Below are 98,077 nucleotides of genomic sequence, written 5' to 3' on the forward strand. Positions count from 1 at the left end.
TTTAGCAAGTTCAATTGAAGTATCCAAAATAGAAATAATTTTAAAGTCAAAGTTCTTCCTTTTTATTTTACTCCACAACTTTTTGTGTTGATCCGAAATCTGAACTAAATTTACAAACCGATTTGATTGAAAAGCACTAAAAGCCAACAATGTGTCAAAAATTGCTTAATTCAATAAATTAGAATGTTTCTAAAACAAAATAATATTAAATTTAAACATCGGAAAATTACGGTTTCAAAACCGCAACTTTGGTTATTCTACCCCGTTAACGAATCCAATAATCACAAAAAAAAACGAACACTCACAAGTTCGTTTTTTTAATATAAAATATTTCGTTAAAATCTACTCAGCCAAAGCAGCTCCAGAAGCAGCCACAGATCTATCAATTTTACGCATTAAACCCTGTAACACTTTACCAGGTCCAACTTCAATAAATTCCGTTCCACCATCAGCAATCATTGCTTGTATACATTGCGTCCATTTTACTGGCGCCGTTAACTGTGCAATTAAGTTTTCTTTAATTTCATCCGGACTCGTAACCGCCTTCGCAACCACATTTTGGTATACAGCACAAGTAGGTTTGCTAAATACAGTCGCTTCAATTGCCGCAGCTAATTCTGCTCTTGCAGGCTCCATCATTGGCGAATGAAATGCACCCCCAACAGGTAATAACAACGCTCTTCTTGCTCCTTTTTCCGTTAAAACTTCACAAGCTTTTTGTACTGCAGCAACTTCTCCAGAAATTACTAACTGTCCTGGGCAATTGTAATTTGCTGCCACCACTACTCCATCAATTTCTGCACAGGTGTCTTCAACTACATCATCTGCCAATCCTAAAACTGCCGCCATGGTACTTGGGGCTGCTTCACATGCTTTTTGCATTGCCAAAGCACGTTTAGAAACCAATTTCAAACCATCTTCAAAAGTTAAAACTCCGTTTGCAACCAAGGCAGATAATTCTCCCAAAGAATGTCCTGCAACCATTTCTGGCTGAAAAGAATCGCCTAAAACTTTTGCTAAAATTACCGAGTGTAAAAAGATTGCCGGCTGCGTAACTTTCGTTTCTTTCAACTGTTCCGCCGTTCCTTCAAACATAATATCTGTAATCGAGAACCCTAAAATCTTGTTTGCTTTTTCAAAGTATTCTTGCGCCAATGCAGACTTTTCGTATAAATCCAATCCCATTCCTGTAAATTGCGCTCCTTGACCCGGAAAAATATATGCTTTCATAAATTGTATTTTTGTGTAGTTGTTTATTCGTTTAATTGTTTGCAAAAATAATCATTTTTATTAGAAGCTAATCCCGCTAGGAGTTTATCTTGAGCGCCGTCGAAAGGCACTCGCTTTTTTTATTCAGAAACAGCATAAAAAAGAGCTCAAACATTAGTTTATACTGAGCGTAGTCGAAGTACTGCAATCGGGGCTAAACTTGTATGCAAACTATTTGTAATTAAAAGGTAGCAAATAAGTATTAAGAAAATATCTTAAAAGCAATACCAAATAACCAAATTTTCAGTTATTATTTGTAATCAACTTAAAAAAAATTCGTCTATATATTTAGAAAACACAAAACAATGAAAAAAATTCTTTTAGTAATAGTTACTCTTTTTACATTATCCAATACAAATGCGCAAACATCAATATTTAACGATTTATTGCAAAAAAATGTTACCAAAAACGGAATTGTAGATTACAAATCTCTGAAACAAAATCCATCAGAATTAAACAATTATCTCTCTTATTTAGAAAAAACGACTCCAGATAATTCATGGTCAAAAAACAAACAAAAAGCCTTTTGGATTAATGCCTACAATGCCTATACTATTAAAATAATTTTAGACAATTATCCTTTAAAAAGTATTACAGACATCAAACAAAACGGGCTCATAGCTTGGAAAATTCCGTTTGCTAAAGTTGGCGGAAAAACCTATACTTTAGATCATATAGAACATACCATTTTAAGAAAAAAATTCTCAGATCCAAAAATACATGTTGGTGTAAATTGTGCTTCTGGTTCTTGTCCAAAATTAGGGAACAAAGCATTTACAGAACAAAATGTAGAAGCAGAATTAACGCATTTAATGAAAGGTTTTGTAAACGATACTTCGAGAAATAAAATTACAGAAAACAACATTCAAATATCTTCTATTTTCAATTGGTTTAAAGAAGATTTTATAAAAAACGGTTCAATTATCGATTTTTTAAATACGTATTCAGAAACTAAAATCAGCCCAAAAGCTAAAATTAGTTATTTAAAATATGATTGGACTTTAAACGGAAAATAGTATTTTTATTTTTCATAAAAAATATTATAACACGCAACAAAGAACCTAAGAACAAGTTCTTTGTTGCGTGTTATAAAAAAGATTTTACAATTGTATAAAATAACTTTAACTTTATAAATTAATACAAGCTGCTTACCTTTTCAGAAAACTCTAAAAAAATAGCTCTAGAAATTAAATTCAAATAGCATCTACCAAAGGAACAAATAAGTATAAAATGAAGAAAATTTTAATTCTTTTTCTCCTGATAACATCAACATTATCTGCACAAAAGAAGTTGGATAAATTATTGAACAAATTCAACAAAAACAATGTTCCTTATATTTCTGTAGATACATTAGCAACTAGAAATGCTATTCTTTTAGATGCTAGAGAAGAAAAAGAATATAAAGTCAGTCATTTAAAAAACGCTATTCTTGTAGGTTTTAATCATTTTAATATCCATAAAACTTTAGAAAAACTACCAGAAGACAAAAGCGCAAAAATTGTAGTGTATTGTTCATTAGGTATCCGTTCTGAAATTATTGCACATCAATTAATTGAAAAAGGGTATACAAACGTTTTTAATTTATATGGCGGAATTTTTGAGTGGAAAAACAATAATTATCAGGTCCTTGATACTTTAGGGAATACCACAGAGAAAATCCATACTTTTAATAAAAAATGGAGCAAATGGCTTTTTAAAGGAGAAAAGGTTTATGAATAAGTCTGCAGTAGACAGTTGCAGTTTTCAGTGATCACTGTTGTGTATTTTAAATAAGTTTGCAGTGTACAGTAACAGTTTTCAGTGATCACTCTTGTGTTAACAACACTATAAAAAATTCTTATCACATAGAAACATAGGATAAGTAATTCTGTGGTAATTTTTCAACGACAATATTATCTTTATTTAATCATGTTAAAAAAATCAAATAGTGAAAATTTATTATTAATCTTCACCAGAAATCCGGAGTTAGGCAAAGCAAAAACACGTTTAGCTAAAATAGTTGGTGATAAAACTGCCTTAGAAATCTATAAATTCTTATTAGATAAAACGAAAGAAGTAACTTCTAAAGTAACATCAGATAAAGCGGTTTATTATTCTGTAAAAATTAGAGAAAACGATATTTGGGATGCAAATAGCTATCAAAAACACCAACAAGTTGGAGAAGATTTAGGCATTAGAATGTTAAATGCTTTTAAAAATAGTTTTGATGCTGGTTATAAAAAAGTAATGATTATTGGCAGCGATTTATATGATTTAACATCAGAAAACATAGAAAATGCATTCGACCAACTAAACTCTAATGATGTAGTTTTAGGACCTGCAGAAGATGGTGGTTATTATCTTTTAGGTATGAATTCTTTGCAAGAAAACATCTTTAAAAACAAAGATTGGGGGACGGCTTCAGTTAGAAAAGATACCTTAGCAGATTTACAAGATAAAGCAGTATTTTTGTTACCAACATTAAATGATGTTGATGTTTTTGAAGACATCGAGCATCATCCTGCATTTGCACAATTTTTAAAATAACAAAATTTCCCTCGAGTGCGGGCGAGAGGTAACATTATTCAGTTCTCTACTACACTCGACCAGACAACAGATACTGAACTAAATTCAGCATAAATGAAAAAACAACAATTACAAGAAACCATCGATTTTTTAAAATCAAACGGAATTACAAATCCAGAAATAGGAATTGTTTTAGGAACAGGATTAGGAAAACTAGTGGACGAAATTTCAATAGAAAAAGAAATTTCGTATTCCGATATTCCAAATTTTCCGGTAGCCACTGTAGAGTCTCATTCTGGTAAATTAATTTACGGAGAATTATCTGGTAAAAAGGTACTTGTAATGGCAGGACGTTTTCATTTATACGAAGGTTATAATCCGTGGGAAGTAACTTACGGAATTAGAACCATGCACGGTTTAGGCATTCAAAACCTACTAATATCTAACGCTGCAGGAGCAATAAACCTCAACTATAAAAGAGGAGATTTAATGCTGATTGAAGATCACATTAATTTACAAGGAAGCTCTCCTTTAGCTTTTCAAAGAGCCAATACTTTTGGTAACATTTTTGCAGATATGTTAGAGCCATACTCAAAAGATATTAATGCCAAAATTAGTGCCATTGCTAAAGAACAAAACATTTTACTACATCAAGGAGTTTATACAAGTTTATTAGGTCCGCAATTAGAAACGAGAGCCGAATACAGAATGTTACAAATTTTAGAAACGGATGCTGTTGGTATGAGTACTGTGCCAGAAGTAATTGTTGCAAAACAACTGAACTTGCCTTGTGCAGCTATTTCTGTGTTAACGGATGAGTGCGACCCTAAAAATTTACAACCTGTAGATATCGTAGAAATTATAGCGATTGCCGGTAAAGCAGAACCCAAAATGATTGCATTGTTTAAGGAAGTAATTAAAGAACTTTAACTTCTATGTTATATAAAAGCAGGCTACATAAATTGTCTAGAATCTAAAACCTTCCAGGTAGTTTCATGTAAGTCTGCGTTTAGAAAAATTTGACATGCCAAACGCGTATTAAAATATTCTGAGTATTTGTTTAATATAGTCTGCTCATCCCCTATTTTATTGCTTTTAAAAGCACCTTTTAATTGCTGTACCATACAAGTACCGCACCAAGCTCTTCCTCTACAATCGCCAATATCTTCTGCCAAAGCATCCACAATAAAGACCATTAAATTTTGTGTTTTGTTGGGTTCAAAAGTCAATGTACTTAAAACTCCAGAACTGTCTTCTATATGTATGTTATACATGGGGTTATTGCTTTATTTTGTCTTAAGACTTACTATATTCTTTTTTTCTTTATTACAAAATATCTAACTTAGTTGAGTATTTTTGCCTTGTTATAAATAACATTTTTTGCTGTTTATTATAATAAAAAAAGGCCATCAAACTTAAATCTAACTGAAATTTTATCTTTGTAAAGATAAGGTTTAACTGTAAGTATTAATATTAATTCATGACCAACCCATTCAGATTTAAAAGCTTGAAAAATCTTTATCTCTAAAAAATGAACAAATACCTAGACATCATAAAAAACTCTTATTCCGATTATTGGAATTACGTAAAACAATCTGTTTTAATGGAACTCAACTGGGAGAACTATTTCTATGGATTGATTATTATTTCATTGGTTGTTTGGGGGTTAGAAATTATTTTTCCTTGGCGAAAAAATCAGTCTATTTTTAGAAAAGACTTTTGGCTGGATACCTTTTACATGTTTTTCAATTTCTTTTTATTAAATTTAATTGTATTGATTGCACTATCTAACTCTGCAGCACAATTGTTTGATGATCTTTTAGGAATTGTAGGTTTGTCTATTACCAATTTTCAATTGATAGAAATTAACAACCTTCCTTTTTGGGCTAGAATTTTTATCTTTTTTATTGTGGTAGATTTTGTACAATGGTGGACGCACAGACTATTACATACTTTTGAGTTTCTTTGGAATTTCCATAAAGTGCATCACTCTGTAAAAGAAATGGGCTTTGCGGCACACTTACGTTATCATTGGATGGAGCCTGTGGTTTACAATTCTATAAAATACATTCCGTTGGCTATTATTGGCGGATTTTCTGCTCAAGATGTTGTTTTTGTTCATTTTTTTAATATTACCATAGGGCATTTAAATCATGCAAATATTAATTGGGATTACGGTTGGTTAAAATATATTTTAAACAACCCGAAAATGCATATTTGGCATCATGTAAAAGAATTACCAAAAGACAGAAAAAATGGTGTTAACTTCGGAATTACATTAAGTATTTGGGATTACATTTTTAAAACAAATTACATTCCGTATTCTGGTAGAGATATCGAATTAGGCTTTGATGATGAAAACCAATTTCCTGAAGATTTTATACATCAAGAAATATATCCTCTAGGTAAAAAGTAACCCTTTTTGTATCTTTATCGTTCTTAATTTTTATCAATATGAAATATATTAAAATACTGTTTTTATTCCTATTTGTTCAAGTTTCTGCACAACAAGGAGGTATGTGGATTCCGTCTCTTTTAGAAGGAATGAATGAGCAAGAAATGACTTCTTTAGGAAGTAAATTAACAGCAAAAGACATTTACGACGTCAACAATTCTAGTTTAAAAGATGCTATTGGGCATTTTAATGGAGGTTGTACTAGTGAAATTATTTCTCCAAAAGGTTTAGTTTTAACCAATCATCATTGTGGTTTTGGGCAAATTCAAGCGCATTCTACTTTAGAAAATGATTATTTAAAAGATGGTTTTTGGGCGATGAATTTAGAAGAAGAATTACCAAACCCAGGTTTATATATTGAGTTTATTGTTAAAATTGAAGACGTAACAGATACTGTTCTCCAAGGTATTAATGATTCGTTAACGGAAAAAGAAAAACAAGCTATCATCACAAAAAATGGCAATGCTTTACAAAAGACAATTACCAAAGAGCCTTGGCAACATACCAAAATAAAATCATTCTTTAAAGGAAATCAATTCTTTTTGTTTATCACAGAACGTTTTAACGATATTCGTTTAGTAGGTGCACCTCCAACAAGTATCGGTAAATTTGGTAGCGACACAGATAATTGGGTTTTCCCTAGACATACTGGTGATTTTTCGATGTTCAGAATTTATGCTGATGCAAATAATCATCCTGCAAAATATAGCAAAGATAATGTGCCATACAAACCAAAACACTTTTTACCCGTTTCTTTAGACGGTGTAGAAGAAGGAGATTTTACCTTAGTATTTGGTTTTCCTGGTAGTACAGATGAATATTTACCTGCAGTTGCCGTTAAGCATATTACACAAGAATACAACCCAACAAATATTGCCATTAGAGAAGCTGCTTTAAAAGTAATTGACGCAAAAATGAAAACGAGTGATGAAATTCGTATCAAATATGCTTCTAAACAAGCTAGAATAGCAAATTATTGGAAAAAATGGATTGGAGAAAATTTAGGAATTCAAAAAAGTAATGCCGTAGAAAAAAGACAAGACTTTGAAGCTACCTTTACAAAAGCGTTGGCAGAAAAAAACTTAACTGAAAAGTATGGTAATATTCTCCCTGAATTTGATCGTTTGTATAAAGATTTTGGGCCTATAAATATTAAAAGAAGAAACTTTATTGAGGTCTTTTTAGTTACCAATGAATTAATGTCAATGACCTTTAGAGCGTATCAATTTGAACAAGCTGTTAAAAAAGATCCTACTTCTTTTGACAAAGCTAAAGTTGCCATAGAAAACACTTTAAAAGGGATTCATAAAAATTATGATGTTAGCGTAGATAAAGGTGTTTTTAAAAATGTGATGCCTTTTTACAACAAAAATGTTGATGCTAGTATTTATGAAAAAACGGCTTTCACAAACTTAGATACTTCTTTAAAATTGTTTGATGGAAATGCCAAAAAGGTGCTTAAAAAATTAAATAAAGATGCTGCTTATCAATATGCAAAACCAATGATTGAAGCATTCTACAATGCTATTAACAAAGAGTATCAACAAAAAAATGAACCCATTTTAGCCTTGCAAAAAACCTATATAAAAGCATTGATGGAAGCGTTGCCAAACGCACGCTATTTTCCGGATGCAAACAGTACTTTACGTGTAACGTACGGACAAGTTAGAGGCTACGCACCAAGAGATGCCGTTTACTACAATCCGGTGAGTTATTTAGATGGAGTTATAGAAAAATATATTCCTGGAGATTATGAGTTTGATGTTCCAAAGAAATTACGTGAATTATACAAAACGAAAGATTACGGACAGTATACAGATAAAAATGGTAAAGTTCCCGTTTGTTTTTTAGGTACAAATCACACCACAGGTGGAAACTCTGGAAGCCCTGCAATAGATGCGGAAGGAAACTTAATTGGTTTAAATTTTGACAGAGTTTGGGAAGGAACCATGAGTGATATGAACTACGATCCTGAGATTTGTAGAAACATCATGGTAGATGTGAGATATGTATTATTTATTGTTGATAAATATGCCGGAGCAACTCATTTAATTGATGAAATGACATTAGTACATCCGAAGAAAGATAAATAATTAAAGTATATATTAAGTATTAAAAAAGGTTTAAGAAACATGAAAATGAATGTTTCTTAAGCCTTTTTTTGTATTGAAAAATCAGTGTATTCTTGTTACTAAATAGCAATACCAAATAAAGGATTTCCAAATCGTTCCTCATTCGTAAGGACAAGCTAAACCATAAGCAACATAAAAATTACTTATTTCTCCCTTTTTCATTAGGGTACAAACTTGGCAAATCATCACTTTGTACAAACTCTTTGGTATCAATATTTAAACCAGTCACTTTTCCTTTAAAAGCAGCACCGGTATCAATATTCCAAACATTTGCAATGTTTATTGGGTTTGGCTCATTATAGTTTGTGGTAGGTGTATGACCTATGTAAATTTCCTTATAATGTTGTATTCTTTTAGGATAAAATAAAGAATTTTTCTCTATTCTAGAATCTAAGGCTAAAAGCATCTCCCACAAAGATCTATCTAAATAAAACAGCTTTTGAAACTGCTCTTTTTCTACACCGTGTAAAGAAGTAAAACCAGCATGTAAAAACAACCTATTTTCTGTATCTATATGATATAATGGTAAATTCTCGAAAAAAGTTAAGTGTTGTTTTTTTTCTTCGGATGAAAAATCGGCATAACTTTCCATGGTTTCTTTACCTCCGTGTAAAAACCAAGTAGGATTTACATCCTTCTCATTTTTTAACCAATTCTGGCACCAAACATCATGATTTCCTTTGATAAAAACACACTCGAATTTTTGAGCTAATTCTAATAATAGTTGTACAACTTGCGCAGATTGACTCCAACCATCTACATAATCTCCCATGAAAATGATTTTATCACCATCTTTTAATTCAAGTTTATTTAATACCTGAATTAATGCTTTTAAGCCTCCATGAATATCTCCAATTGCAAAAGTTCTCATCTTAATTTTGTTTTTGGCAAAACTAAGTGTTTTTATAAAAAAACTAGAATTGTTAGATTAAATTTAGATTACTATTTATCAATCTTAACTTTTAGAAATCTTTTAAACTCAACTATTCTGCAGTAAAGTTTTCTTGAATCATCAAATTCACCCAAAAATCATCACTTAAACCCATTACAGTAATTTTATAATCTTCATTTAAAATTAATGCCGCTGGAGTCTCTAAATTTATTTTTGAAGTTACATTAGAAGTATCATAATACTGAAACATTTTATCTTCTGTAAAAGTACCTGATAAAAGATCACTATCAGAATCTGTAACTATTTCTAAATATTGAACATTTTCTTTATAAGCTCCATCTGCCCATGTAAATTTCGGCATTAATGATTCCGAAGCATCTATGGTAAGATCCGTAAACCATTCTGTAGGCCTATTTTGATTTTTAATTTTTACTGGATTAGAAATATGCAATGTTTCACCAATAACATACGTAATAATACACCAACTTTCTGCATCATCTGTTCTATTGTACCTTCTTAGTTTTCCTCCATAAACAGCTTCATCTTTCAGCATTTTTCTTCTATAATTAGAAAAATCATTTTTACCTACCAAGGTATTGTCTGTTTCATAATACCTCATGGCAGAAGAACCTGTTAAGAAATCATAATAAATATAAGAAAGACTTTTAGAACCACTACTACTAGCCGCAAAAGCCAATGCACTTTCAATTGTTTTTGATGAATTTAAAGCTACATATTCTTCTAAATTTCTTGGTACAAATGTTTCTAAAATTACGGTATTTACCCAATAATCATCACTAATTGCCATCATTGTAAAAAGATACTCAGTATCTTCTACCAAATCATCCGGAGTTTTAGAAGTATTTAGAGAGCTCTCTACATTAGAAGTATCAAAATACTGAAACGTTTTATCTAAAGTATATGTACCTGACACAAAAGTATCATCATCTACTTCAGAAATTGATTCAAAATAAATTGTATTGTCATCCACTCCAAAATCTGACCAAGTGAATTTTGGATTTAATGTAGTTGGAAATTCAATAGAAACTTCATCCGTCCAACTTGTTGGGTTTGTTACATTTTTTAAACGAATTGGATTCGATTTATGCAATTCACCATCTAACATATAGGTAACTAAGCACCATTTTTCTTCGGAATCTGATCTTGTAAAACGCTTCAATTCTCCTTCAAAAACATCCTTTGCAGTTAGGTTCTGTCTTCTGTAATTAGAAAGGTCTGGTTGACCTACCTCTGGGATATCTGCCTCATAATATCTAATATCTGTGGCACCTGTTTCTGGTGCTGTATAAATATAAGTAGTACTTGTGCTACCGCTAGCACTTGCCGCATATGCAAAAAAGTCTCCTGAATCTGTATTTGACGAGGCCTCTATATATTCCTGTAAATTTCTTGGAACAGTAATGTCATTATCTTCTGTACATGAAAAGAGAAAAAAGGGAATAAAAACTGTAATCAGGAAATTTTTAATGGTCATCTATATTTAAATTTTAATAGTAATAATTGGCAAGGTAGAATGATTTGCAACATCCTCTGCAACACTTCCTGCAAAAATATGCGATAATCCTTGTCTACCATGTGTAATTACAGAAATTAAATCTGCACCTACAGCATTCGAAAAACTAAGAATTCCTTTTTCAATAGTTCTATCGCAAACATAGTTTACATTAATCATTCTATGCACATCTCCTTCTGCTTTTAGTAAAAAATTATTTGCCATTCTTTCCATTTCTGTAGTTGTTTTAAACTCTTCATTTGGCAAATTCACGTATAAAATATGTTTTTGAGCATTTAAAAAATCTAATGCTTTTAGCATTCTATTAAATGCAGGTATACTTTCTTCAGAGAAATCTGTTGCCACAACAATATCAGAAAAATCGGCATTTACCATTTCATTTTTAATCACCAAAACCGGCAAATTAGAAAATCTTACCACTTTTTCTGTATTAGAACCTATAAAAAATCCTTTTACCCCTCCAGTACCCTGAGAGCCCATAATAATAAGATCTGCTTTTATTTCTTCTGCTATTTCGTTTATCTCACTAAATACTTTAAAATGTTTTATAATAGGAATAATTTTTATTCCTTCTAAATAATCTTTTTTAAGAAAATCTTTAAACTTTTTTTCTGCTAATTTTAAGAAAAATATGGCTTTTTCTTGTTGATTGTCTTCACTTTCTGTTAAAGAAACCTCTTGCATATCTAACATGTGCATTGCATACACAGTTGCATTGTATTTTTTAGCTAGCAATGCTGCTGTTTTTAAAGCAAACTCAGAATATTTAGAAAAATCTATGGGTACAATTATTTTTTTCATGATAGTGGTGGATATATCTGTTAAAAATACAAATTTAACAACTAATTAAAGAATTATATAAGATATTGGTCATGTTTTAAAATTCTATTTTTGCTGATATAGTTTTCTAAGAACAGCTTGTGCTGGTTTATTTTGAGGTGTAAATCTATTATCTTTTTCTCCTCCCACTTTATCATAAGCGTGAAACCATTTCCAAACAAAACCACCTGCAAACCAATCTTCTTTCCAAAACTCATTATGTATTGCTTGCAAACCGTTTACTTGTGCATCTAAATTTACCTGCCCCTCTACTCTATTTGCATCCCAAGGTTCTTTGCCTGTAAAATCTACACTTCTATACCCAAATTCTGTAAATAAAACGGGGATATTAAATTGCTTTTGAACCTGAGAAATTTCTTTTTTATGAGATTGCCAACCTATTTCGAAATCTTTAATAGAAGGTGTTTTTTTATCGCTTAAAGGAAAATAGGCATCTATACCAATAAAGTCTAAATCTTTCCAGATATCAATATGTTTATATTCGTCCCAATTTGCAGCATAGGTTAATTTACCTGTATAAATTTTTCTTATTTCTTTAATAAGTTTTCTCCAATATTCTGGCCTGTTTATTACAAACTTACCTAATTCTGTACCAATACAAAGTATTCCTGCATTAATTTGTTGTGCAGATTTTGCATACGCTAATATAAATTCTGAATATGATTTTTCTAAAATAGTCCATTTTTCTTCAGAATTCATTTCTATATGTCCCGTAAATTGTCCACGACCAACCCAAAGCTGGGGTTTCACCATCACCTTTACATTTTTCTTTTTAAATTCATTTGCATATTGTAACAAGCCATTTTTAGTTTCTCCAAACCATTGTCTGCTTGTATTGTGAATGACTTCTGGTGATGATAAATCTCTTATAAAACCAAAAGGCATCAATGCAACATAATTGCTTTGTGCTTTTAAAACAGAATTAGTATGTGTTGTATCTATCTGATCTCTTGATGCAACAAAACTTAATCCGTTTATTTTTTTTTGCTGACTATTACAAGATAGCTGAATAAATATCAGCAATAAAAAAAGGAATTTATATGTTTTCATAAAGCCCCGAAAATAGTTTTTTATAAAAACAATGCTCTTAAACCAATGTTAAAACTTTGTATAAAGTATGTTTCCATTCTCTCTTAAAAATCATGATGTTTTTTTTTGTAAACCTTAAAAAACTTATTTATATCCATTCTAAATTAATGTTTCTATTTAAGTTCTTAACTTTAGCTTCGACTTAACCCCCAAGAATTAATCATCCTATGAAACATATTGTAATAATTGGTAACGGAATTTCTGGAGTTACTGCAGCAAGACACATCAGAAAAAACTCTGACAATAAAATAACTATTGTTTCTGCAGAAACAAAATATTTCTTTTCTAGAACAGCCCTAATGTATGTTTATATGGGACACATGAAGTTTGAACACACACAACCTTATGAAAATTGGTTTTGGAAAAAAAACAGAATTGAACTTAGAGAAGGTTTCGTTAGTAAGGTAGATACTGATAAAAAAGAATTGGAATTTAAAGATTCTTCTACTCTTTCTTACGATCAATTAATTATTGCAACGGGCTCTAAACCAAATAAGTTTGGATGGCCTGGTCAAGACCTAGAAGGTACATTGGGTATGTACCATAAACAAGATTTAGAAAAATTAGAAAAATATGCTCCCGATAATAAAACGTGTAAACGTGCTGTAATTGTTGGTGGAGGATTAATTGGTATTGAATTGGCAGAAATGCTAAGAAGCAGAAAAATACCTGTTACTTTTTTAGTAAGAGAAGATAGTTTTTGGAACGGTGTTTTACCTGCACAAGAATCTGAAATGATTAACAAGCACATTAAAGAACATCATATAGATTTGCGCTTAAGCACCAATTTAAAAGAAATTAAATCGGATGAAAACGGACGTGTAAAATCTATTATTATTGAAGAAACGGGTGAAGAAATTCCTTGTAACGTAGTGGGATTAACCGCTGGGGTTACACCTAATATCGATTTCCTAAAAGAATCTGGAATAGAATTAGGAAGAGGTGTAAAAGTAAATCGTTTTTTAGAAACCAATATAAAAGACATTTATGCCATTGGCGATTGTGCAGAACAGCACGAAGCAATAGGACAACGTAGAAATATTGAAGCCGTTTGGTATACAGGAAGAATGATGGGAGAAACTTTAGCACAAACCATCTGTAATAATAAAACAGCCTATAAACCAGGACATTGGTTTAACTCTGCAAAGTTTTTAGACATCGAATATCAAACCTACGGTTGGGTTTTTAGTGAAAAAGGGAAACAAGAAAACGAAGCGTATTTTCAATGGCAACATCCTACAGAAAATAAATGTATTACCATTTCTTTTGATAAAAACACTAATAAATTTTTAGGCATCAATACCTTCGGAATTAGAATGCGTCATGAAATTTTTGACAAATGGTTAACCGAAAACAAATCTATAGAACATGTATTAGAGTTTTTAGCCGATGCTAATTTTGATCCTGAATTTTTTAAACTACATGAAGCTGAAATTTTAGCCAAATTCAACACCGAAAATAACACCAATATTCAACCAAAAAAGAAAAGTTGGAAACGCATTTTCGCTAAAGTTTAAACACATCAACCTGCAAGGTTTTTAAAACTTTGTAAATTTCTAAAGCACAATAATAACTAATACCTACAAGGTCTTTGAAACCTTGCGGGAAACACAAAACTAAATGAAACTTATAAAACAATCTGGTTTAATTATCTTCTTAGCAGGATTAACCTTCTTTATAGCTACCGTTTTTACTGGCTCTTTTAATACAACACAAACAGAATTAGATACCTTTATTAAAGAAAAAGGTTATAAAAGCGAAATTATAAAAGACGAACTTTCTAAAGCTATTGTTACTGAAGACAACTTAAACATTTTCGAATTTTCTAGTGGCGTTATAAATGCTATTGAAACCTCTAACAACCATTATGATGCATTGATTGCAAAATTTGATGCAGCAAAAAATTGGGACGAAAAAGGAAAACAATTTCAATATAAAATCTTTGGAAAACCACATAGTATCAGTTTTGAACTCGCTAAAAGGTCTGGAAAAGGTTTTGCCGCAGATAATACAGGATTGGCTTGGTTTCTAACATTTGGTTTAGGTATTATCGGTGCTCTGCTATTTATTGTTCCTGATGTTATTTTACTAGGAAAACCAGGTATCAAAAACGATGGAATCTTCTTAAATGCAGCGACCAACCGCGGTTGGATTGGTTGGTTTACGTTTATCTTTTTAGTAACTTTTTATATTCTACTTTATTTTTATCCAGATTTTATTGTAAACTGGGTGTATTTAGTAGATCCAATTAGTAAATCTCTTAGTGGAAATCCTGCGGGTCAATGGTTTTTATATGGTTATTTATACTGTGTTGTTATGACTGTGATGGCTGTAAGAATGTATATAAAATACCGTCATAATAAATACCAAATATTAAGAACTACTTCTGTTTTATTTTTTCAAATTGTGTTTGCTTTTTTAATTCCGGAAATTTTAGTCCGTTTCGAAAAACCTTGGTACGATTTTAAAAATGCGTTTCCATTAGATTACGATTTCTTCTTTAAATGGAACTTAGACGAACTGCTTGCTAGTGGAGGTTTTGGTTTATTTATTCTAGTTTGGGGAGTGGTATTAACTATTGTAGTTGTGCCTGTTATGGTTTATTTCTTCGGAAAAAGATGGTACTGTTCTTGGGTTTGTGGCTGTGGTGGTTTGGCAGAAACATTAGGAGATCCTTACAGACAAAACTCTAGTAAAACACTTCTTTCTTGGAGAGCAGAACGTATCATTATTCATTCTGTTTTAGTTTTTGTTTTAGTGATGACTGGTTTTGCTTTGTACACCTTCTTCTCTGGTGCAGACACTGTTTTAGGAATTAAAACACAAACAATTCAAGATATTTATGGCTTTTTAATCGGTGCTATTTTTGCGGGTGTAATTGGTACTGGCTTCTATCCTATTTTCGGTAACAGAGTTTGGTGTCGTTTTGGTTGTCCTTTAGCAGCATATTTAGGTTTTATTCAACGTTTTAAATCGAGATTTAGAATTACCACAAATGGTGGACAATGTATTTCTTGTGGAAACTGCTCTACCTATTGTGAACAAGGAATTGATGTTAGATCTTATGCGCAAAAAGGAGAAAACATTGTCCGTTCTAGTTGTGTAGGTTGTGGAGTTTGTTCTGCAGTTTGTCCAAGAGGCGTTCTAAAATTAGAAAACGGACCAGAAGACGGTAGAATTAATCCGACAGAAATTTTATTAGGTAATGATGTTGATTTAATGGATTTAGTGAATCAAAAATAAGTAGTCCGTAAAAACAGTATTCAGTTGGTAATCTCAGTTTACATTAACCAATTCATCATTTTTTTTAATCGATATAACTCTGTGAATCTCTGAGAAAACTCCGCGAATCTCTGCGCAATAACTTAACAAAATGAAAAATTTACCTATTCTTTCTTTTCTCTTTTTTTCGTTGATGCTTTTTGGTCAGAAAAAATATATGAAAGAATATTTCAAAAACGGAATACTAAAAGAAGAAGGTTGGGTTTTAAATGATCAAAAAACTGCCTTTTGGAAATTTTATTATAAAAACGGAAATATCAAGAAAGAAGGGCATTTTACTAATAATTTAGAAACCAATTATTGGTATTTTTACAGCGAAAATTTATCAAAAGAAAAAGAAGGACATTTTACAAAAGGAATTAAAAACGATTGGTGGTTATTTTACGATAAAAAAGGACAAATAAACCATAAATGTCAACTTAAAAATAATCAAAAAAACGGTTTTTGTTTGATCTATAAAAATCGAAAACTGATAAAAGCATCAAAGTACAAAAACAATAAAAAAATAAAAGAATGGACAGACTTTTCATCCTTTAGAAATGAAAACAGTCTCAATGATTTAAGATGATAAAACCTATAATAAAAGTTATTATTCCTGCTTATAACGAGCAAGATTCTATAGTAAATGTTATTAACGACATACCTAAAATAGTAGATGAGGTTATTGTTATTAGTAACAATTCTACAGATAATACAGAAATAAATGCAAAAAATGCAGGAGCTACTGTTTTAACTGAAAACAGAAAAGGATACGGCTATGCCTGTTTAAAAGGAATGGAATATATTCATCAACAAAAAACAACACCAGAAATTATTGTTTTTTTAGACGGAGATTATTCCGATTACCCAGCACAATTAACAGAAATTATTTACCCTATTGTAAATGACAATATCGATTTTGTAATTGGTTCTCGGGTTAAAGAATTAAGAGAACATGGTTCTATGACGCCTCAACAAATTTTTGGTAATTGGTTGGCTACTTTTTTAATGAAGTTATTTTTCGGTGCAAAATTTACAGATTTAGGTCCTTTTAGAGCTATTAAATATGATAAATTATTGGCTTTAAACATGGAAGATAAAACTTATGGATGGACCGTTGAAATGCAGTTAAAAGCATTAAAACAAAAATTAAGTTATGTAGAAATTCCTGTTAAATATAGAAACAGAATAGGCATTTCTAAAGTATCTGGTACGGTAAAAGGAAGTATCTTTGCAGGAGTAAAAATATTAGGTTGGATTTTTAAATACAGTTTTAAATAGTGGTTATAGAATACATAATTATAGTGATTTATTCAATTTCGTTATTGCTTATTTTCATGTACGCTTTAGCGCAATTAAACCTGCTGTTTAACTACTTAAAAGCTAGAAAAAAAGAAGATAGTTCAGAAAAATTCGACTTTTCAAATTCAAAAGAAATTCCGTTTATAACCATACAATTGCCCGTTTATAACGAATTGTATGTAATGGATCGATTGTTAAAAAACATTGCAAAAATAGAGTATCCAAGAGAAAAGCTAGAAATTCAAGTTTTAGATGATTCTACAGATGAATCTGTAGAAATTACCGCAAAACTAATCAAAGAAATTCAAGCACAAGGATTAGATATTCAGCATATCAAAAGAACCAATAGACAAGGTTTTAAAGCAGGCGCCTTAAAAGAAGGTTTAAAAATTGCCAAAGGAGAATTCATCGCTATTTTTGATGCAGATTTTTTACCACAACCAGATTGGTTATACCAAACGGTTCCGTATTTTAAAGACCCAAAAATTGGAGTGGTTCAAACTCGTTGGGGTCATATCAACAGAAATTATTCTACACTTACAAAAATTCAAGCTTTTGCTTTAGATGCACACTTTACCTTAGAGCAAGTGGGTAGAAATAGTCAAGGTCATTTTATCAACTTTAACGGTACAGCTGGCGTATGGAGAAAAGAGTGTATTTACGATGCTGGTAATTGGCAGGGAGACACGCTTACAGAAGACTTAGATTTAAGCTACAGAGCACAACTAAAAAATTGGAAATTTAAATACTTAGAAAATGTAGTTACACCTGCAGAGTTACCGGTAGTTATTAGTGCTGCAAGGTCTCAACAATTTAGATGGAACAAAGGTGGCGCAGAGAATTTTCAGAAAATGATGAAACGTGTTATTAAAAGCAAAAACGTTTCTTTTAAAACTAAAATTCATAGTTTATTGCATTTATTAAACAGCTCTATGTTTACGTGTATTTTTTTGGTTGCTGTTTTAAGCGTACCAATGTTGTACATAAAAAATGAATATGAACACTTAAAGGTTTATTTCTATGTAATGAGCTTTTTTGTAATAAGCTCTTTAATCTTTTTTGTTTGCTATTGGTTTATGTTCAAAGCTATTTATGGCGGAGGATTTGTCAAATTTATAAAATACATTGGATCATTCTTCACTTTCTTTTCTGTTGCAATGGGATTTTCATTACACAATACAATTGCTGTTTTAGAAGGTCATTTAGGTAAAAAAAGTGAATTTATAAGAACTCCAAAATTCAATATTGGTGGAATAAAAGGAGAATGGAAAAGCAATAAATACATTTCTAAAAAACCCTCTTTTCATGTTATTTTAGAAGGTTTATTAGCAATTTATTTTGTCTTTGGTATGTACAGTGCATTTGTTGTTGGAAACCAAGGTGGAGATTTTGGTTTATTTCCTTTTCATTTTATGCTTTTTATAGGTTTTAGTTACGTCTTTTTTAAATCTATATTTTCTAAAGCTTAATGTCGTTTTTTACAAAATACAAAGATGTTTTACTAATTTTAATTAGCGCACTATTATATTTTATTTTTGCCTATTTTTTAGAAAGAACAGCATTTAACAACCTTCTCTTTTTATGGTTTTCTCTTTTTGGATGTTCTTACTTATTAATAAAAAGCAAAACCATAAACACCTCAACTTTAATTGGATTAGTTATTCTTTTTAGGTTGATTTTCCTCTTCGCTATCCCCAATTTATCTCAAGATTTTTATCGTTTTATTTGGGATGGACGCATGATCCTAGAAGGTTTTAACCCCTATTTATCCTTACCCGAAACGTATATTCAACAAGGCCTTCATCCTATAGCAGAAACAACTAACTTATATGCTGGAATGGGAGAAATGAACGGAAGTCATTACACCAATTATCCTCCAATAAATCAACTTTGTTTTTTAATTGCTGCGTTGTTTGCTAATAAAAGTATATTTGGTTCTGTAGTTGTTTTAAGATTGATTATAATTCTTGCTGATCTTGGGATTCTTTACTTCGGTAAAAAATTATTATTACAATTAAATCTACCTGTTAAAAACATTTTTTGGTACGCTCTAAATCCTTTTATCATTATAGAAATGACTGGGAATTTACATTTTGAACCTGTGATGTTATTTTTCTTAATTTGGAGCTTATACAAACTAAAGCAACAAAAATGGGTTTTGGCAGCTATACTTTTAGCTTGTTCCGTTTCCGTAAAATTAATTCCGCTTTTATTTTTACCTTTATTTTTTCAATGGTTTGTAGATTATAATGGCATTACCAACAAAATGAAGCAATCTTATGAGCAAAGAAAGAACAAATGGAATTCTGCCTTCACTGGAATCACTAAATTAATAGGTTTTTACGCTATCACATTTACAACCATTATCCTTTTATTTCTCCCTTTTTATTCATCAGAATTTATTGAAAACTATGCCAATTCTGTAGGTTTATGGTTCAAAAACTTTGAATTTAACGCAAGCTTTTATTTCATTTTTAGAGAAATTGGTTACTTATTTAGAGGGTATAATGAGATTGCAATTATTGGTAAAATAACACCAATTCTTACCATTTTATTTCTTGTAATTATTACTTTTTTTAGAAAAAACAAATCAATGATTCAATTAATAACCGCATTATTATTTGGCTTGTGTTTTTATTATTTTACAGCAACCACAGTGCACCCTTGGTATTTAGCAACACCATTAATTTTATCAGTATTTACTAGATATCGTTTTCCAATTATATGGACTCTAGTAATCATTTTCAGTTATCAAGCGTACGCAAATACTCCTTGGAAAGAAAATTTATGGTTTGTTGGTTTAGAGTACCTTATACTTTATATATTCCTTGTTTTTGAGCTTCGTAAAAACTTTAAACATTATAAAATTGTAAAATAATCAATTTTTGCCTTTATATTCCGAGAATTTTGTATTTTAGTCATTAATTTTTTTGATATATATATGAAAAGACTTACCATAAAAGACATTGCTAAAGAATTTAATGTTTCTATTTCTACTGTTTCTAAGGCTCTTAATGACAGTTACGAAATTAGCGTAAGTACTAAAGAAAAAATTCAAAAATACGCTAAAGAAAAAAATTACAAACCCAACTTTAATGCACTTAGTTTAAAAAATAGACAGACAAAAACGATTGGAATTATAATTCCTAATATGTTAAACTATTTCTTTGCACAAGTTTTTAACGGAATAGAAAAAGTTGCAAATGATAGAGGGTACAAAATAATATCATGTATTTCTAACGAATCTTTTAAGAAAGAAGTAGAAACTATAGAAATGCTTTCTAACGGAAGTATAGATGGTTTTATCTTGTCTCTTGCAGAAGAAACTATTTCTAAAGGAGATTTTAAACATTTTCAAGAAGTATTAAATAATGACACACCAATTGTAATGTTTGACAGAGTTGCAGATAAATTAAAGTGTGACAAAGTAGTAACTGATAATTTTGATAGTGCTAGAAGTACTGTTTCTTATTTAGTGAAATCTGGCCATAAAAACATTGCCTTTATTTCTACGATGAATAATTTAGAAATTGGAAGAAGAAGACAATTAGGATATTTAAAAGGTTTAGAAGATTACAATATTAAAGCAGAAAAGAATCTAATCATAAACATAGACGACAACTATAAAAATTATGAAGAAATTTTAACTCCTATTTTTAAAAACAACACCATAGACAGTGTTATCGCCACAGATGAAGCTTCTGCTATTGCTGCTATGAAAGTAGCTATAAAACTAGGGCATAAAATTCCAGAAAAGTTTTCTGTTATTTCTTTTTCTAACGGAATCTTAGCCAGACACTCTAGCCCAAGAATGACTACTGTTAGCCAACATGGAGAAATTATGGGAGCTACTGCTGCAGAAATGCTTATCAATAGATTAGAAGACAAGTCTAAAGTTAAGAAAAAACATGAAACTGTTATTATAAAAACAGATTTGGTTGAAAGAAATTCTACTAAAAAAATCTTATAAATTTCATACCCATTTAGAGTACAATGAATTTATCTAAAGTAAAATTAGTAGTTTCTGACATGGACGGAACACTACTAAACTCCAAAGGAGAAGTAAGCAATTTATTCTTTGAATTATTTGAACAACTAAAAAAGAAAAATATTATTTTTTGTGCCGCAAGCGGAAGACAATACAATAGTATAGTTTCTAAATTAGATGCCATTAAAAAAGATATTTTTATAATTGCAGAAAACGGTGGTATTGCTAAAAAAAACGACGACTTATTAGTCTTAAATTTACTTTCTGCAGATAAAATTAAAAAAATACTTCCACTACTACAAAGTATAGATAATTCTCACGTTGTTTTGTGTGGAAAAAATGGTGCTTTTATAGATACTAAAAATCAAAAATTTATTGATTTATTTCAAGAATATTATAATAAATACACAATTGTTGATGATTTATCTAGCATTGTAGACAAAGAAGACTTCTTAAAAATAGCCATTTATCATTTTACTTCTTCAGAAAAATATATTTACCCAATCATAAAGGATTTTGATAAAGACTTATTAATTAAAATTTCCGGAAAAAACTGGTTAGATATTTCTGATAAAAAAGCAAATAAAGGAAATGCTTTAAAAAAGGTACAACAAATTTTAAACATCACTAAAGAAGAAACCATGGTTTTTGGTGATTACCATAATGATATAGAAATGCTTAAAGAGGCCGACTTTAGTTTTTCTATGAAAAATGCACATAAAGACATTACCGAAATTGCTAATTACGCTACAGATAGCAATGATAATTTTGGTGTAGAAAAAATACTAAAGCAATTGGTAGAAAACTAGCGATTTGTATAAAAAACGTAAGGCAGGTTATAAGCACTATTGTTTCAGTTTATAACTTAACTAAATATAAATAAGTACGGGCTTTTCAATTAAACCTAGATCTAACCTATCTTTTATATTATGTTGGCTTTAGTTATTTTTGAATTATAGAAAATCAATAATTTAACTTATTTTCAAATTTAAAATACTTAGTGACTGTAAGTATAGCTCATTAAATATATGGTAACTAATAGTGTTAAGGTCAGAAATATACTTGAAATTACGCCAGTTACAATAGCCGTTTTATTTTTATTAATCCGAAATGAAATTATAGATAGTACTAGAGATATTAGGAATAATATGGGTAGTCCCAAAATAAAAGTTTCTGGAATTTTCCAAGATATGGGGTTATCATTAATAACCAATAATATAAATAGACCTAATATCAATAAAATAAAAACAACTGCAATATTCATTTTTTTATGTGCTTCCATTTAAAAATATTTATTAGACAGTATTCTTTATTTAATTAGGACTTCTCTTAAATTCTTGAATGGGAAATGTTTTATTAATTAAACCAAACTCTAAATAAAAGAATTATTGTATTAACAAGTGTTGTCCTATAGAAATAACATTATCTTTTAAGCCATTAACTTCTTTAATTAAGGCAACAGTTGTATTAAATTTTCTGGCTATAGAATATAGCGTATCTCCTTTTGTAACTTCATAATATTTTGCAATACTATTTTTGGAGTTCACCTCCTTTTCTACAACTTCTGTAGCTTTGTCATCTAATTTAAAGTCTTTCTTTTTTACCTTATCAAATTCATATAACTTATAATCTTCAATAATTCTTATAAGCTTATTTGGATATTGTTTATCTGTAGCATAACCCGCTTTTTTTAAGCCTTTTGCCCATCGTTTATAATCCTTAGCCCCATAATTAAATAAGAAAGAATATCTTTTTCTTTCTGTTAAAAATGCAGAATGATCATCATAAGACGTTTCTACAAATTGGTATTTTCTAAAACACTCTCCTTTTTCATCATCATCATGATATACGCGTTCTCCCTGCCATTGTGTATGACATTTTATACCAAAATGATTATTTGATTTTAAAGCTAACTCACTTCTTCCTCTACCAGATTCTAAAATTCCTTGCGCTAAAGTAATACTTGCAGGAATTTTATTTTCATGCATTTCTTTCACAGAAATGGGTGCATATTTTCTAATATAGGCTAATGTCTGTTTATTTAAACTAGAGTTTTTATTTAATAATTTTTTTGTGAGTTCTTTTTCATTTACAGAAGGTAACTTCTCTGGTTTTGATTCATTTAAAACTACACCAGCGCTTTTTTTAGTTTTACTCTGACTCGCTTTTTTACTAGAACCACAACTTGATAAAATTAATACACTAACACAAAAAAATACTACTCTTAATTTCATACACTTTTAATTATCTGCTCATTTTTCTTTTCTAACATCTGGTTAAAACCCGCTATTCCCTGAATTCCTCCAGTATGAATTGCTAAAATCTTAGTCCCTTCTGCAAAAAAGTCTTTTTTAATTAAATCTACAATACCAAACACCATTTTTCCTGTATAAATAGGATCTAATAAAATACCTGTTTTATCTGTAAAATCGTTGATAAAAGAAATTAAATTCTCGTCATATTTTGCATATCCACCAAAATGATACCCTTTTTGTAATTTCCAATTATCATTTTTAATGGTATATTTTTTTATTTCTTCGGATAAAAAATTTCCTTTTAACGCAGGAAAACCTAATACTTTTTGTTTCCTTTTTAAAGATTTTATTAAACCCGCTAACGTACCTCCAGTACCCACTGCAGCACAAACATAATTAAATTGAGCATCTTCTTTTGTTAAAATTTCTTCACAACCATTAACTGCCAAAAAATTTGTTCCACCTTCCGGAATTAAATAAAAATCGCCCCATTTATTTTTCATTTTTTCAATGAAACCAAACGATGTTTTTTGTCTGTATAATTCTCTAGAAACAAAATGGAATTTCATTCCGTGATCATGTGCCACCTTTAATGTAGGATTTTCTTCTAAAGTTTGTTCTAGATTTTTACCCAATTCCTCGCCTCTAATAATACCAAAAGTTTTTAGACCTTCCATTTTACCTGCAACTGCAGTTGCAACAATATGATTAGAATACGCACCTCCAAAAGTAAGGACCGCCTTCTTTTTAAGTTTTTTAGCTTCTAGTAAATTGTATTTTAATTTTCTAAATTTATTCCCTGATACAAAAGGGTGTATTAAATCTTCTCTTTTTATAAAGAGCTCTATATTTTTTTCTTCTAAGATTGGGAGAAAAACTTGTTGGTTTTGAGCGATAAATTCACTCTCGAAAAAAGTATTGTTTGTGTTACTCAATGTTAAGAATTTGTTACCGCAAAAATAACAGATATTATTTTGTTACCTACATAATCTTTGCTTTTTAAAATTAAAACGACAACTTAACCTCGTTTATTTCTAAAAAACACTCAAAATTTCTTCAAATTAATCTTTTGCCTTAAAAATTGAGTGCTAAAAAAACAATAAAATTCAAAAAATTAAAGAAAGTGCTCTTTAAAGAAATAATTTCAACTTTCTAAAAATAGGATTTATCAGCCATATTATTCTAAAGAAGCTATAGCCGAATAACATCAATTAAAATAACAATAGAATAATTGGCTAATTAGGGCAAAAAATCAAACAAATATCGCTCTAAAACAAATTAGACACTTTATTCTTTTAAAACATGAGAAAACTCAAATAAAAACGAAGATATTTTTATCTTCCTAATAATTATGTTTTTCAAACAAGACTAAAAACACAGGTATTAATACTTATTAATAAGTAAGTTAACACCAAATATTGAGTTTTAAAAAAAATAAATATATTTTTATACGAATGTATTTTCAATCGAAAAATAGTATAATTTTACTTAAAATTTATATCGCGATTATGCTCCATAAATGAACAAATACATTGTTGCCAATCAACCAGAAAAATGGCTTTTTTCTATTGATAATATTACGGTAATTTCCTCACAAGAATACCTTACCAACCCAAAGTATGCTTCTTTAAAAAAAGCTAGAATATTTAACCTTTGCAAAAACTATAGTTACCAATCTAAAGGGTACTATGTTTCTCTTTTAGCGGAAGCCAGAGGACATTTAGCAATACCTACTGTAAAAAATATTGTAGATTTAAAAACATTGAAACTTGTAAAAATTGTTTCTGAAGAGTTTGATGATGAAATTCAGCAAAGTTTAAAAAATATTAAATCGAGAGCTTTTACTTTAAGTATTTATTTCGGTCAAAATGTAGCGCAAAAATATAAAGGATTAAGTAGTTTGTTTTACAAACATTTTCAAGCCCCTTTTTTACGCGTTCATTTTAACTTTAACAACAAATGGAACATACAAAGTATTGAGGCTATTTCTGAATCTGAAATACCTATAGAACATTTAGAATGTGTCTATGAATTTGCGAATCAGTACTTTTCTAAGAAACGTTATGACACACCCAAATTAGCCACTTCAGATTTTGATTTAGCCATATTAGTAGACCCGAACGATCCTGCCCCACCAAGCAATGCAAAAGCCCTAAAAAAGTTTGTTGATATTGCAGAAAAGATGAATATTTATGCCGAAATAATTCATCCAAAAGACCTTAGCCGTTTATCGTCTTTCGACGCATTATTTATCCGCCAAAGTACAGAAGTTAATAATGAAGCGTATGCATTTGCTCGCAAAGCACAGCAAGAAGGAATTGCCATTATAGATTACCCAGATGCTATTTTAAAATGTTGCAATAAAGTTTATACTTTGTTGTACCAGTTTTTTTTATAAATCATCTGTAAAATGTTCTTTTCTTTTCGGTTTAGAAAATTTTTCTTTATTGTATTCCTTTGATTTTCCTTTCGGTATAGAAAGTGAATTCCAATTTTCGTTTTGAACTATTTTTCCGATAAACACAATTTGTCCAATATGATAAGGATAATGTGCAAGTTGTCTATTTATGGCTTCAGGTATTGAGTGTCCCATATTTCGGATATAAATTACTTTTTCAAGGTCTTTTTCCTTTAAAAGATAAATTGCCTCAAATAAACATTTCCAACCTTCATTCCATTTTAATAATAATTCCTTTTTAGTTTTTATATCTTCATCAAATTCCTCATCTCGCTTTCTCCATTTTTTTTCTCCGTCAGTAGTTAAAAAGTCAGTCCAACGAGATAGCATATTTCCGTTTAAATGTTTCACTATCATAGAAATACTATTGCTTTCCTCATTTAATTTCCAAAATAATTTTTCCTCGGGTATTTGCTCAAAAGTTTTCTCTCCAAGTGTTTTATAATATTCAAACTGTTTTATTACACTTTCTAAATAATTATTCATTTTCAGCGTTTTTTGAAAATTGGCTACGTTGTTATGTATGGTTGGTTGCGTGGTTAAGCAACTAAGTTAACAAAAAGGCACGAGCCTGAGAATATTCCGAAGGAATATTCCAGATGATCAGAAACGAAGCAATTAATTATACACGGTGTTGGCAATAGTATTTATTTCCAGTTTTTAATTTCAGGAATTAATTCCGCTATTACTTTTTGGTCGGAAATAAATATAATTTTATTCAATTTCGCCTTGTTTTTTGTTTTATAAACTTTAATATTTAAAAATTCATTTTTTGAATCGTAGTAAAAAATTAAGTTCTCAGAATTTCCAGATGATGTTAATTTAAAATTTGAGTTAAGTTCTTTGGCTAGTTTATGAAATCGGTCATTATTTATTGGTTGAGTATTTTCGACATCTATTATATTCACAATATTCTCACGATTGTAAGAGAATTTGATTGTTTCTGTTTCGGTTAGTTTTTTTATTTCAAAATGATTTTCAGTAAGTTGAGATTCCTCAATATTTTCATTTCCATACTTTTTTTGAACTTTTTCAAAAGTCGAATTAATTTGAGAATAACCTAAAATGGATATAAATAAAAATATTTTCGTAAATAGTAATTTCATATTAATCTGGGTTTTATATTATTGCCAACATCCGATATCACAAATTAAAACTTGTGATATCAATAAAACCACAAAACATTAGCCAAAAATAGGAATGACAATAATAGTACGATAACTGTTTCTTTTGGTTATGTTAGAAGAACAAAATTTTAAAGTAAGTTCATTTTTCAATATTTTTTATATTTAATCCCAGTTAGATAAAAATCACCTAACTGAGATTTCTATTGTATTGCTTTATCTAGGCTCTAGTTCTAGCAATAATACGCCTTTAGGAGCCATTTTAAACTTCGCGTTCATTGCTTCTTGTGTTAGCAAATTAGTGACATTAAAATTTGATATGTTCTTAATACCTAGTGTAATATTCGCAGTATCTTTCCCGATATTTAGAATACTAATCAAATACTTACCATTTTTCTGCTGAACAACTCTCCAATGAACTCCTTGGTGATCTGTACCATTATCTTCCACAAGTGTTACAGCAGATCTACTTTTTTCAGTTTCTTTTAAAACAAGCTTTCTAATTTCGTCTCTAGTTTCATCCGTCTTAAGACGAATCAATTTTCCTTTGATAGCAGATAAGTGTTTTGTATGTGGTTGTCCATATTCATTTTTACTTAAACTAACGTTATCTACAATTACTGTTCCCCCATTATCTAAGTATGATTGAAGAGCATCTAATTCTGCTATGGTAACAAATTCTGTTTTATAAACCAGAATTACATCCCAAAGTGAATTATCTTGTTTTTCAATAATCTTTTCTGTGGCAAATCCGACAGGAAAACCATCAAAAAAGACTTTTTCGTACATCGAAAACTGTTCAGTCATGTGATTTTTCTTATTAATAGCTGAAGTTTCTGAGTAAAATAAACGCAATGGACGACGCTGTTTACGAAGTTCTATAATTTCTTCGGAAAAAGCATTTAAGTCGTACATAACCTGGGTGTATGCATTCGCTATTTGTGGTTGTTGGTTAATAGAACCCGCAAACGAGCCAGCAAGTGCTTTATCTGAAAATTCTAGTTTACCTTCTAATCTCCCTTCAGGTGATCCGTCTGGGTCTCTTGCCCAAAACCAAGTTAAATTAACGTCCATTCCTAGTAACGTTGCCAACCAATGAATGCTCTCTACATACTCTACAGAGGTATCAAGTTTACGAAAGCTTACAGAAGAAAGAAAATGAGATTCTGAGTTCACATGAATTTTCTCTGGCGAAACAGACTCCATAAAGTCATAAGACATCCCTAATTCTCCCCAAGAATATGCATAGTGCTCCTCCCACTCTTCTGGCTTCTTAGATCTTGTGGAGCGAGTTTCACCTGCTTTCGCATCATCACCAATCATAGATGTTAGCTCAGTAAGCGTTTCTAAGTCAATACCATGAGCACGGCCATTTCCTGTAAAGTGATGTGTACTTTGTTTAATATGGGTATCTGCCTCAGGATTCCCTTTGCGAAGTTCTCCTTGAAGATAGCTATACCAATCAATAGCTCTATCCATATTGTAGCGAGCCCAATCATAATAAATAGGAGTACCCACAACATTCTTATTAGTAAAAGGAATTTTAATTTCAATGGTATCAAAACTAGTAAATTTAGTACTCCAATTCTTGTTTAAAGCATTTAGATCACCATCATACTTAGCATTTAACCAGTTTCTAAATTTGTTAAGCGTATAAGAAGAAATATTCTGCATTTCTCCGGTACGTTTAGTCCAACCAGATGAGATGGAATGCCAGTGAGGTTCATTAGCAAGAATATAACCAAGCTGAGTTACTTTTTTTCCTTTCGTTATAGCTCCTGTTTTACTTGCAATAGTACCCCATAATTCTCTTACCAAAGGATTGTCAATATCAAACCCCGTAAAAGTACTACGTCCCATTCTTGCTTCTGGTTCTTGTTTAGCAACCCATTCAGGAATTCCTTGATTCCAGTAAATTAGAAAACCAACATTCTTATCAGAAATGTCTGTTACTCTCTTTAATTGTGTTTCATCTAAAGTACGATCTTCCTTTAGTAAGAATGAATTAATCGCTCTATCATGCTCGGGTTTATATAACTTTTCTCCACCATGATAAATTGCACCAAGATGATCGTTATAAATAGCTGTATTGGTAAGTGGCTGACCAACTGTTTTAGAAAAATAATCGTAAAGAAAAATCGGCTTGCCATTACTCAATAACACGTTGTCTCCAACTTCAATATTTTGCCAATCTACTTTATTAACAGGACGTCGTTTAATCTTATTTTCTAGAACCTTGGTAAGCTCTTTAATACCATCATCTAAAATCTGTACAACCATCTTGCGCTCAAAATCTGGAATTTCGGCTGCGTACTTTTCCTTATCTTTCTTATAAATATGGTATTCTCCAAATAAATAAGTTACAGCATCCTGATTATTTTCATCCCAGTCTGCATATTTTAGAAATTCTTTAGCAAACCAGAGTACAGTTTCTTCACGAGTAACATCTATATTTTTTAGACGCGCTTTTTCCATCTGCGCTTTTAACATTTTCGTTTTTGTTAAGGCAACTTTTACCAATGGATTATCTGTAGACGTCAATTCTTTTTCAGTTGAAGAGCTTGAACAAGAAGTTAGGCCTACTATTACAAGACCTATTATTAAAAAGTAAATTCGTTTAGTAAACATCTTTAATTACTTAAATTGTTAATTGTTTTTTTTCAATGCTAAAGTTACTCTTTTGACGATTATAATTATTCAAATTCAACCATTATTTTATTATTTTTAGACCGAGATTTAACACTTTCGTTTCAAAAATGAGCCCTTTTTAGACGATTGAAAAATCTCCGTATAAAAACATATACTATGAGATTCCTCGTCGCGCCTCGCTCGGAATAACGTCTTTTACAAGCAGCTGTACATTAACTAATTATTACGTTTTTCAAATTACAAAAAAACTCCACAAAACTGTCACTTCGAAGTATTGAGAAGTCGCATAACCGTGATAACGCAAACCTGAGAAAGATTATGTGATTTCTCCCTTAGGGTCGAAATGACAAAACTGTACGTCATCAAAACCATACCTCATGAGATTCCTCGTTGTACCTCACTCGGAATAACGTCTTTTACAAAAAAACTGTACATCAGTTAATTACTACGTTTTTCAAATTACAAAAAAACTCCACAAAACTGTCACTTCGACATTTTTGGAGAAGTCTCATAAAGAGGAGAACGCTAAATTGAGAAAGATTATGTGATTTCTCCCTTAGGGTCGAAATGACAAAACTGTACGTCATCAAAACCATACCTCATGAGATTCCTCGTCGTGCCTCGCTCGGAATGACACAAATCAACTAAACAACTCACATTGTCATTTCTAAATGAGCCTTTTTAGACGATTGAGAAATCTTATAATTTTAAATGAAGTAAGACTAAAAATAGCACTCATTTACTAACTAAATAAAAAGCAGAACATGTTTGTATATGGTTTGTTGCGTGTTTCAAGTAACTATTTAGTAAATAATTACCAACCAAGAAAGTCCGAGAGGACTTTCCTTAGTAGGCAAGAAGCTAGCTATAAATTATATACAGTTTACCTGCAGACTTTTTATATAGGTTCCGCTGACCCCCAATTTCTCTCTGGAAAAAGATTGGATTTTGAATTAATATGTTTCTTACCTCCTTTATGAGTGCTGTAAGTATTACATTCAGATAGATTTTTTTTGATACAACTAATAACTGCTTTTCTAGGATGCTTTTTACTTCCATTTGCGGAAACCCAAAATTGTTTCGGATTGAAATTACTAATCCAATTTGTACTTATGTTTCTTCTGCTTCCGTGGTGAGGCAATTGACATATATGTAAATTCCGAATGTCATAACCATTGTTTTCTGCTGATTCAAAAGAATCAACTCCTGCATCTGCTGTAAACAAGTATTTACGATTACTAGAATCAATAAATTTCGTTAAGACCGAAGTCAGATTCTCTGCGGACGCATCATTTTTTTCGTCAACTATTTTACAAGAATTTAGACCTTCTTGCAGTTCATTAATTTCACTTTCAGATTGAATATTAGAACCTGAAGTTTTTAAATTATTAATATTAGTGAAATAACCAAGTTGTTCGAGATAAAATGTTCTTGAAGGCCCTACAAATTCAAATAAATCGTGTTCTAGTTTATTATCAGAAAAGGCTTCTAATTTAGAAATGCCATATTGATTAAGAACATCACTTAGGTTATCCGATTGTTGTAATGAAGCAAATAGTTTTTGGACTCTTTTATTAGAGTACATATATGATTCATTCAAACTTCTTATTTCATTCCTTTTTGCTTCTGCAATATAATCGGTTGGGTCGTTGTAATAGAATCTTTGAATTTGATTCTTGAAATAATGAACTAAATCTATTAAACCTCCTATATGGTCGGAATGAGGATGAGTGTTAATAATTAGGATTGGGCTATTTGATGCAATATTTGGTTTTATATAACTTTCGTAATGTTCAATTATAGTTTTAGCATCTTTTGGATTACCACCGTCTATTATTGTAACGAAGTCAGAGTTATTTGCCTTTGTCCATATAATATTACAATCTGCATTACCAAGAGATAACATATCGATACTGAAATCCATATTTTTTATTTTTTTAAATATTGTTCGAATAAAATTTTTGCATAGTACTTACCATATTTGTTAATCAATAACTTACTCAAAATGATTGGCAAAATGTAGATACATAAAAAGACTAAATTAAGTTTAAATGCAAATGAATTTGAAAAAGTATATTGAAATATGAATATATTAAAAATTGAAATTATGACAGCTAAAACACTTCCTCCAATTAAATTTCTTACAAAGCCATATTCAATATTATGTTGTAAAAGCATAGAGTTATTTCTAGTTGCATTTCTAATTTGAGCTACAGCACTGGAAATAGTTTTTCTTGCCTCTTCTTCATTATTGTTTTCAGAATTTGAATCTAGTAATTGAATATTAAAGTCTGTCGCTATTTTTTGAACTATTTGCAATTTCATTGATTTAGCCAAGGTAGAGTCTGAATTAAGAAGAAAATTTGTAGTTGGCATATTTAACTCTTCTTTAAAAAGTAGATTTTGGAATAATTCTTTTGAAATTAATCTATTAATTTGAACAAGGAAATAGATTGTTGCAATAGAAAGAGTTATGTCACTAGCCCATTTATAACCTTCTAAAAAAGTCATAAATTCTATTAATTCTTCGCTGAAACCAAAATAATATAAGCTCAGTATAGGAATTGAGGTTAAAATTGTCGGAAATAATCTTGCGTTTATGTAATATGTGTTTATTTTCATTTATAGTTCGGATTTTTTATCAGCTTGCAGGTAACGTCTGACACAACAAGTTAAAACTTGCGATATCAATAAATATAACGACTCTAAAAAAATGCCAAATACTTTTTCAAGTATTTGGCATTTATAAGTTTCTATCCACATTTAGAAGAACCACAATCTTTACAGGTTAAACAACCTTCTTGATAAATTAAGTTTGTAGAATTACAATTATCGCAGGTATGTCCTTTTACTTCGGTACCATCCTCTACATAACGTTTTAAAGCACGTTGTACACCGTTTTTCCAAGAACTTATAGATTCAGAATCGAATTGTAAACTTTGTATTAACTCTACAATTTTATCAATTGGCATTCCATGACGTATGGTTCCAGAAATTAGTTTTGCATAGTTCCAAAATTCAGGATTAAATTTATGAGATAAACCTTCAATAGTAGTTTTATACCCTCTTTTATTTTGATATTGAAAATCGTATCGGGTAGTTCCTTTTTCATTTTTATTCTTAATAATAAATCCTTTATCTACCCAACGCGGAATTAGAATTCCGTCTTCATCATCTGCCAACCCCGTAAATACTTCATAAGGTCTTCCATCTACCAAACCAACAAAGGCAATCCATTTCTCTTTTTGATTTTGAAAACGAACTACATCTGCTTCTAAAGTTTGTGGACGTTTCTTAGAAAAATTAGTTGTTGTAACCTCTTTCTTATCATCCGCAGAAATTAAAACTCCAGAACGAGAACCATCTCTATAAACCGTTACTCCTTTACAGCCAACTTCCCATGCTTTTAAATACAATTCGCCAACCAATTCTTCTGTTACATCGTTTGGTAAATTAACGGTAACACTAATAGAATGATCTACCCATTTTTGGATAGCGCCTTGCATTTCTACTTTGCTATTCCAATCAATATCATTAGACGTTGCTTTGTAATATGGAGATTGTTTTACCAACTCGTCTATTTCTTCTTGTGTAAAATTCTTAGAAGAATCGATGTTATTTACTTCCATCCATTGTTTAAAACGATGGTGAAAAACTACATATTCTTCCCAAGAATCTCCAACCTCATCCACAAAATCGATACGTGCATCTTTATCATTCGGATTCACTTTTTTTCTACGCTTATACACCGGCATAAACACAGGCTCAATTCCAGATGATGTTTGCGTCATTAAACTGGTAGTTCCTGTAGGCGCAATGGTTAACAAGGCAATATTTCTACGACCATGCTCTAACATATCATAATACAGTTTACTATCTGCTTCTTTTATTCTTAAAATAAAAGGATTCTCTTTTTCTCTGTCTGCATCAAAAATAGCAAATGCACCTCTTTCTTTTGCTAAGTTTACAGAAGCTCTGTACGTTTCTACTCCTAAAACTTTATGTACTTCTGTAGAAAAAACATTTCCTTCTTCACTACCATAACGAATATTTAAAGCCGCTAACATATCTCCTTCTGCAGTAATACCAATACCGGTTCTTCTACCCTCTTCTGCTTTATGTTTAATATTCATCCACAGGTTTCTTTCTGTAGCTTTTACAACTTCTTCTTCTGGATCTGCATCTATTTTTGCTAAAATTCCATCAATTTTTTCTAACTCTAAATCAATAATGTCATCCATCATTCTTTGAGCAATAACAATATGCTTTTTGAATAATTCAAAATTGAATGCTGCCTTTTTTGTAAACGGATTTTCTACATAAGAAAACAAGTTCATAGCTAACAATCTACAAGAATCATACGGACATAAAGGAATTTCACCACAAGGATTTGTAGAAACCGTTTTGTAACCTAAATCTGCATAACAATCTGGCACAGATTCATTAATAATGGTATCCCAAAATAAAATTCCTGGTTCAGCAGATTTCCATGCATTGTGTACAATTTTTTTCCAAATTTTAGTTGCTTCTATTTCTTTGGTATACACAGGATTTTCACTAAACGTTGGATATTTTTGCTTGTATTTGGCATCATCTTTCACCGCTTTCATAAACGCATCGTCAATTCTTACAGAAACATTTGCTCCGGTAACTTTTCCTTGCTCTAGTTTTGCATCAATAAAATCTTCTGCATCTGGATGATTGATAGAAACAGACAACATTAAAGCGCCTCTTCTACCATCTTGTGCAACTTCTCTTGTAGAATTAGAATAACGCTCCATAAATGGAACAATTCCGGTTGATGTTAATGCTGAATTTTTTACAGGAGATCCTTTAGGGCGGATGTGAGATAAATCGTGCCCAACACCACCTCTACGTTTCATTAACTGTACTTGCTCTTGGTCTATTTTCATGATTCCTCCGTAAGAATCGGATTCGCCATTATTACCAATTACAAAACAGTTAGACAAAGAAGCTATTTGAAAAGGATTTCCAATTCCTGCCATCGGACTTCCTTGAGGTACTATATATTTAAAATCTTTAATAGCATCAAAAATTTCTGATTCTGTTAATGGATTGCTATATTTTTGCTCTACTCTTGCTATTTCTGATGCAATTCTCTGATGCATTTCATCTGGAGTGCTTTCGTAAATATTATCTGCAGAATCTTTTAAAGCATATTTATTTAGCCATACAGATGCAGCTAATTCATCGCCTTTAAAATAGTTAAGAGCAGCTTTTAAAGCTTCGTCTCTAGAATATGTTTTTGTTGGAATAAGTATTGTTGAAGATTTCATTGTATGATATAGCAATTAGATTATTTTTTGTTCGATAAATATCCCACAAATGTACAACCTAAAAGATGACAATTATCATAAAGTTTACAAGAAAATAAATTAACACACTTAAAATCAACCAAATAAAACTTATGAACACAGAAAAGTTAACAAATAATTTAATTTTTATTAAAATATTATTGCGTAAAACAACATCGCTAAATATCAGCATTTTAAAATTTATTTAGACCGTTTGTATAAAAAATAAAGGACTTTTTGGGATAAAAAAAGACTTAAATAATACCATTTTTCAACTTTTTACGAGACACTTTTTTAAACTACGGAAAACCATAAAGTTTTGTGTTTTTATAATGATTATAAACAAGGATCATCTTTTATATTACTTACACCTAATTTAAAAAGCAATCTATTTACTTATAAATAGTAGCCCAAATTAAATTATTAAATAAAACAGACAGACTTGTCTGTTTTAAATGTTTTATTATATATTTGCAGTATGAAACATGGTGAAGTAAAAAATAGAATTACTGAAACAGCCTCCTTTTTATTTTATAAGAATGGGTATAATTCTACAGGTATAAACCAGATTATTGCAGAAGCTGGTATTGCTAAGGCTACACTTTATAATCATTTTAAATCTAAAGAAGAGATTTGTTTGGCCTATCTTCAATATAAGAATATCAATTTTATTGAAGATTTTGAAAAGTTCACCACATCAAAACCAAAAGGAACAGATCAAGTCTTAGCCATATTCGATTTTCTTCGATTATTTTATCAAGATAAAGATTTTAACGGCTGTTGGTGTATTAAAACGGTTTCAGAAATACCAAAAGACAATGTGATTATTAGAAATGAAATTCAGTCTCAAAAAAACGAATTGATTGCACTTATCACCAGACTGACTGCCAACAATCTTGAACACCTAAAAAGCGAGCAAGTAAGTTCACTTGCAAGACAAATCTATTTACTTTACGAAAGTGCAGTAGGAGAAAGTCACTTACACCAACAAGATTGGCCTATTATAGAGGCTAAAAATTTATGTGAAAAAATAATAACCTAAAAAAATTTACCTCAACAAAGACAGACTTGTCTGTCTGTTTTTAAACAACAATTTATTATGAAAGAAAACAACACATCAAGCGATTATTCAAAACTAGAATTAGGCGAATTCTCCAATCTGACTGAAAATGTATTTCAACCAAGTCCAGATTTTAAATTAGATGGTAAAAAGTTTGTAAAAGATGAGCTAGGACTAACCAGTTCCGAAATATCATTTAATACGATGCCACCACACACGGCAATTCCACTACTTCATAAACACAAAGAAAACGAAGAAATATATATAGCCGTTAAAGGGAGAGGACAATTACTTCTTAATGATAATTATGTAGATCTAAAAGAAGGAACGATTGTAAGAGTTGCAACAGATACAGAAAGAGCTATCAGAAATAATTCGGATGCACTTTTCTCTTTTATCGTAATACAAGCCAAAGAGAATTCATTTAAAGGAAGCAACATTTCTGACGGATACTTAATTGAGAAAAAACCAAATTGGAATTAATTAATCATAAAATAATAAATAAAATGAAAGAATTTACAAATAAAGTAGCCTTAGTAATTGGCGGAACAAGTGGTATTGGTAACGCAACAACAAATGCATTATTAGAAGGAGGAGCAACAGTACATGTTGTAGGAAGAAATACGGATAAAATTGCCGATGCAACCAACTTAATTAAACACAAAACAAATATTTCTAACACCTCTGAAGTTGCAGCACTAATGGCTAAAATTGATGGTTTAGAGAACTTAGATTATTTGGTAAATGCATCTGGAATTTTTGGTCCTAAACCATTTTTAGATCATACAATGGAAGATTATAATTCTTATTTAGATTTAAATAGAGGATTCTTTTTTATCACACAAAGTGCCGCTAAAAAAATGAAAGCGACCAATGGAGGTGCTATTGTAAATGTAGGTTCTATGTGGGCAAAACAAGCCGTAAAAGCAACACCTTCTACGGCATATTCTATGCAAAAAGCAGGTTTACATTCGTTAACTCAACATTTGGCTATGGAATTAGCAGACGATAACATTCGTGTAAATGCTGTATCACCAGCTTTAGTAAACACTCCTGTGTATCATGGTGTTTTTGGAGGTGAAGAAGCTGCAAAAGAAGCATTGGTTGGCTTTAATGATTTTCACCCAATAGGTCGTTTTGGTGAATCTGAAGATATTGCCAATAGTATCATCTTCTTATTATCAGACAAAGCGTCTTGGGTAACAGGTGCTATTTGGGATACCGATGGTGGTGTTATGGCTGGTAGAAATTAAAAACAAAAAAAAAGGTTATCTAAAAACGAAATAGAATAACGAGCTATCAAAAACACATTCGCTAAACAAAACAAAAAACTCCAACTACTTATAGAAGCAGTTGGAGTTTTAGTTTTAATATAATTTAAGAATGACTTGGCTTTTTAATATTCAAAAACGCCATACTCACTTGTAATTGTTAATTTTTTAGTTTCTGAAGCCTCTACTCTACCTACAATTTTTGCATCTACATTAAAAGATTTAGAAATTGCGATAATATCTTCTGCAATTTCTGGAGTTACATAAATTTCCATTCTGTGCCCACAGTTAAAAACCTGATACATTTCTTTCCAATCTGTTTTAGATTGCTCTTGTATCAACTTAAATAATGGTGGAATTGGAAACATGTTGTCTTTTACAATGTGTAAATTATCTACAAAGTGTAAAATTTTTGTTTGCGCACCGCCAGAACAATGAATCATTCCGTGTACTTTATCCGAAGAAAAATTAGATAGTATTTTTTTAATTATTGGCGCATATGTTCTTGTTGGAGACAACACCAATTTACCTGCATCAATAGGAGAATCAGCTACTGAATCCGTCAATTTTGTATTACCAGAATACACTAGTTCCTCAGGAACAGCAGCATCAAAGCTTTCTGGATATTTTTCTGCTAAATATTTATGAAACACATCGTGTCTTGCAGATGTTAATCCGTTAGACCCCATACCTCCATTATATTCAGTCTCGTAACTTGCTTGTCCAAAAGACTCTAAACCAACAATTACATCTCCTGCTTTTATGTTTGCATTGTCAACAACATCTGTACGTTTCATACGTGCAGTTACTGTAGAATCTACAATAATGGTACGCACTAAATCGCCTACATCTGCAGTTTCTCCTCCGGTGGAATGAATGGTAACTCCAAAACCTTTTAAGTCTTCGATTAACTCTTCTGTACCGTTTATAATGGCTGATAAAACTTCTCCAGGAATCTTACTTTTATTTCTACCAATAGTAGAAGATAACATAATATTATCTGTTGCTCCAACACACAAAAGATCATCAATATTCATAATTAAAGCATCTTGTGCAATGCCTTTCCAAACAGAAATATCGCCGGTTTCTTTCCAATACATGTATGCTAAAGAAGATTTTGTACCTGCCCCGTCTGCATGCATGATTAAACAATAATCATCATCATTTGTTAAATAATCTGGAACAATTTTACAGAATGCTTTTGGAAATAAACCTTTGTCTATATTCTTAATTGCATTGTGCACATCTTCTTTTGATGCCGAAACACCTCTTTGTGCGTATCTTTTAGAAACTTCTTTACTCATGTTGTTGTGTTGTTGTTGATTGCAAATTTAACTTTCTTTTATGTGGCATCATAAAAAAACCAAATGATTTTTGTCATTTGGTTTTTAATATCTCATCTTTTAAGTAAAATTATTCCCAATCTGGCATAATTGCATCTGAAAACAACAATACTCGTGCATCTACAGAAACTTTAGAGGCTACATCTACCTTATAAATAGATTTTAAAGACAGACCATCATTAGACGTGTTCACAAAAATAATTTCAGATTCGTTGGGCGAGAACCTTGGATCTAAATCTAAAGTACCTACTGGTTTTTCTACAGATACATTTTTGGTGCTTGTGGTTAAAAAGTTATAGACAAAAACTTGTGTATCTAATTGCCTATATGTTGATCTTTCAAATCCTGAAACATCGTATGAATATAACAGTAGTTTATTATCTGCAGAAATGTTAATACCACCAACAGCCCCTTTAACTCCCGTTAAAATAGTAGTTAAAACGTCTCCTGCCATGTTAATTGTATATACAGATGCTTTATAACCAGTTACATCATTTGTTTTTAAGGCAATCATAGTACCATCGTTACTCCAATCGCATTCTGTAATAAAACTTCCGTCTAAGGTTTGGTATATTAACTGAAGCCCACTACCATCTTTATTTATACTAAACAATTTATCATAACTGGGATAAATCAATTTTTCTCCGTTAGTAGACCAAGAAAAATCAATTTCATTTAAGTTAAAACCTGCAACCGGTATAGCCGATGTTACTTTTAATTCGTTAGACCCATCTTCATTCATCGTATACAAATGTGTTTCATTATTAAACGTTCTTAAAAATGCAATTAACCCAGAAGCTTGATTTTTTCTAGGTCTCCAACTATTTACATTTAAAGTTGTTAACTCCACCTCATTTTCAGAACTACTAGTAGCACTATTATAACTTGCAGAATAGATACCACTATTTCCATTAGAAAACCTCTTAACAAACAAATATCTATTTTCAGGATTTACTTTTGTTTTAAAAGAATTAACAGCACTTAAAACCTCTGAATTTATGTTATCATTTGCTATAACCTGCCAAAAATACTTGGTTCCATATTTTAAATTAGCAACCACATAAGATGTATCTTTTACATCTTCTATATTAATCACTTCATTATTACTTGCATTTTTAATTTCAATTCTATACGTAATTGAATCTAATTCCGGATCACTAGAAGACCACGTTAATTCCAACGAAAGAGCATGTCCTTCACTTCCATCTACCGGAGTAATTAGACTTGGTGTAGATGGCGGTCTATTTAAAACGGTATCATCCTCTAATTCAAAAATTACATTTACGGTATTATCTATTGCAACGGTTGCAGGTTTAAATTTAGTTAAATATAAATCCTTAATTGCACTTACAGAATAATCACCCACGGATACACCTTCTATTTTAAAATAGCCCATTTCGTCCGTAAAAACTGTATTTCCCGATGGGCTTAATGTTATTTTCGCATTTTCTATTGGATCAAAACTACCAACCTCAACTACTCTTCCTGTTATGTCTCCCTCTCCAATTCCATTTAAGTCTACAGTATCTTCACTACAGCTTATAAAAAAACTCAATGCAAGAACTATTACTGATTTAAATACTTTTTCCATATTTATTTTTTTTGTTATTCAAAAATTACCGACTTTTCTTTCTCTTTTGATTTTCCAAAATAAAAATTCACACCAACACCTAACCTCCAAAAATAATCATCTCTTTTTCCGTGTACTAAACCATCTAAATTATCAGTAAAAACCATATTTTGTTCTCCAAAAACTTTAATACCTACATTATTTAACGGCAAATATTCTAAACCAATACCATATTGAAACTTCCCATATATTCTATCTAATTTTCGTACGTCTTTAATAACTGAGCCAAATCCGCCATAAACAAAAGGGGTAAAATTATCATAGGGCAAAATATTATATTCCAAATTTACGTCAGAAGTTAGCATCGGGTTTTTAGTTTGGAGCGCTTCTAATTCTGCATACCCTATTCCTACATTTACATTAAAGTTAGGATTTTTAAAAAAATACTTTAAGGATGCATGAGTAGATATACCCATTTTTGGATCTGGATAATCAGCATCCATAACTGCGGAACCTATAGAAACATTTGCTGCAAACCTACCTCGTCTGTGCTCTAGCTCTCTATTATACAAAACTGTAGATTCTGCTTCAGCTACTTCTTTTAAATAATTATCCTTAACAATCTTTACTACAGGCTCACCTCCTTTAGGCGCCCATAACCCATCAATAATACCCTCAATAATTAAGTTCTCTACAGCTTTATCTATAGCTTCCTTCATTGCTAATTGAACCGGTTCGTTTTTAGTAAAACCAACTTCAGACTCTAACAACCTTTGAAACTTAACGTACTTAAATATATTTAATGCTAAAGCTTGTGATAATATAGTTTTAGATATATATACGGTTTTCAATACCTTTCCATTCGACGTAGAAACCGCCCTTAAATATACCGTAATCCTGTCTTGCCGATATTCTGTAGACCCTCCAATTCCAAGATATCTTGCACCTGCGCCACCTGTAATTATATTGGTATCATAAGAGATAACACCTCCTTCTAATAAAACTCCTGCAAATAAAAGGGCAGGTAAAGAAGTATTATTACGTGTATTATTTTTCTTTGTAAACTCGGCTCTAGTAGACCTTATAATATTTCTTTCGTTTAAAAGATTACTAAGGTTCTCTCTTTCTACAACTGTAAACCAATTAGAATCTTCTAAGGCTTTATTTAACATTGCAGTACCACCTTGTGATACAGCGGTACTAAAAGTACTACCATTTTCTATAGCTTTATATTGACCTGTTTGGTCTTTAAAATTATATACAGCTGCTACTACAGGTTCTTGTGGTAAAGGAAAATTTTTTAACTTTTGAGATACCACTGTAGTTTCCCCTAATCTCGCTCGTTCTTGTTTATAAGGTTGATTAAAAAAAGAGCCACAACTAGTTAATAATAAAAGTAGTATAATAGTATATCTATAATTTAACATATAAGTGAGTAAGATATTAGTTAGGAACTATAATTTGTGTTTGTTCTCCAGTATCTGTGTCTAAAATATTAACGACCAAACCTTCTGCTGAATCATAAATTTCTAAAGCTAAGCTACCAAAAGTAAAGTTTCCTTCTTGTAATTTTTCTCCTAATTGAGTTTTAAACAACGAACTAGACAACTGACTTAATATTTGCCTATTCAACGTTTCAGAAAATGCCGCTAATGAGCCTTCTTCTTTATCCTTAACAATACTAGGATCTTTAAAAGAGTTTTGCGCATTTGCAGAACTTAATAACCATTGGTAATTAAACGTTTCACCGCCAAAAGCTGGATTTATTGGCTTATAAGAAAGCTGCTGACCTATACATATGTATCCCGTAAAGAATAACATAATAAATAAATTTCTTTTCATATTTCTTTAGTAGTATTTAATTGTTTTAGATTCTTTTTCTGAATTTTTAAAGTGCTTATATACCTTAATTATGGCATAGTCATTTATTTTTGTTAAATAATCTATACTAGGCCTAACAAAAAACGAAAACACCACATCATCACCAACAATAACTTGAATTTTTGTATTTCTTCCAATTGCCAAAACCTCTTTAACTTTCACTACTTCATTACCATTAATGTTATTTCTAGTATACAAAGAAGAAAATAGTTTATAGAAATCTCTACCCGGCTTTGTTTTGGTATCCTCCACAACAATACCTCTTAACTCAATACCATCTTTAACCCCAATACTAACATCTTTTGAATTTTCTTGTTCTTGCTTTAACTTTTTATTCAATTCTTTCTTTCTTACTATTTTATCATTTAAACCTTCATTAAACACAATTCTGTCTTCTGCAACTAGAATATTATCTAAATTATAAATTGAAAGAACAGCTATTTTTTTGATATCTCCATTTAACTTAAAAGCTATTGAAGATAAATTAACTTTTTCATTTGCAGATAATATAAATCGACTGTCTTTTTCTTCTTCTATATTATTTTCACCTTCATTTTTATTAAAAACAGTAAACTTATATTTTAAACTACTTGTTATTTCTGTTTTATTAAAAACGGTCCCGTTAATTATTATAATTTCATTTTGGTTATTTACCTGTATTTTGGCTTCAAAATCTTCATTTATTACCTGTTTTGAAAATTTAGCTACAGTGTTATTAACTTTATAAGCGATGTCTTTTTTAACAGCTATATTATTTTCTTTATTATCATTAAACACAACCCTATCTTTACCTATAATAGTTAAATTGGAGTCGTAAATTAAAAGTAGAATTATAACTTTTGTTTCTTTATTAAAGTTAATTGATGTTGATGACAAGTATTTTTGTTCATTAGTATTTAGAATAGATTTACCTGATTGTTTATTACTAGAAATATTTTTATTTGAACCAGTCTTAAATACAGATAATTTATAGCTAATTTTTATTGCTTTTGAAGTTTTATTAAGTGCAGTTCCTTTTACATTAAGCCTACCGTTTTCTTCTTTTATTTGAAGCTTTGCTTCTACCTCAGTATTATAAGACTGAGCAGAAACTTCAAAAGTTAAAAAAAATACAATAACTACTGTTAGTATAATTCTAATTCTATTTAAAAACATAACATTATTGTTTTTAAAAATTTCTTATAATAATGCTTTGATTTTGACCCTGCATCGATACTTTCATTTTTTCTGATAACGAATTAGCCCCAGACATTGTTAAGTTTTGATTATTTCCCGTTTGATTAACTTCTGCATTTCTTACATCAGACTTAAATAAACTGTAATCTAAAAATGTATTATTGTTTCCGTTCTGAATTACAGCTTCTGTTAACTTAATACTATTTAATTCTAAAAATACTTTATTTAGATTACCGCTTTGTATAACAACCATGTTACCTTCTTGCGATTTAGTTGTACTACTTAAACTATTACTATTCCCTACTTGTGTTACATAAACAGAATTATTTTCTATAGCTAATCCTTTATTTACTTTATTATCTAAACCTAATAAAAAGCTTTCTTGAGAAGCTTGCGTATTAAACCCAGAAATATTGTTTGAAGCACCCGAATCCTTAAAAGTTTGAGCAGCAGTAATATGAGTCAAAAAAAAGAATGTAACAGCAATTAAAATTTTAAAAATCTCTTTCATAATTTTATTTTATTAAACTGAATATTAATACTGGCTGTATTTTATTATTATAAGGCATAAGAGCATTATTTATGCTCTTATACCTTATAAGTAAATTATACTATAAAAGCTTCTAATTAGTTACTTTGCATTACAACAGAAGTGTTATTGTTTCCCATTTGGTCAACACCACTTGTATGTGTATTACCAAGCTGCATAACAGCACTAACATTAGCGTCTCCTAATTGATTAACATCACTTACATGGCCTGATCCCATTTGAGCAACACCACTAATATTACCAATACCATTTTGAGTTACTATAGACGTATTTAAAGTACCTAATTGTAGCACTCCACTTAAGTTACCATCTCCATCTTGATCTACAGTAGATTTGTTTGAATCTCCCATTTGCATTACTAAAGAATTATTATTTGTTCCATCTTGCGTAACATCAGAATCATTATCATTACCTTGTTGATACACTCCTGAACCGTTATTATCTCCAACTTGAAAAACATTAGAATCATTGTCATTTCCTATCTGATAAACAAAAGATAAATTATCATTTCCTTGTTGATCTACTTCAGAAAAATTATCATTTCCTTGTTGATCTACTTCAGAATCATTAAAAGTCCCTTGTTGTGCAGTGTCTGCAAAATTAGAATTTCCTACAGAACTAATAGTACTAGTATTATCGTTACCTCCTTGGTAAGTACGAGCTACGTTAGAGTTACCTTGATGATCTACTTCAGAAAAATTAGCATCTCCTTGTTGATTAACATCTGAATCATTGCCTGTACCCTGTTGAGCAGTATCTGCAAAGTTACCATTACCATTACTTACTATATCACTCATGTTACCCATTCCTCCTTGATATGTACGAGCAATATTAGAATCTCCTGTTTGATCTACATCTGAATCATTAGAATCTCCTATCTGATTTACACTAGAGTCATTTGCATTTCCTAGTTGGTTATTATCAGCTAAATTTAAATCTCCATCTTGACTTATATTACTAATGTTATCGTCACCAACTTGGTTTACAAAAGCATCATTATCATTACTCTCCTGACCTGGCGTTGCACTTCGTTGATTAATAACAGAAGCATTATCTGTCCCATCTTGATTTACTGCAGCTTCATTACCATTTCCTATACGAGAAATAGTACCACCACTATTTACCAAACCTTGGTTTACTCTAGAGGTATTCCAATTTCCATTTTGATCAACATCTGCATCATTTCCGTCTCCTGCTTGATTTACTTTAGATCCGTTTCCACGACCAAGAGAATTCACATCAGAAGTATTAAGATCTCCATGTTGTATAACATCAGATTTATTTAAACTACCTGTTGGGTTTGCAGTATTACCGGCTTGGTATACTGTAGAACTATTTGAATTACCTAAAGACACAACTTTAGAGTCGTTTGTCAATCCTACTTGTGTTACTGCAGAAGTGTTTGTATTTCCTGTTTGATTAACAGAACTTGTGTTCGATTGCGCAAACATAGTACCTGTAGCTATGCACATAGCCATTATTATTAATTTTTTCATGATAAATAATTTAAAATACGTTAGTTAAAAATTTAGCACATCAATCTCTATTCAAGATGAATTGAATATTGAGGTACTCTTAAAAATTTTTAGGGGTAATTAAAATTATTAGGGGGTAAAATGTTCTGTCATTAAAAAATAACTTTTCATTTTCAGTCAGCTCAATTAAGAGTTGTGGCAAACTATATAGTTTAATCTTCTACTTGTTATAACATCGTAAATATAAGAAATTATCAATCTAATTCCTAGAATAAATAAAGCTCTTAAAGAAAATAAAACACAAGAAGCTGTAAATCAATAAACTAAAAATTAAAAAAGGGTGAAAACACCTATAAAAACAGGTTCAAAAATGAATAATTCTCAATTTAAACCCATACTTTTTAATAGATGAATAATTTAGTTGCTATTTATTTAGTAAATAGCAACTCTCTGTATTTATTAAGTGGCCATAAATTATCGTCTACCATAGTTTCTAACTTATCGCAATTATAGCGTATTTGCTCGAAAAATGGTTTTACTTTTTTACAATAATGTTCGGCACTTTTTAAGCCTTTAAGCTTGTTTGCTTTTCTGCGCTCGTCTACCATTTTGTTTACCAAAGAATTAATTTCGGTAATATGATTGGAAATAATCATAATTAACTCAATTTGTTCTTTTGCAATGTTTTTGTAATCGCCTCCAAATATTTCTTTTAAATTTTTAGTATTTTCTAGTAAGGTATTTTGATAAATAATTGCTGTTGGCACTACACTATTTTTTGCCATATCTCCCAAAATTCTACTTTCTATTTGAATTTTTTTGGTATAATCCTCTAAATCTATTTCGTATCTAGCTTCTAGCTCTATACTATTCATCACCTTCATTTCTTCAAAGAGATCAATTACTTTTTTGGTAATTCTTACTTTTAAAGCTTCTGGTGTTGTTTTGTTATTACTTAATCCTCTTTTTTTGGCTTCTTTTTCCCAAGCTTCGCCATAACCATCGCCTTCAAAACGAATTAATTTAGAATCTTTAATATATTCTCTTAAAATATTAAATATAGCTTCGTCTTTTTTAAGACCTTTTTCATCTATTAAAGCATCTACTTCAATTTTAAATTCTTTTAATTGATTTGCAACAATGGTATTTAAAACCGTCATTGGTTTGGCACAATTTGCCCAAGAACCTACAGCTCTAAATTCGAATTTATTTCCTGTAAATGCAAATGGTGATGTTCTGTTTCTATCTGTATTGTCTAATAATATTTCTGGTATTTTACCAATAATATTCAGTTTTAAATCTGTTTTTTCTTGTGGAGAAAGTTTCCCTTTGGTTACGTTCTCTAACTCATCTAAAACGGCCGATAATTGTTTACCAACAAAAACGGACATGATTGTTGGTGGTGCTTCTTTGGCTCCTAACCTGTAATCATTACTAGCGGTTGCTACGGAAGACATTAACAATTCTTCATACGTGTAAACGGCCTTTATTGTGTTTACAAAAAAGGTTAAGAATTGCAAATTTTTCATGGGTGTTTTACCCGGACTTAATAAATTGGTTCCGTTATCTGAAGTTAAAGACCAGTTATTATGTTTACCCGAACCATTAATATTTTTAAATGGTTTTTCATGAAACAAAACTTTAAATTTATGTCTTCGAGAAACTTTTTCCATCACATCCATTAGCAATGAATTATGATCTATCGCTAAATTTGCTTCTTCAAAAATAGGGGCAATTTCAAACTGATTTGGTGCAACCTCATTATGCCTTGTTTTTACAGGAATGCCTAACAACATACATTCTTGCTCTAAATCTTGCATAAAACTCATTGCTCTAGCAGGAATAGTTCCAAAATAATGATCTCCTAATTGTTGCCCTTTTGCTGGTGTGTGCCCAATTAAAGTTCTGCCTGTAAATTGTAAATCTGGTCTAGATAGTATTAAAGCATCATCTATTAAAAAGAATTCTTGCTCCCAACCTAAGGTTGCATTTACTTTATTCGCATTTTTATCAAAATATTTACAAACTGCAGTTGCATGTGTATCTATAGCTTGCAAAGCTCTTAATAATGGCGTTTTATTATCTAAGGCTTCCCCTGTATACGCTACAAATATCGTAGGAATACAAAGTGTAGATTCGTAAACAAAAGCGGGTGATGTTGGATCCCAAGCCGTGTAACCTCTTGCCTCAAACGTGTTTCTTATTCCACCATTAGGAAAACTAGAAGCACCTGGTTCTTGCTGAACCAACTGTTCTCCATCAAATTTTTCCATAGCCAAACCTCCGTTGATACATTCAAAAAAAGCATCGTGTTTTTCTGCCGTTGCACCTGTAAGAGGCTGAAACCAATGCGTATAATGCGTTGCTCCTTTAGACATTGCCCAATCTTTCATACTAACCGCAACCTGGTCTGCAATTTTACGATCTATTTTAGTTCCTACATCAATTGCATTCATTACACTTTGGTAAGCTGCGTGCGTAAGGTACTGTTGCATAGCGTATTTATTAAATACATTTTGACCAAATAATGTTGATCTTTTTTCAACTTGAAGTATTTTTAATGGACTTCTATGCAAGGTTTCTTGCAAAGCACTAAATCTAATCCTTGACATATTATGAAAATTTTCTGCTTATTTTTAACTTTAAACAAATATACCCTTTAAAAATTAGGGATAAAATTATTCTTTATTGATTTTAAACATTTTACCCCTCTTTTTTTTGATATCTGATGAAAATAATTGATTTTTGTAAAAGAAACATCACATAAACACTAAAATATTATGGCAAAGATTAAATTAGAATACATTTGGTTAGATGGGTATTTTCCTACTCAAAACCTTAGAAGTAAAACGAAAGTTGAAGAACATGAAGACTTTAAAGGTACTATTGAAGAATTAGGCCTTTGGTCATTTGATGGTTCATCTACAAAACAAGCTTCAGGAGGTGCTTCTGACTGTATTTTAAAACCAGTTGCTATCTATCCAGATCCACAAAGAAGAAATGGATATTTGGTTATGAATGAAGTAATGAATGCTGATGGAACTCCACACGAGTCTAACGCACGTGCTACTATTGAAGATGATGATAACGATTTCTGGTTCGGTTTTGAACAAGAATACTTTATAATGGACACTAGTACAGATTTACCATTAGGTTTCCCAAGAGGTGGTTACCCAGCTCCACAAGGAATGTACTACTGTTCTGTTGGTGGTAAAAATACTCACGGACGTGATTTCGTAGAAGAGCACGCAGATATATGTATTGATGCTGGTTTAAACTTTGAAGGAATTAACCAAGAAGTTGCATCTGGACAATGGGAATACCAATTGTTTGCAAAAGGAGCTAAAAAGGCAGGAGATGAGATTTGGATTTCTAGATACCTATTAGACCGTTTAACTGAAGGTAGAGGAATGTACATTGAGTACCATCCAAAACCATTAGGAGACACTGATTGGAATGGATCTGGAATGCATGCTAACTTCTCTAATTCAATATTAAGAGAATGTGGTTCTAAAGATAAGTACATCGAAATTTGTGAAGCTTTCCGTCCAGTAGTAAAAGAACACATTGAAATTTATGGTGAGTTTAACGACCAACGTTTAACTGGTAAGCATGAAACTGCTGCAATCACTGATTTCTCTTGGGGTGTTTCTGATAGAGGTGCATCAATCCGTATTCCAATTATCGTTGTAGAAAAAGGATACAAAGGATGGCTAGAAGATAGAAGACCATCTTCAAACGCAGATCCATATAAAGTTGCTGCAAGAATTATTAAAACTGTAAAACCAGTTAAATAATCTTACTACTTTTAGTAAAATATAAAGAGGTCGTCTAAATTATTTTTAGACGACCTTTTATTTTTTTATTATTTTTAGATTATGAATCAACAACCTCAAACTAAGAGCACCAGATAAGCTTTCTAAACACCTATTTTCACTTATAGAAAAGCCTACAGGAATTAAACCCTTGGATATCTACCTTTGATTAAAATTATCAACAAATTCTATTGGTTGATAATTTGAAGTTCCACTCTACTTATTAGATATCCTCTAAAGACCAATTATCTGTCTAATGTAAAACACAGTAAAGAGACGAACAGAATGCTTCCCTAGAGCAAAATAACCACACCCAAAGAGAGAAGACTCTATAGATACTAACGATAGATTTTCTAAGTAACCTGACTTTTCACCCCCATAAAACCCCAAATCAATACTTTTTTTTAAAAAAAAATTATAATCACAAAAAAAAGAGACGGTCTTTTTAGACAGCCTCTTTTTTTAAAATTTTATAGAAGTAATTTTTTTACTTTATATACAATACTTCTTTTACTGCTTTTATTACGTCTTTGTAATTAGGTATCCAAGTTTCTAATAATACAGGAGAATATGGAGCAGGTGTATCTGCTGTTGTAATTCTTTTTATTGGAGCATCTAAATAATCAAAAGCTTCATCTTGCACTCTGTATGTAATTTCTGTAGAAATACTTGCAAATGGCCAAGATTCTTCTAAGATAATTAATCTGTTAGTCTTTTTTACTGAAGTTATAATAGCAGCATGATCCATAGGACGCACTGTTCTTAAATCAATAATTTCAACAGAAATATTTTCTTTGGCTAATTCATCTGCAGCTTTATAAGCTTCTTTAATAATTTTTCCGAAAGAAACAATAGTTACATCTGTTCCAACTCTTTTTATGTCTGCAACTCCAATAGGGATAATGTATTCTCCTTCTGGGATTTCCATCTTGTCTCCATACATTTGTTCAGACTCCATAAAAATAACCGGATCGTCATCTCTAATTGCCGCTTTTAATAAACCTTTTGCATCATAAGGATTAGAAGGTATAACTACTTTTAAACCCGGTGTGTTTGCAAACCAGTTTTCAAATGCTTGTGAGTGTGTTGCTCCTAATTGACCAGCAGAACCCGTTGGACCTCTAAAAACAATAGGACAATTAAATTGTCCGCCAGACATTTGTCTAATTTTTGCAGCATTATTTATAATTTGATCAATACCAACCAAAGAGAAATTAAAAGTCATATACTCTACAATTGGCCTAAGACCATTCATAGCAGAACCTACTGCAACTCCAGCAAAACCAAGTTCAGCAATAGGTGTATCTATAACACGTTTAGCACCAAACTCATCTAACATACCTTTAGATGCTTTGTAAGCACCATTATATTCTGCAACTTCTTCGCCCATTAAATAAATGCTTTCATCTCTGCGCATTTCTTCACTCATTGCCTCACAAATTGCCTCTCTGAATTGAACTGTTTTCATCTAGTATTAATTGTAATTAATAATTATAGACGCAAAAGTAAGGAAATTATGAGTAAAATAAATGTACTTTTATTGCAAATTAAAATAATTTACTATTTTGGCCAAAATATCTTTTTTATCTGGTAAACAAAAGTTATTATTATTTGTTTATTTACTTGTTAACACGCTGTTTGTACTAAAATATGGCGCCAGACTTTCTTATATTTCTAACTATTTATTATGTTTCTTATATGCGCTTGTTTGTGTGTCTGTTTTTATAGGAATTCATAAACTAAAATTATATTTTAATAAGCTAAAAAAATTTAATAGTTATTTTATATTCTTTTCTGTATTTATTTTTCTTTTTCTCCTTTTCATCAACTTAAGTATTGATGGATATTCATTAAATGTAGACAGATGGTCTGCAATGGAAATTGGTATAAAAAGCTTACTAGAAGGCAAATACCCATATGCCGTTTTAGATCATTTAGATAATACCACATCTAATTTCCCTGGCCTATTCTACTTAGGACTTCCATTTTATCTTTTAGGAGACGTAGGCCTACTACAACCCTTTACTTTGTTACTATTTTTATTTTTTTTATTTAGACTAAAAATAGAAAATTACCAAAAAGTTGTTGTACTAGCTTTGTTATTATTTGCTCCAGCATATTATTGGGAAATAATTGTAAAAAGTGATTTTATGAGTAATAGCATTTTACTCTTATTATTTATTTCAACCTGGAGCAGTAAATTTGGAAAAGATATTTTTAAAAAAGGAATATTCTTAGCAATTATTTCTGCTTTTTTTGTATTGACAAGAGGTACTGTAATCATTCCACTAACGTTATTTTTATTTTCATCATTTATAAAAACAACAACCTATAAAAAAGTATTATTTTCTTCAGTTTTTATAATATCTCTAGTATTAATTTCTTTACCTATTTTTATAAACTTACCAAATTTTGATTTTATAATTGAACACAATCCGTTTAATCATCAAACAAGATATGCTCCTCAATTTTTAATAATTACAGCATTAATAGTACCTTTTATTTTATCTTTTAAAATAAGCAAAACAAGCGATGTTTTTCTATATACCATATACATTTTAGGTGGACTGGTGGGTATTTCTTTTATTCTTAATTGCATAGAAGAAGGTTTTGATCAAAATATTTATGGAAACTTGTTCGACCTCTCCTATCTTTCAATTGTACTACCGTTTATCCTTTTTTATTTAATGGAAGAATATCAAAATATAAAATTAAACTAAAAGTTAAATAATTTAAAAAATACTATGCATGCATAGTATTTTTTAAAAAAATTACGTATTTTCGTTCCCGATAAAAAGTATAAAAATAAAATTTTATGAAAATATTGGTTTGTATTAGTCACGTTCCTGATACCACATCTAAAATTAATTTTGCAGAAAACGATACAAAGTTTGATACAAATGGAGTTCAGTTTGTAATTAACCCTTATGATGAGTTTTGCTTAACTAGAGCTATGTGGTTTAAAGAAAAACAAGGAGCTTCTGTAACAATTGTAAATGTTGGTGGGGCAGAAACAGAACCTACATTGCGTAAAGCCTTAGCAATAGGAGCAGATAATGCAATTCGAGTAAATGTAAATCCTACAGACGGGTTTCAAGTAGCAAAAGAATTAGCTGCCGTTGTAAAAAGTGGCGCGTATGATTTAGTATTGGCAGGAAAAGAATCTGCAGATTATAATGGTCAAATGGTTCCAGGAATGTTAGCAACTTTAACCGATTTTAATTTTATAAACGGTTGTGTTGGTATAGAAGTAGACGGCACAAATGTTTCTGTACAAAGAGAAATTGATGGAGGTAACGAAACTTTATCTACCAATTTACCTTTAGTTATTGGAGGTCAAAAAGGAGTTGTAGAAGAAAAAGATTTGCGCATACCAAATATGCGTGGAATTATGATGGCTCGTAAAAAACCTTTACAAGTTATAGAAGCTGTTGGTGCAGAAGCATCCACAACTATTCAATCTTTCGAAAAATTAGCACCAAAAGGCGCCGTAAAATTAGTAGACGCAGACAATGTAGATGAGTTAATTAGCTTATTACATAATGAAGCAAAAGTGATTTAATCTCTGATTAAATCATTCTGAACTTGTTTCAGAATCTATAAAAAAAAGTGTAACTGTTTAAGCGTTGAATTGTGTAACTGTAAAAGTTACAATCCAACAATTACACGATTAAACAAATACACATTTAAACAATTTTAAAAAAAATAATTTGTTGGTATAGGAAACTAAAAACTATATACTAACAACTAAAAACTATATATAATATGTCTGTTTTAGTTTTTGCCGAATCATCGGAAGGAAAATTTAAGAAAACTGCTTTAGAAGTAGTTTCATATGGAAAAAAAGTTGCAGAACAATTAGGTACTAATGTTGTTGCATTAACAATAAACGCAAGCGATTCATCAGAATTATATACCTACGGAGCAGAAAAAGTAGTTTCCGTAACTAACGATGCTTTAAATACATTTAACGCAAAACAATATGCAGCTGTAGTTACAGAAGTAGCAAAAGCACAAAATGCAACAGTTGTAGTTGTAGATTCTAGTATAGATGGTTTGTATATAGCACCAATTGTAGCTGTAAACTTAGAGGCAGGTTGTGTTTCTAATGTTGTAGCTACACCATCAAACACCAATCCGTTTACTGTAAAAAGAAAAACTTTTTCTAACAAAGCCCTTTCAAACACCGTAATTTCTACGGATCATAAGGTTATCGGACTTGCAAAAAATTCTTTTGGAATTCATGAAAATGTTGTTGCAGGTACTACAGAAACTTTTGAAGCTACGATTGTAGCATCTAAAGTAAAATCAGAAAAAGTAGAAAGAGTTACTGGCAAAGTAACCATTGCAGATGCAGATATTGTTGTTTCTGGCGGTAGAGGTTTAAAAGGACCAGAAAACTGGGGCATGATAGAAGAATTAGCCAGTATTTTAGGTGCTGCAACAGCATGTTCTAAACCCGTTTCAGATTTAGGATGGCGTCCACACTCAGAACACGTTGGGCAAACAGGTAAACCTGTAGCAGCCAATTTATATATTGCCATTGGTATTTCTGGAGCAATTCAGCATTTGGCAGGAATCAACGCATCCAAGGTAAAAGTTGTAATTAACACAGACCCAGAAGCACCGTTTTTTAAAGCGGCAGATTATGGTATTGTTGGTGATGCTTTTGAAGTTGTACCAAAACTAATCGAAAAATTAAAAGCTTTTAAAGCGTCTTAAAATCTTTTGGGCGTGCCCAAATTATTTAAAGTATATTCTTAGAAACTTATCAGAAGTAAAATTTTGATAAGTTTTTTTTATCAACTTTTATCAAAACCAAAATAATTTCGTCAGGCTTTTCGCACTCGCTTTTTTATTTTAAAAGAAAAATAAAAAGAGCTCAAACAGTTGCTTCAATCCTTCACGCAATAGTAATTGTCACTTTTTAAAGAAATATCAGTATTAACCTATTATTTTTATTAAATTGTGCCCTCTAAAAAGTTTGTAAAAATAACTTCAAAAATTTTACATTTTTTTTTAGATTTACGTAAATAAATTTATGAGTTTAATACAATTAACTATAAAAGGTATTTCTTACAGTCAAACTCAAAGCGGTGCTTATGCGTTGGTTTTAAGCGAAATGGAAGGTACAAGAACTTTACCTATTATTATTGGAGCCTTCGAAGCACAATCTATTGCCATTGCTTTAGAAACAGAAATTAGACCTCCAAGACCACTTACACACGATTTATTTAAAACATTTTCAGACCGTTTTTCTGTCAAAGTAAAAGAAGTAATTATCCATAAATTAGTAGATGGTGTATTTTTTTCTAGCTTAGTTTGTGAAAAAGACGGTGTAGAAGAAATCTTAGATGCAAGAACATCAGATGCAATTGCTATAGCTGTTCGTTTTCAGGCACCAATATATACTTATGAAAATATTTTAGAAAAAGCAGGTATTTTTCTAAAGATAGAAGAAGAATTTGGTGTTGAAGATACTTTAGAATCTGAAGAAGACTCTTTAGATTTAGATGCGTTAATCATTAAAAAAGAAGCTTCTTTTTCTGCTGTAAGTTTAAAAGAGCTTCATGAACAATTAGATAGTGCAGTTTCTGATGAAAATTACGAATTAGCTGCAAAAATTAGAGACGAAATTAGTAAACGCTCTTAATATTATTAGTACACATTATGAAAAAAATATTTATTGCCGTTTTCTGCTTGTTTTCAATTTCAATTTTTTCTCAAAATACAGAAACAGTTTCCGCTGTAACAGAAATATTACCTAGTCAAGGTTTTTCTTTAGAAAGTTTGTGGAGAGGTATTTTAGGAATCGTGTCATTAATAATCATATCATTCTTATTTAGTGCGAATAAAAAAGCAATCGACTGGAAAACTGTTGGTTTAGGATTGGCTTTTCAATTAATAATTGCAATAGGTGTTTTAAAGGTAAGTTTTATTCAACATGGTTTTGAATTTGTAGGAGGTATTTTTGTTAAAGTTTTAGATTTTACAAGAGCTGGAAGTGAGTTTTTATTTGCAGGTATGGTAGGTGATATGAATAAATTTGGATTCATTTTTGCTTTTCAAGTTTTACCAACAATTATCTTTTTTTCTGCGCTTACATCTCTTTTATTTTATTTAGGAATTATTCAAGTTATTGTAAAAGGTTTTGGTATTGTATTATCTAAAGTATTAAAAATTTCTGGAGCAGAAAGTCTGTCTGTTGCAGGAAATATTTTTTTAGGTCAAACAGAAGCTCCTTTACTAATAAAAGCTTATTTAGAAAAAATGAATAAGTCAGAAATGCTATTAGTAATGATTGGTGGTATGGCAACGGTAGCAGGTGCTGTATTAGCTGCTTACATAGGGTTTTTAGGTGGTGATGACCCCGTTTTAAGATTACAGTATGCTAAACATTTATTAGCAGCATCTGTAATGGCGGCACCTGGAGCAATAATTATTTCAAAAATATTATATCCTCAAACAGAGAGCATTAATACTGATGTAGAAGTGTCTTCAGATAAAATTGGAGCTAATATTTTAGATGCAATTGCAAACGGTACAACAGAAGGTTTGCGTTTGGCAGTAAATGTTGGTGCTATGTTGTTAGTTTTTGTTGCTTTTATAGCAATGATAAACTATGGTTTTACATCTTTAGGTAGTGTAACTGGTATTAATGATTGGATTGTACAAAACACTGCTTATAAGGAGTTAACCTTAGAGTTTATTTTAGGATATATATTTGCGCCTTTAATGTGGTTAATTGGTGTTGCTGTAGAAGATATGGCACTTATGGGACAGTTACTAGGAATAAAATTAGCTGCTAGTGAGTTTGTAGGATATATACAATTAGCAGAATTAAAAAACGTAGCAAATGCAACGCATTTAACTTTTAATAAATCTGTTATTATGGCAACGTATATGTTGTGCGGTTTTGCCAATTTTGCTTCTATAGGTATACAGATTGGAGGAATTGGTTCTCTTGCTCCAGGTCAACGAAAAGTTTTATCAGAATTTGGAATGAAAGCCTTAATTGGTGGTACCATAGCTTCTTTAATGTCTGCAACTATCGCAGGTATGATTATTGGGTAAAAAAGGTGTAATTGTTTAAACGTTTACACGTAGCTCAACAAAACAATTACACAACTAAACAATTAAACGATTAAACAATGCATCAATATCACGACTTAGTAAAACACGTTTTAGAAAACGGAAACGAAAAAGGAGATAGAACAGGTACCGGAACAAAAAGTGTTTTTGGCTATCAAATGCGTTTTGATTTAAGTGAAGGTTTCCCAATGGTAACAACCAAGAAATTACACTTAAAATCTATTATATATGAATTGCTTTGGTTTATAAAAGGCGATACAAATATTAAATACTTACAAGAAAATGGTGTAAGAATTTGGAATGATTGGGCAGACGAAAATGGAGATTTAGGTCCGGTTTATGGACATCAATGGCGTAATTGGAATAGTGATGAGATCGATCAATTAAAAGATGTAATTTCCACTTTAAAAAATAATCCTAATTCTAGAAGAATGATGGTTTCTGCTTGGAATCCGTCTGTGATGCCAGATACCTCTGTTTCTTTTTCGGAAAATGTAGCAAATGGAAAAGCAGCTTTACCTCCTTGTCATGCATTTTTTCAGTTTTACGTTGCAGATGGTAAATTATCTTGTCAGTTATATCAAAGAAGTGCAGATATCTTTTTAGGAGTTCCTTTTAACATTGCCTCTTATGCCCTATTTACTATGATGATTGCACAAGTTTGTGGTTATGAGGCTGGAGAATTTATTCATACTTTTGGAGATGCACATATCTATAACAACCATAAAGAACAATTTGATATTCAGTTAGCTAGAGATATTAGACCTTTACCAAAAATGAAAATAAACCCAGCAATAAATAATATTGAAGATTTTACTTTCGAAGATTTTGAGCTGTTAGATTATAACCCTCACCCTCATATTAAAGGTAAAGTTGCTGTATAAACTAAAAAAAAGATAATGTAGATAAAAAAAAGAGCTTTCAATAAATTAATTGAAAGCTCTTTTTTTATATATCCGTAACGTTGCTATTATAAATTTAACACGCTATTTTCTGCTCCTGCAAAGTCATTCCATGCAAGTCCATCTGCTTCTTGTTCGTTTGTGTAAGCACCATCTATTAAGTATTTAAACTCGTAAGACTTTCCAGATTCTAAATCTACAGTACCTTTAAAAGAGCCATTTTTCAATTTCTTTAAAGGAGTTGCTTTTTCATTCCACTCGTTAAAGCATCCTACTACTGATACTTTTTTAGCTTCTTCAGCTGGTACAGTAAAAGTTACTTTACAAACTGGTTTACTTTTCAAAAATTGTTTTTTAATTGCCATAATTATTCTATTCAAAATTTTAAGTAAAAATATATAAGTATATGCTTATAAGCATCATAAAATTGTAAGAATATGAAATAATTATCAGTTTTATAAAATGAATATATGAATTATTGATAATTCCAAATAAAAGGGAATTTAAATTGTTGTTTATATAAAAAAAGAGGTTTTCCTTTTTGCTTGATTTTCAGTTATTTCGCATCGAAATCGTATTCGTCAATGAATAAATTTTACTTAAAGTGCCCTTAAAACATCAATTCTAAAGAGAATTACTTTATTTTCGTTTAAAAAATAAGATTCTATGATTACAATTATAGCGGCTATTGCAAAGAATAATGCTTTAGGTAAAGACAATGATTTAATTTGGCATTTACCTGCTGATTTAAAACGATTTAAAAAAATAACTACCGGACATTACATTTTAATGGGTAGAAATACTTTTGAGTCTATAGGAAAACCTTTGCCAAATAGAACTACCATTATAATTACCAGAAATAAAAACTATTTTAAAGATGGTTGTTTAATTGCAAATAGTATAGAAGAAGCTATAACGTTAGTGGAAAATAAAGATGATGTTTTTATAATTGGTGGCGCTCAAATTTATAAAGAAACCCTACAAAAAGGATTGGCAGATCAATTAGATATCACTTTAGTGCATAAAGAATTTGAAGCAGATGTTTATTTTCCGGAAATAGATTTAAAAATTTGGAAAGAAACAAACAGAGAAGATTTTACAGCAGATGATAAAAATAAATTTGATTATAGTTTTGTAACTTATACCAATTTAACCAGATAACCTTTCAGTAAATTATCGCTTTTATTAAGATTAAATTGGTAGTACAATAAAAAAACTTATCTAATTCTTCCAGTCCTAAAACCACCACCTAAATTCATTTTATACTTTTTTTGGGCAAATAAAAAGTAATTAAAAAGTTTATAATTTACATCATAACCATAGTCTATAGTTGATTGATAATCAATTATGTTTTCATAAATACTAGAGTTATATTGATTTAAGTTTCTAGCTCTGTTATTCCATTCTAAAACCCAAACTCTATTTCTAGCTTCTAGGTAAGATTGAGAATAATATCCTTCTGGTTGTGCTACAGAATTTAAAAACAACGTAAAACCAGGGTCTATTATAATTACTTCGTACTCTAAACTATCATTAGCAATAACAACAGGTTCTTCTGTTTGTGAAGTATTCTTTTTTATAGGTGATGAACCACAAGCCCAAAAAAAGATTCCGATAGAAAATAATAAGATTAATTGTTTAATAAGTTTCATAATATCTAAATATATTAAAATTATATAAGTTTTTCATGATTGATAATGAATATTTCACCATTTGCATGAACTGTTACTCAAAAGTAGTTGTGTTATTTCAGTTAAAAAAACAAGAATGAGTAAAACCCTTCTTTTAGTTAGTTAACGTGAATTTTAAATCAAAAATTATTTCACAGATAATTGATTTTTAATTGATTTAATATTATTTTTCAACCTTAATAATAAAAGAATGAAACAAAGATGCTTTTGGGTAACAGATAGTGAATTGTATAAAAAATATCATGATGAAGAATGGGGTACACCCGTTTACGATGATAAAACGTTATTTGAATTTTTGATCTTAGAAACTTTTCAAGCGGGTTTAAGTTGGATAACAATTCTAAATAAAAGAGAAAACTTTAGAAAAGCTTTTGATAATTTCGATTATAAAAAGATTTCAAAATATCCAGAAACTAAGTATGAATCTTTATTGCAAGATGCAGGTATCATAAGAAATAAATTAAAAATACGAAGTGCCATAACAAATGCTCAATTATTTATAGAAGTTCAGCAAGAATATGGTTCTTTTTCAAAGTTTATTTGGTCTTATGTAAATGAGAAACCTATTATCAATAAATTTGAAAAGAAAGAAGATGTTCCTGCAACTACAGAACTTTCAGACAAAATTTCTAAAGACCTAAAAAAACGTGGATTTAAATTTGTGGGATCTACTGTTATATACGCCTTTTTACAAGCCACAGGTTTGGTAAATGATCACACAATAGATTGTTTTAAATATATAAATTAATGAACGTTTTTTCAATTCCAAAATCAGATTTTAAAAAAATAACTAACATCTTTAATCGAGAAATTGGTCGGTTTGTATTTTTTGTTTTTCTCTTGTTTTTTGACAGTATTTATTTTGCTGAAAATGTAACAAATTCGCAAATATTGATTAATATTTTAATGGTTGCAGGGTTTTTTAAAATGTATTTTAGGTCAAATCCAAGAACTAAAGAACTGATGATTTACGCAGTAATTTTAGGTTTTATTGGCGAATATTTTTTTTCTCGTGGTTTGCATATGTACACTTACAGATTAGAAAATGTACCATTATATGTTCCTTTAGGTCATGCAGCTTTATATGGAAGAATTTTTATGTTTACTAAATCGTCTGTTGTTAGAAAATATGATAAAAGTATTGTACAATTTTTTGCAGTTTGTATTTCGATTTTAGCAATTACTTCTTTAATTTTCTTTAACGATGTTTTTGGGTTTGTAATGACAATTTGTATTTTTTTATTGCTTTGGAAAAGACCAAAAGATAGATTGTTTTTCTTTTCGATGTATATTTTAGTTGTTATTCTAGAAATTGGAGGAACAGCTTTTGGGTGTTGGGAATGGCCAGATACTGCATTTGGAGTTTTTAAGTTTTTACCAAGTAATAATCCACCAATAGGAATTAGTTTACTCTACTTTTTATTAGATATTGGTTGTTTTCTTATTTATACACAACGCCATAAAATTGCATGGAATCGGTTAAAAAACATTCAAAGAAATCAGGCATAAAATTCGTACATTTATACTTCAATTATAAATGAAGTAAAATGAAAATAAAACAAATAATTTATGCCTTTTCAGTAGCTATTCTATTAGCTTCTTGTTCATCAGAAAAGAAGAGTGAAGCAGTAAAGGTAACAACAGAATTTAATTATTTTGTAGAACAATTTGCAGACATCAAAGTATTACGATATAAAATACCAGGTTTCGAAGAGCTTACCTTAAAAGAGAAAAAACTTGTATATTATTTAACGCAAGCAGGTTTATCTGGTAGAGATATTATGTGGGATCAAAACTATCGTTATAACTTAAGTGTTAGAAAAGCTTTAGAAAGTATCAATAAAAATTATACTGGAGATAGAGAAAGTAAAGACTTTATAGCCTTTAAAACGTATTTAAAAAGAATTTGGTTTTCTAACGGAATTCATCATCATTATTCTAATGATAAAATTAAACCAGAATTTTCACAATCTTATTTTACCAAGGATTTATTAAAAAATTCAAACACTAATTTATCATCAGAAATTGTAACTATTTTGTTTAATGATGAAGATGATAAAAAAGTGACTAAAAAAGCTGGAATTGATAATATTTTATCTTCTGCCATTAATTTTTACCAATCTGATATTACAGATAAAGAAGTAGCTGATTTTTATAAAACGGCTTATAAAGGGCCAAAAGATCAACCAATTGAAGCCGGTTTAAACTCAAAATTAGTAAGAGAGAACGGAAAGTTGGTAGAAAAAGTTTGGAAATCTGGCGGAATGTATGGTGCTGCAATAGACCATATTATTGGTTGGTTAGAAAAAGCGCAAGCCGTTGCAGAAAATGATAAACAAGCAAATGCTTTAGGTTTGTTAATAAAATATTACAAAACAGGTAGTTTAGATGTCTGGGATCAATATTGTATTGCTTGGGCAACATCTACAGAAGGAAATATCGATTGGATTAACGGTTTTATAGAAGTATATAACGACCCAAAAGGATATAGAGGTTCTTATGAAACAGTGGTTCAAATTAAAGATTTTGATATGTCTCGTAAAATGAAAGTTTTATCTGACAATGCGCAATGGTTTGAAGATAATGCTCCACTAGACCCAAAACATAAAAAAGAAAATGTGGTTGGAGTTTCTTATAAAACTGTAAATGTTGCTGGTGAAGCAGGAGATTCATCGCCTAGTACTCCAATTGGAGTGAACTTACCAAACAACAACTGGATTCGTCAACAACATGGTTCTAAATCTGTTTCTTTAGGAAATATAATCGGAGCCTATAATAATGCAGGCGGAACAGGGCGTTTAAAAGAATTTGCAAATGATGAAGAAGAAATTAGATTGGAAGAAAAATACGGACAGATTGCCGATAAATTACATACAGCTTTACATGAAGTTGTAGGGCACGCTTCTGGTAAAATAAATGCTGGTATTGGTCAACCTAAGGAAACATTGCAAAATTATGCTTCTACAATGGAAGAAGGACGTGCCGATTTAGTTGGTTTGTATTATTTAATGGATCCTAAAATTCAAGAATTAGGTTTAACAGATAATTGGAAAGAAACAGGAATGGCTGCCTATGATGGTTATATTAGAAACGGATTAATGGCGCAATTAATAAGAATTAATTTAGGTGATGATTTAGAAGAAGACCACATGGTAAACAGACAATGGGTTTCTGCTTGGGCTTTTGAGCATGGAAAGAAAGACAACGTAATAGAAAAAATTGTAAGAGATGGTAAAACCTATTATAATATAAATGATTACAATAAATTAAGAGAAATTTTTGGAAGTTTACTAAAAGAAGCACAACGTATAAAATCTGAAGGTGATTTTGAAGCTGCTAAGAAACTAGTTGAAGGCTACGGAGTTAAAGTAGATCAAAATCTACATAAGGAAGTTTTAGAAAGAAATGCACAATTTAAATCGGCTCCTTATAGTGGTTTTGTAAACCCTGTTTTAGTACCAGATGTAGATAAAAACGGACAAATTTTAGACGTTAAAGTAACACAGCCTAAAAGCTTTGAAGAACAAATGTTATTCTATTCTAAAAATTATAATTTCTTAGGAACGAAAAATTAAATTCATTTTTTTCATTAAAATCAGTCATCTGGTAGATATATTTTAATATAAAACAGAATCATAACTAAGGTTATGGTTCTGTTTTATATTTTTGTTTTTTAAAACTTTTTAAATTGTCATAGATAATAGAAACAATCCATATTATTACAAAATTAAAATCTCCCCTATTCTCTATTTCACTATATTCAATCCGAATATTATTTTATTAAGTAAGAAACTAAATAACACACCGACTAAAGAATAATTTATAAACTAATGCGTTATTTAATTTCTTAAAACAACAAGAATTATTTTTAAACATGAAATACAAATTTATACTAATTTGCACCCTTTTTGTATCTATCTCATTACTAGCACAAACAAAAGTAAAAGGGATTATTACAGACACAAATAATATACCGCTTCCTTATTGTAGTATACAATTTAATGGTTCTACAGAAGGAACTACAAGTAATGAAAACGGTGGTTTTTATTTAGAATCTAAAGATAATTGGAAAGAAATAGAGATCTCTTTTATTGGTTTTAAAACATTAATAGTAACTTTAGAACAAAGAATTAACTACAATTTAAAACTTACGCTAGAAGAAGAGACAGACGCTTTAAAAGAAATTATAATAGTAACAGGAAAACAACCTAAAAAAAACAATCCTGCAATTGATATTCTTAGAAAAATTTGGGCGCAAAAGCGTAAAAACGGATTAAGTCATTTTAATCAATATAAATATAAAAAATATGAAAAAGTAGAATTTGATTTAAATACTATTGATGATAAATTAAAGAAGAAAAAAATATTTAAAGGGTTAGAATTCGTTTTTAAAGATGTAGACACTTCTAGCGTAACAGGAAAAACTTTTTTACCCGTTTTTTTAAACGAAGGCCTTTCTGAAGTTTATGGTGATAATATTCTAAACAAAGAAAAAGAAGTTTTAATAGCCAATCAAAACTCTGGTTTTAGTACAGAACAGCAACTTATCGATTATGTAGATGATCTATATTCTGAATACAATATCTATGATAATTATTTAAAAATTTTTGATAAAAGCTTTGTGAGCCCATTATCAAAAACCGGAATCAACAATTACAATTACGTTTTAGCGGATAGCTCTTTTATAGACAAAAAATGGTGCTACAATATTATTTATTACCCTAGAAGAAAAAACGAACTTACTTTTAAAGGTAATTTTTGGGTTAATGATTCTACTTTTGCTGTAAAGGAAATAAATTTACAAGTAGTAAAAAACGCCAATATAAATTGGGTTAAAGATGTATATATAGAACAAGAATTTGAGCTGCTAAACGATTCTATTTTTGTTTTAAAGCGAGACTTTTTATTATCAGATTTTGCACTTAGTAAAAAAGACAAATCTAGAGGTGTATATGGTAAAAAAACTACTATTTATAAAGATTATGTTTTTAATCAACCTTTAAAAGATGAAAGCTTTTATGATAAAAAAGTTTTTAACCAAAATAACGACTCTACCTACAGTATGTCTAGAACATTTTGGGATAAAAATAGATTAGAAGCACTAAATAAAAATGAAAAAGGAATCTATAAATTAATAGATACCTTAAAAACGGTTAAAAAATTTAAAAACATTAATAAAGCTGTTCAGACCATGTATTCTGGATATTTTGAAATTGATGCCTTAAATATAGATTATGGTCCTATTTTTTCTACTTTTGGTTATAATGATGTAGAAGGATTACGAATAAGAGTTGGTGGTAGAACCTATAAATCTACAAATGATTTGTTTAGACTAGAAGCATATACGGCTTATGGCTTAAAAGATGAAAATCTAAAATATGGATTTCAGGCAAAATGGCTTCTAAACAAAAAAAATAGACTTATAATTACTAGTGGTAAAAAGCATGATATAGAACAAATTGGAGCTACTTTAACAGCAAATACAGATGTTTTAGGAAGAAGTGATGGTTCTTCATCTTTAATAGGAACAGGTACCAATGATAAATTAACAAACATTAATATTACTACGCTTACAGGAGAAATTGAACCAACCCCAAATTTAATCTTGAAGCTTTCTGCAAATTACAAAACACTAAGTTCTGCTTCAGATACATTTAGTTTAGACTACAATGATGTTACTGCATCATCAGGAATTTCATCAAAAATAAGACAATTAGAAACCGTATTTTCCATAGGCTACTACCCTAAAAGAAAAATGTCTGGTTTTGGAGTGCAAAGAGAACCTGCAAATACTAATTACACCCAATATTTTACGCAAATATCCAAGGGAAGTAAAGATATTTTTGGTAGTGATTTTAATTATACTAAAGTTCAAGTTTCTTTATTTAAACTATGGGAAATAGGCGGACTTGGTCGATTAAAAACCTCTTTAGAAATAGGACAGACTTTTGGAGAAGTTCCTTTAGGCTTATTAAGTGTTGCTCCAGGAAATCAAACTTATTTTATATTTAACAATACCTTTAACCTATTAAATTTTTATGAATTTGTAACAGATAAATACGCTTCCTTTCATTTAGAGCATAATTTTAATGGAAGAATATTTTCTAGAATTCCTTTATTAAAAAAGACCAAATTGAGAACAGTTATAGGATTTAAGACTTTTTTAGGAGCCATCTCAGACAAAAACGTAGCACTTAATACAACTGGTAATAGTGCAGAAACAACTTTAACAGCACCGTCTCAAGACCCGTATTACGAATATAGTGTTGGGGTTGCTAATATTTTTAAATTGTTACGTGTAGACTTTAACTTTAGAGGAAATTACTTTGATAATACAGAAGCTCGAAAATTTGGAATAACCGCAGGTATAAGGTTTAATTTTTAAAAAATTAAAAACAAATACTTATTTTTAATTTATCTTAATCGAAAACCTTTGCGTAAATTTATGCCGTAAAACATAAAATAAAATTTAATTTATAACTATTTTTGTGTAAAACCAAAAAATGAAAGAACCTAAGACAATGAGTAAAGAACCAAAAAAACAAGTAACTTTTGATGTACTTATAGAAATACCTAAAGGAAGTAGAAATAAATACGAATATGACTTTACACTTCATAAAATTAGATTCGACAGAATGCTTTTTTCTTCTATGATGTATCCTGGTGATTATGGTTTTATCCCTGAAACATTAGCTTTAGACTCTGATCCATTAGATGTATTAGTTTTAGGACATCAACCTACTTACCCAATGGTGGTAATGGAAGTTAGACCAATTGGTGTTTTTTATATGACTGATGAAAAAGGACCAGATGAAAAAGTAATTTGTGTGCCTGTTTCTGACCCTATCTGGAGTAACAAAGAAGATATTGCAGATTTAAACCCACACAGATTAAAAGAAATAGAACATTTCTTTCAAGTTTATAAAGACTTAGAAAAGAAAAAAGTTGATACCGGTGGTTGGGGAGATGCTACAGCAGCCATTAAAATTTATGATGAATGTGTAAAACGTTATGACGAAAGCGAACACAAGAAAAAAAGAACATTTACAATCTAGTAAATAACCATAAAAGTAAAAAACACCTTAAAATTTAAGGTGTTTTTTTTTGATTGAAATTTAAAAAATTAATGCTATCTAATATCGATTAAACCTATTAAAAAAAGTATAAGAATATCCAAATTCGATAGAGCTCACCAATAAAGATGACATAAGTCATAGTATAGATAATATAATTTAAGCCCCAATTAAATATATAATCTTTAATTTATATAGGCTTTTTTTATCAATTTAATTTAACTATTTTTAACAGTATTAAAAAAATTAATAATTTAAATGAACTAACTAATATGGAATTAATAGTAAAATTTTTACCACTATTTGGTGTGGTAGCATTAATATTCGTTTTTCTAAAAAGCGGTTGGGTATCCAAACAAGAAGTTGGTGATGAAAAAATGGCACGAATTGCTAAAAACATCGCAGATGGAGCAATGGCTTTTTTAAAAGCTGAATACAAAGTTTTAGCCATTTTTGTGATAGCAGTAGCTATCTTGCTTTTCTTTAAAGGAAACACAGAAGTAGGCTCTAACGGAATGGTTGCAATTTCTTTTATCATTGGAGCAATTTGTTCCGCTTTAGCAGGTTTCATAGGAATGAAAGTAGCTACAAAAGCAAATGTAAGAACTACAGAAGCCGCAAAAATATCATTAGGAAAAGCATTAGAAGTTGCTTTTGCTGGTGGAGCTGTAATGGGTTTAGGTGTTGTTGGTTTAGGAATTTTAGGCTTAAGTGGCTTATTTATGTTCTACCAAAGCATGTGGCCTGGAGCAGAAAATTTATCTATGGTATTAAATGTACTTTCAGGATTTTCATTAGGTGCTTCCTCAATTGCATTATTTGCACGTGTTGGTGGTGGTATTTATACAAAAGCTGCTGATGTTGGTGCAGATTTAGTAGGTAAAGTAGAAGCGGGTATCCCAGAAGACCATCCATTAAACCCTGCAACTATTGCAGATAATGTTGGTGATAATGTAGGTGATGTAGCTGGTATGGGAGCAGATTTATTTGAATCTTATGTTGGCTCAATCATTGGTACAATGGTATTAGGTGCATTCATCTTAACACCAAGTTTTGATGGCTTAGGAGCCGTTTATTTACCTTTAGTTCTTGGAGCAGTGGGTATCTTAATGTCTATTTTAGGTACATTTTTTGTAAAAGTAAAAGATGGTGGAAATCCACAAACGGCTTTAAATATTGGAGAATTTGGTTCTGCTGGTTTAATGGTTGTGGCTTCCTATTTTATAATCACCGCTTTAATTCCAGAATCTATAGAGGGTTTACCTTTTGGAGCTATCGGTGTTTTTAAAGCAACATTAGCCGGATTAGTAGCTGGTTTGGGTGTAGGTAAAATAACAGAATATTATACAGCTACAGGTAAAAAACCTGTTATGTCTATTGTAAAACAATCAGAAACAGGAGCGGCAACAAATATTATTGCTGGTTTAGGTGTTGGTATGATGTCTACAATGATCCCTATTCTTTTAATTGCTGCTGCTATTATTGTTTCTCATTATTACGCAGGCTTATACGGAATTGCAATTGCAGCTGTTGGTATGTTGGCAAATACAGGAATTCAGTTAGCAGTAGATGCTTACGGACCAATTTGCGATAACGCCGGTGGTATTGCTGAAATGGCAGAATTACCAAAAGAAGTTAGAGAACGTACTGATAAATTAGATGCTGTTGGTAACACTACAGCAGCTGTAGGTAAAGGATTTGCAATTGCTTCTGCTGCATTAACGGCTTTGGCTTTATTTGCTGCCTTTATGAAAACTGCTAATGTTGTTGCTATTGATGTTTCACAGCCTAAAATTATGGCTGGTTTATTAGTTGGTGGTATGCTACCATTTGTATTTTCTGCATTATCTATGAATGCTGTGGGTAGAGCTGCAATGGCTATGATTGAAGAAGTTCGTAGACAATTTAGAGATATTCCAAAATTAAAAGCGGCCTTAGAAGTGATGCGTAAGTATGATTCTGATATGACAAAAGCTTCTAAAGAAGATAGAGCTATTTTTGATGCTGCTGATGGTGTGGCTGATTATGGAAAATGTATTGATATTTCTACAAAAGCATCAATTAGAGAGATGGTGTTACCTGGTTTATTAGCTATAGTTGTTCCTGTTGCTGTTGGTTTTATTGGTGGTGCCGAAATGTTAGGAGGTTTATTAGCAGGTGTTACAACTTGTGGTGTTTTAATGGCAATCTTTCAATCTAACGCAGGTGGTGCTTGGGATAATGCTAAAAAAACAATTGAAGAACAAGGTAAAAAAGGATCGGATGCTCACAAAGCTGCTGTTGTAGGAGATACTGTTGGAGATCCATTTAAAGACACTTCTGGACCTTCTTTAAATATTCTTTTAAAATTAATGTCTGTAGTTGCTTTGGTAATTGCACCAAGTATTGCTTTAAATAGTACTGCAATATCAGATTACAATACTAAGAAAGAAGTAAAAGTAGAGATTACTCAAACTTCTGGAGATTTAGCCATGGCTACAATTACTACTACAAAAACCATTGATGGAGTTGTTTCTGAAGATATTCAAAAAATAGAAGGAACAGTTGCTGAAATTGAAAAGAAAGCTAAAGAAGCTGGAAATATTGTTTCTGTAAATGTTATTAAAAACAAGAAACAAGCAAGTATTAAATAGTAAAAACTCATATTTAAATTCATAAAAAAGCATCCTTCCGAAATTTTCGGGATTGGATGCTTTTTATTTTTATAAGAAAGATGAAACAACAATATCTAAATTGAAATTTAATCTTAATACTATATTTTTTTTCTTCCAGTAATTAGAGATAATAAGAAAAGGATAATGAATATTACAAAAATTATTTTAGCAATTCCTGCTGCAGCTCCTGCAATTCCTCCAAATCCTAAAACACCTGCTATTAATGCAATTATTATAAAAGTGATTGTCCAACGTAACATAATTTTAAATTTTTAAATGAACGTTTGTTTCCTTTAAAGATGCCAAACGATGTACATCTTAACTATACTTAATTTCTTTTATGTAAAAATATAGAAATAGTAACATTCTTTTGAATGCATATACTTTAAATCTTAACTCATTAAAGTTCTAATCCTCTATCAAGTTTTAATTGATACTTTAACTAATGATAAAAAAGACATTCTTTTTATTAAAATTTAAACTATTTTTAAACTTTCTATAGAGCTTCTATAGATTGTACTTTTAAATTCTTTGCACCCATGATTGATATTGAAATAATTGCTGATAGTGACAAAGATTTACTTCAGCAAATTGCTGAAAAAATAGGAGGCTCTATAACTAGTAATTGGAGTGAAAATGTACTTACAATTAATAATGAAAATGCAACTGGTAGTATTCGTTTTATCCCTTTTGATTGGGGAGTAAACTTGTTAGATTTTGATATTAAGTTGCACAAAGAGTTTATTTTTAAAATTCAGGCTGTACCAGAATTTAATCCTCTTCGGTTCATGTACTCTTCTCTTGGCTTTTTTAAACATCGCTTTGGTATCGACAATAAAGAAAGTAAAATTGACCAATTTCAATCCTTAATTTTTACGAACAAAACTGGCGGCTATAATTATATTCATTTGCCAAAAAATGAAAAAGTAGAAATTAATCTAATTGAAATAGTAAGAAAGAAGTTTTTAAAAAAAAGAACTACAAATGTTTCTACTTTAAATGAAAAATTATACGAAGTTTTTGTAGATACAGATCATGATTATCGATTTATAAATTACGGAACTCTTAATTTAAAAATGGCAGATATAATTTCCCAAATAAAAAATGTAAAGGGAAAAGGAATGTTACGCATTCTTAAAATTGAAGCTAGAGTTTATGAGGTTTTATCAATGCACATACAGCAACATAACAGACTTTTAGATGGTGTAACTTTACCTAAATCACTTACCAAAAATGAACTAAAAATAGTTCGTAAATTCGGAAAGTTAATCGTAAAAAATCCTGCAAAAAATTACACTTTAGAAAACCTTTCTTTAGATTCTGGCCTAACACAAGCAAAGCTGCAAGATGGTTTTAAATTTTTATACAATAGAACTGTTACCGAATACATCAGACATATTCGTTTAGAATCTGCTAGAGATTTGCTAAAAAACACCGATTTAAATATCTCTCAAATTGTATACAGTATTGGATTTAGCAGCAGAAGTTATTTTTCTAAAATTTTTAGAGAAAAATATGGCATTACTCCAAACGGATTTAAAAAGAAACTATTAGCCGTAGTTTAAATTACCTGCTATTTAAAAATTTTCTTTATAAACATTAATGTTCCAAACTTGCCAAAAGCAGAGACAACATTACTAATAATACTAATAGGCTTTATACTTTCCTCAAAGTCATTTTTTACCATTTTAAGTTCTTCCAAAGCAATTTGCTTTTCAAGGGAAAGTTGTCTTAAATGATTATTTATTTCTTTAAAACTTTTATATGTTTTCATTTCCTATTTTTTAAAGGTTTGTTTACTAATCATAAAATATTTTCGAAACTTTAGATATTACTTTTTTATCAAAAGAACCCTTTAGAAAATAAATTAGCAAAGAAATAATTAGAAAAAATAATCCCACAAACAAATACCCTAAAGCTGTATTTTCTAGAAATTCTCCTAAAGCAATTGCAGAAGAAAACGCCAAAAACACAAAGCCTAAAACAGCCAAACTACCAATAATAAAAAATTTTACAATGGTACTTAGTGTTAAGGCTGTTACTTGAAAAGCCTTTAACTTTGCATAGTCTAAACTTTTAGAAACATACTCTTTACTAGCATCAGAGCCTTTATCTGCCGTATTTTTTATATTGTCTAAAACGTTCATCTATTAGGCAGATTTTTGTAATTTTTTATTTTTCTCTTTCAACTCCTTTAATTTTTTTTCTAATGTAGAAATAACATCTTCTGCTTTATGACTAACGTTAGAAACCACCTCTTCTAATTGATCATCTAATGTTTCTTTTTTACTTGAAACTGTTGAAGAAACCTTCTCTGTTAAATCACTTGCAGTATCAACTATTTTATCTTTAGCTGCCAACGCTTCTTCAGAAATTCTCTTTCTAGTTTTCACTCCTTTATCTGGTGCAAATAATATTCCTAATGTTGCTCCTATTACGGTTCCTGCTAATAATCCTACTACTGTATTGCTACTATTACTCATAATTTTAATTGTATTTAAGGTTAAATAAATTTAGTGTGTATCACTTATACAAAAGTACAATAAAAACAACCTAAGCATTAACTCAATAAATTTAAATATTAGCTCAAACAAAAAAAACACCTCAAATTGAGGTGTTTAACTAAAAAAAACTAAAAATCACTAAAATGCATACCGTTGCGGTCCACCTCTTCGAATGTCTTCGCTTGCAACTTCTTCAAATTGCGTAAAATTATGCCTAAAAGCATTAGATAACTTAAAAGCAGTTTTATAATAAGCTTCATCATTGTTCCAAGTTGCCCTTGGGCTTAATAAATCTGTAGGAACTCCAGGACAACTTCTTGGTTGCGCCACTCCAAAAACAGAATGTATATGGTAATCTTCATATCTATAACTACCTAAATCGCCATTTAATACTGCCGTAATCATTGCTCTGGTATATTTTAAAGGCATTCTTCTACCAACTCCATATTGTCCGCCAGACCAACCTGTATTTATCAACCATACATTTACACCCGCATCTTTCATTTTTTTACTTAGCATTTCTGCATATCTTGTAGGATGTAATGGCATAAAAGGTGCTCCAAAACAAGCTGAAAAACTCGGCGTTGGTTCTGTAACTCCTGCTTCTGTACCTGCTACTTTTGCAGTATAACCAGATATAAAATGATACGCTGCTTGGTTAGGCGTTAACTTAGAAATTGGAGGTAAAACGCCAAATGCATCCGCAGTTAAAAAGAAAATATTCTTTGGATTTTTTCCTATGGATGGTACTTGTATATTTTTTATATGATGAATTGGGTAACTCACCCTTGTATTTTGAGTAATAGAAGTATCCGAAAAATCTACAACACCTTGATCATCCATAACCACGTTCTCTAAGATTGCTCCTTTTTTAATCGCTGCAAAAATTTCTGGTTCTTGTTCTGCGGATAAATTAATCACTTTTGCATAACAGCCACCTTCAAAATTGAACACCGTATTTTCTGCCGTCCAACCATGTTCATCATCACCAATTAAACTTCTATCCGGATCTGTAGATAAGGTTGTTTTTCCCGTACCAGATAATCCGAAGAAAATTGCAGTATCTCCATCTTTACCAACATTTGCAGAACAATGCATGGGTAACGTATTTCTATAAACTGGTAAAATAAAGTTTAGCGCAGAAAAGATTCCTTTTTTAATTTCACCAGTATATCCTGTTCCCCCAATTAGTGCTATTTTTTTACTGAAATTTAAAATAGCAAAATTATGTTGACGAGTGCCATCTACAACCGGATTTGCCATAAAACCAGGCGCATTAATTACAGTCCATTCTGCAGTAAAATTTTCTAATTCTTTTTCTGTAGGACGTAAAAACATATTGTAAGCAAACATATTGCTCCAAGGATGCTCATTAACAACTCTAATATTTAATTGGTAGTTTTCATCTGCACAGGCATAACTATCTCTGACAAAAATTTCCTTTTCAGATAAATAATCTACAACTTTAGCATACAAAGCATCAAACTTTTCAGACTCAAACGGAATGTTGACATCACTCCACCAAACCTCATCTTTGGTTACTTCATCTTTCACTATAAAACGATCTTTAGGCGAGCGTCCTGTAAACTCTCCTGTATTCACTGCAATTGCTCCTAAAGAAGAAACTACTCCCTGCCCCTTTTTAAGTGTTTCTTCATGCAATTCATCTGAACTTAATTGATAGCGAACTGTTGCATTTTTGATTCCTAGACTATTTAACGAAATCGATTTCGTATTTGTATCTACCATATCAATATATTTAATTATTTATAGATTAACTGCGGACAAAATTACACAATAATTTCAAACAGCAATATATATTGACAAAAAATTATCAAATTATTTACTTTTACGATGTTTTTTTAAGAATATCATAATCATTAAAACCCAACCAATCATCAATGTTAAACCTCCTAAAGGAGTAACAAACCAAATAGATTTTGCTGTGATAGAAGTTAAATGAATCGCATAAATAGAGCCTGAAAAAAGCAGAATCCCAAAAAAGAAAACATAGCTAATCTTATTTTTTTGTAAAATAGTAAAACCATCATAAATATTAACAAATAACAAGACAATAACATGATACATTTGATAACGTACCGCCGTTTCAAAACTAGACAATTCTGTAGCCGTTAAAACTTCTTTTAAAGCATGTGCCCCAAAAGCACCTAAAACAATGGCTAACATTCCTAAAACGCATGTAATAACTAAATTTTTAAACATTTTAAATCGATTTTGACAAAAGTAATGTATTCTAAGCCTCCTATAAAATCTCTTTAATTATTAGAAAAAGATACAATACCGTCATATTAATTAAAAGATTGCTTCTTGCCTCTCAACGACAAAAAACTACATCTTTAAATAAAAATCCTTTGTCAGGTTAATATAATCTTCTGTATATTGATGACGTTCAATTTCTATAATTAAACTTTCTTCTTGTATTTCAGTTTCATTAAAAGAAAACTCTAATAAACATCTTTTTACTTCTGATGTTTCATTGCCTTGAACCCTACAAATTCTGTTTAAAAACAATGTCTTTTCTTTTGCTAGGTTGATAAAACCTTCTTCCTCTTTAAAAGGAATAACGACACAAAATTTCCCGTTTTCTGATAATATTTTAGAAACTCCAACAATCAACTCTTCAAAAGAAAGAGAAGATGTAAAACGAGCCGTATTTCTAGCAGTATCTTCAGTTTCAAAATCATCTGTATAAAATGGCGGATTCGAAACAATTAAATCATAGCTTTCCTCCTCCTCTGCTATTTCATCAGCAAATTCAGTAAAAGTAGCATTGTAACAATACAAGCGATCTCCCCAATCAGATTCTTCAAAATTAGCTACGGTTTGTTCATAGGCATTTTCATCAACCTCAACAGCATCAATTGTCATGGCGTCAGAACGTTGCGCAATCATTAAAGAAATAACACCAGTTCCAGATCCGATGTCTAAAATTGTATCCGGATACTCATCTACCGAACACCAGGCACCTAATAAAACACCATCAGTACCCACCTTCATAGCCGTTTTATCTTGATGAATGGTAAACTCTTTAAATTTGAATGGTTTCAAAATGTAAATTTCAATTTTTAAGCACCAAATTCCAAAAAATCAGGCTTTATTAATAATTGCAGATAAAATTTTTCTTAATTCGTCGCATTCTTGAATCATTTTTTCGAATTCAGTAGTAAACTCTTGATTCATATCTCTTAAAAGACGTAACCAAAGAATGGACTCTTTTGCTTCTTTTCTAGATATTTTTAATCTAAAAATAAAATCCTTATCTCCAAGCTTTTCATTTGCTTCAATGTAATTCGCTGCAATAGATCCAGAAGACTTAACAAGTTGTCTAACATCCTCATTATTGGAAGTGTTTCTAACCAATTTTTTCAATAGAAATCTGCAATCTCTCGCAAATAAGTATGTTCTTTCTTCTAAATTGTATACTTTTTTCTCCACAACAATTGGAATTTGGAATTTTAAAAATTGAATTTTAAAACCCTTTGTAGAGAGGAAGGGATTCGAACCCTCGGTACCGTTACCAGTACACTACCTTTCCAAGGTAGCTCTTTCGACCACTCAGACACCTCTCTTTATTTTAAGACAAATACAAATCTATCAACCCTTGCGGAGTATCCACTTGAATTGTTTTGTTTTCTCTATCTACTTTTTTAATAAATTCATCTACCATCGGAATAAAAATTTCCGTTCCATCTCTGTCAATTTCAAAAAGAGGTTGTGCAGCTTTGTCATTTATATGAACAATCTGCCCCACTTCTCCAAAATTAGCATCCACAACGGTAAAACCAATTACTTCATGATAGTAAAACTTATCGCCAGTTAATTTTGGCAACATTGTATTTGGTAAATAAACACCGCATTTTAAAATAGAATCGGCTTCTTCATCAGAATAAATATCTTCAAACTGAACGCGTAACTGATTCCCTTTATGTAGTGAACTTTTATCAATAAAAAATGGAACCAAGTTTGTGCCGAATTCGACATAAACTGATTCCATTTCTGTGTACAACTCAGGCTCGTCGGTATCTAATTTGATAACCACTTCACCCTTAAAACTATATTTTGTAACGATTTTGCCTAAATAAAAACAATCTTCTTTACGCATCTTCGTATAAATTTATAATTTATTCTGCTGATTTTGCTTGAGCTTCATCAATAGTATCTGGAGCAACTTCTTCTGCTTCAGTTTCTGCTGCTGCTTCTACAACCTCTTCAACAACTGGTTTAGCTGCTTCAATTCTTGCTTCATTAACTGCTTTTTCTGCTGCGAATGCTGCTGCTTTTGCATCAGATTGCGCTTTAGATAAACCAGCTTCTTTATCAGAAATCTTAGTAGCTTTTGCTTCTACCCACGCTGCAAATTTTGCATCTGCTTGCTCTTGAGTTAAAGCACCTTTTCTTACACCACCAGCTAAATGATTCTTTAACATAGCACCTTTATAAGATAAAATGTTTTTTGCAGTATCAGTTGGTTGTGCACCATTTTGTAACCAAGTTACAGCTAAATCTACATCTAAATCAATAACTGCAGGGTTAACGTTTGGATTGTAAGTACCTATTTTTTCTAAGTATTTACCATCTCTTTTTGCACGAGCATCAGCGGCAACGATCCAATAGAATGGTTTCCCTTTTTTACCGTGTCTTTGTAATCTAATCTTTACAGACATAATTTGTTAATTTGTTAAGGTTCTCGACCTTGATTATTAAAAATCTTACTATCTCGTAGTAAGTGGGCGCAAAAGTACAAAACCTTTTTCAAACTAAAACGCTAAATATCAATATTTTTTAGGGCGTTACCACAAGGGTCGGGCTTTCACTACTCGCTTCCCACAAAAAAATGTGGGAGAGCTCAAACAAACCGTTCAATCCCTAACGCGGATACTCATAGATTACAACAATTGTGTTTTCGAATGCTAGGAGAAATCACATAAAGAAGTTCACGCAAAACAGAGCAACTTTATGAAATTTCTCAATCGCTTAAAAAAGCTCATTTCGAAATGACAAACTAGGTGGTTATTAGATGTGTTAATTATTCTATTCAATCAAAAAACACCACCGCTAGCGCTCGTTTCTAACGAGTGCCACCAAACATTGGTTTCACACAGAAATTACGGTACTCGTTACAAACGAGCACAAGAAAAACAAAAACGATAAAAAAGCTTAGAATCAAATGAGTTAAAATCTAAATCTTATGCACTAAAGACAAAGCCTCTTGTTTTCTAATTTTGTACCAGATGTGAAACAATACACATCTTAAAATAATCTATTGAAATTTAAAATGAAAACGATAGTATGAAGTACACAGAAAAAATTTCGAACAAATTAAACGAATTATTAGAAAAAAATTATGATGCCGAAAAAGGGTATTTAAACGCTGCAGAAAATGTAGATAGTCCTAAATTAAAAATTTTCTTTAAAAAGAGAGCTAGCGAGAGAAGTCAGTTTGCAAAAGAACTTAGAACAGAAATTTTATCTTATGGGCAAATACCAGAAGATAATGGCACATTAAAAGGAGCGGCGCATAGAAACTGGATGACATTAAAATCATTATTTAGCTCAAATGATGAAGAGGCAATTTTAGAAGAAGCCATTAGAGGAGAAAGAACTAGTTTAGAAGAATATACTGAAATTCTAGATAAAGAAAATGAATTTGCACCATCAACTAGAAAGATGATAGAAATGCAGAAACAGAAAATTCAAGGTGCCGTTAATTTATTAATGGTAAAAGAAGAATTAGCCTAAAAATAAAATATTAGTAAACTTAAAACTAATTTCACATAACACTATAAAAAGTCAATCCAATAAAGGATTGACTTTTTTTTTAATTTTCAAAATTATCGATTACAAACGAGTACAATTATTAGCCGCATAATGCAATTAAAATAAACCTGAACATCTATATGAGATTTCTCTCTACATTCAAAACGACAAACTAAATGATTCTTCCGCGTGAAGGATAGTAGCCTTTCGACTTCGCTCAAGATTAATTCCAAGCCCACAGTGAGGTACGAACGAGGACTTGCAACGGATAGCCTGACCATTTTTAAAACAAAAACTTAATGCTACTATCTAAATAATTTTAAAAATGGGCACGCCCAAAAACATACGCAAGCTTATTTTCGTTTACGCTTAGTGTAATCAAATACTAATTTCTAGTATGGTACTCGTTAATAATCAGCACTAGCCTAAGAGAAAATTTGTTGATAAAAGAAAACAACTCATCCATCATTTGTAAGAACAAATTTCTATTTTTACATGTTCTTTTAAACAGTTAAACGCTTCAACATTTACACAGATTTATGTACTTAATTTTTGATACTGAAACTACCGGTTTACCAAAAAGTTGGAATGCTCCAATGACAGACACAGACAACTGGCCAAGGTGTATACAGATTGCTTGGCAGCTGCATGATGAGATGGGAAAAGTGTTAGAACACAACGATTTTCTAATACAACCAGACAACTTTAATATTCCGTATGATGCAGAAAGAATTCACGGAATTTCTACGGAATTAGCCGCAGAACAAGGAATTTCTTTAAATGAAGGGTTGGTTTTGTTTAACGAAGCATTGGCAAAAACGAAGTTTATTGTTGGTCAGAATTTAAATTTCGATTTAAATATTATGGGATGTGAATTCCATAGATTAGGTATAGAAAGTAATTTAACCTCACTCCCTATTCTTGATACGTGTACCGAAAAAACGGCTACTATGTGTCAGATTCCTGGTGGTCGTGGTGGTAAATTTAAATTACCAACGTTAACGGAATTGCACAATCATTTATTTGGAGTTGGTTTTGGCGAAGCACACAACGCAACTGCCGATGTGGAGGCAACCACTCGTTGTTTTCTAGAACTAATTCGTTTAAGAGAATATACAAAAGAGCAATTAGATGTAGATGATGATTATTTTAAAAATTATTCTGAAGCAAACCCAAAACCGATTGAGGTAATTGGTTTAAAACACATCAATCTAAAAAAGGAAAGCGAAATAATTCGTAAACGTTTAGAAAAACTAAAAGGCGTTAAAGAAACTAAATCTACTTCTGAAGGTTTAGCCGAATTAGAAAATGTTCAATTTTCGCACTTACATAATCATACGCAATATTCTGTTTTACAAAGTACCATGCAATTGGGTAATATTGTAAAAGCCGCAGCAAAAGACAATATGCCTGCGGTTGCTATGACAGATACAGCGAATATGATGGGTGCTTTTCACTTTGTGAATGCTGTTTTAAGTCATAATAAAAACGCAGAAACTCCCATGAAGCCAATTATTGGTTGTGAGTTTAATATCTGTGAAGATCATAAAAATAAATCGCAAAAAGACAACGGTTATCAGGTTGTTTTACTAGCAAAAAATAAAAACGGGTATCACAATTTAGCAAAAATGTCTTCTGCTGCATTTGTAGATGGTTTTTACTATGTTCCTAGAATTGATAGAGCGCTCGTAGAACAATACAAAGAAGACATTATTGTTTTAACAGGGAATTTATATGGTGAAGTTCCTAGTAAAATTTTAAATCTTGGAGAGAAACAAGCTGAAGAAGCGTTAATTTGGTGGAAAGAACAATTTAACGACGATTTGTATATCGAGTTGATGCGTCATGATCAGGAAGACGAAAGAATTGTAAACGAAACTTTACTAAAGTTTTCTAAAAAGCATGAGGTAAAAATTATTGCCACTAACAACACCTTCTATTTAGAGAAGAAAGATGCAAATGCACATGATATTTTATTGTGTGTAAAAGATGGCGAAAAGCAAGCTACTCCTATTGGTAAAGGACGTGGTTATAGATATGGTTTACCAAACCAAGAGTATTATTTTAAGTCTACCGACGAAATGAAAAAGTTGTTTGCTGATATTCCTGAAGCAATTAGCAACATTCAAGAAATTGTAGATAAAATTGAAATTTTTACGCTTGCAAGAGACGTTTTATTACCTGCTTTTAATATTGGTGATGAATTTAAAGATCCGGAAGATGAAAAAGATAACGGAAAGCGTGGAGAGAATAACTTTCTAAAACATTTAACTTTTGAAGGTGCTAAAAAACGATATGGAGAAATTACAGAATCCATTAAAGAACGTTTAGATTTTGAGTTAGAAGTTATTGAAAAAACAGGATATCCAGGATACTTCTTAATTGTAGAAGATTTTATTAGAGCAGCAAGAAAAATGGATGTTGCCGTTGGTCCGGGGCGTGGTTCTGCGGCAGGTTCTGTAGTTGCCTACTGTCTTTGGATTACCAATATTGACCCAATTAAATACGATTTACTTTTTGAGCGTTTCTTAAATCCAGAACGTGTATCCATGCCCGATATTGATATTGATTTTGATGATGAAGGTCGTGGTCGTGTAATGGACTATGTAATTGATAAATATGGTGCAAACCAAGTTGCTCAGATTATTACGTACGGAACCATGGCTGCAAAATCTTCTATTAGAGATACTGCCAGAGTTTTAGATTTACCACTTTTTGAAGCCGATAGAATTGCCAAATTAATTCCGGGAATTAAGCTGAAAAATATTTTTGGCGATGATGCAAAAAGTAAAGGTAAAGTTGATGGTTTACGTGCAGAAGAAAAAGTACTTGTAGAAGAATTAAAACAAATGTCTTACGGAACCGATTTGGTTTCCGAAACGATAAATAAAGCAACAATATTAGAAGGTTCTGTTAGAAATACCGGAATTCATGCCTGTGGTGTAATTATTACTCCTGGAGATATTACCAACTACGTACCTGTTGCTTTGGCAAAGGATTCCGACATGTACGTTACCCAATTTGATAACTCTGTAGTAGAAACTGCAGGTTTATTGAAAATGGATTTCTTGGGATTAAAAACGCTAACTTTAATTAAAGACACCGTTAAAATTGTAAAAGCAAGACATGGCATCACACTAGATCCAGAGAATTTTTCTTTAGAAGATGTAAAAACGTATGAATTATTCCAAAGAGGAGAAACCGTTGGTGTTTTCCAGTATGAATCTCCCGGAATGCAAAAACACATGCGCTCTTTAAAACCAACCGTATTTGCCGATTTAATAGCAATGAACGCCTTGTACAGACCTGGACCAATGGAATACATTCCGTCTTTTATTAATAGAAAACATGGAACCGAAGATATAGAATACGATTTACCTGCCATGGAAGAATATTTGGCAGAGACCTACGGAATTACAGTTTACCAAGAGCAGGTAATGCTTTTATCGCAAAAATTGGCAGATTTCACCAAAGGTGAAGCCGATGTTTTACGTAAAGCAATGGGTAAAAAACAGATTGCGGTGCTAGATAAAATGAAACCAAAATTTGTGGAACAAGCTGCAGCTAAAGGTCATGATCCAGAAAAATTAGAGAAAATCTGGAAAGACTGGGAAGCCTTTGCAAGTTATGCCTTTAACAAATCTCACTCTACCTGTTATGCTTGGATAGCATATCAAACAGCGTATTTAAAAGCGCATTATCCGGCCGAGTATATGGCTTCTGTACTTTCCAATAATATGAACGATATTAAATCGGTTTCTTTCTTTATGGAAGAATGTAAACGAATGGAATTACAAGTTTTTGGTCCGGATTTAAATGAATCATATTTAAAATTCTCCGTAAATAATGAAGGTGCTGTCCGTTTTGGAATGGCAGCCGTAAAAGGTGTTGGTGCTGGAGCTGTGAGAGCTATTATTAAAGAACGAGAAGAAAATGGAAATTACAACTCAATTTTTGACTTATCTAAACGTGTAGATTTAAGAGCTGCCAACAAAAAATCTTTTGATAGTTTGATAAAAGCAGGTGCTTTCGATTCTTTTACAGATACACACCGAGCTCAATATTTTGCCACAGATGAAAAAGGAATGACCTTTTTAGAACGCGCCATGAAATTTGGGCATAAATATCAAGAAAATGAAAATTCTGCTCAGGTTTCTATGTTCGGTGAAGCTTCTACTGTTCAATTTCCAGAACCCGATATTCCAGAATGTGAAACTTGGGGAACCATGGAGTTATTACAACAAGAAAAAGAAGTTATTGGAATATATATTTCTGCGCATCCTTTAGATGATTTTAAAAACGAAATAAAATTCTGCAACGCTTCTTTAAAATACTTTAAAGCAGATCTTGCAAAATTTGTAAACATGAATTTAGCTTTTGCAGGAATTGTTACCGATGTACAACACAGAGTTTCTAAAGCAGGTAAAGGTTGGGCAATGTTTACCGTTGAAGATTATGGAGATAGTAATGAATTTAGAATTTTTGGGGAAGATTACCTAAGAATGCAACATTTCTTAGTACCTAATCAATTCTTATTTATACGTACAACCGTACAACCTGGTTGGACCAATAAAGAAACAGGAGTTGTTGGCGAACCAAGACTAAAGTTTCTAGAAATGAAATTGTTACATGATATTATGGATGAACTCTGTAAAAAAGTAACCATTCAACTTCCTTTAAGTGAAATTAAAGAAGAATCTATTTCCACTTTAGAAAACATCTTAAAAAAGACACCTGGTAAACAAAATTTAAATTTCACTATTTGGGACGAAAAGGAAAAACTAGAAATTAGTTTACCTAGTAGAAATACAAAAGTTCATATTACCAACGAGTTGTTAGCTGATTTAGATAAACAACAAATTGCTTATAAATTGAATTGATTCTAATTAACAGAAAAAAACAAAAACAAGCACGATAAAAAAATATTAATGCTTAATTTTGTTTAATCTTTTAAAAAATAAATGAAACAAAATAAAAATGGTACTTGGGTAAGTTGGAACGAGAATCTAACTCACAATTACAAATCACTTTATAAAATTACTTCTGAAAAAGAATTACAAGAAGTAATTGCTAATTCAGAAAAAATTAGAGTTTTTGGAAACAAACAATCCTCTGCAGATATTGCTTCTGGTGTAGCTACTTTAATTGATATTAGAACTTATAATAAAATTATATCTTCTAATGATACTGAACATACAATTACAGTTCAATCTGGTGTAATTCTAGGCGATTTATTAGAAGCCGTAGAAGCAAAAGGTTGGTGTATTCCTTGTTTACCAGATATTAACACCATTACTATTGGTGGTGCTTTGGCTACAGGAACTCACGGAACAAGCGGAAAACTATTATCTGAATATATTACAAAATGTACTCTTATCTTGGCTGATGGTTCTGTGAAAGAAATAACAGAAAAAGACAAATTAATTGATGCAGTTAGAGTTTCTTTAGGAGTTTTAGGGGTACTTTCTGAAATCACTTTTCAATGTGAACCTATCTATACTTTACATGTAAAAGAAGGTCCGGAAGACGATAGTGTTTGGTTACCTAAAATCAATGAACGCCTAAAAAAACATGATTTTCTAAGAATCTTATGGCTTCCTCATACCGATAAAGGGTATGTGATTACAGGTGATAAAATTGATCCCAATACAGAAGTTACAGAAGATTTGGGTCCTAAATATTTAAAACATAGAAGAACTGCCTCTAAAATATTATACAAATACACACATGTTTTTCCTTGGATAACAGCCATTGCAAATAAACTTTTATACAGAGGTTTTTTTAGTTCTACAAAAGAACATAAAGGTTCTTTATACCAAGCTACGGTTACAAAATCTAGAGGTTCTACTTTAGAATTGGCAGAATGGACCATTGGTTTAGATATTTTTCCTACAGTATTTGAAGAACTAAAAACAGAAATTAATAAATGGAGTAATAAATCTTTTATCCATATTCCTATGGATGTTCGTTTTGTTTATAAAGATAAAACCTGGTTAAGTTATGCATACGGTAAAGATACGGTTACTATGGGATGTGTGTCTAGAAACGCCGCTACAGCAGATACCTATGAAGCTTTTAAAAGTATTGAAAAAATATTCTTAAAACACGGAGGAAAACCGCATTGGGCAAAACGTTTTACCGCTAAAGATGCAGAGCTTTCTAAAGTATATTCCAAATGGGAAGATTTTAAATTTTTAAGAAGAGAATTAGATCCAACAAATAAATTTTTAAACCCGTATTTAACGGAAATATTCAACGAAAAAACAACCAATTAATGGTATTACCTAAAGGATTTTTATTTGATTTTGATGGCGTAATTGTAGATAGTTTTGAGAGTCATTATTCTGCTTGGACTTCTGCTTTTAAAGAATTATTTAACCAAGAAATAGCTCCGTTTCCTAAATTCAACGCAGGAAAATCTCCAATGATTATTGCCGAATATTTTTGTGCTGTAATTGGTAAAGAGGCACAAACGGAAGAATTGTATTTTTTAAAAGACGAACACATAAAAACACGTTTTAAAGTTCCTAAATTATTACCTGGAGTTAGAGAATTTACAACACTTTTAACCAAAGAAAAAATTCCTTACGGAATTGCTAGTAACGCAACAAAACAGTTTTTAAAAAATAGCGTTTATCATTTAGATTTAAACTTTACTACTGTTTTTGGCGTGCAAGACTATGTAAAACCAAAACCTGCACCAGAAGCTTATATTCTATTGGCAGAAACCTTAGGCTTTAAAGAAGAAGATTTTAAAGATATTTGGGTTTTTGAAGACAGCTTAACCGGCACAAAAGCGGCAAAAGCGGCAGGAATGGTTGCAATTGGAATTACTACACAATATACAGAAGAGGAATTAAAAGAAGCAGGAAGTATTTTGGTTTTTCCTACTTTGTTAGAAGCTTTTCATTATTTAACAAATTAGCCTTATTTTAATTTTAAAATCAGTGATAAAAATTTACACACTGTTCTTTATAAGTGAAACTAGTTTTTAAGAAGTACAAGTGTTGTCATAGCTCTTAAATCATTAACATTAACCGTTTTTAGAGGGACTAACAATGATAAATTGTTAGTAGCCATTATATTTTCAAGTAATGTACGCGTTAATAAAAAACGCTCTGATAAATCAGGTAATTTAACAACTCCTGTAGGAGTCATTTTAACGAATTTTTCTATTCCAATATCTGAGGTCATTCTAATAAACAAAGTCCCTTTTGGCTCTAAAACACGCACTAGTTCTGAAAACATATCCTCAAAATGTGCTGTATTCTTTGCAAAATGTAATACTGCATTACAAATTATATGTTGAAAAGATTCCGATGTAAATGGTAAATTTTCTACATTAGAAACACTAAAGTTTTCTTTTTTATTTGGATATAATTCTTTTGCTACATTAAGTCTCTCTGCATCATTATCGACACCATAAAAAGTATAAGCATTTTCATAAAACCATTTTAAATTTCTGCCGCTTCCACAACCTGCATCCAAAATTTTATCAGCCTTATTATAACGTCCTTTTATAATTTGATCTAAAAGATAAATATCTATGTTTGCTATTTGATCTAAACAATTATTTGTTGACATATTTATTATGTTTTCCGTAAATCAATAAGTATTATTATTTTTATAGAGAAAAATTAAGCTGTAACTTCTCTAAAAAGCGTTTCTAAATTTTTATTCTGAGTATTTAAACTAAGGATTTTTAAACCATTTTCTTGGGCAAAATCGAATACTTTTGGTCGCATATCTTCTTCACTTTCAAAAGTGATAAACCAAGTATAGTCGTAATTATTTTTATAAGAAACCACGTTTGTTAATCTTTTTATAAATTGCTCTTCAACCTTATAATCAAAAGTAACTGCTATAATTTGTTGGTTATTTTCTTTGAGATCCTCTAGCTTTTTATCAATTAAAAGTTCTCCTTTTTTTATGATGATGACACGATCGCAAACGGCTTCTACTTCTTGCATAATATGTGTAGAAAACAAAACCGTTTTGTCTTTTCCTAATTCTTTAATCAACGCTCTTATTTCTACTAATTGATTAGGATCTAAACCTGTTGTTGGTTCATCTAAAATTAACACTTTTGGGTTGTGCAAAATAGCTGCGGCTAAACCAACTCTTTGTTGATATCCTTTAGATAATTGACTTATTTTTTTGTGCGCCTCAGTTGTTAGTCCAACTTTTTCAATACACGCTTCTATTTGGCTTTTATCAACCTTAAAAATAGCAGCATTAAATTGTAAATATTCACGCACATACATCTCTTTATACAAAGGGTTGTGCTCTGGCAAATACCCAATTGTTTTTTGTGCTTCTAATGGATTATCCAAAACATTTATTTCATCAACAAAAACTTCACCTTCATGGGGTTTTATAAACCCCGTAAGTATTTTCATCATGGTCGATTTTCCTGCTCCATTTGGACCTAAAAAACCAATTATCTGGCCTTTATCCGCAGAAAAAGAAACCTTATTTAATGCTTTTTGCGTTTTATAAATTTTAGAAACCGATGTTACTTTAATAGACATTGTGTGCGTGTAGTTTACTTACTTTAAATAACGAACCTATTTTTAAATTAGTTTATAAAAAAATAACAAGAGTATCTTTAGTTTTTAAAAATTACATTTTTTAACTTTTGTTTCAATTTTTTCTTTATATCTACAGGATAAGAACGTTCTCCCATAAATATATCTGTCATTGCTTCACAAAAACGATCTCCATACTTTTTCATTAAAAAATGTCTTACTTTTTCATTTTCATAGAAAAGTTTAGATAAGTACACTCCTGTTTTTAATTCTGGAATTAAAACCTTGTTTAATTTTGTATCGTATAATTCTTCGGCTAACTTACTTTCTAATTTACTTTCTATAATTGCGTCTGCAGCAATAACACCAGAAAGAATTGCATTAGAGATTCCTTCAGCGGTTATAGGATCTGCAAACCCTGCTGCATCCCCTACTAAAAAAACATTTTTTCTAAAAAATCCATCTGTTCTAGGTGAAACTGGTATTTGAAAACCATGAAAAGCTTCGCTAACCACTTCGTTAATTCCTAAAGTTACTAAGTATTCTTTATAATGCTTTTTTAAATCTAATTTTGTTCTTTTGGTAGAGGCTACACCAATAGACAAGTGGTTTTCTTTTGGAAAACTCCATCCATATCCTAAAGGAACCGCATCAAAATCGAAACGAACTTCTTTAGATAGTCTATCAAAATCTTCTTTACTAACCTCTACTTCATATTCTAAAGCAGGTATTAAATGTCTAGTTTCTTCCCAACCTGCTAACTTTGCGGTTGTACTTAACGCTCCGTCTGCAGCAATTACAAACTTAACTTCTACATCTTCTTTAGAAGTTTGTAATGTAATTTTATCTTCAAAAAGTATATTCTTTAATTTATGGTCTTGTAATAATACGATGCCTGCTTTTTTTGCTTTTTCAACAATAAAGTTATCAAAATCATCGCGCATGATCATGCTAATAATAGGTTCTTCTCTTTCTGATGTTAAATGAATACCAGCTTTATCAAAATAAATGTCAATTTTCTTAAACTCTCTTTCTACAACAGAACTAATATCAAAAGGCATATTTCTTCTTCCTCTATAGACAAAACCTCCACCGCAAGTTTTATATCTTGGTAACACTTCTTTTTCTATTAAAACAACAGAAACTCCATTTTCTGCTAATTTTAAAGCTGCCGAAGCTCCAGAAGGTCCACTACCAATTACTGCTACATCAAATTTTCTCATTATACTTAACTCCTTTTAAAATTTTATGAATACAAATAATAATAAATAACTCAGAATTATAATTTTGAATTTATTGACAAGATCACATAACTTCATTAATTATTATCTTGCAAAGATATTGTTTCTTATTTTAAATTTAGGCTATAAAAAAAGCCCAATAAATTGAGCTTTTTTATTTAAAGATTTAATTACAATTGATATTTTACTCTAAGACTTACAAATCTTGGTAAAATAAAAGTTTCATTAATTGTAAAAGCAATATTAGTTGTATTTACAGATGCTCTAGAACCAGAAGCTAAAAGATTACTTCCTACTAACTCATATTCCCATTTTGCATCTTTACCTTTTCTGTATGAAAAAGAAGCATCTAAACTTTTAAACGAATTTGCAACCACTCCATCTTGTTTTACTTCGTTGTAAGAAAAATCTGATCGAATAGTTAACGAGTTCCAAACATATGCATCAAAACTAATAGAAGGTGCATTTGTAATACCTTTTACAACGGCTTCTCTAGCACTATTATCTTGATCTGAAAAACTTAATTTATACCCCAATGATACATTTGGTGCTTTGTTAAAGTTGGTACTAACACTTGCGTTATAACCCTGAGAAAATAATTTATTGGTATTAAAAGCATTATTTAAAGACTGGTATGTTTTACTGTAACCTAAATTAGCTCCTAAAGATGTTTTAATCTTATTAAACGTTTTACCAACTCTCGCAGAACCCGTAAAACTCTCATTATCAAAAGGTGAATTTAATGAAGTACTCGTAGAAACAACAGATCCTGGCTCAAAAATTGTGTTTGAGTTAATTTGATCTATGGTTTTTTTGTAATTAAGCCTCGCAAATACGTTTGTGTAATTAAAAAAGTTAAAGCTAGAGTAATTTAGGTTTACATTATGCAAATGTGCATTGTCTAACTCGTGATTACCATAATAAAAAGAATTATAACTATTTGCTACAATACCTCTAGCAAGTTTATTTACATCTGTAAAATTAACTTCTTGTTTATAAGAAAATTGTAAAGATTCACTTTGTTTAAATTGTGCGATTATAGATAACTCTGGAAAGAATTTTTGAAATTGATCTTTAAAAACTTCTGTTTCATATTGTGTATTTTTAACATCATACGCATGCAATGTAAAACCTGGAGTAAAAGTAAATATACCTGCTTTTAAACGATACCTTAATCCTGCATAAAGATCAGAAAAACCGTATTCTGTATCGTTTGTAAACGCTCTAGCATCTTCCTCTGGAATAGTTCCGGTTGGAATAGATTCACTTCCATCATCTAAAATTTGGAAAAATTTAGAATCAAAATTTTGCTTACTTTGTATGGTACCAACTACAAAATTTAAGTTACTCTTATCATTTAAAATATTATAATAATCTAATTTTACATCTAATTGATTCGATTTTACACGTCTGTCTTGTTCTAATGTGTACAATAAGTTACTTGAACTTGGTTCTTTATCTAAACCTAAAGTTTCCGCTTCATCTAAATAGCTATCTTTTTCTAAAGAAGCAACATAAAACGGATCTTCATCTTGTAATAAATGTTTCGCTTCTAAGGCAAAGATATTTTTTTCATTTGCCGTATAGAAATAACTAAAATTTTGATTGATGGTATAAGGTGTAGCGTTCTCTTTTTCTGTAATATTACTTAAAACATCCGATGCAACATCATCTGTTCTATATTCGTTTGTAAAACGCCCGATTAAATCATAATTAAATTGCTTTCTTGCATTCTGCTTATAATCTGCACTAAATTTAAACAAACCTGTATTACTTGTTTGGTCTGTTGTACTCTCTGTATTCTCATCTGGAGTAAGAGGATCTATATAATCTGTAGCTACATTATTTTGTTGTCCGTTACTATTACTAGAAAAAATTAAAAACCCACTTAAATCTAGTTTTGTAGTTGGCGAATAACTAAAATTCATAGCCGTTAATTTTGTTTCAATTCTATTTGCGTTTCTTGCATTTGCTGTTAAAAAGCCAATACCTGCACTTGCTAAACTTAAGTTTGTTCCGTTAGATGGACTTTGACTTCTAAAACCACCGCTAAAGCTTCTAATATCTCCTCTATCTAAAACAACTTCTCCCATATTGTTAACATCACCAATAACGTTAATGGTGTATTTTGGAGAGTAATAAAATAATTTTGGTTGTAATAAATATAAGGTTTCATCTGGCGCATTTCCTGTTCCAGCAGTTATATCTCCAAACCAGAAATTCTTTTTCCCTTCTTTTAGTTTAATATTTATAGCAACTCTATCTTCATTGTTTTGTACACCACTAAGCTGACTAACATCTGCGTAATTTCTTAAAACTTCTATTTTATCTAAAGCGTTAGAAGGAATATTTTTAGCAGCCAGTTTTGTATCTCCATCAAAGAAATCTTTACCGTCTATCATTACTTTTTCTACTGTTTTACCTTCAACTTCAATTTCTCCATTATCATTAATTTCTACACCTGGTAATTTCTTTAAAACATCTTCTAGTTTTCTTTCTGAACCATTTTGAAAAGAATCTGCATTATAAACAATGGTATCTCCTTTTACCGTAACAGGCATTTTAGAAACAATATTTATACCATCTAAAGCATTGTCAAAAGCTAACATAACATTTGTAACAATTTCTGCTGACTTTGTTTCTATTGTAAAATCGGAAGATTTCATACCTACGTAACTAATTTTCAACAAAATAGTTGCGTTTTTATCTACATTTAATTTATAAAAACCCTTGGTATCTGTAAAACCATAAGAAGTAATTTTATTAGTAACCTTATTAATAGCTAATACATTTGCCATTTCTAAAGGTTCTCCAACACTATCTTTAACAACTCCTGTTAATTTTACCTGAGCGTTGGTAAAAAGCGAAACCATAAAAACGGTTAGTAGTAGTAATTTTTTCATTTTTGTGTAATTATTCCTTTATTGTTTAATGAAATCCGCCTCCACGATTACCACCTCTACCTCTATTTTGAAAATTTTGTCTTAGCTCTTCCATTTTCTTTGTAACAGTTTTTGTATATTTTTCTCTAGTAATTTTTTTTCCTTTAGAAGGAGCTTCAATAGATGCTTTTTCTGAAGGATTTAATACTATTTCTGTACATAAAATAGTGGTAGTTCCTTCGTTTATTTCTAAAATTAAACCCGGCAATCCCCAATATTCTCCAGGACCATTACTAACAGGAATCTGTGGTGTATACCAAGCTGTAACTAAAATTTGTTTTACTTCTTTTTCTTCTTTATTATCCTCAGAATTGGGTCTTCTAAAATTAGAAAAATCTAAAGGGTTTGCATCTTTAAGTAATGTTGCTTTATAACAAAGGTAACTACCTATTTGTTTAGTTTCTCCGCCTAACTCCCATTGTGGTTGCTCCATTTCGTCAGAAATTAAAAACTTTTTACCAAAAAATTCGGTAGACTCTAAAGCTTTTTTTTCTTTAGTATTTTTATATTTTGTTCCTCCACTAGAAAAACCTCCAAACCTCGGACCTCTTCCTCCTCCACCTGCTGTTGGTGCCTCTAACTTTGCATCTTCTTTATAAAGAGACGAGCTTTTATCAAAATTTAAAATAAAGGTTTTTTCTAATTGAGATTTCATTCTTTCTTGAAGCTGTTTTTTTCTTGCTTCAGAAAGTTGTTCTCCACCTCGTGCAAAGTTGTCTAAGTTTACAGAGGTTTTAGACATATAAATAGCCTTCCCTTGAAAATCTTTTTGCCCAAAAGTAATAATTGAAACAAGTGTTAGAATAAGTGTAAATAATGATTTCATCTGTAAAATTTTAATTTTTGTAAAATAAATCCAATTATAACTATTAAGACTTAAAAAAAACCCAAAAGTTTAATTGTAATAATAAATGTTTTTTTATAGACATTAGAAATTTGGTTATAAATTAGATTGTTAACCTATTCTATTTATAATTTTTACTATTTTAGCATCACTTTTAATCTTATTAGAATATAATTTATGCACGTTGCAATTGCAGGAAATATTGGCGCAGGTAAAACCACGCTAACCAAATTATTAGCCAAACATTATAAATGGAAACCTCATTTTGAGTCTGTGGATGAAAATCCGTATTTAGACGATTTTTATACAGAAATGGAACGTTGGTCTTTTAACCTTCAGGTCTATTTTTTAAATAGTCGTTTTCGTCAGATTTTAGAATTGAGAGAAACTGGTAAAAATATTATTCAGGATAGAACCATTTATGAAGATGCACATATTTTTGCTCCAAATTTACACGCAATGGGTTTAATGACTAATAGAGACTATGGTAATTATAGTTCTTTATTTGAATTAATGGAAAACTTGGTAACACCACCAGACTTATTAATATACTTACGTGCAGATATTTCTACCTTAGTGGGTCAAATTCATAAACGTGGTAGAGATTATGAAAACTCTATAAGTATCGATTATTTAAGTAGGTTAAATGAGCGTTATGAAGCTTGGATATCTACCTATACAAAAGGAAAATTACTTATAATTGATGTTGATAATTTAGACTTTGTAGATAACCAAGAAGATTTAGGTTATATTATAGATAGGATAGATGCTCAAATAAATGGGCTATTTTAGAAATACAGAATTTCAGATTTCTTTTTTAAAAGGAATGTTAATTTAACAGAAACCCTAGCTAAAGAAAGCCTTGTAAAACTTATATAAATAGAAAAGAGACCGTTTTCACGGTCTCTTGTTTTTGTGATAAATCACAACTATGATAGTACGTCCCCCAACGTTCTATCAAATCTTATAGAAAATTAATCGATTACTTCAATTTGATTGTCTACTATATCTTTAATCGGAATAATTACTTTTCCTTTTTCGGTGATTAATACCACGCATATATTATCTATTAAACCAACAGTTCCTTCTAAACCATTAATAATAACTTTATCTCCTTCTTTAATATTTTTTCTAGTATAATAACCAAATAATAATCTTTTAATTACATCTCTAGAACCTAGCCCAAATGCAATGGTAAATGATGCTAAAATTGCTCCTAGAATTATAGAAAGATTGCTTGTAATTAAATCTGTATTAACACCTGCTTGGTTTAATGCTGTTACGGTAACTACAATAGCAATTAAATAAAAGGCAATATTACCAACTAAATTACCTCCGGTTAACTCTAAAGATTTAAACATAGCGGTTAAAGCTTTTTTAACCAAATTAGCTACATAAATACCCACCGCAAAAATAACAAGTGCACTAATTAGTCTTGGTAGGTACCCAATTAAATTACTTAATTGTTCAGAAACCATTCTTAAACCTAATAATTCTGAGCCAACTATTATAAAGATTAGAATTAAAACCCACTTAATAGCTGTAATAATTATTTTTGTTGGTTGAATTTTTAAAGAAGACTCTCCAAAAATTTCATCTACATGTAGTTTTTCTGGTAAGTTATCTATTTTGGTATAGCCTAAGGCTTTTTTTATAATATATAACAGAAATTTTATTAATAACCAACCTATTATTAAAAAGCCAATTCCTTTTAATAATTGTGGTAAAAAATCAGTAAAATTAGTCCAAAGTGTTTCTAGAAAACTAAAATCTACATCAGATTTTAGCGCAAGTAGTAATTTATTTGTCATTATTATTAGCTTTTATAATTCGATTTATTGTTACCATTGTTTAACAAGTCTCCAATTGTATTCGGATATTTCACTAAAAATAAATCAGCGATATCTAGAGTGAGTTTAATCATCGAAATATCGCTTAAAACTTTTTCTTTTAGAACTTTAGGCACACTGTGGTGATGTATAATTCTCTTAAAAGGATTGCTCATATTTATAATTCTTCATATGTTCTTACAAGTTTTTGTTTCGCTCTTTTAATTCTCATTTTAACAGCGCTTTCACCAATATTTAAAGATTCTTGAATCTCTTTAATCGTCATATCATCTTGATATTTCATTAAAAGAATCATCTTTTCTGTTGGATCAATTAAAGTTAATGCTTTTGCCAATTTCTCTGATTTCAACTCAAACAGAGTTACATCATCAATTTCTTGAAAATCATCTTCTTCTTTTATATTATCTGTAACAACCGTAACTTTTTCCTTCTTTTTAAAATCATTTCTTTGCACGTAATTTACACAGAAATTATAAGTAAAAGAATACAACCAAGTAGAAAACTTAGAATTACCCTTAAAGGTTTTTATTTTTACAAATAACCTGATAAAAACGTCATGTGTTAAATCTTCTGCTTCTTCCTTGTTTTTGGAAAAACCATAACACTTATTATAAACTACCTTAGAAAATCTATCATATAATACAGCAAACAATTGTGAGTTATTTGTTTCTACTATTTTAAAGACTAATTCTTCGTCGCTTAAAGCTTTAACATCTATCGTTTTCAATTCAGTTATTATTTTGACACAAAGAAATAAAAGAAGTCACATTTAAAATAAATAAAAAGTTTAAGCACCCTTTAATGTCGGTGAATGGCAAGAAACCTACTTTTAAAAAAAAACATGAAACTTTTTGTAACATAAAGTTAGATTCATACGTATAATAAAATGTAGCAATACATTAATCCTTTAAAAAGCAATAGAGAATTAGATGAGACAACTAAAAATTACCAAGCAGGTTACTAATAGAGAAACTGCATCGTTAGATAAATACTTACAAGAAATAGGTAAAGTAGACTTAATTACTGCTGATGAAGAAGTAGAATTGGCACAGCTTATTAAAGCTGGTGACCAAAGAGCATTAGAGAAATTAACAAAAGCAAATTTACGTTTCGTTGTATCTGTTGCAAAACAATACCAAAATCAAGGATTAACGTTACCAGATTTAATTAACGAAGGAAACTTAGGTTTAATTAAAGCAGCAAAACGTTTTGATGAAACAAGAGGTTTTAAATTTATATCATACGCCGTTTGGTGGATTCGTCAATCTATCTTACAAGCCTTAGCAGAACAATCTAGAATTGTACGTTTACCGTTAAATAAAATTGGTTCTATCAATAAAATTAACAAAATGTACGCGTTCTTAGAGCAAGAAAACGAAAGACCTCCAAGTCCAGAAGAAATTGCTAAGAAATTAGATATGACTGTGAATGACGTTAAAGAATCTATGAAAAATTCTGGTCGTCACGTATCTATGGATGCTCCTTTAATTGAAGGTGAAGATTCTAACTTATACGATGTTTTAAACTCTGGAGAATCTCCAAATCCTGATAGAAAATTATTACACGAATCTCTAAGAATAGAAATTAATAGAGCTTTAGAAACATTAACTCCACGTGAAGCTGATGTTGTAAAATTATACTTTGGTTTAGGAGAACACCAACCAATGACTTTAGAAGAAATTGGTGAAACTTTCGATTTAACTCGTGAGCGTGTTCGTCAAATTAAAGAAAAAGCAATTAGAAGATTAAAACACACTTCTAGATCTAAAATCTTAATGACTTACTTAGGTTAGCAATCGCAGATTGCATTAGGTATATCACTTACAATCTTAAAAAGTATATAAAACTTAAAACTCTCAAATTCATTTTTGGGAGTTTTTTTTTGAAGCTATTTCCTGCTTTCACTACTCGCTTTTTTTACCCTAAAAAGGAATAAAAAAGAGCTCAAACAAACCGTTCAATCAGGGCTAAACCTATTAAAATTCAAATTTATTAAACACTAACATTTGCTTCTTTTTAAAAACCTTTTACCACGTAGTCACATAGAAAACCCAACGCTATGTTTTCTATGTGACTATGTGTTTAATTTATCAATCAGAAAATTTAAATAATAAAAAGATTACTTCTTCATTCTTTATCGCATTAACGAATTAATTACCTTTGCAAAATAAAATAACAACACAACAACAAATAAATGAGTAATTTACTTGCACCTTCAATTTTAGCAGCAGATTTTGCAAACCTACAAAGAGACATCGAAATGGTAAACAATAGTGAGGCCGATTGGTTTCATATTGATATTATGGACGGTGTTTTTGTACCAAACATTTCTTTTGGAATGCCGGTTTTAAAAGCAATTACAAAACACGCTACAAAAACGATTGACGTACATTTAATGATTGTAAACCCAGATCAGTACATACAAACATTTGCAGATTTAGGTGCAGATATTTTAACCGTACACTATGAAGCTTGTACACATTTACACAGAACAATACAAGCCATAAAAGCAGCAGGAATGAAAGCCGGAGTTGCTTTAAACCCTCATACACCGATTGCCGTTTTAGAAGATGTAATTGAAGATTTAGATATGGTTTGTATAATGAGTGTAAACCCTGGTTTTGGCGGACAATCATTTATAGAAAACACGTTTAAAAAAGTAAGTCAATTAAAACACTTAATAGATTTTACAGAATCTGAATGTTTAATAGAGATTGATGGAGGTGTTACCTCTTATAATGCAAATGCTTTAATAGAAGCTGGAGCAAATGTTTTAGTGGCAGGTAGCTTTGTTTTTGGAGCTGAAAACCCTACACAAACTATTGCCGACTTAAAAAAGACGATCGAATAATTGTTATACACAGTAGTAGACATAGAAACCACAGGAAATGGATATAAAGGTTCTAAAATAACCGAAATATCCATTTTAGTATTTGACGGAAAAGTAATTGTTGATGAGTTTACTACTTTGGTAAATCCAGAGCAAAACATTCCCGCTTTTATTACCAATCTTACAGGCATTACAAATGCAATGGTAAGAAATGCGCCTAAGTTTTATGAAATTGCAAAAAAGGTAGCAGAAATTACAGAAGACACCATTTTTGTAGCACACAATGTCAACTTCGATTACAATATTATTCAAGAAGAATTTAAAAATTTAGGATTCTCTTTTAAACGAAAAAAACTCTGTACCGTTCGTTTGTCTAGAAAGATTATGCCTGGTTTAAATTCTTACAGTTTAGGTAATATTTGTACTATTGAAAATATTCCTATTGTTGGCAGACACAGAGCAAAAGGAGATGCAGAAGCAACCACAGAATTGTTTAGAAGGTTAATTGAAAGAGACGATAACTTTACCATCAATTCTTTTTTAAACCCAAAATCTAGACAAGCCACCTTACCGCCTCTTTTAGACAAAAAAGTTGTCGATAATTTACCCGAAACTTTTGGCGTTTACTACTTTAAAAACATTGATAAAGAAGTTATTTATGTGGGTAAAGCCAATAATATAAAACAACGTGTCATCAGTCATTTTTATGATAAAAAGAAAAAAGAGCAAACCATGTGTATGGAAACTGCCGATATTTCTTTTACAAAAACCGGTAGCGAATTGCTGGCTCTTTTACATGAATCTGCAGAAATAAAACAAATTTACCCTAAATTTAATAGAGCACAAAGACGGTCTGGAGAAGCTATTGGTTTATTTTCTTACGAAGACCAAAAAGGCATTATGCATTTAGCTTACAATCGGTTAAAATTGGTACCCAATCCAATGATGAAATATTACACTGTTGCCGAAGCTAGAAACCACTTAGAACTTCTTTGCAAAGAATATGTATTATGTCCAAAATATTGCCACCTGCAAACCAATGTTGCGAGTTGTTTTCATTATCAACTTAAAGAATGTAGAGGTATTTGTTGTGATAAAGAAGCCGTAGTTGATTATAATAAACGTGTAAAAGAAGCTATTAAATCGGTAGGAATTGGCGCAGAAAACTTAGTCATTAAAGAAACTGGTAGAACGGAGAATGAAGTTGGTTTTGCCCTAATTTTAGATGGAATTTACCAAGGTTTTGGTTATGTAGATTGGCAGCAATCTGAACAATTAGAAAACCCAGAAGATTACCAGTTTTTTGTAGAACCTAAAAAAGACAATAGAGATATTCAGAGAATAATTGCTTCTTATTTAAAAAAACAAAGTACTGCTAATAATGATATTACTAAATAAATAACCATTATTATTAACCCTTCTTTTAACCCTTCTTTTAACCCAAAATAATTATTTTTAGAATCTTTTAAATAAAAAAAGAGGCTTTAAAAAAGCCTCTTTCTTACTAACTAACCAATATAAAAACCACTATAATTTCGCTACCAAATATTTTACTAAATCCCTTGTAGTAACTATTCCTACTAGTTCAGAATCTTCAACTACTGGTAAAGCGTGAAATCCTTTTGTTGTTAATAATTCTGCTGCATCTTTAATAGATGTATAAGGCGGAATTGCTGTAATATTTTTATCCATAACCTGTTTTATTGTAAATGTATTATTTACAAAACTATTTACAGAAGTTCCATCTTCATTTAAACGAGATTCACTAACTTTTTGTATATCAGAGTAACTTAACATCCCTATAATTTCCTTATCACGAACTACAGGAATATGTTTTATTTTATGTTCTATAAACATTTTTTCTGCGGTTACTAAATCTCCATCAACATTTAATGTAACTAAATTTGTTGCCATTATAGTTGAAATAGGTTCGTCTCTTCTCATAATTTCCCTTTTAAATATAAAAGCAAATTTCTGAATAAAACCAACCTTAAAAGATGATTTATATCAGTTTTAAAAAATTAATGAAATATTTAACTTCTGTTAATCAAATAGTATTAAGAAACACTTAAAGAAAAACACTTAAAACAATAACCAAATCGTTAATTAACAAGTATCATTTCACAAGAAAAATTATATTTATAACTCTGATTTCCAAGGAATAAATAATATTTAAAAATTAAAATATTACGGTAGTATTAACAACGTATAACTTAAATCTTATTTTTTCTAATTTGAGAAAAATGAATTTAAAACCAAACTAATGATTATACACTATTTGATATGATCCCTTTCTGGGGATAGATTAATATTCTACAGATCTCTATTTAAATGAGGTTTATTCACAAAAAAATATGAAATAATAACTACTTACAATAAATAGCAACAAGAAACGTTCACAAATGTGACTTACAAAATAAAAGTGTGTCTTATAAGTAGAATCTGCTCATAGTTAAAACCTTAATTAAAAGACAACTATTAAAAAAAACACATAATAATTATCCTCCAAAATAACTGAAAAATGTTTAACTTAAAAAATAATATTCTCTTTATAATAATATTATTTAGCTGTGTTATAAATAATATATATGCTCAATCTTCATATTGTACACCTATAAATTCTGGTGGTAATAATACGTTTTTTATAAGTAAAGTAAGTTTTGGTAACATTTTTCAAACCTCAGACAATACGGCTGCAAATTACGAATACTACAACACTTTATTTACAGATGTTAATTTAGGGCAAGATTATCCCGCTTCAATTAGTTATCGTGCACAAAATAATAATGCAAGCACATTAAAAGTATGGATAGATTTTAATAAGGATGGTGATTTTTCTGACTCTGGAGAAGCTGTGTATACCAACACAGTAAGTGAACCCTTTAGTGAAGACGGGATTCAAAAAAATTTTCAAATAAATATACCTACAACTGCAACTA

At 30.6% G+C, this 98,077-nt stretch carries 85 protein-coding genes, 1 tRNA gene and 1 pseudogene; 42 read left to right on the forward strand and 45 right to left on the reverse strand.

Annotation, left to right across the window (positions count from 1 at the left end; all coding sequences use genetic code 11):
• Positions 1 to 342: 342 nt before the first annotated feature.
• Entirely contained in the window at positions 343 to 1,230 is an 888-nt protein-coding gene (gene fabD, locus MPF19_RS13060; protein ID WP_203394139.1) for an ACP S-malonyltransferase, read from the reverse strand.
• 344 nt (positions 1,231 to 1,574) lie between these two features.
• Here fabD and MPF19_RS13065 point away from each other — a divergent pair, with 344 nt between their 5' ends.
• The 4 genes from MPF19_RS13065 to MPF19_RS13080 all read left to right on the forward strand — a co-directional run bounded on the left by MPF19_RS13065 (position 1,575) and on the right by MPF19_RS13080 (position 4,704).
• Positions 1,575 to 2,285: a DUF547 domain-containing protein gene (locus tag MPF19_RS13065; RefSeq protein ID WP_249988576.1), complete on the forward strand. Its 711-nt coding sequence runs from the start codon at positions 1,575 to 1,577 to the stop codon at positions 2,283 to 2,285.
• 214 nt (positions 2,286 to 2,499) lie between these two features.
• Positions 2,500 to 2,988 carry a rhodanese-like domain-containing protein gene (locus tag MPF19_RS13070; RefSeq protein ID WP_203394141.1) on the forward strand — a complete coding sequence of 163 codons (489 nt, stop codon included), beginning with the start codon at positions 2,500 to 2,502 and terminating at the stop codon, positions 2,986 to 2,988.
• Between the two features lie 189 nt (positions 2,989 to 3,177).
• Positions 3,178 to 3,795 carry a TIGR04282 family arsenosugar biosynthesis glycosyltransferase gene (locus MPF19_RS13075; RefSeq protein ID WP_249988577.1) on the forward strand — a complete coding sequence of 206 codons (618 nt, stop codon included), beginning with the start codon at positions 3,178 to 3,180 and terminating at the stop codon, positions 3,793 to 3,795.
• A 93-nt stretch (positions 3,796 to 3,888) separates the two neighbouring features.
• The gene (locus MPF19_RS13080) at positions 3,889 to 4,704 is read left to right on the forward strand and encodes a purine-nucleoside phosphorylase (RefSeq protein WP_249988578.1); all 816 of its coding nucleotides are present in this window, start codon (positions 3,889 to 3,891) and stop codon (positions 4,702 to 4,704) included.
• Between the two features lie 23 nt (positions 4,705 to 4,727).
• Here the strand turns inward: MPF19_RS13080 and MPF19_RS13085 are convergent, their stop codons facing one another.
• Positions 4,728 to 5,048: a 2Fe-2S iron-sulfur cluster-binding protein gene (locus MPF19_RS13085; protein ID WP_249988579.1), complete on the reverse strand. Its 321-nt coding sequence runs from the start codon at positions 5,046 to 5,048 to the stop codon at positions 4,728 to 4,730.
• Positions 5,049 to 5,305: 257 nt separating this feature from the next.
• Here MPF19_RS13085 and MPF19_RS13090 point away from each other — a divergent pair, with 257 nt between their 5' ends.
• Both MPF19_RS13090 and MPF19_RS13095 read left to right on the forward strand, forming a co-directional pair.
• Positions 5,306 to 6,190 carry a sterol desaturase family protein gene (locus tag MPF19_RS13090; RefSeq protein ID WP_249988580.1) on the forward strand — a complete coding sequence of 295 codons (885 nt, stop codon included), beginning with the start codon at positions 5,306 to 5,308 and terminating at the stop codon, positions 6,188 to 6,190.
• Between the two features lie 38 nt (positions 6,191 to 6,228).
• A complete protein-coding gene (locus tag MPF19_RS13095) occupies positions 6,229 to 8,322 on the forward strand; it encodes a S46 family peptidase (protein WP_249988581.1) in 2,094 nt (697 codons plus the stop codon).
• A 178-nt stretch (positions 8,323 to 8,500) separates the two neighbouring features.
• Here the strand turns inward: MPF19_RS13095 and MPF19_RS13100 are convergent, their stop codons facing one another.
• From MPF19_RS13100 to MPF19_RS13115, 4 genes are all read right to left on the reverse strand, one after another.
• The gene (locus MPF19_RS13100) at positions 8,501 to 9,232 is read right to left on the reverse strand and encodes a metallophosphoesterase family protein (protein WP_249988582.1); all 732 of its coding nucleotides are present in this window, start codon (positions 9,230 to 9,232) and stop codon (positions 8,501 to 8,503) included.
• A gap of 112 nt (positions 9,233 to 9,344) precedes the next feature.
• Positions 9,345 to 10,748: a hypothetical protein gene (locus MPF19_RS13105; RefSeq protein WP_249988583.1), complete on the reverse strand. Its 1,404-nt coding sequence runs from the start codon at positions 10,746 to 10,748 to the stop codon at positions 9,345 to 9,347.
• Positions 10,749 to 10,754: 6 nt separating this feature from the next.
• Positions 10,755 to 11,588 carry a universal stress protein gene (locus MPF19_RS13110; protein WP_203394149.1) on the reverse strand — a complete coding sequence of 278 codons (834 nt, stop codon included), beginning with the start codon at positions 11,586 to 11,588 and terminating at the stop codon, positions 10,755 to 10,757.
• An 84-nt stretch (positions 11,589 to 11,672) separates the two neighbouring features.
• Complete coding sequence (locus MPF19_RS13115; RefSeq protein ID WP_249988584.1) at positions 11,673 to 12,677, reverse strand: glycoside hydrolase family 113; 1,005 nt, start codon at positions 12,675 to 12,677, stop codon at positions 11,673 to 11,675.
• A 206-nt stretch (positions 12,678 to 12,883) separates the two neighbouring features.
• Between MPF19_RS13115 and MPF19_RS13120 the strand changes: the two genes are divergently transcribed.
• The 8 genes from MPF19_RS13120 (at position 12,884) to MPF19_RS13155 (ending at position 22,076) form a co-directional block, all read left to right on the forward strand.
• Entirely contained in the window at positions 12,884 to 14,233 is a 1,350-nt protein-coding gene (locus MPF19_RS13120) for an NAD(P)/FAD-dependent oxidoreductase (RefSeq protein ID WP_249988585.1), read from the forward strand.
• A 103-nt stretch (positions 14,234 to 14,336) separates the two neighbouring features.
• A complete protein-coding gene (locus tag MPF19_RS13125; RefSeq protein ID WP_203394152.1) occupies positions 14,337 to 15,959 on the forward strand; it encodes a 4Fe-4S binding protein in 1,623 nt (540 codons plus the stop codon).
• A 130-nt stretch (positions 15,960 to 16,089) separates the two neighbouring features.
• Positions 16,090 to 16,566 carry a toxin-antitoxin system YwqK family antitoxin gene (locus MPF19_RS13130; RefSeq protein ID WP_203394153.1) on the forward strand — a complete coding sequence of 159 codons (477 nt, stop codon included), beginning with the start codon at positions 16,090 to 16,092 and terminating at the stop codon, positions 16,564 to 16,566.
• Positions 16,563 to 17,258, forward strand: coding sequence for a glycosyltransferase family 2 protein (locus MPF19_RS13135; protein WP_203394154.1), 696 nt, complete (start codon positions 16,563 to 16,565; stop codon positions 17,256 to 17,258). The genes MPF19_RS13130 and MPF19_RS13135 overlap by 4 nt, the downstream gene beginning before the upstream one ends.
• Positions 17,259 to 17,314: 56 nt before the next feature.
• A complete protein-coding gene (locus MPF19_RS13140) occupies positions 17,315 to 18,748 on the forward strand; it encodes a cellulose synthase family protein (protein ID WP_284041517.1) in 1,434 nt (477 codons plus the stop codon).
• A complete protein-coding gene (locus tag MPF19_RS13145) occupies positions 18,748 to 20,157 on the forward strand; it encodes an MptA/MptB family glycosyltransferase (RefSeq protein WP_249988586.1) in 1,410 nt (469 codons plus the stop codon). Before MPF19_RS13140 ends, MPF19_RS13145 begins: the two co-directional genes overlap by 1 nt.
• Before the next feature lie 63 nt (positions 20,158 to 20,220).
• Positions 20,221 to 21,249 (forward strand): LacI family DNA-binding transcriptional regulator, encoded by a 1,029-nt coding sequence (locus MPF19_RS13150; protein WP_203394157.1) that lies wholly within the window; start codon positions 20,221 to 20,223, stop codon positions 21,247 to 21,249.
• Positions 21,250 to 21,272: 23 nt separating this feature from the next.
• Entirely contained in the window at positions 21,273 to 22,076 is an 804-nt protein-coding gene (locus MPF19_RS13155; protein ID WP_249988587.1) for an HAD family hydrolase, read from the forward strand.
• 576 nt (positions 22,077 to 22,652) lie between these two features.
• Here MPF19_RS13155 and MPF19_RS13160 read toward each other — a convergent pair.
• Complete coding sequence (locus MPF19_RS13160) at positions 22,653 to 23,501, reverse strand: glucosaminidase domain-containing protein (protein WP_249988588.1); 849 nt, start codon at positions 23,499 to 23,501, stop codon at positions 22,653 to 22,655.
• Positions 23,498 to 24,457: a 1-aminocyclopropane-1-carboxylate deaminase/D-cysteine desulfhydrase gene (locus MPF19_RS13165; RefSeq protein WP_203394160.1), complete on the reverse strand. Its 960-nt coding sequence runs from the start codon at positions 24,455 to 24,457 to the stop codon at positions 23,498 to 23,500. The genes MPF19_RS13160 and MPF19_RS13165 overlap by 4 nt, the downstream gene beginning before the upstream one ends.
• A 584-nt stretch (positions 24,458 to 25,041) precedes the next feature.
• On the opposite strand from MPF19_RS13165, the pseudogene MPF19_RS13170 reads away from it, so the two are divergent.
• Positions 25,042 to 25,893: pseudogene (locus MPF19_RS13170) on the forward strand (RimK family ATP-grasp domain-containing protein); the annotation flags it as partial.
• A gap of 21 nt (positions 25,894 to 25,914) precedes the next feature.
• On the opposite strand, the gene MPF19_RS13175 reads toward MPF19_RS13170, so the two are convergent.
• The 6 genes from MPF19_RS13175 to MPF19_RS13200 form a co-directional block, all read right to left on the reverse strand.
• Positions 25,915 to 26,466: a DUF1572 family protein gene (locus MPF19_RS13175; RefSeq protein ID WP_249988589.1), complete on the reverse strand. Its 552-nt coding sequence runs from the start codon at positions 26,464 to 26,466 to the stop codon at positions 25,915 to 25,917.
• Between the two features lie 161 nt (positions 26,467 to 26,627).
• Positions 26,628 to 27,086, reverse strand: a complete 459-nt coding sequence (locus tag MPF19_RS13180; RefSeq protein WP_249988590.1) for a hypothetical protein — start codon at positions 27,084 to 27,086, stop codon at positions 26,628 to 26,630.
• A 234-nt stretch (positions 27,087 to 27,320) separates the two neighbouring features.
• On the reverse strand, positions 27,321 to 29,732 hold the full coding sequence (locus tag MPF19_RS13185; RefSeq protein WP_249988591.1) for a beta-galactosidase: 2,412 nt from the start codon (positions 29,730 to 29,732) through the stop codon (positions 27,321 to 27,323).
• Between the two features lie 919 nt (positions 29,733 to 30,651).
• A complete protein-coding gene (locus tag MPF19_RS13190) occupies positions 30,652 to 31,677 on the reverse strand; it encodes an MBL fold metallo-hydrolase (protein WP_249988592.1) in 1,026 nt (341 codons plus the stop codon).
• A 5-nt stretch (positions 31,678 to 31,682) separates the two neighbouring features.
• Positions 31,683 to 32,375, reverse strand: a complete 693-nt coding sequence (locus MPF19_RS13195) for a hypothetical protein (RefSeq protein WP_249988593.1) — start codon at positions 32,373 to 32,375, stop codon at positions 31,683 to 31,685.
• Positions 32,376 to 32,506: 131 nt separating this feature from the next.
• Positions 32,507 to 35,050: an adenosylcobalamin-dependent ribonucleoside-diphosphate reductase gene (locus tag MPF19_RS13200; RefSeq protein ID WP_249988594.1), complete on the reverse strand. Its 2,544-nt coding sequence runs from the start codon at positions 35,048 to 35,050 to the stop codon at positions 32,507 to 32,509.
• 496 nt (positions 35,051 to 35,546) lie between these two features.
• Between MPF19_RS13200 and MPF19_RS13205 the strand changes: the two genes are divergently transcribed.
• From MPF19_RS13205 to MPF19_RS13215, 3 genes are read left to right on the forward strand one after another with little or no spacing between them, the layout of a single operon-like run.
• On the forward strand, positions 35,547 to 36,110 hold the full coding sequence (locus MPF19_RS13205; protein WP_249988595.1) for a TetR/AcrR family transcriptional regulator: 564 nt from the start codon (positions 35,547 to 35,549) through the stop codon (positions 36,108 to 36,110).
• 57 nt (positions 36,111 to 36,167) lie between these two features.
• Positions 36,168 to 36,611 (forward strand): cupin domain-containing protein, encoded by a 444-nt coding sequence (locus tag MPF19_RS13210; RefSeq protein ID WP_249988596.1) that lies wholly within the window; start codon positions 36,168 to 36,170, stop codon positions 36,609 to 36,611.
• Positions 36,612 to 36,634: 23 nt separating this feature from the next.
• Entirely contained in the window at positions 36,635 to 37,381 is a 747-nt protein-coding gene (locus tag MPF19_RS13215; RefSeq protein ID WP_249988597.1) for an SDR family NAD(P)-dependent oxidoreductase, read from the forward strand.
• A gap of 143 nt (positions 37,382 to 37,524) precedes the next feature.
• On the opposite strand, the gene MPF19_RS13220 is transcribed toward MPF19_RS13215, so the two are convergent.
• The 8 genes from MPF19_RS13220 to MPF19_RS13255 form a co-directional block, all read right to left on the reverse strand.
• Positions 37,525 to 38,703, reverse strand: coding sequence for an AIR synthase related protein (locus MPF19_RS13220; RefSeq protein ID WP_249988598.1), 1,179 nt, complete (start codon positions 38,701 to 38,703; stop codon positions 37,525 to 37,527).
• 109 nt (positions 38,704 to 38,812) lie between these two features.
• Complete coding sequence (locus MPF19_RS13225) at positions 38,813 to 40,333, reverse strand: carboxypeptidase regulatory-like domain-containing protein (RefSeq protein ID WP_249988599.1); 1,521 nt, start codon at positions 40,331 to 40,333, stop codon at positions 38,813 to 38,815.
• 14 nt (positions 40,334 to 40,347) lie between these two features.
• Complete coding sequence (locus MPF19_RS13230; protein WP_249988600.1) at positions 40,348 to 41,739, reverse strand: CsgG/HfaB family protein; 1,392 nt, start codon at positions 41,737 to 41,739, stop codon at positions 40,348 to 40,350.
• A gap of 16 nt (positions 41,740 to 41,755) precedes the next feature.
• Positions 41,756 to 42,154, reverse strand: a complete 399-nt coding sequence (locus tag MPF19_RS13235) for a curli assembly protein CsgF (RefSeq protein WP_249988601.1) — start codon at positions 42,152 to 42,154, stop codon at positions 41,756 to 41,758.
• Between the two features lie 6 nt (positions 42,155 to 42,160).
• Positions 42,161 to 43,348, reverse strand: a complete 1,188-nt coding sequence (locus MPF19_RS13240) for a CsgE family curli-type amyloid fiber assembly protein (protein ID WP_249988602.1) — start codon at positions 43,346 to 43,348, stop codon at positions 42,161 to 42,163.
• 13 nt (positions 43,349 to 43,361) lie between these two features.
• The gene (locus tag MPF19_RS13245) at positions 43,362 to 43,880 is read right to left on the reverse strand and encodes a hypothetical protein (RefSeq protein ID WP_249988603.1); all 519 of its coding nucleotides are present in this window, start codon (positions 43,878 to 43,880) and stop codon (positions 43,362 to 43,364) included.
• Between the two features lie 116 nt (positions 43,881 to 43,996).
• A complete protein-coding gene (locus MPF19_RS13250) occupies positions 43,997 to 45,415 on the reverse strand; it encodes a hypothetical protein (protein ID WP_249988604.1) in 1,419 nt (472 codons plus the stop codon).
• A gap of 407 nt (positions 45,416 to 45,822) precedes the next feature.
• Positions 45,823 to 48,006, reverse strand: coding sequence for a glutamine synthetase III family protein (locus tag MPF19_RS13255; protein ID WP_249988605.1), 2,184 nt, complete (start codon positions 48,004 to 48,006; stop codon positions 45,823 to 45,825).
• Between the two features lie 168 nt (positions 48,007 to 48,174).
• Between MPF19_RS13255 and MPF19_RS13260 the strand changes: the two genes are divergently transcribed.
• The gene (locus tag MPF19_RS13260; protein WP_203394177.1) at positions 48,175 to 49,191 is read left to right on the forward strand and encodes a glutamine synthetase beta-grasp domain-containing protein; all 1,017 of its coding nucleotides are present in this window, start codon (positions 48,175 to 48,177) and stop codon (positions 49,189 to 49,191) included.
• A gap of 505 nt (positions 49,192 to 49,696) precedes the next feature.
• On the opposite strand, the gene MPF19_RS13265 is transcribed toward MPF19_RS13260, so the two are convergent.
• Positions 49,697 to 50,677 (reverse strand): pyruvate dehydrogenase complex E1 component subunit beta, encoded by a 981-nt coding sequence (locus MPF19_RS13265; RefSeq protein WP_249988606.1) that lies wholly within the window; start codon positions 50,675 to 50,677, stop codon positions 49,697 to 49,699.
• 97 nt (positions 50,678 to 50,774) lie between these two features.
• Here MPF19_RS13265 and MPF19_RS13270 point away from each other — a divergent pair, with 97 nt between their 5' ends.
• The 6 genes from MPF19_RS13270 (at position 50,775) to MPF19_RS13295 (ending at position 57,185) form a co-directional block, all read left to right on the forward strand.
• The gene (locus MPF19_RS13270) at positions 50,775 to 51,929 is read left to right on the forward strand and encodes a hypothetical protein (RefSeq protein WP_249988607.1); all 1,155 of its coding nucleotides are present in this window, start codon (positions 50,775 to 50,777) and stop codon (positions 51,927 to 51,929) included.
• 95 nt (positions 51,930 to 52,024) lie between these two features.
• Entirely contained in the window at positions 52,025 to 52,771 is a 747-nt protein-coding gene (locus MPF19_RS13275) for an electron transfer flavoprotein subunit beta/FixA family protein (protein ID WP_203394180.1), read from the forward strand.
• Positions 52,772 to 52,974: 203 nt separating this feature from the next.
• Positions 52,975 to 53,931, forward strand: a complete 957-nt coding sequence (locus MPF19_RS13280) for an electron transfer flavoprotein subunit alpha/FixB family protein (protein ID WP_249988608.1) — start codon at positions 52,975 to 52,977, stop codon at positions 53,929 to 53,931.
• 319 nt (positions 53,932 to 54,250) lie between these two features.
• Entirely contained in the window at positions 54,251 to 54,862 is a 612-nt protein-coding gene (locus MPF19_RS13285) for a bifunctional nuclease family protein (RefSeq protein WP_249988609.1), read from the forward strand.
• Positions 54,863 to 54,879: 17 nt separating this feature from the next.
• Positions 54,880 to 56,283, forward strand: a complete 1,404-nt coding sequence (locus MPF19_RS13290; RefSeq protein WP_203394183.1) for a NupC/NupG family nucleoside CNT transporter — start codon at positions 54,880 to 54,882, stop codon at positions 56,281 to 56,283.
• Positions 56,284 to 56,360: 77 nt separating this feature from the next.
• Positions 56,361 to 57,185: a thymidylate synthase gene (locus MPF19_RS13295; RefSeq protein WP_249988610.1), complete on the forward strand. Its 825-nt coding sequence runs from the start codon at positions 56,361 to 56,363 to the stop codon at positions 57,183 to 57,185.
• 86 nt (positions 57,186 to 57,271) lie between these two features.
• Here MPF19_RS13295 and MPF19_RS13300 read toward each other — a convergent pair whose 3' ends face one another.
• Complete coding sequence (locus tag MPF19_RS13300; protein ID WP_203394185.1) at positions 57,272 to 57,568, reverse strand: isoamylase early set domain-containing protein; 297 nt, start codon at positions 57,566 to 57,568, stop codon at positions 57,272 to 57,274.
• A 301-nt stretch (positions 57,569 to 57,869) separates the two neighbouring features.
• Here MPF19_RS13300 and MPF19_RS13305 point away from each other — a divergent pair, with 301 nt between their 5' ends.
• On the forward strand, positions 57,870 to 58,364 hold the full coding sequence (locus MPF19_RS13305) for a dihydrofolate reductase (protein ID WP_203394186.1): 495 nt from the start codon (positions 57,870 to 57,872) through the stop codon (positions 58,362 to 58,364).
• Positions 58,365 to 58,420: 56 nt separating this feature from the next.
• Here MPF19_RS13305 and MPF19_RS13310 read toward each other — a convergent pair whose 3' ends face one another.
• Positions 58,421 to 58,855: a DUF6146 family protein gene (locus MPF19_RS13310; protein WP_203394187.1), complete on the reverse strand. Its 435-nt coding sequence runs from the start codon at positions 58,853 to 58,855 to the stop codon at positions 58,421 to 58,423.
• Positions 58,856 to 59,084: 229 nt separating this feature from the next.
• Here MPF19_RS13310 and MPF19_RS13315 point away from each other — a divergent pair, with 229 nt between their 5' ends.
• From MPF19_RS13315 to MPF19_RS13340, 6 genes are all read left to right on the forward strand, one after another.
• Positions 59,085 to 59,642: a DNA-3-methyladenine glycosylase I gene (locus tag MPF19_RS13315; RefSeq protein ID WP_249988611.1), complete on the forward strand. Its 558-nt coding sequence runs from the start codon at positions 59,085 to 59,087 to the stop codon at positions 59,640 to 59,642.
• Positions 59,642 to 60,403 (forward strand): hypothetical protein, encoded by a 762-nt coding sequence (locus tag MPF19_RS13320; RefSeq protein ID WP_249988612.1) that lies wholly within the window; start codon positions 59,642 to 59,644, stop codon positions 60,401 to 60,403. The genes MPF19_RS13315 and MPF19_RS13320 overlap by 1 nt, the downstream gene beginning before the upstream one ends.
• 38 nt (positions 60,404 to 60,441) lie before the next feature.
• Positions 60,442 to 62,469, forward strand: a complete 2,028-nt coding sequence (locus tag MPF19_RS13325) for a dipeptidyl-peptidase 3 family protein (protein ID WP_249988613.1) — start codon at positions 60,442 to 60,444, stop codon at positions 62,467 to 62,469.
• Positions 62,470 to 62,768: 299 nt separating this feature from the next.
• The gene (locus MPF19_RS13330) at positions 62,769 to 65,279 is read left to right on the forward strand and encodes a DUF5686 family protein (protein ID WP_249988614.1); all 2,511 of its coding nucleotides are present in this window, start codon (positions 62,769 to 62,771) and stop codon (positions 65,277 to 65,279) included.
• Between the two features lie 136 nt (positions 65,280 to 65,415).
• Positions 65,416 to 65,949 carry an inorganic diphosphatase gene (locus MPF19_RS13335; RefSeq protein ID WP_203394225.1) on the forward strand — a complete coding sequence of 178 codons (534 nt, stop codon included), beginning with the start codon at positions 65,416 to 65,418 and terminating at the stop codon, positions 65,947 to 65,949.
• 290 nt (positions 65,950 to 66,239) lie between these two features.
• Positions 66,240 to 68,600 (forward strand): sodium-translocating pyrophosphatase, encoded by a 2,361-nt coding sequence (locus tag MPF19_RS13340; RefSeq protein ID WP_249988615.1) that lies wholly within the window; start codon positions 66,240 to 66,242, stop codon positions 68,598 to 68,600.
• A gap of 119 nt (positions 68,601 to 68,719) precedes the next feature.
• Here the strand turns inward: MPF19_RS13340 and MPF19_RS13345 are convergent, their stop codons facing one another.
• On the reverse strand, positions 68,720 to 68,881 hold the full coding sequence (locus MPF19_RS13345; RefSeq protein WP_203394193.1) for a DUF1328 family protein: 162 nt from the start codon (positions 68,879 to 68,881) through the stop codon (positions 68,720 to 68,722).
• Between the two features lie 279 nt (positions 68,882 to 69,160).
• Between MPF19_RS13345 and MPF19_RS13350 the strand changes: the two genes are divergently transcribed.
• A complete protein-coding gene (locus MPF19_RS13350) occupies positions 69,161 to 70,186 on the forward strand; it encodes a helix-turn-helix domain-containing protein (protein WP_249988616.1) in 1,026 nt (341 codons plus the stop codon).
• An 8-nt stretch (positions 70,187 to 70,194) separates the two neighbouring features.
• Here MPF19_RS13350 and MPF19_RS13355 read toward each other — a convergent pair whose 3' ends face one another.
• From MPF19_RS13355 to MPF19_RS13400, 10 genes are all read right to left on the reverse strand, one after another.
• The gene (locus tag MPF19_RS13355; RefSeq protein ID WP_203394195.1) at positions 70,195 to 70,395 is read right to left on the reverse strand and encodes a DUF6327 family protein; all 201 of its coding nucleotides are present in this window, start codon (positions 70,393 to 70,395) and stop codon (positions 70,195 to 70,197) included.
• 25 nt (positions 70,396 to 70,420) lie between these two features.
• On the reverse strand, positions 70,421 to 70,768 hold the full coding sequence (locus MPF19_RS13360; RefSeq protein WP_203394196.1) for a hypothetical protein: 348 nt from the start codon (positions 70,766 to 70,768) through the stop codon (positions 70,421 to 70,423).
• 3 nt (positions 70,769 to 70,771) lie between these two features.
• A complete protein-coding gene (locus tag MPF19_RS13365) occupies positions 70,772 to 71,104 on the reverse strand; it encodes a YtxH domain-containing protein (protein WP_249988617.1) in 333 nt (110 codons plus the stop codon).
• 159 nt (positions 71,105 to 71,263) lie between these two features.
• The gene (gene pckA / locus MPF19_RS13370) at positions 71,264 to 72,874 is read right to left on the reverse strand and encodes a phosphoenolpyruvate carboxykinase (ATP) (RefSeq protein ID WP_249988618.1); all 1,611 of its coding nucleotides are present in this window, start codon (positions 72,872 to 72,874) and stop codon (positions 71,264 to 71,266) included.
• Between the two features lie 90 nt (positions 72,875 to 72,964).
• A complete protein-coding gene (locus MPF19_RS13375; RefSeq protein ID WP_249988619.1) occupies positions 72,965 to 73,348 on the reverse strand; it encodes a DUF423 domain-containing protein in 384 nt (127 codons plus the stop codon).
• A 126-nt stretch (positions 73,349 to 73,474) separates the two neighbouring features.
• The gene (locus MPF19_RS13380; RefSeq protein ID WP_249988634.1) at positions 73,475 to 74,197 is read right to left on the reverse strand and encodes a tRNA1(Val) (adenine(37)-N6)-methyltransferase; all 723 of its coding nucleotides are present in this window, start codon (positions 74,195 to 74,197) and stop codon (positions 73,475 to 73,477) included.
• A 36-nt stretch (positions 74,198 to 74,233) separates the two neighbouring features.
• Complete coding sequence (locus MPF19_RS13385; RefSeq protein ID WP_249988620.1) at positions 74,234 to 74,581, reverse strand: four helix bundle protein; 348 nt, start codon at positions 74,579 to 74,581, stop codon at positions 74,234 to 74,236.
• Positions 74,582 to 74,628: 47 nt separating this feature from the next.
• Positions 74,629 to 74,715, reverse strand: a tRNA-Ser gene (locus MPF19_RS13390).
• A gap of 5 nt (positions 74,716 to 74,720) precedes the next feature.
• Positions 74,721 to 75,248 carry a ribosome maturation factor RimM gene (rimM, locus tag MPF19_RS13395; protein ID WP_203394200.1) on the reverse strand — a complete coding sequence of 176 codons (528 nt, stop codon included), beginning with the start codon at positions 75,246 to 75,248 and terminating at the stop codon, positions 74,721 to 74,723.
• A 19-nt stretch (positions 75,249 to 75,267) separates the two neighbouring features.
• A complete protein-coding gene (locus MPF19_RS13400) occupies positions 75,268 to 75,810 on the reverse strand; it encodes a 30S ribosomal protein S16 (RefSeq protein ID WP_203394201.1) in 543 nt (180 codons plus the stop codon).
• 625 nt (positions 75,811 to 76,435) lie between these two features.
• Here MPF19_RS13400 and MPF19_RS13405 point away from each other — a divergent pair.
• The 4 genes from MPF19_RS13405 to MPF19_RS13420 all read left to right on the forward strand — a co-directional run bounded on the left by MPF19_RS13405 (position 76,436) and on the right by MPF19_RS13420 (position 83,828).
• Positions 76,436 to 76,885 (forward strand): ferritin-like domain-containing protein, encoded by a 450-nt coding sequence (locus tag MPF19_RS13405; RefSeq protein ID WP_249988621.1) that lies wholly within the window; start codon positions 76,436 to 76,438, stop codon positions 76,883 to 76,885.
• 557 nt (positions 76,886 to 77,442) lie between these two features.
• Positions 77,443 to 81,783 carry a DNA polymerase III subunit alpha gene (dnaE, locus tag MPF19_RS13410; RefSeq protein ID WP_203394206.1) on the forward strand — a complete coding sequence of 1,447 codons (4,341 nt, stop codon included), beginning with the start codon at positions 77,443 to 77,445 and terminating at the stop codon, positions 81,781 to 81,783.
• Positions 81,784 to 81,864: 81 nt separating this feature from the next.
• On the forward strand, positions 81,865 to 83,178 hold the full coding sequence (locus tag MPF19_RS13415) for a D-arabinono-1,4-lactone oxidase (protein WP_249988622.1): 1,314 nt from the start codon (positions 81,865 to 81,867) through the stop codon (positions 83,176 to 83,178).
• Positions 83,178 to 83,828, forward strand: coding sequence for an HAD family hydrolase (locus MPF19_RS13420; RefSeq protein ID WP_249988623.1), 651 nt, complete (start codon positions 83,178 to 83,180; stop codon positions 83,826 to 83,828). The genes MPF19_RS13415 and MPF19_RS13420 overlap by 1 nt, the downstream gene beginning before the upstream one ends.
• A 59-nt stretch (positions 83,829 to 83,887) precedes the next feature.
• Here the strand turns inward: MPF19_RS13420 and MPF19_RS13425 are convergent, their stop codons facing one another.
• The 5 genes from MPF19_RS13425 to MPF19_RS13445 all read right to left on the reverse strand — a co-directional run bounded on the left by MPF19_RS13425 (position 83,888) and on the right by MPF19_RS13445 (position 90,440).
• Entirely contained in the window at positions 83,888 to 84,487 is a 600-nt protein-coding gene (locus MPF19_RS13425; RefSeq protein ID WP_249988624.1) for a class I SAM-dependent methyltransferase, read from the reverse strand.
• Between the two features lie 53 nt (positions 84,488 to 84,540).
• Positions 84,541 to 85,434 (reverse strand): gliding motility-associated ABC transporter ATP-binding subunit GldA, encoded by an 894-nt coding sequence (gene gldA, locus MPF19_RS13430; RefSeq protein WP_249988625.1) that lies wholly within the window; start codon positions 85,432 to 85,434, stop codon positions 84,541 to 84,543.
• A 77-nt stretch (positions 85,435 to 85,511) separates the two neighbouring features.
• On the reverse strand, positions 85,512 to 86,654 hold the full coding sequence (locus MPF19_RS13435; RefSeq protein ID WP_203394211.1) for a geranylgeranyl reductase family protein: 1,143 nt from the start codon (positions 86,652 to 86,654) through the stop codon (positions 85,512 to 85,514).
• Positions 86,655 to 86,842: 188 nt separating this feature from the next.
• Entirely contained in the window at positions 86,843 to 89,575 is a 2,733-nt protein-coding gene (locus MPF19_RS13440) for a carboxypeptidase-like regulatory domain-containing protein (RefSeq protein ID WP_249988626.1), read from the reverse strand.
• 25 nt (positions 89,576 to 89,600) lie between these two features.
• Positions 89,601 to 90,440 carry a GLPGLI family protein gene (locus MPF19_RS13445; protein ID WP_249988627.1) on the reverse strand — a complete coding sequence of 280 codons (840 nt, stop codon included), beginning with the start codon at positions 90,438 to 90,440 and terminating at the stop codon, positions 89,601 to 89,603.
• A gap of 195 nt (positions 90,441 to 90,635) precedes the next feature.
• Here MPF19_RS13445 and MPF19_RS13450 point away from each other — a divergent pair, with 195 nt between their 5' ends.
• A complete protein-coding gene (locus MPF19_RS13450; RefSeq protein ID WP_249988628.1) occupies positions 90,636 to 91,250 on the forward strand; it encodes a deoxynucleoside kinase in 615 nt (204 codons plus the stop codon).
• A gap of 182 nt (positions 91,251 to 91,432) precedes the next feature.
• Here MPF19_RS13450 and MPF19_RS13455 read toward each other — a convergent pair whose 3' ends face one another.
• Genes MPF19_RS13455 through MPF19_RS13465 form a run of 3 tightly spaced genes read right to left on the reverse strand, consistent with a single transcriptional unit; the run spans position 91,433 to position 93,035 of the window.
• Positions 91,433 to 92,269 carry a mechanosensitive ion channel family protein gene (locus MPF19_RS13455; protein WP_203394214.1) on the reverse strand — a complete coding sequence of 279 codons (837 nt, stop codon included), beginning with the start codon at positions 92,267 to 92,269 and terminating at the stop codon, positions 91,433 to 91,435.
• 5 nt (positions 92,270 to 92,274) lie between these two features.
• Positions 92,275 to 92,463 (reverse strand): hypothetical protein, encoded by a 189-nt coding sequence (locus MPF19_RS13460; RefSeq protein WP_249988629.1) that lies wholly within the window; start codon positions 92,461 to 92,463, stop codon positions 92,275 to 92,277.
• 2 nt (positions 92,464 to 92,465) lie between these two features.
• Positions 92,466 to 93,035, reverse strand: coding sequence for an RNA polymerase sigma factor (locus MPF19_RS13465; protein WP_249988630.1), 570 nt, complete (start codon positions 93,033 to 93,035; stop codon positions 92,466 to 92,468).
• A gap of 202 nt (positions 93,036 to 93,237) precedes the next feature.
• Between MPF19_RS13465 and MPF19_RS13470 the strand changes: the two genes are divergently transcribed.
• From MPF19_RS13470 to MPF19_RS13480, 3 genes are all read left to right on the forward strand, one after another.
• Positions 93,238 to 94,101 (forward strand): sigma-70 family RNA polymerase sigma factor, encoded by an 864-nt coding sequence (locus tag MPF19_RS13470; protein WP_087520936.1) that lies wholly within the window; start codon positions 93,238 to 93,240, stop codon positions 94,099 to 94,101.
• Between the two features lie 401 nt (positions 94,102 to 94,502).
• Entirely contained in the window at positions 94,503 to 95,159 is a 657-nt protein-coding gene (rpe, locus tag MPF19_RS13475; RefSeq protein ID WP_203394216.1) for a ribulose-phosphate 3-epimerase, read from the forward strand.
• Positions 95,160 to 96,536: an exonuclease domain-containing protein gene (locus MPF19_RS13480; protein WP_249988631.1), complete on the forward strand. Its 1,377-nt coding sequence runs from the start codon at positions 95,160 to 95,162 to the stop codon at positions 96,534 to 96,536.
• Positions 96,537 to 96,665: 129 nt separating this feature from the next.
• On the opposite strand, the gene MPF19_RS13485 is transcribed toward MPF19_RS13480, so the two are convergent.
• Positions 96,666 to 97,082, reverse strand: coding sequence for a CBS domain-containing protein (locus MPF19_RS13485; RefSeq protein WP_203394218.1), 417 nt, complete (start codon positions 97,080 to 97,082; stop codon positions 96,666 to 96,668).
• A 577-nt stretch (positions 97,083 to 97,659) separates the two neighbouring features.
• On the opposite strand from MPF19_RS13485, the gene MPF19_RS13490 reads away from it, so the two are divergent.
• On the forward strand, positions 97,660 to 98,077 hold a 418-nt coding region (locus tag MPF19_RS13490), incomplete at its 3' end, for a GEVED domain-containing protein (protein ID WP_249988632.1).

The sequence above is a fragment of the Polaribacter sp. Z014 genome (assembly GCF_023555435.1).
Lineage (GTDB): Bacteria > Bacteroidota > Bacteroidia > Flavobacteriales > Flavobacteriaceae > Polaribacter.

Coding starts and splice junctions, on each gene's coding strand:
- MPF19_RS13200 (WP_249988594.1), bottom strand. CDS start 35,050: ATGAAATCTTCAACAATACTTATTCCAACAAAAACATATTCTAGAGAC.
- MPF19_RS13280 (WP_249988608.1), top strand. CDS start 52,975: ATGTCTGTTTTAGTTTTTGCCGAATCATCGGAAGGAAAATTTAAGAAA.
- MPF19_RS13355 (WP_203394195.1), bottom strand. CDS start 70,395: ATGAAAACATATAAAAGTTTTAAAGAAATAAATAATCATTTAAGACAA.
- MPF19_RS13340 (WP_249988615.1), top strand. CDS start 66,240: ATGGAATTAATAGTAAAATTTTTACCACTATTTGGTGTGGTAGCATTA.
- dnaE (WP_203394206.1), top strand. CDS start 77,443: ATGTACTTAATTTTTGATACTGAAACTACCGGTTTACCAAAAAGTTGG.
- MPF19_RS13470 (WP_087520936.1), top strand. CDS start 93,238: ATGAGACAACTAAAAATTACCAAGCAGGTTACTAATAGAGAAACTGCA.
- MPF19_RS13275 (WP_203394180.1), top strand. CDS start 52,025: ATGAAAATATTGGTTTGTATTAGTCACGTTCCTGATACCACATCTAAA.
- MPF19_RS13085 (WP_249988579.1), bottom strand. CDS start 5,048: ATGTATAACATACATATAGAAGACAGTTCTGGAGTTTTAAGTACATTG.
- MPF19_RS13360 (WP_203394196.1), bottom strand. CDS start 70,768: ATGAACGTTTTAGACAATATAAAAAATACGGCAGATAAAGGCTCTGAT.
- MPF19_RS13075 (WP_249988577.1), top strand. CDS start 3,178: ATGTTAAAAAAATCAAATAGTGAAAATTTATTATTAATCTTCACCAGA.
- MPF19_RS13225 (WP_249988599.1), bottom strand. CDS start 40,333: ATGGAAAAAGTATTTAAATCAGTAATAGTTCTTGCATTGAGTTTTTTT.
- MPF19_RS13210 (WP_249988596.1), top strand. CDS start 36,168: ATGAAAGAAAACAACACATCAAGCGATTATTCAAAACTAGAATTAGGC.
- MPF19_RS13070 (WP_203394141.1), top strand. CDS start 2,500: ATGAAGAAAATTTTAATTCTTTTTCTCCTGATAACATCAACATTATCT.
- MPF19_RS13330 (WP_249988614.1), top strand. CDS start 62,769: ATGAAATACAAATTTATACTAATTTGCACCCTTTTTGTATCTATCTCA.
- MPF19_RS13415 (WP_249988622.1), top strand. CDS start 81,865: ATGAAACAAAATAAAAATGGTACTTGGGTAAGTTGGAACGAGAATCTA.
- rpe (WP_203394216.1), top strand. CDS start 94,503: ATGAGTAATTTACTTGCACCTTCAATTTTAGCAGCAGATTTTGCAAAC.
- MPF19_RS13455 (WP_203394214.1), bottom strand. CDS start 92,269: ATGACAAATAAATTACTACTTGCGCTAAAATCTGATGTAGATTTTAGT.
- pckA (WP_249988618.1), bottom strand. CDS start 72,874: ATGGTAGATACAAATACGAAATCGATTTCGTTAAATAGTCTAGGAATC.
- MPF19_RS13425 (WP_249988624.1), bottom strand. CDS start 84,487: ATGTCAACAAATAATTGTTTAGATCAAATAGCAAACATAGATATTTAT.
- gldA (WP_249988625.1), bottom strand. CDS start 85,434: ATGTCTATTAAAGTAACATCGGTTTCTAAAATTTATAAAACGCAAAAA.
- MPF19_RS13110 (WP_203394149.1), bottom strand. CDS start 11,588: ATGAAAAAAATAATTGTACCCATAGATTTTTCTAAATATTCTGAGTTT.
- MPF19_RS13435 (WP_203394211.1), bottom strand. CDS start 86,654: ATGAGAAAATTTGATGTAGCAGTAATTGGTAGTGGACCTTCTGGAGCT.
- MPF19_RS13440 (WP_249988626.1), bottom strand. CDS start 89,575: ATGAAAAAATTACTACTACTAACCGTTTTTATGGTTTCGCTTTTTACC.
- fabD (WP_203394139.1), bottom strand. CDS start 1,230: ATGAAAGCATATATTTTTCCGGGTCAAGGAGCGCAATTTACAGGAATG.
- MPF19_RS13310 (WP_203394187.1), bottom strand. CDS start 58,855: ATGAAACTTATTAAACAATTAATCTTATTATTTTCTATCGGAATCTTT.
- MPF19_RS13405 (WP_249988621.1), top strand. CDS start 76,436: ATGAAGTACACAGAAAAAATTTCGAACAAATTAAACGAATTATTAGAA.
- MPF19_RS13420 (WP_249988623.1), top strand. CDS start 83,178: ATGGTATTACCTAAAGGATTTTTATTTGATTTTGATGGCGTAATTGTA.
- MPF19_RS13220 (WP_249988598.1), bottom strand. CDS start 38,703: ATGAGTAAAGAAGTTTCTAAAAGATACGCACAAAGAGGTGTTTCGGCA.
- MPF19_RS13180 (WP_249988590.1), bottom strand. CDS start 27,086: ATGAAATTACTATTTACGAAAATATTTTTATTTATATCCATTTTAGGT.
- MPF19_RS13100 (WP_249988582.1), bottom strand. CDS start 9,232: ATGAGAACTTTTGCAATTGGAGATATTCATGGAGGCTTAAAAGCATTA.
- MPF19_RS13375 (WP_249988619.1), bottom strand. CDS start 73,348: ATGTTTAAAAATTTAGTTATTACATGCGTTTTAGGAATGTTAGCCATT.
- MPF19_RS13130 (WP_203394153.1), top strand. CDS start 16,090: ATGAAAAATTTACCTATTCTTTCTTTTCTCTTTTTTTCGTTGATGCTT.
- MPF19_RS13240 (WP_249988602.1), bottom strand. CDS start 43,348: ATGTTTTTAAATAGAATTAGAATTATACTAACAGTAGTTATTGTATTT.
- MPF19_RS13345 (WP_203394193.1), bottom strand. CDS start 68,881: ATGTTACGTTGGACAATCACTTTTATAATAATTGCATTAATAGCAGGT.
- MPF19_RS13090 (WP_249988580.1), top strand. CDS start 5,306: ATGAACAAATACCTAGACATCATAAAAAACTCTTATTCCGATTATTGG.
- MPF19_RS13135 (WP_203394154.1), top strand. CDS start 16,563: ATGATAAAACCTATAATAAAAGTTATTATTCCTGCTTATAACGAGCAA.
- MPF19_RS13315 (WP_249988611.1), top strand. CDS start 59,085: ATGAAACAAAGATGCTTTTGGGTAACAGATAGTGAATTGTATAAAAAA.
- MPF19_RS13185 (WP_249988591.1), bottom strand. CDS start 29,732: ATGTTTACTAAACGAATTTACTTTTTAATAATAGGTCTTGTAATAGTA.
- MPF19_RS13160 (WP_249988588.1), bottom strand. CDS start 23,501: ATGAAATTAAGAGTAGTATTTTTTTGTGTTAGTGTATTAATTTTATCA.
- MPF19_RS13285 (WP_249988609.1), top strand. CDS start 54,251: ATGAGTTTAATACAATTAACTATAAAAGGTATTTCTTACAGTCAAACT.
- MPF19_RS13230 (WP_249988600.1), bottom strand. CDS start 41,739: ATGTTAAATTATAGATATACTATTATACTACTTTTATTATTAACTAGT.
- MPF19_RS13235 (WP_249988601.1), bottom strand. CDS start 42,154: ATGAAAAGAAATTTATTTATTATGTTATTCTTTACGGGATACATATGT.
- MPF19_RS13295 (WP_249988610.1), top strand. CDS start 56,361: ATGCATCAATATCACGACTTAGTAAAACACGTTTTAGAAAACGGAAAC.
- MPF19_RS13080 (WP_249988578.1), top strand. CDS start 3,889: ATGAAAAAACAACAATTACAAGAAACCATCGATTTTTTAAAATCAAAC.
- MPF19_RS13155 (WP_249988587.1), top strand. CDS start 21,273: ATGAATTTATCTAAAGTAAAATTAGTAGTTTCTGACATGGACGGAACA.
- MPF19_RS13175 (WP_249988589.1), bottom strand. CDS start 26,466: ATGAATAATTATTTAGAAAGTGTAATAAAACAGTTTGAATATTATAAA.
- MPF19_RS13140 (WP_284041517.1), top strand. CDS start 17,315: ATGTACGCTTTAGCGCAATTAAACCTGCTGTTTAACTACTTAAAAGCT.
- rimM (WP_203394200.1), bottom strand. CDS start 75,248: ATGCGTAAAGAAGATTGTTTTTATTTAGGCAAAATCGTTACAAAATAT.
- MPF19_RS13190 (WP_249988592.1), bottom strand. CDS start 31,677: ATGGATTTCAGTATCGATATGTTATCTCTTGGTAATGCAGATTGTAAT.
- MPF19_RS13195 (WP_249988593.1), bottom strand. CDS start 32,375: ATGAAAATAAACACATATTACATAAACGCAAGATTATTTCCGACAATT.
- MPF19_RS13245 (WP_249988603.1), bottom strand. CDS start 43,880: ATGAAAGAGATTTTTAAAATTTTAATTGCTGTTACATTCTTTTTTTTG.
- MPF19_RS13065 (WP_249988576.1), top strand. CDS start 1,575: ATGAAAAAAATTCTTTTAGTAATAGTTACTCTTTTTACATTATCCAAT.
- MPF19_RS13150 (WP_203394157.1), top strand. CDS start 20,221: ATGAAAAGACTTACCATAAAAGACATTGCTAAAGAATTTAATGTTTCT.
- MPF19_RS13350 (WP_249988616.1), top strand. CDS start 69,161: ATGATTGATATTGAAATAATTGCTGATAGTGACAAAGATTTACTTCAG.
- MPF19_RS13145 (WP_249988586.1), top strand. CDS start 18,748: ATGTCGTTTTTTACAAAATACAAAGATGTTTTACTAATTTTAATTAGC.
- MPF19_RS13320 (WP_249988612.1), top strand. CDS start 59,642: ATGAACGTTTTTTCAATTCCAAAATCAGATTTTAAAAAAATAACTAAC.
- MPF19_RS13205 (WP_249988595.1), top strand. CDS start 35,547: ATGAAACATGGTGAAGTAAAAAATAGAATTACTGAAACAGCCTCCTTT.
- MPF19_RS13400 (WP_203394201.1), bottom strand. CDS start 75,810: ATGTCTGTAAAGATTAGATTACAAAGACACGGTAAAAAAGGGAAACCA.
- MPF19_RS13250 (WP_249988604.1), bottom strand. CDS start 45,415: ATGAAAAAATTAATAATAATGGCTATGTGCATAGCTACAGGTACTATG.
- MPF19_RS13450 (WP_249988628.1), top strand. CDS start 90,636: ATGCACGTTGCAATTGCAGGAAATATTGGCGCAGGTAAAACCACGCTA.
- MPF19_RS13125 (WP_203394152.1), top strand. CDS start 14,337: ATGAAACTTATAAAACAATCTGGTTTAATTATCTTCTTAGCAGGATTA.
- MPF19_RS13305 (WP_203394186.1), top strand. CDS start 57,870: ATGATTACAATTATAGCGGCTATTGCAAAGAATAATGCTTTAGGTAAA.
- MPF19_RS13120 (WP_249988585.1), top strand. CDS start 12,884: ATGAAACATATTGTAATAATTGGTAACGGAATTTCTGGAGTTACTGCA.
- MPF19_RS13105 (WP_249988583.1), bottom strand. CDS start 10,748: ATGACCATTAAAAATTTCCTGATTACAGTTTTTATTCCCTTTTTTCTC.
- MPF19_RS13335 (WP_203394225.1), top strand. CDS start 65,416: ATGAGTAAAGAACCAAAAAAACAAGTAACTTTTGATGTACTTATAGAA.
- MPF19_RS13265 (WP_249988606.1), bottom strand. CDS start 50,677: ATGAAAACAGTTCAATTCAGAGAGGCAATTTGTGAGGCAATGAGTGAA.
- MPF19_RS13290 (WP_203394183.1), top strand. CDS start 54,880: ATGAAAAAAATATTTATTGCCGTTTTCTGCTTGTTTTCAATTTCAATT.
- MPF19_RS13325 (WP_249988613.1), top strand. CDS start 60,442: ATGAAAATAAAACAAATAATTTATGCCTTTTCAGTAGCTATTCTATTA.
- MPF19_RS13260 (WP_203394177.1), top strand. CDS start 48,175: ATGGCAAAGATTAAATTAGAATACATTTGGTTAGATGGGTATTTTCCT.
- MPF19_RS13095 (WP_249988581.1), top strand. CDS start 6,229: ATGAAATATATTAAAATACTGTTTTTATTCCTATTTGTTCAAGTTTCT.
- MPF19_RS13300 (WP_203394185.1), bottom strand. CDS start 57,568: ATGGCAATTAAAAAACAATTTTTGAAAAGTAAACCAGTTTGTAAAGTA.
- MPF19_RS13215 (WP_249988597.1), top strand. CDS start 36,635: ATGAAAGAATTTACAAATAAAGTAGCCTTAGTAATTGGCGGAACAAGT.
- MPF19_RS13115 (WP_249988584.1), bottom strand. CDS start 12,677: ATGAAAACATATAAATTCCTTTTTTTATTGCTGATATTTATTCAGCTA.
- MPF19_RS13445 (WP_249988627.1), bottom strand. CDS start 90,440: ATGAAATCATTATTTACACTTATTCTAACACTTGTTTCAATTATTACT.
- MPF19_RS13365 (WP_249988617.1), bottom strand. CDS start 71,104: ATGAGTAATAGTAGCAATACAGTAGTAGGATTATTAGCAGGAACCGTA.
- MPF19_RS13460 (WP_249988629.1), bottom strand. CDS start 92,463: ATGAGCAATCCTTTTAAGAGAATTATACATCACCACAGTGTGCCTAAA.
- MPF19_RS13255 (WP_249988605.1), bottom strand. CDS start 48,006: ATGTCAAGGATTAGATTTAGTGCTTTGCAAGAAACCTTGCATAGAAGT.
- MPF19_RS13485 (WP_203394218.1), bottom strand. CDS start 97,082: ATGAGAAGAGACGAACCTATTTCAACTATAATGGCAACAAATTTAGTT.